Genomic DNA, 115,343 nt, shown 5'->3' with positions numbered 1-115,343 from the left:
AACAATTTGCTCATCATTGCTCCTCATTGCAGAGAGTGCTGACCACACGCGGTGCTCAAGCCGCGCCTGCCGTGGTTGCCATGGGGTTATTCGGGTGGGTAGTCCAATTGGCGTAGTCGGCGCTCACCGTCTTGCCGGTACGCAGATCCACCTCGCCGGGTTGTAGGCTGCGCATCGAGATGCAGTTTTCCACCGGGCAGATGGAGACGCACAGGTTGCAGCCGACGCAATCCTCTTCTTTCACTTCAAAATGACGCTCGCCGTTTTTCTGGCGGGTGATCGCCTGATGGGAGGTGTCTTCACAGGCCAAATGGCAACGCCCACACTTGATACACAGCGACTGGTCGATCACCGCCTTGTCGATATGGTTCAGATTGAGGTAACGCCAGTCGGTGACGCTACTGACCGCGCGACCGCGAAACGCCTCGATGGAACGGTAGCCGTGTTCGTCCATAAAGTTGGACAGCCCGCTAATCATGTCGCGCACAATCGGGAAACCCTGCACCATCACCGCGGTGCACACCTGCACCGTGCCGCAACCCAGCGCGATGAACTCCGCCGCGTCGCGCCAGGTGGAAATGCCGCCGATACCGGAAATCGGCAGGCCGAACGTTTCCGGGTCACGGGCGATTTCCGACACCATATTGAGCGCTATCGGCTTCACCGCCGGGCCGCAGTAACCGCCGTGGGAGCCTTTGCCGCCGGTGTGCGGCGTCATCAGCATCTGGTCAAGGTCAACCCCCATCACCGAGTTGATGGTGTTAATCAGCGATACCGCGTCCGCGCCGCCGCGTTTCGCCGCCCGCGCCGGATAACGGATGTCGGTGATGTTCGGCGTCAGCTTAACGATCACCGGCAGGCGGCAATACTGCTTGCACCAGCGGGTCACTCTCTCGATGTATTCCGGCACCTGCCCCACCGCCGCCCCCATGCCGCGCTCGCTCATACCGTGCGGGCAGCCGAAATTCAGCTCAATGCCGTCGGCGCCGGTCTCTTCCACCAGCGGCAGGATGGCTTTCCACGCCTCCTCCTCGCAGGGCACCATGATCGACACAATCATGGCGCGATCCGGCCAGTTGCGTTTAACGCGGGCGATTTCTTCCAGATTGACGTGCAACGGCCGGTCGGTAATCAACTCGATGTTATTGAGCCCCAATACCCGGCGGTCGGCCCCCAAAAGCGTGCTGTAGCGCGGGCCGCTGACGTTGACCACATGCGGATCCAGCCCCAGCGTTTTCCACACCACACCGCCCCAGCCCGCCTCAAACGCCCGCACCACGTTATATTCCTTGTCCGTCGGCGGCGCGGACGCCAGCCAGAACGGGTTAGGGCTCTTAATACCCAGAAATTCGGTGCTCAAATCAGCCATGGGAACGCTCCTGGCGAGTCAGTGAAGAGGTATCGTTAGCCGCCACCAGACCGGTGACTTTCAACGCCAGTTCGATGGATTTGGCGGCCAGCTTGCCCTGACGCACCGCATCCACGGTCAAATCCAGCCCGTCGGCGCAGCAATCACCGCCCGCCCAGACGCCGGGCAGCGAGGTGCGGCCCTGTTCATCCACCGCAATACGCCCACCCTTCAACACCAGCGCCGCGCCAGCCGGTTGCGGCTCGTAGCATTGGCCGATCGCTTTCAGCACCATGTCGGCAGGCAGCGTGAAGGTTTCCCCGCTGGCCGTCAGCGCGCCATCCTGCGGTTGCATCACCTGGAAAGTCACGCCTGTCACCTTGCCGTCTGCGCCCTGCAGCGCTTGCGGCGCCGCCCAATGCCGGATGACCACACCGTTCTGTTTCGCCCACAGCTGTTCATGCGCTGAGGCTTTCATCGCCGCCTCGCCACGGCGATAGACCATCGTGACCTCACGCGCGCCCAGTTTTTTCGCCTGCACCGCCGCATCCACCGCCGTCATACCACCGCCGATCACCACCACCTGGCGACCGACCGCCACCTGGCTCAGATCCTCGGCCTGCCGCAACTCGGCGATAAAATCCACCGCTTCGCGCACACCGGCCAGCGGCGGTTCGTCAATCCCCAGCGCATTAACGCCAGCAAGACCCATACCAAGAAACACCGCGTCATACTCTTCCCGCAGCGCATCCAGCGTAAAATCCCGCCCTAACTGCTGGCCAAGGCGCAGCGCAATGCCGCCGACCGACAACAACCAGGCGATCTCTTTCTGGGCGAAATCCTCGGTGGTTTTGTATGCCGCCAGTCCATATTCATTGAGGCCGCCGGGTTTGGGCCGGGCGTCGAACACCACTACGTGGTGGCCGCACACCGCCAACCGGTGCGCGACCGTCAACCCGGCCGGGCCTGCGCCGACGACCGCAATGGTTTTTCCGCTGTCCGGCGCCCGCACAAACAACGGTTTACCGGGGTTAGCCAGATAGCGATCGGTCGCGTGGCGTTGCAGCAATCCTATTTTTACCGGGTTGCCGTCCTGCACGTTACGCACACAGACCTGTTCACACAGGGTTTCCGTCGGGCACACGCGGGAACACATCCCGCCCAGCACATTAGCCTGCAAAATCACCTCCGCCGCGCCACGCGCATTGTCCTGTGCGATACGGTGAATAAAGCTCGGTACATCGATATCCGCCGGGCAGGCACGGGTGCAGGGGGCGTCGAAACAGTAGTAGCAGCGTTCCGCCTCGATCACCGCCTGCATTGCTGTCAGCGGCGGGCAGCTGTCGCTGAAATTACCGGCGTAATCCGCCGGGTCGAGACGAGCGGAGAGAATACCCGGCGCATTCATGCCGGTAGAGAGGGGGGTTGTCATCGCGCCACCTCCACAAGAAAAGAAACATCGGGATAACGGCGGCCCGCGCACGCCATCTGCCGGGGAATATCGCCAATACTGCGTTGCTGTAGAATGCTCATGGTGCTTCTCCTGAACAGGAATGGCCGACGTCGGATGTCATCTGATCGTCCCATCAAAATCCTGACCGTTTGGTTAAGTTTTCAGGAGAAACAATGCGATTGTTGTGCCATTTTTTCAGACATCGTGAAATGCATGAAAAACAGGCGATTAACAGAAATATGTGGGAAACATAAGAACAAATTTTGACCGAATGGAGTGCAAAACCAGCTATTTTCACCGCCGGTTGCGCCATTTTTGTGCTTTGCGCCCGGTCGCAGGCATGCCCCAACACAGCAAATGATCGTGGCTCCTGAACTGAAGTCGCGACTGCCTGACAACACATATGCCGGGGTTCAACCGCCCGCATTGGTGAGGGGAGGCACGGAGGGCATATCCCCTTTTCCCGTTGCGCTGGCGTTATGATGCGGGCGAGCGACAAATAGGCATATGCCTATTTGAACGCTGCTTGCCGCGGCCCGAAGGGCGAGGCTCATTGCTGGGCCGAGTCACGCAGCCAACATACCTGCAACGTGAAATATGACGGGTATAAATCCATTAGGGTTATTTCACTGGTCATTTTGGCCCTGGCAGGGCCCGATATCTTCACCTATTTCGTGTACGTTCAGGTTTATCTATGTTATTCGAATCCACACTGGCTACGCGAATAACGCCTACTGAGATAGACTCTACGAGTCATTATTATTTACCCCCATCATTATGCGTAAAATATGAAGCATTCTGCACATTTCTTTTTTATTCTTCATAATGTTACAAATTAAAATAATCACATCATCGATATGATAATCAAATACATAACTTTACCGGGCTTACTATAGCCCTCCCCCTCCTTCGCCACTATATTTATTACAAAGTGTTATTTTCTCGTTGCGAATTGATTTATTTATTCCTTTTCGTTTCGCCAAAAAAATAAAAACCATCTTATTAAATTCAGAGGTTCTTTATCATGAAGTTAATTACCGTGTCATTTTTGGTCTGTCTTGTCATCTGGGCGTTGAGTCTGCCGGAGGTAACTACCCTGGCCGCTTTTTTTATTGGCGCGATATGTTGTTGCAGCTTACTGGTTTTATTGCGGTATTTTGCATCGCCGGGTTGCTGCTCATGGCGCTCCATCCATCATGGCTGGAAAAACGGCTAGGCGGCATGGACAAAATGTATCTCCAGCACAAATATCTGGGGATCGGCGCCGGCGTCGCCACTTTGCTGCACTGGTTATTCGCCAAACTGCCGAAAATCGCCGCCGCGTTGGAATGGGTGACATCAGGCCGCCATCAGCCACATCCCTTTGATCCCTGGCGCAAGGTCATGGATGAATTCGGGGAAATTGCCTTTTATGGCATGATAATATTTATTGCCGTCAGCCTGATTAAATGGATTTCCTATAAACACTTCCGCGTCATTCACAAAATCGGCGCAATTATCGCACTGCTGGGCATTATGCATTCTTTTTATAGGATTAATAACGATATGCGCTGGACGGCTTTTGGCGTTGCCTGCATGGTATTATGCGTTATTTCCGCAACCATCGCGCTTTATTCACTGGCAAGGCAAATCGGCAAAAGAAATAATTTACCAGGGAAAATCACTGCGACGAATAAATTAAATGATTCAACGTTGGAATTAACCATCAATATTCCAGCGTCATTTAGCCGTCATTATCAACCCGGCAAATTTATCTTTCTGACGACCGACCCTAAAGAAGGTAAGCATCCGTTCACGATCAGCCGTTACGATGCGAATCACCAGACATTGACCATCACCATCAAAGCACTGGGGGATTACACGGCATCGCTGGTCGACGCGCACGATCTGGTAGGAAAGGACGTGGTGGTGGAAGGCCCTTACGGCGATTTCATCCTGCCGGCACATCCGGATAAACCAATCTACTGGATTGCCGGCGGCATCGGCATTACGCCGTTCCTGTCATGGCTGTACCATCTGCACGACAGCCGGGCTAAACAAGCGAATACGACGCTGTTCTACTGCGTCAACAGCGAAACCGACCTGATCCACCGGGAGACACTGGAACACCTGGCGAGCGAAACCGGGGTCAACCTGAACATTATCGTCCGCGACCGGGACGGGCTGCTGGATCCGCAGCGCATCCCGACCGACGACTGCGCCGGCGTCTGGTTCTGTGGGCCAGCCGGCATGCGGCGCTATTTGCAACGCCACCTCGGCCGCTCCGCGCTGCATTTCGAGCAGTTCGATTTCCGCTGACCCCAAACGCGCCCACCGTTCACCGGGTCATGATCGCCAGCCTGACGGCAAGCCCGGTAAACGCTACAGCCCGCACATCCGAAACACACTGTTCAGCACATGGCGGGTGGCGCGCACCTCGGCGGCGTCGCTATGGGAATCATCACCCAGCACCGCGGCGATTTGAATGTCGAAATCCGCGTAGGTCTGGGTCATCGACCAGACGCTGAAAAAGAAATGGGTGGTATCCAGTGGTTGCAAACGACCGGCGGCGATCCAGCCGTCCAGCACCGCCGCCTTTTCCACCACCAGCCGCCGCAACTCAGTCTGCAACAGGTGATGCACCATCGGCGCCCCCTGCAGAATCTCGTTGGCGAACAAGCGGGAAGCGTCCGGGCGGGCGAAGCTGAAATGGATCTTCTGACGCACATAGGCTTCGATCGCGGTTTTCGGATCGGCCTGCGGATGCAAGTCGTCCAGCGGCGACAGCCAATCGTGCAAAATGCTGTCGAGCACCGTGAGATACAGCGTCTGCTTATTGCCGAAATAGTAATGCAGGTTGGCCTTGGGGAGCCCGGCTTCTTCGGCAATCAGCGCCATGGTCGCGCCCCGAAAACCGAAGCGGGCGAATACCCGCTCCGCCGCCAACAGAATGATGGCTTCGTTATCCTGCCGGATTCGTCCTTTTTCCCCTTCATCCGCGCTCTCCGGCAACAAACGCCCGCTTTGCGCGGCAACCATTCCCTCATCCTGCATATCCCGTACCCGCATCAGATTGCTCACCTCATTACGCGCCGTCCCTGGCTTGAGGTGCTTATTTCATGGCCGCGTCCCACACCACATGGCTCATGGCGGCGTCACCCGGGTCTTTTTTGATGACCGGATTGCTGCCGCCGCTCTTCAACAGCACGTCGATGGTGCGACGGTAGGCCGTCGGATCCAGATACCCCACCTTCGGCGTATTGGCATGGGTGATCAGTTTAGCCACATTTTCCATCTGACGCTGCTGAACGTCTTGGGTGGCGGCGCCGGAGGCGTCTTCCGCCACCACGATCTTCGCTGCCTCATCAGGATGGTTAACCGCATAGTTCCAGCCCTTGAAGGAGGCCTTCAGGAATTTCGCCATCTTGGCGACGAACGCCGGGTCTTTCAGGTTCGGCCCCAGCACATACAAGCCGTCTTCCAGCGTGGAAACCCCCTGATCCTCATAGGCGAACGTGATCAGGTCATCTTTTTTCACCCCGGCATCGATCAGCTGCCAGTATTCGTTGTAGTTCATGGTGGAGATACAGGCAGCCTGATTCTGCAACAGCGGATCGACGTTGAAGCCCTGTTTCAACACCTTGATGTCCACGTCAGGTTTGTAACCCAGCTTATTCATCCAGTTGAAGAACGGATACTCGTTGCCGCCGAACCAGACTCCCAGCGTTTTACCTTTCAGGTCGGCGGGCGACGCCACGCCGCTGGATTTCTTACAGGTCAACATCATGCCGGAGCGGTCGAATACCTGAGCAATGTTCACCAGCGGGACGCCGGCTTCCCGTGCGGCCAGCGCGTCCGGCATCCAGTTGACGATCACGTCCGCCGACTTGCCGGCGATCACCTGTACCGGAGAAATATCGGTGCCGCCGGGTTTGATGGTGACGTCCAGCCCTTCCTGTTTGTAGAACCCTTTCTCCTGCGCCACGTAATAGCCGGCGAACTGGGCCTGCGGCACCCATTTCAGTTGCAGCGTGACCTTTTCAGCGGCCTGCGCCTGCAAGGCAAAGGTCAGGGACAGGGCTGCCAGCAGCGCTCCCTGGCGAAACACGGAACGTTTTGTCATCTGATACTCCTCGGGTTAAGTGAACACAACCAACATGCTGCCTGTTATCAGGGCGCTCCCTCGACGCCGGCCCGGCCGGCTTTCGGTTATCCCTTGTTTTTCCTTGCTTAACAACGTCATACCACATGAATGACGCCGTTTAAGACACGCCCCGAACCGAGGGGTGCCAGAAATTGACCTTACGCTCCAGACGCACCAGCAGGGCGTAAACCAGCGAGCCGATTGCCGAAGCGACGACGATCGCCGCCCAGACGATCGACATATGCATCCGCGCCGCTTCGGTGGAGATACGAAAACCGAGCCCGGCGGTAGGCGAGCCGAAAAACTCCGCCACAATCGCGCTGATCAACGCCAGCGTGGCGTTGACCTTGAGTGCGCTGAAGATGAACGGCAGCGCGGCGGGCAGCCGCAACGCCCACAACGTGCGGCGCGGGCTGGCGGCGTAGCAGTACATCAACTCCCGCTCCAGCTTGCCGCTGGCCCGCAGCCCGGCCAACGTACTGACCAACGCCGGAAAGAATGTAACCAGGACGATCACCGCCGCTTTGGATGGCCAGTCAAAGCCGAACCACATCACCGCAATCGGCGCCACGCCCACCAACGGAATGGTGCTGGTCAGGTTCGCCAGCGGCAATAATCCTCGCTGCAAAAACGGCAAACGATCGATCAACATCGCCACCGCGATCCCCAACCCGCAGCCGAGCAGGTAGCCCGCCAGCACCGATTTCAATACCGTCTGCACCACATCGCCCGCCAGTAACGATGCGCTGCCGAACAGTGCCTGCAGAATGTCGAGCGGCGTCGGCAACAGTACCTGCGGAATGGCGAACCACGTCACCAGCAGTTGCCAGAAATAGAGCACCCATACGCCGAACAGCAGCGCTACCGCGCCTTCCGGCAAACGCCGCCCCGCCAGACGCGCCAGCCCCTGTACGCTGACGCCGGCCAGCAGCGCCAGCGCTGTCAGCGTCGCGCCATCCAGCCCTTCATCGGTCAGGGAAGCAAGCACCACCGCGCCGATCGCCAACCACGCCATCAACGTCAGCCAGCGCCACACCGCCATCGTCGGCGACATCGCGGTAAAGCAGGCGGCCAGCAGAACCGCGTCCGCCGCCAACGCGGCCCACGACGGCGCATCGTGGCTGAACGCCTGAATCCCTGCCAGCACCAGGGACAGTAGCGCCGCGATCAGCAGCACCACGCCGGGAATCGGTTTGGTTTTTATCATTCAAGCCCCCTTGCGCTGGCGCATCACCAGCCGCTCCGTCAGGCTGACCAGCGCGGTCAGCCCCAGCCCGAGTAACGACGCCATCACCAGCGCCGACCAAATCTGTACCGTGTTGCCGTAATAAGAACCGGTCAGTAGGCGGGAACCCAACCCAGCCTGTGCTCCGGTCGGCAACTCCGCCACCATGGTGCCCACCAGCCCGCTGGCGATCGCCACCCGGAATGCCGGAAACAGGTACGGCAGCGAAGACGGCAACCGCACCAGCCAAAACGTATCGATACGACTGGCGGCATAGGTATGCACCAGTTCCATTTCCAGCTTCTGCGGCGCACGCAGCCCTTGCACAGTGGCGATGGTGACGGGAAAGAAACACAGGTACATGGCGATGGTGGCCTTCGGCAACATGCCGGTAATCCCCAGACTGCCGAGGATCACCAGCACGATGGGCGCTATCGCCAGCACCGGTACGGTCTGCGAGGCGACAATCCACGGCAGCAACGCCTTATCCAGCGTGCGGGAATGGACGATACACACCGCCAGCCCCAGCCCCAACGCCAGCCCCATGAAAAAACCGGTCAGCGCAGCGCTGGCCGTCACCCAGGTGTGCAACAGCAGATTACGCGGCGAAGTGACCGGCCATTGCGTCAGGCTGTTCCAGATATCCAGCAGGATCTGGTGCGGCGCCGGCAGCACCGGGCGCGGCATCGACAAGGTCGTCGCCACCAGCTCGCGCCAGCCCCAGCTCCCCTTCGGCGCCAGCGTGCGCTCTATCGCACCGGCGGCATTGAGGCCGATGGCCAGCAGGTACCAACCCAGCAACGCCGCCAGCAGCACCACGCCTACCGGCAACGCATGACGCCTGATCAACTCAGTGTTCATGATGCCCCTCCACCAGCGCCTCCCTGACTTCCTGCGCCAACCGGATGAACTCCGGCGTATCCCGCAGCGACAAATCGCGCTCGTCAGGCAGCGGCGATTCAATGACTTTCACAATCCGCCCCGGACGCGGCGTCATGATGACGATACGGGTAGAGAGATAGACTGCTTCCGAAATCGAGTGAGTGACGAACGCCATGGTGCGTTTTTCGCTGAACCACAGCTGCTGCAATTGCTGGTTGAGGTTGTCGCGGGTCAATTCATCAAGCGCGCCGAAAGGCTCATCCATCATCAGGATTTTCGGCTCGAAACCCAGCGCACGGGCGATCGACACCCGCTGCTGCATCCCGCCGGACAACTGCCACGGGTACTTTTTCTCAAACCCCTTCAAGCCGACGCGCGCCAGCTGCTCGCGGGCGATGTCATCACAACGGCCGGGCGGCACGCCCTGAATCTGCAACGGCAGCATCACGTTGGCCAGCACCGTGCGCCACGGCAGCAGCACCGGCGACTGAAACACATAGCCGTAAGCCCCGGCCTGCCGCGCCTCGGACGGCGTCATGTCATTGACCAACACCTCGCCGGTGGTAATAGGCTCCAGGTCGGCGATAGCGCGTAGCAGGGTGGTTTTTCCACAGCCGGACGGCCCGATAAAGGAGACGAACTCGCCCTGACGAATGGTCAAGTTGATGTCTTTCAGTGCATGCACCGGCTGATCCGCCGCCGGGTAAATCACATTGGCGTCGCGCACCACGATCGCCGGGCGCAGCGCCGACGCCGGCTTTAACGCCACCACGGAAGGCTCGTCGACATAGACCATCTGGCTCATTACGGTTCTCCCTCAGGTAATTTTCTGACCGTATGGTTAGGTTTCGTCCTTTAACCATGCCATTTCTGTGCCAATGTTTATTTTTTGAGCCAGACAAGATAAATGGCGTATTTTACCCGCCATATAATCCTTTTTTATGACCAGATTGGTGCAGTTAGCGACAAAGTTGCTTTCCGATGGGGCAAGAGGACGGGACAGGAAGCGACGAACACGAAGGCGGGGTTCTTTTCAACAAACGCCGAACGCGAGCCCATCCGGGTATCGCGTTCGGCATCATCGTCATCACTGACAGCGTGATGACTGACACAAATTCATACAGGGGCTATCACGCCAGCTTGTTGCTCAACTCCGCCAGCGCCTCATCGATAATGGCAAGCCCTTGCCGGGCTTCGTCGGCGGTGATGATGCAGGGCGGCACCACATGCAGGCGATTTTCGGCGATAAAACCGATCATACCGCGATCCAACAACGCTTTTTTCAGATCCGCCATGCGGGCGGCGGGCAACGGCGTGCGGGCTGCCGGATCGCTCACCAGCTCCAGCGCGTGGAACACCCCTTTGCCACGCACATCACCGACGATAGCGTATTTTTCGCCGATACTTTTCAGGCCCTCGGCCAGAATGCCGTCGCCGATTTTCGCGGCATTCTCCACCACCTTTTCCTCTTCCATCGCATCGATAGTGGCGACGATGGCCGCCATCGCCAACGGATGACCGGAGTAGGTCAGGCCGCCGGGGAACAGCCGGTCATCAAAAAAGTGCGCGATGCGCTCGGCGATAATCACCCCGCCCGCCGGCACGTAACCGGAGTTCACCCCTTTGGCGAAGGTGATCAAATCCGGCGTTACGCCATAGTGCTGGCAGGTAAACCAACTGCCGGTACGGCCGAACCCGGCCATCACCTCATCCATAATCAGTATGATATTGAACTCGCGGGCCAGCGCTTCCACCCCTTGCAGATAACCGGCGGGCGGCACCAGAATACCGGCCGTGCCGGGAATGGTTTCCAGCAGAATGGCGGCGATGGTATTCGGCCCTTCGCATTCGATAATGCGGCGCAGATGATGCAACGCCGCCGCGCACTCCTGCTGTTCCGTCGTTGCATGAAACTCGCTGCGGTACAGATAAGGCGTGAAGAAATGCACATGACCGCGAGAGTATTCATTCGGCAGGCGGCGCCAGTCGCCGGTGGCGCCGATCGCCGCACCGGTGTTGCCGTGGTAGGAACGGTAGCCGGACAGCACTTTTTCCTTGCCGGTGAACAGACGCGCCATGCGGATGGCGTTTTCATTGGCATCGGCACCGGCATTGGTGAAGAACACCTTGTTAAGCCCTTGCGGCGCATGGGACACAATGCGCTTTGCCGCTTCACCGCGCGCCAGATTGGCGGTGGCGGGCGCAATCGTGGTCAGCAGCCCGGCCTGTTCACGGATCGCCGCCACCACTTTCGGATGCTGATGGCCGATGTTGGTATTCACCAACTGGCTGCTGAAATCCAGATAGGAGCGGCCTTCGTAATCCCACAACCGGCACCCCTCGCCGCCGGCGATCACCATCGGGTTTAGCGCCCCCTGCGACGACCAGGAATGAAAGACATACTGTCTGTCCAGTTGGCGGACTTCTTCGTTCGATTGCACCTGTTTCAACGTCATTTTGTTTACCCTCGTCATACCCACGGCACGCCCCCGGCGGCGCAACACTGCCGACGAACGTGAAACACATCATGATTTGAGACTAGGAAGAAAACCGTCGCAGGCGATAGAGCCAGTTTCCGATGATTAATGAGCCAGATGTGTCCCATCCTTTCCGGCGAACTGGCCCTGTGAGCCACCAGGCCTTATTCGTAGAGTTGAAACCATGCTGAACGGCCTGCTGCCGCCATGGCGATCATTCGCGGGAAGTGCGCCCCACGCCATCCATCGCACATCATCCATCGAGAGGAACCCATCGTTATGAGCAATATTGTGTTTATTACCGGCGCCACGTCCGGGTTCGGTCGCGCCACCGCGTATCATTTCGCGCGTGCGGGCTGGTCATTAGTTCTGACCGGACGCCGCGCAGAACGACTGCAAGCGCTGGCGGATGAGCTGTCTTCCACGGTGCCGGTGCACATCGCTACGCTGGACGTGCGTGACGCCGCCGCGGTGCAAGCGGTGGTCAACAACCTGCCGGACGGTTTCCGGGCGGTGAAAACGCTGGTGAACAACGCCGGGCTGGCGCTGTCGCCGCAGCCTGCGCAATCGGTGCAACTGGACGACTGGCACACCATGATCGACACCAATACCAAAGGGCTGGTCAACGTCACCCATGCGCTGTTGCCAACGCTCATCAGCACCGGTAAAGGCGCCAGTATCATCAACATCGGCTCCATCGCCGGCCAGTGGCCATACCCCGGCAGCCACGTTTACGGCGCCACCAAAGCCTTTGTGAAACAGTTCAGCTACAACCTGCGCTGCGACTTACAGGGCACCGGTGTGCGCGTGACCGATCTGGCACCCGGCATCGCTGAGACCGAATTCACGCTGGTGCGCACCAAGGGCGATCAGGATGCGTCTGATCGCCTCTACCGCGGCACTACGCCGCTAACGGCGGAAGACATCGCCGGGCAGATTTATTACATCGCCACACTGCCGGATCACATGAACATCAACCGGGTTGAAGTGATGCCGGTACGTCAGGCCTGGTCGCCATTCGCCATCGACCGCGATCCGGCATAAACGGATTACTGTACGGGAAGCCAGCCCCGACGATCGCTCATATGCCAGGATCGTCGAGGCTATTCAGGATATATCTATTGATAAGAAAAGAGATTTTTTCACCGCCCTGACAGCACCACCGGTTCAGATGCTGTCTTTTCTGACGCTTCACACACCTCATCAACACCAACATCTTCCTGTACCGTTTCATAAAGCACAAAATCAGTAATAGGGTTATGTAAAGGTAATTCACTTTGCTGCTTTGTATTAACAAAGTCCCCCATCCGTTCGGTGCCAAGTTCAAAGCGATGTAAAGTCGTTCTTATCGCTTCGTGACTACGATCCACACCAATCCAACGTCTTCCAAGTCTGGAAGACACAGCAAGGGTTGTTCCAGAGCCCGAATAGCAATCCATAACGAGATCACCGGGGTTTGAAGAAGCCTCAATGAGACGGGCAAGCAGGGCTGGATTTTTTTCCGTCGGGTAGCCTGTGATATGAATGTTTTGATTATGAGCATCCTTCATATCCATCCAGATATCCTGAACCGGAATGCCCGGACTATTTTCAAGGTATATTTTCCGTCTCGGGTTCCCCGTAGCTGACCAATAAATCTCGCCCCTTGCATCCATCTCATCCAACGTTGTTGGCGGATACTGCCAATGCTTGCCTGGAGGGGGGAACTTACCCCGCCATGCTTTACCTGTTTCACCGTTGCGAACACCTGGGGCATGGACAGGTACTTTCTTATAACGCCTCCCATCCGAATCGACATACTGATATTCTTTTATTGCTTTAATCTCCTCCCACTGCTCAACCGGGCGATTCCAAACATAACTTTCGCTCTTCGTGTAAAAGAGGATGTAGTCAGCAACGTTACCGTATGTCTTTCTGGTGTAATTCTTTGGATTGCATTTCTTGCGTGTAATACAGTTCCTGAAACCCTTTTCCCCGAAAATTTCGTCAAGAATAATGCGAAAGTGAAAAATCATCCGTTCATCAAGATGAAGATACAGAGAACCATCATCAGCCAAAAGGTGATGAATGAGTATTAGTCGTTCACGCAACGCTTCGACAAAATCCGGCCCAATAAGGTGATCATCATAAGCATGTTTTTGTTTTCTCGACTCAAATGCAGCAGCCGTAGCAAACGGTGGGTCAATATAGACTAGCTTAACCTTACCTACGACGGACTCATCCTGCGCAAGTGTGGCTAAAACTTGAAGGTTATCTGCATGATATAGCCTGTTCTCGCCACTATTGTAGGTAGCACTTGGAACATACTTACCTATAGGCGTTGTCAAAATCTCTTCCGTTGACTTCTTACCGTGGTATGCAAGATGAAAGCCTGTAGTTCCCGTACGTTGCTGTCGTACTGCACTATTACGCTTTCCTTTCACTGGAATAGGTACTGCCATATCAAGACCTCAGCCATTCAGCAGTAATACGCTCTGGCACCATTCGTAGAGTGACAACCTTAACCCTATCCTGCCATTGCTCCTCGATATACGAATAATCATTCCACATCGAACCAAGCAACAAACCCGGTCCATCATTTACATAGACAACCTTGATATGTGGCATTCCATGACTATCCGCGTAGCTAATGATTTCTTGAGCGACTTCCCGATACTGCCCAGTTCGATCGTCTTCTTGGGAACCTCCACGATCAGAGTCATAACGCGCAAGACCAATAGCCAGAACGTTTTCACCTTCATAGATTACAAAATCTACCGGACGATCAGGCTTTGGATAGTCTTTGAAAACATTACCCAGTAGTACATCCCTCCCCGCGCGCTCAGGCCCAGTAACCACTAAATGAGTATGCTGACTACGCAGCACATCAAAGAGTCTCTCTGTAAGGTCATAGCCTTTTTTACCTCGATCCTTATACTCCCAGAGCACTGCACATAATGCTTCATCCGGTATCGGACGCGAATTGAACTTCCGCTGTACCTCAACGATATTTCTGAAAGCGTCGCCAAACTGGGCACAAATTTTTGCTGCATCAGTCTTGCGCTTTAACATTTCAACAGGTGTCTGTGGGCTAACATATTTTTTGAATATCCGACAGAGCTGCGTTCTCATCCACTGATTTTTTGTGTCCATGATGGAGGTAAATAAGTTGGTAGATGAATGCGATGCTTTTAGCAACAAGCCAAACTCAACCAACACGGGCTCATAAAGTCTGCACGCATCCCACAGGATGTCTGGGTAATATTCCCCTGTTGCAAGCGTAATCCAGGCATCTCCTTCGTCTTTGTAATCTCTAAACGTCTTTTCAAAGCTCACATCAGGCTCCAATCTTCATCATTTTCAGAGTTATTGTTTTCAAAATAACTGTGCCCAACACGTTTACCATTCCCATGACTGTTAGGGCATATGTAAAATTTTCCACATAAAGTGGCGAACTATTACGCGTTGAGCCACATCAAAATTCGCTCACGGTATTCATTCTTCTGTGGAACATTCAACATTGTAATGATCCGTTGCCCACCAGGATAGTTATCCCCCCGATCAAAGCATGAAGTCTTCAAAGCACAGACACCATGACGCAAGCGCCACCAAAGGCAACGTCATCATCCCAGCACACCCTCAGCACGCTCTGTCTCCCTCTTTTTCTCATGTGTCCCGCTGACGGACGTTCATCTGCGTTACAGTGTTTTTACATGAAAATCGCATAACAATTACCATTCTTATACTTTGTCGTTTCAATACCACTGTGAAAGTATCGTGTCTCAACGGCAGTGCGCCTGTCGCCCCAGCTCTCGGCTTATTTTCAAATAATCATTTAATAAATAAAGGAAAAACCATGTTTGGTTTATTTAATGCTCCGCATAATCGGCAGATGGGTCTGCTTATTTCATTAGCATTATTGGGAAATGGCGCCACGGCACAGGCCGACGATAAAGCGCCGAAAACCGGCGGAACACTGGTGTATCTCGAACAACAGCCCCATACCAATCTTTACCCGCCCGCCGGTGGTTTTTACCCGAACGGCGGCATTCTGAACCAGATCACCGATAAGCTGACCTACCAGAATCCGGAAACGCTGGAGATTGAACCCTGGATCGCCGAGTCCTGGACTATCAACGCCGACAGTACCGAATACACTTTCAAACTGCGCCCCGGTGTGACTTTCTCCGACGGTACGCCGCTGGACGCCAACGCCGTCGCCAAAAACTTTGATACCTACGGCCTCGGCAACAAGGCGCTGAACCAGCCGGTATCGGAGGTGATCAACAACTACCTGCGCAGCGAAGTCATCGACCCGCTGACGGTGAAGTTCTTTTTCAAAAAACCGTCGCCCGGTTTTCTGCAAGGCACATCGGCCATCGGTTCCGGGCTGGTATCCCTCAGTACCCTGGCCCGCAACTTCAACCAGTTGGGAGACGCTCCCCGCATCATCGGCTCCGGCCCGTTCGTGGTCAGCAGCGAGAAACCGGGACGCGAACTGAAGCTGACGGCCCGCAAGGACTACCACTGGGCGCCGGTGAAATCCACACATCAGGGCCGTCCTTATCTGGACGGCATCACCTATCTGGTCACGCCGGAAGACAGCGTGCGCATTGGCGCGCTGGTTTCCGGTCAGGCGGACGTCATCCGCCAGATTCAGGCCTATGACGAAAAACGGGTGCAAAGCGAAGGCATCCACGTCTATGCCGCCGCCACCCGCGGCGTCAACAACAGCATCAACTTCCGCCCGGATAACCCGCTGGTAGCCGACATTCGTGTTCGTCAGGCTCTGCTGCACGGCACCAACGCCGGGGAGATCGTCCAGACGCTCTACTCCGGCAACTACCCGCAGGCAACATCGGTACTGGCGAAAACCGCCGCCGGCTATGTCGATCTGTCGTCAAAACTGCGCTTTGACCCGGCGCAGGCGTCGCGTCTGCTGGACGAGGCGGGCTGGAAAACCGGCGCGCAAGGCCTGCGAGAAAAAGACGGACAGACATTGACCCTGACTGCCTATGAATCACTGCCGCAGCCGCAGAACAAAGAGATGCTGCAACTGGTGGCGCAACAGTGGGCCAGATTAGGCGTGAAGCTCAACGTGCTGGCGGGCGATGCCGGCAGCAAAACCATGGACAGCCTCGATCCACAAAAAACCGGCGTCGCACCGGGCATGGTGGGCCGCGCCGACCCGGACGTACTGAAGAGCCAATATTATCCAACGCTGCGTAACGTGCTGCTGCAAAAAGGCGGCGTGAGCGACAAGGTGAAAACCTTTGAAGATGCGCGCCTGAACGCCCTGCTGGACGGCATTGCCTCCACCACCGATCGCTCCCGGCGGTTGGCGTTGGTGGGCGACGTACAGAACTACCTGATCGATCAGGCTTACGTCATTCCGATTTTTGAAGAACCGCAGGTGTTTGCCGGGCGCGCCGCCACCAAAGGCATCGGTTTTGAAGCCGTCGGCCGCCCCAGCTTCTACAACACTTGGCTGGACAAGTAACCCGACGTCCCGTCTGAGCCCGGTATAACAGCGATCGCCAAAGTCTGTCCGCCGGGCGAATGCCGGGAGCCCTTGCGGCGTTCGCTCGTCGATCCCGGCATCAGGCTGAACGCCATCAAACCGTCGTCGCGCATAGCGCCGATGGCGGCACAGGCCAAATCAGGAGGTGAGGCATGAAATATCTGGCGATACGCATCGGACAGGCGCTCGGCGTGCTGTGGGCGGCGTTCACCCTGTCGTTCATTCTGTTGCAGGCGCTACCGGGTGATGCGGTGCTGATCAAATTCATGAACCCGGAGCTAGGACTGAGCGCCGACCAGATCGCGCTATTGCGTCAATCCTACGGTACGGACGTTCCAATGCTGACGCAGTATTTTGCGTCGCTGGCGCGCATTCTGCATGGCGATTTCGGCCTCTCGCTGCACGCGGGGCTGCCGGTCGGCGAGCTGTTGGCGACCAATCTGCCGCCGACGCTGCTGCTGGCGGTGCTCGGTTTCAGCGTTTCGGTACTGCTGGCGTCCGCACTGGCCTTTCTTTCCGCACTGTCGCCCTTCTGCTGGCTGCGGCAGGTCTTTCAATCCGTACCGTCGCTGTTTATTTCCATCCCCACCTTCTGGTTGGGCATCGTGCTGATTCAGGTGTTCTCCTTCCGTTTGGGCTGGGTTTCCGTGATCAACCCCGGCGAATGGGAAGGATTAGTGTTGCCAATCCTGACGCTGGCGGTGCCGATCTCGGCGCCGATCGCGCAGGTACTGATGCGCAGCATCGATCAGGTGCTGACACAGCCGTTTGTGGCGGTGGCGCGCGCCAAAGGCATCAGCCGCAGCGGCGTGTTGTGGCGTCACGTGGCCCGCAACGCCGCCCTGCCCGCACTCACGCTGGCGGGCATGCTGCTGGGCGAACTGATCGCGGGCGCGCTGATCACCGAAACCGTCTTTGGCCGTAGCGGGCTGGGCCAGTTGACGCAAGAAGCGGTCAACACCCAGGACGCCAGCGTATTGCAGGCGATTGTGCTGGTGTCCGCCACCGCGTTCGTCACGGTCAGCCTGCTGGTAGACCTGCTCTATCCCCTGCTTGATCCACGCCTGAAGAAACGGGCTGAGGTATAACCATGGCGACGATTCAACTGGAAAAAATGTCTTTTCCGCTGCGCCGGAAAACCCTGCGGCTGCGCCGCTACGTCGCCCAGCCGGGGCTGCTTCTCGCCTGGCTGGTGCTGCTCACCGTGATGCTCTGGGCGTTGTTCCCCGCGCTGTTCACCCACGACAATCCGGTTGAAGGCATCGCAGGCGCGCAGCGGCTGGCGCCGGGTCAACAGGCTCTGCTGGGCACGGATCAGCTCGGCCGCGACGTTTACACCCGCATCGTTTACGGCGCGTCGCACTCACTGTCCGGCGCGGCGATCGCCGTCGGGCTGGGCCTCGGCCTCGGCAGCGTGCTGGGCCTGCTGGCGGGCGCGCTCGGCGGACGTTCGGATACGTTGGTCATGCGCGCGGTCGATGTGCTGCTGGCAATCCCCAGCCTGCTGCTGGCGCTGACGGTGATTATCCTGCTCGGCTTCGGCAACGTGAACGCCTCCATCGCCGTGGGCACCATTCTGGTGGCCAAATTCGCCCGGCTGGTGCGGGCGGAAGTGCTGCGCGTGCGCAACAGCGACTACGTGGAAGCGGCGTTCGGCAGCGGCGGAACCTTTTGGAGTGTGCTCTGGCGACACATTCTGCCCAATGCGCTCCCCAATGTACTGGCCTATGCCGCGCTGCAATTCGGTTACGCCATTCTGGAGCTGGCCACGCTGAGCTTCCTGGGCTACGGCGCGCCGCCGCCAACCCCGGAATGGGGCTTGCTGATCGCCGAAGGACGCAACTACCTGGCGACCGCCTGGTGGCTAACGACGTTCCCCGGCCTGTTGGTGGTAGCGGTGGTGCTCGCCGCCAACCGCGTCAGTCAATCGCTGCGGAGGGCATGAACATGCATCTGTCGGCTGGTTTGCAAACCCAAGCGCCGCAACCGGTACTGGCGCTGGACGATGTCACCATCGCCTATCGCGGCGACGACGGCGAACGCATCGTGGTAGAGGGCGTCTCGTTCGCCATCTGGCCCGGCGAAGTCGTCGCGTTGGTAGGGGAATCCGGCTCCGGTAAAACTACCACCGCCCAGTCCGTCATCGGATTACTGGCGGATAACGGCCGCCTGGCGCGCGGCGCTATCCTCCTCAACGGCACCGACATCAGCCGCTGGCCGCAAAAACGATTGGACAGCATTCGCGGCAGCGTCATTAGCCTGGTGCCCCAGGATCCCGGTAGTTCCCTCAACCCGGTAAAAACCATCGGCGAACAGGTGGACGAAATTTTGCGGCTGCATCAGAACCGCGACGACCGCAAAACCATCCGTCAGCAGACGTTGGCGCTGCTGGCGCGCGTCGGGTTGACGCAGCCGGAACTGCGCGCCGCCCAGTATCCGCATGAGCTCTCCGGCGGCATGAAACAGCGGGTGCTGATTGCCATCGCCATCGCGCTAAAACCGGCGTTGATCATCGCCGACGAACCCACCAGTGCGCTCGATGTGACGGTACAAAAACGCATTCTCGACCTGTTGGACGACCTGCGCCGGGAACAGGGTACCGCCGTGCTGTTCGTCACTCACGATCTGGGGGTGGCGGCCGAGCGCGCCGACCGGCTGTTGGTATTTCGTCAAGGCTATATTCAGGAACAGGGGCCGGTGCGGGAGGTGTTGTCTGCGCCGCAAAGCCCGTACACCCGCACGCTGCTGGAAAACATTCCCTCGCTGGCAGCGACCAAACGCCCCAGCCGCCGGCAGGACGGCGCCCCCATCGTCACCGTGGAGCATCTGGTGCAGGAATTCCCGCTGGCGGGCAAAACCACGCCGTTTCGCGCAGTGGACGATATCTCGTTCAGCGTCGCGTCGGGCACCACCCACGCCATCGTCGGCGAATCCGGCTCCGGCAAAACCACCACCGCCCGCCTGCTGCTCGGCTTCCAGCGTCCGACCGCCGGTCGCATTGTGATCGACGGCACCGATGTCGCCCAGTTGCGTGGCGAAGCACTGCGCCAGTTCCGCCAGCACATCCAGTTGGTGTACCAAAACCCATTCAGTTCGCTCGACCCGGCGCAACGGCTGGCGGATATCGTTGAAGAACCGCTGCGTAATTTTGGCCGTTACCGCCGTCTGGAGCGTCAGCAAAAAGTGGCGGAGATGTTCGAACGGGTGGCATTGCCCGCCCCACTGCTGCAACGCTACCCGGCGGAGCTCTCCGGCGGCCAGCGCCAGCGCGTCGCTATCGCCCGGGCCTTGGTGCTGGAGCCGAAGGTGCTGGTGCTGGACGAAGCGGTATCCGCGCTTGACGTCACGGTGCAAGCGCAAATCCTGCGGCTGCTGGAAGAACTGCAAACCGCGCTGGGGCTGACCTATCTGTTCATTTCGCACGATCTCGCCGTCGTCCGGCAAATCGCCGACACCGTGTCCGTGCTCTGCCACGGCAAATTGGTGGAGTCCGGCCCGGTGGAACAGATTTTCGCCCGACCGGAACAACCCTACACCCAGGCGCTGATCGACGCTATTCCGGGGCGCCGAGCCCTGATCGACGCCTGAACCATTGCGATGAGAGGATAAACATCATGCGTAAACGTCTGGGATTTTTTACCCGTCTGCTGGATGACGTACCGGCGGGACAACGCTACCGGCTGGCAACGGAACAGATTATCCGTGCCGAACAGCTCGGTTTTGACAGCGCCTGGGTGGCGCAACACCATTTTCACGCCGACGAAGGCGGCCTGCCATCGCCGCTGGTGTTTTTAGCGCAGGTGGCGGCGCGTACCCGCCGCATCCGGCTTGGTACCGGCGTTATCACGCTGCCGATGGAGCAACCGTTGCGCGTAGCGGAAGACACCGCCGTGCTCGATTTGCTAAGCGACGGCCGTCTGGAAGTCGGTATCGGTTCGGGCGGCACACCTTCGTCCTTCGCGGCATTTGGCCATAACAGCGAGCAACGCGGCGAAATTCTGGCTCGTTATCTGGCGCAGGTTCGCGCCGCCTGGGCCGGCGTGCCGCTGAGCGGCGACGGCAACCAGCTTTACCCGATCGCACCGCATCTCAACCAGCGCGTGTGGCAGGCCACCTTTTCGGTCGAGGGCGCCATTCGCGCCGGCAAAGCCGGTGACGGACTCATGCTGTCTCGTACCCAGCCGCGTGCGGAAAACCACGCCTACGCCACGCTGGCCGACCTGCAAAACCCGATGATCGACGCCTATCTGGACGCGCTGCCCGATGGCGTCGAGCCGCGCATTATGGGGTCGCGCAGCGTGTTTGTGGCGGATGACCGCACGCTGGCGCTGCAATTGGCGCAAACCGGCCTACAACGCTCTGCCGCCCGCCTCGCCCGGCTGGGCCGCCCCTCGCGCGACGGTTCGGTGGAGGAGCTGATCGCCTCCTTCGACAGCCATGTGGGCGCACCGGATGACGTCATCGCCTCGCTGCTGGCGGATAGCGCGCTGGCGCGTACCACCGATCTGTCGTTCCAGGTGCACTCCATCGATCCACCACACACCTATATTCTGCGTTCGCTGGAACTGATCGCCACCCAGGTGGCGCCGGCGCTGGGCTGGCAGACGAAAAAAACGCAACAAAACAGCCCGGTTGGGCAGGAGATAGTATGAGTTTTTCGACACAGGATATTTTGCAGCAGTTGGCGGAGATCCCCCCGAATACCGATTTGGCACAGGCTCGGACCGTCCGCGACGCCGCCACCCGGCATACGCAGGGCAGCCATGAGGCGCTGTTTTCCGCCTCGGCCGACGGCAATCTGACGCCGACATTGCGTTTTCTGCTGGCGGAAAAGATCAGCGGCTGGCATCAGGATAGCGTGTTGCAACGCTTCTATGCCGGGCGGTTGACGGATTTCCCCGTACCGGCCGACAGCGACGCACTGCAATTGGCGCTAGCGCATGCCGAGCGGCTGACCCTCCGCCCGGCGACGGCCAACCACGAACATCTGCACGCTTTGTTGCAGGCTGGCTGGACCACGGACGACATCGTCACGCTGTCGCAACTGACGGCATTCGTCAGTTTCCAGAGCCGCCTGCTGCGCGGCTTTCGCCTGCTGGCCGGGCAACCGGTCGCCGAAACCGATACGGTTGTCGCCGCCGCCGGCACCTGGCATACCCAACCGCTGACCCACAACGGCAAGCCGGCGCCGCTGGCCTTCACCCAGGAAGAACTGGCGTGGGAACCCTGGATCCCCGCCAAACCGTTGGCGGAGTTCAGCGCCGCAGAACAGGCGGTGCTGGAGAAATTCGGCCATACCCACTCGGACTATTTCCGCCTGCTGGGTCGCAATCAGCCCGTGCTGGAACAGCGCACCCTGACCGACAAGGGCATTTTTTATACCAGCGGCGGGCTGCCGCGCGCCGAACGCGAGCTAGCCGCCGCCGTCGCCAGCAAGGTTAACGGCTGTATTTACTGCGCGTCGGTGCACGCCCGCAAAGCCAGCCAATTGGCCAAACGGCATGATGCGGTACAGCACTTGTTGGCGGTCGCGCCCGGCGGCGATCTGGGTGCAGAACAGGAGCCGCGCTGGCAGGCCATCATTGATGTCGCGGCACGGCTGTCCGTAACACCAGCGCAGCTTAACCCGCAGGATATCGAGCGGTTGCGTCAACAAGGGCTGAGTACGCTGGAGATACTTGACCTGATCCAGTCCGCCGCCTTCTTTGCCTGGGCCAACCGGCTGATGTTGACGCTGGGCGAACCTTTCCAGCCGCAGGGCTGAAGGCCACATGCCTACCTGGGCCCGCACGGAGAGTCGCCAGGATGATGTTCCGCCGCCCTTGGCATAACGGCTACCCGGATCATGATGCCGTGCCGCCAAGCGGAACGGCGGAACCTGGGCCGAAGCCAGCGACAAACCAAGCAGAGGCCACGCAACACGCAGTGAATTCCTGCGCTTCTTAGGCACGGCGACTGGGGACATCCCAATACCTCATGTTCCGCGTGGCCGGGTCCGCCCGCTGCCCGCCGACCACAGCATTGGCGCCCGCATCTGTGGGCAATAACAACAACCGCATCCCATTCAGGCCACCGCACGTCGACGTCACCGCTGCACATCGCGCTTTCCGGTATATATCTTGCTTATGTTGTTTGTTGTTCATTCAGCAGGAGGAGGGAAAAGATGATCGAACACTGTCTGCATATCGATTTTGTGGCTCACCGGAGTTTGCAGGAGCAACTGCGAGAGACGCTGATCACGTCGATTCTTTCCGGGGTATTTCCGGTGGATGAAGCGCTGCCCTCCTGCCGTAAGCTCTCGTGCCAACTGAATATTTCCCGTAATACCGTGGCACTGGTTTACGAGGGGCTGCAAAGCGACGGCTATCTGGTCAGTCGCCCGCGCAGCGGCTATTACCTGCACCCGGATTACCATCAACCCGAAGCCGCGGCGGCGAGCTGGCCGCAACAGGCGGCCAATGATAGCGCTCAACAGGCACCAGATTGGGGCAAACGCCTGAATGTCAGTCCGAGTAACTTCCTCGCCATTATGAAACCCGCCCAGTGGATGGCGTATCCGTATCCCTTTATTTACGGCCAACCCAATACGCAACTTTTTCCCATCGAGCAGTGGCGCGAAACCACGCGAAGAGTGACCGGCACCCACCGCGACCACCACTGGCTTTACGACAATATTGATCAGGACGTTCCGCTACTGATTGAGCAAGTACGACAACGTATCCTACCCAAACGCGGCATCATCGCCCGCGCCGACGAAATCCTGATTACGCTCGGCTCACAGAACGCGCTCTCGCTGTTGTCGCAGTTGCTGTTCAGTCACTCGACCCAGGTGGCGGTGGAAAACCCGGTGTTCCGCGAAGCCATCAATGCCTTTGCATTGCAGGGGGCGCAAATCATCCCGCATACGCTGGATAATGAGGGGCTGCGCCTGGTCGATGCATCGCGCCAGTGTGACTATTTCTACATTACGCCCAGCCATCAGGCGCCTACCGGCGTAAGGATGAGCGACGCCCGGCGCCGTGCGTTGCTGGAACATGCCAACCTTCACGATCAAATCATTATCGAGGACGATTACGACTCGGAAACCAATTTTGACCCCTACCCGCGTGCGGCGCTGAAAGCCAGCGATACCAACGGACGGGTGATTTACGTCAGCAGTCTCTCGAAATCGTTGTCGCCCGGCCTGCGGTTGGGATATCTGGTGGCGCCGTCGGAGTTGATCGATGAACTACGGGCATTGCGTCGGTTGTCGTACCGCCATCCGCCCACCAATATCCAGCATCAGATGGCGCATTTTCTGGCTCAGGGATATTACGAAGCCTATCTGCACCGCTACCGTGAAGATTCTGCGCGCCGCTGGGATATGTTAAACAACGCGCTGGATCGCTGGCTGCCGGAATGCCGACGCATGACGGGTAGTGAACACGCCAATGCGTTTTGGCTGCAAGCACCGGAGGGGTGCAACACCCGGCAGTTGGCCTGGCGAGCGGCGCACAATGGCGTATTGATTGAACCGGGACAGGCGCATTTTCTTGATGCCGACGCGCCGGAAAACTATTTCCGGCTGGGGTTCCACGCTATCCTCCCAGACCAGATTGAAACCGGCATTACTCGGCTGGCGGAAGCCTTTCATCACCACATCCGCTAAGCGGAGCACCCTGCCATCGCCATAGCAGCCACGCATTACGCCGCGATAGCCGCTTCTTTAAGCGGCGTCTGCGGTAGACCCCTTTGATGGACACGGCTTACAACGTCTGTCCCAACGCCTGACGCAAATACGCGCCGGCGCCCAGCAGACCGGGCTGCGGGTGGGTTATCAGATACGCCGGAATATCCGCCAGATAGTCCCGAAAACGGCCTTTGTCTTCAAACGCCGCCCGGAAACCGGAATTGCGGAAAAACTCAAGAAAACGCGGCACGATGCCGCCGGCGATATAGACGCCGCCGAAGGTGCCCAGCGTCAGCGCCAGATTGCCGCCGAACCGCCCCATCAACACACAAAACAGCGACAGTGCGCGCAGGCAATCCACATCGCTGTGGGCCAGCGCCCGCTCGGAAATCGTCTGCGGCGTTAGCGCCTCCGGCACGCGGTCATCCGATTTGACGATGGCGCGATAAATATTGACCAACCCCGGCCCAGACAACACCCGCTCAGCGGAAACATGCCCCAACTCCTGACGCAGCACCTGCAACAACAGATCTTCTTCTTCGCTGTTAGAGGCGAAATCCACATGCCCCCCCTCGCCCGGCAGGCTGACCCACTGGTCGCCGACCGGTAGCAAATGACCGACACCCAGACCGGTACCTGCGCCATACACCGCGATGGGCTTGCCCGCCAGCGGCGCTTCGCCACCCAGTTGGATCACATCGTCCGGTGCCAGCGCCGGAATCGCCATGCTGACGGCGGTAAAATCGTTAATCACGTCCAGATGGGAAAAACCGAGGCTCTGCTTCACGGCGGCGATCGAAAAGGCCCAGTCGTGATTGGTCATTTCCACCCAATCGCCGGTAATCGGGCAGGCGATTGCGATGCAACCGCTGCTGACGGCGAGTGCGGCGTGTTCGCCAAGAAACAACCGGATGACGCTTTCCAGGCTGTCGTGTTCCTGCACCGCATACTGCTTGCTATGCGACAGGCTGCCATTCGCCAGATGACAGAGAGCAAGGCGAGCATTGGTTCCGCCGACATCACCAACCAGCGCATATTGAGACATAAAGCAGCTTCCCCCTTAAAATTCCATCATCACTCAGGCTATATATCCCGTCAGTCGGGCTTTTCTAATCATTTTCAGCATATCGTTGCAAAACAAGGCGTCAAATGCCCGCGCACAATTTTGCGGGCTGATGCATTAAAAACGCCGGATGACATAACTCTTTCTTATAGATGGATAATTCGAAAAATAATAGGTACGCGGCGCCGTAAAGAGCCGACATCTGAAAAAGATAAAATCGATACCCTAAATAGTTCGAGTTGCAGGAAGGCGGCAACCGAGTGACAAATTCGTTTGGAACGAATTTGACCAGCCAACGGCTGGCCTGTGGTGAGCGACAACGCTGCCGGGAACAGAGTTGAACGCAGCTTACTGCGGCCCTGAAAGGGTCAGGGAGGGGGGCGAGTAATAAAGCCAACGCACCTGTAACTTGAGTGTAATGTGTATATCGATAATCAGATTAAGGGCCGGCTATTGAATAGATACAGCGGATAAAAAACGCCGGAAACGTTTTTCCGCAATACCCACGCAGCACATAGATAATCGAACAGGGCGGATGCCATAGAAAATAATCAGGCCATATTAATGGCAATATTCAGTGTGCAAATTATGCTTCATTTTCCATTTTAAACGCCCGGTCGTCATGAATGAGACTGACCCGCTGCAAGAACTGCTCCTGGACATTTCGATATATCTAGCGCGTTTCCGCGCCCCCTTTCTTCAATTTCAGCATGAAATCACGAAAATGTGGCGCCAGCTCTTGAAACAGCGGGTCTTTACGATGCGCCATCATAATTTCGCCGAACAGCTTCAACCCCAGGCAGAATGCCGGTACCTCCTCCTGCGGCAAAATACCTTTTGAACGCACCCGCTCAATGATGGCCGGAATATTGTCATGATTGACCACATCGAATGTCAGAGCGCGGTCATACTGCGCGTCGGTATGATTTTCGGTGATATTTTCCAGCGTGATACGATACTGATAAGCCATGGTTTATCCTTTCGGTTCAGACAAAATTGCCATATGGTTGATTTTATCAACCATATAAACAAAAATGTTGATAAGGTCAACAATTAATGCAAGACACCCTTGATACCCAGACATTCGAGTTGCTGGGAGAACTGATTCACCGCTTCAAGCGGCATCTGCAGGATACCGAGGTGCTGGCCCAAGCCGGGATGGCGCCGTTTCAGGCCCGGGCGTTAAGCTTGATCGCCCGCCATCCCGGCCAAAGTCAGCATTTTTTGGTACAGCATACGGGGCGGGACAAGGCACAAATCGCTCGTCTGCTCAAGGATCTGGAAACGCTGGGGTTAATCACCCGCCGGCCAAGCCCTACCGATCGGCGAGTGCAGTGCGTAGCGCTTACCGAGCGGGGAGAAGCCATCCATCATCGTTTCAGCGCCGCGCGAACGGCAATGCTGCAACAGGCGTTTTCCGACGTAACGCCGGAAGAACGGCGCAGCCTGTTGCAGATCATGCAGAAAATGAAAGCCAATCTGGACAACGCCGCGCCGCACGATCGGGGCTGACCGGCGTGCCGACCATGGTCTCAATGCACGGCATCATGCCGGTCGTAGATGCCGTGCCGCACGTAAGTCCAGGTGTAATCGTCCCGGTTAATCGGCTCGTAGCCGACTTTCTGATACAGCCACGGCGCCGTGGAGGTCAGCAGCAGCTGACGCCGCAGGCGCTGCAAGCGCGGGTGAGCCAGCGTACATTCCACCAGAAAACGCCCCAGCCCCGCGCCTTGCCGTTCAGGCAAGACAAACACATCGCACAGATAACCAAAGGTAGCGAAATCCGTCACCATACGCGCAAAGCCAATCTGTTGTTCCCGGTGAAAAAGGCCAAAACACAAACTGTTATCGATAGACAGGGTTACGGTTTCACGATCGATCCCGTTCGCCCAAGTTGATGTGGTGAGATAAGCGTAGATGGCATCACAATCCAGACGTTGCCTGTCAGTTGATACCAGATATTCACCTTTCGTCCATTGCATTAACATAGGTACTCCTCGCTGCATCCGACTTATCTGCTGTTTATACTCCCTTCATGTACGCGAGAAAATCCATGCCCGAAATCAGGCGCAATAACGGTGTAAAACCGTTTAGGCTGACATCATGTTCTGCCAGCCCGATGAGAAACCGCTATGTTTGACCTCCCCGACGACGACGAACTGTATCGCGCTTTGATCGCTCGCGACCCAACCTGGGAAGGGTTCGCGTATGTCGGCGTGAAAAGTACCGGTATTTTCTGCCGGTTAAGCTGCGCCGCCCGCAAGCCTAAACGGGAAAACGTACAATTTTTTTCCTCGGTGGCGACAGCGCTGGAAGCCGGGTTTCGCCCTTGCAAGCGTTGCCGACCGTTGATGGCCAAAGGCGATGATGCAGGGGGTATCGTAGCGATCCTGACCGCTGCGCTGGAAAAACAGCCGGAAAAACTCTGGAGCGAATCCGATCTGATCGCGATGCAGATGGATCCGTCTACAGTACGACGTACCTTCAAACGCCAGTTCGGCATCACGTTTCTGGAAATGGCCCGTCTGCACCGACTGGCGAAAGGGATCACGACCCTATCGTCCGGCGAAGACGTCATTAGCGCGCAGTTGGATGCCTGCTATGAATCCGGCAGCGGTTTTCGCTCCGCCGTCATCCGGCACCTGGGCATTTCCCCCAGCCAGGCCAGGCGGCACAGGTTGTTGAAAGCGGCGTGGCTCGATACGCCGATCGGCACCATGCTGGCTATCGCGGATGAACATGCGCTCCACCTGCTGGAATTCGTCGACCGCAAAGGGCTGCCCGGCGAGCTGGAAAAGCTGAAACAACACACGGCCTCCAACATCATCATGGGGACGCTGCCCGTCATTGAGCACCTCAGAGAAGAGTTGCGGGATTACTTTGCCGGGCGACGTTTCCGCTTCGACACACCGCTGGCGCAGCACGGCACCCTGTTTACCCGCCGGGTATGGGACGCATTAAGCACCATCCCTTACGGGACGGTGGAAAGCTACCGTGCGCTGGCAAACCGCGTGGGCAACACATCCGCCTGTCGCGCCGTCGCGCGCGCCAATGGTGCCAACCCACTCGCTATTGTGGTGCCCTGCCATCGGGTGATCGGCGCCGACGGCTCCCTGACCGGCTACGCAGGTGGCCTGTGGCGTAAAAAATGGCTGTTGGAACATGAGCGCCGCACAAGGCCGGACGACGCTCCCAGTGGCGACGTCACAGCATAGAACGCACCGGCAGTGCCGTTTTATGGATCAAGCGCCTGAGCGAGAACGAGGTCTGCACATCACGCAGCCCTTCTATCTTGATCAGCTTTTTCTGCAAAAAACGCTCAAAATCGGACAAACTGGCCGCCACCACCCGCAACATGAAGTCATGACTGCCCGACATCAAATGGCATTCCATCACTTCATCAAACGTTGCAATCTGCTGTTCAAATTTGCGGAAAGTGGCTTCAGACTTGGGTTCCAGCGTCAGCGAGATATAGGCATTGACCGGAAATCCCGCCTTTTCCTGATCCAGCAACGTGACATATTGTTCAATGATGCCGCTCTCCTCCAGATGCTTTAGCCGCCGGGTGCAGGGGGTGGCCGACAGACAGACCCGCTCTGCCAGCTCGGTAATTTTCAGCCGGGCGTCCTGCTGCAGCTCATTCAATATCTGGGCATCGATGCGATCCATCTTCATGAGTGATACTCCCTAACCAATCTCAATTAAGCAGAGAAATTCGCTACAAAAAAGCATGATAAAGCTTATTTTTAGGAAAAAAACACTCTTCAATCAATGTTAATTTAAGCGCCGCCGGTGAATTATCAGGCAAATAAAATGCAAGCATATGCATTTCTTATGGTTCAGATGGCGAACGATCTATCAGAAAGGGGGCTACGTGCTGCGAAAAGAGAGTATTCCGGGCAATATCCCCGGTATCGGCGCTCGCGCTGGTATCGCCCATACGCTGAAAGACGATATTTATGGGTTGGCGCTGGGTGTAATGTTCATTGCCTTCGGGCTAAACATGCTGAAACTTTCCGGCATGGTGACTGGCGGCATTGCCGGCATCGCGCTATTACTCTCCTACTACGTTCCGCTCTCGATTGGCGTGCTGTTTATCCTGACCAACATCCCGTTCATGTTGTTCTGCTATTTCAGTATGGGGCGCGGTTTTACGCTGAAAACGCTGATCGTCAATATCGCGCTGGGTTGCACCACACAGGCCGTGCCTAGCCTGATCACCATCAGCTACATTCATCCGTTGTTTTCCGCGCTGGTCGGCGGCACCTTTCTGGGGATGGGGATCCTCTCGCTGGCCCGCCACAATGCCTCCGTCGGCGGTACCGGCGTCGTGACCCTGTGGTTATACCAACGCTTCAATATCAACGCCGGAAAGACGCAGATGCTACTGGACGTGCTGGTGTTTGTGCTCTCGCTCATCAAGCTGCCTGCGGCGCTGCTGCTTTGGTCGGCCCTCAGCGCGTTGGCGATGAATGCGATGCTGATGAACTGGCACAAACCGGGGCGTTATCAAGGGGGATGAGCGACGATTGCGGCCTTATCGTGTTGCCGGCACCCACGTATTCTCGACAGGCGTCGGCAACATCATCACGGGGGATAACTTAAGGGATCAGTTTATAAATCCGAACCAGCACGGCAGTGCGCTGGGGTTTCAAACTGGTTAACGTGCCGATATACACATTTTTATTAATCCAGTCATATTTCCCTTCCGGGGCGATCAGTTCAATCTGCGAAAAAGCTTTTTCACCTGGTTTTTGGTCATCGGCGTCAATACATGATTGGCGACACTAATCACCACGCCGTCATCCGTTTTCAATTCATAGGTAGCTTGCAGGAATTTATAGCCATCCTGCCGGATCTGTTGACGGTCAGCACCGCCCGGCACCAAGGTTCCCCGAATATTATTACCGGTAAACGTCCCGGAAAGAATGGGCACCATCGCCCGCTCGCCCAATGGGCCTTTTCCCATAGGGATGGAGGGGGCAATATCCGCCGTAATTTCCATCACCAATTCCGTTTTCGGTGGCGTCTCTTTTTCTACATTGATCTTTTCATCAGCCAATACCGATGGACTCACAAGACCAAGAATTGAAAACACAGCAAACATCTTGCTGATGGCTCTCATTTTTACCTCACGAAATCAATATATTATTTATATGTAGGGTAGACCCTAAATAATTCGAGTTGCAGAACAAAACACTCGTGTTTTGAACAACGTACCGCGTTGGCCCATCAGGACAAGGCGCTTTCGAGCCTTGTCATACGGCCAGAGAGTGAATTCCGATGCGCTTACTCCAGTCAGCGATTCGGGTAAGCAAGCACGGCCAACGTACATGCAGCTTGAAATATGACGGGTATATATGGCGTCAGAAATAAAATACTGTCCGTCATCACAACAAAATATCCGTACTCATAATATTAGTTAATAGAAAAAACAGTTATGACTGTTATTGGCATCCGTTATTAATTATAAATAAGATTAACTCGTCACACACATTTATAAATTTGCCCATATTCATAGGATATATTTTGTGAAAAAATAAAAATCAATGTTATGTAAAAATAAAAAAGGACAATCATGTTACTCAAGAAAATCATATTAGCAGGCGGAATCATGATGGGTATGACCACGACGACAATCCATGCCGCAACCCACGACCTCCCCGGTTACGCCGATGGCGCCCAAGTGATTCAGGTGAAAAAGGCCAACGAACAGATCGACGCCATAAGCGGCATTATTTATTCCCAGGTAAAAAGCATGCGCGCGATACGGCAATTGCAGATGGCGCTGCTCATTCCCCGCACGCAAGATCTTAAACCGGCGATAATTTATTTCCCCGGTGGGGGTTTTACTTCAGCCGACCATGAAAAATTCATCGAAATGCGTATGGCGCTGGCGGAAGCAGGCTTTGTTGTTGCCGCAGCAGAATATCGCGTCGTGCCTAACACCTTCCCAGCCCCGGTGCTGGACGGCAAAGCCGCGGTGCGCTTTCTGAGAGAACACGCCGCAGAATACGGCATCGACCCGAACCGCATAGGCGTACTCGGCGATTCAGCCGGTGGATATCTGGCCCAAATGTTGGGCACGACCAATGGCGACAAACAGTTTGAACAAGGGCAATTCCTGAACCGTTCTTCCGACGTTCAGGCAGTCGCTACCCTATATGGTCTTTCCAATTTATTAAATATTGGGGAAGGCTTCCCGGAAAACATCCAGAAAGTCCATCAATCTCCTGCCGTTACCGAAGCGTTATTGGTTAACGGCGCTGCTTTCCGCGACTTTCCGGGCGCCACAATCAGCAGCGATCCGAAAAAAGCGCTGAATGCCAGCCCGATGGGGCACGTCAACGGGAAAAAACCGCCGTTCCTGATCATGCATGGCAGCGCGGATACGCTGGTATCCCCCGGTCAGAGCGCCCAGTTGTATAAGGCGTTGAAAACGGGAAACAATAATGTTGAGTACGTACTGGTCGAAGGCGCGGCCCACGGCGATATCACCTGGTTCCAGAAGCCGGTGATCGAGCGCGTCGTCAATTGGTTCAAACAAACACTGGGCGCGCCAATCAAACCGGTCGTCAGTAACGGTAAAACCAGCGCCAACGCGAATCTATAACGCCATCGATTCCTATTGTGCATAAAAAAACAGAGCCGACATCGGCTCTGTTTTTTCTTCCAGACAGCTGACAAACCACAACACGCGGAATTAGAACATTATTTTAACTCACTGTAAGTATCCCATTATACCTTTTCTATAAGTCATTACGACTAGAGCCTTTGATTGGCTCTATATCATCTTCTTCTACATAAAACCAAGAAAAGTAATACGTGCTACCGTCTACCTCTAGACAATGACTTGGTTGCAACATTCGTTGTGTAGCAACAGGTTGTCCATTATTGAGCTCAAATGGATTTTCTACTTCATGCATGCCAGGCAATCGTTCTGGGTCATAATGAAAAACTTCATAATCAAGGTAGTTATCATCCATTCCCTGAGGAATAGTTCCCATTTGCTTTTCAAATAGCTCTCTATGTTTTATTTTACCTTCTGACGAACAATGCTTAACGACCCGATCTATAAAGCCATGATTAAAGCGAAACAGGTTTTCACTTCCTTGCCGTATAACTCGATCATGGTTTCTAACTACATATTCGCCAATTTGCTCGGCAGGATTAAAATATCTCTTTAGATTTACTGAACCAAGAGAGATATTGCTACACAAATCAATTAGCGTCGAATAAAAATGAAACAGAGTATCCTTTCTATAAGCAAGGTAGGAAGCAGAAATGGCTTTTAATAAATCCTCATTACTAAATAAGGAAGTATTTCTAATACCCTCACCGTAGTGATGAATAATCCCTTCACCAAGAACAACAATAAGGTTCGGCCAGAGTGATTTATCGTTTTGTTGCTCCCATTCCTTTAGGTTTTTGACCAATGATTCTAATGAATTTCCTGCTAAGGAGTACGCAAACACAATGCCAAATGGTTTAGGCCTTGGATAAGTCATGCTCATTAGTGAGTTTTTTTTTGTTACTGATTCATTTGGAGCTAAATATTTTACTGATTTTATATTTTCGAGTGACTTAATTAGTTCCTCTTTTGAAAGCGTTGACTTTACTTCGATTACTCCAAAAACTGATTCAATAGGAAAAATTTGGATATCATCTTCGTAAATTAGAGACATCCCATCTAGCTGGTCGTATATGACCAAATCGCTTTGCTTTGAAACATTTCTTGTTGGTCCAATTATTTCTCCCGAACCAACACCAAATCTTTTAGGTAGCCTGCCAGAAAGTAAGAAATTACGAAGAGTGCCTTCTCTATAATCACCCTTATTTCCATTATGATTAATCTCTGATGAGATTTCGAAATCTGTTAGAAGTTTTTTACTTATGCCTCGAAAGACTTTTTTCACATCCATAATTATTCTCTTTATACAGGCTCAAAGGTGTAGTCCATCTGTAAGTAGACCCGTTTTAGTTCCACGCACTTTTTGAAATTTTCGGGTTTTTGACCTTCCCCCAAAAACAATGCAGTGCTAAATCAGAGATCTTCGTCTTTCTGGAGACTTCGGATAAATTCAGCCGGAGTCATGTCATTTAATGATGAATGCGTTATCTCATGATTATATTCCCTGCGCCAGTTGTCGAGTTTGTTCTGCGCATCTTCCAGTGACAGAAACCCGTGAATGTTCAGACATTCGTCCCGCAGACTGCCGTTAAATTATTCAATATACGGGTTATCTGTCGGTTTTCCGGGACGGGAGAAGTCCATCTTGACACCGTGTTCATACGCCCATTTATCCAGACTTTTCGAGATAAATTCGCTGCCGTGATACCTATTGAATGCATACCGGCAGACGCTTATCCAGCACCCGTATGCTTCCATTATGCTGACCACATTCTCGCCTTTCAGCGATTTTCCGGCGTGGATCGCCAGACACTCCCGACTAAAATTATCCACAACAGTCAGCTCCCGAAAACGCCGCCCGTTAAACAGACTATCCGACACGAAATCCATACTCCAGCACTGATCGACACCGGTCACGATGGGGCGCTGTTGACGATGTGCTGCACTGACATGCCTGCGCGGACGCTTTCTCCGCAAATTCAGTCCTTCCAGGCAACAGATTCTGTGTGTTTTCTTGTGGTTAATCCGCCAGCCTTCCCGCCGTAACTGAATATGAATACGCGGGCAACCGTAGCGGATCCGGGTTTCTGCTATTTCCCTGATGCGCAGGGTAATCGCCCGAACATCCCGCCGACTCTGCCAGTGGTATACGGTTCTGCTCTGCATCAACAGACCACATCCCCGCCTGACGCTTCTGAGCCGGCCTCAGAACTTTTGCTTCAGTACCTCCTGCAGCATCTCTTTGTCCAGACTCAGGTCAGCCACCAATTTCTTCAGGCGCTGATTTTCATCCTCCAGTTGCCTCAGCCGTCGCCGTTCCGTCACGCCCAGACCGGCAAATTTCTTTTTTCAGTTGTAAAAGGTGGCCTCAGAAATGCCCATCTTTCTGCAGACTTCCCCGACGCGGGTGCCGGTTTCGGCCTGTTTCAGCGCAAACGCAATCTGTTCTTCGGTATAACGGGTCTTTTTCATGGCGATGTGCCTCCCGGCGAGATGGAAGAAAGACCGGATACTTCAGTTTAGCCTGGCACTGTTTTCAGGGAGGAGATCACAGCTTTTAGTTATCGTACAGAATGACAACATCTGAGTGAAATGGATGAAAATTTGTAGGCGAGAAAGTCTTCATTTGACTGTGTTACAGACAACGAGTTAACTCGTTTTGGGGCATAAACGTGTTAGAAGAGACAGTGTATCTATGAGTCGATAAATGATAGGCCAGAAAACGAAGCTCTGGCCTATCATTTTTTCTACAGTACGAACGTGTGTAGGTGGGTTTTCTACATTAACCCCTCATAGTAACAAATTCTTCCGCCGCGGTCGGGTGAATCGCCACCGTGTTGTCGAAATCTTGCTTGGTCGCGCCCATTTTCACCGCCACCGCAAAGCCCTGCAGGATTTCATCCATGCCAAAACCAATGCCGTGCACACCAACAATCTTCTCTTCCGGCCCCACGCATACCAGCTTCATGCGGCACGGCTGACGGTACTGCGTCACGGCGGTATACATGGCGGTAAAGGCAGACTTGTAGATCTTGACCTGATCATCGCCGTACTGCTCGCGCGCCTGCGGTTCAGTCAGGCCCACCGTGCCGATCGGCGGATGGCTGAATACCACGGTCGGGATGTTGCTGTAATCCAGATATTCGCCCGGCTTGTTATTGAACAACCGTTCCGACAACCGACGCCCGGCCGCCACCGCCACCGGCGTCAGCTCGACCGCGCCGGTATTATCGCCCACGGCATAAATACCCGGTACGTTGGTATTTTGGAATTTATCCACCGGAATATACCCCTGCGCATTGCGCGCCACGCCCGCCGCGTCGAGGTTTAGGTTATCCGTCGCCGGCTCACGACCGATGGCCCAAATCAGGCAGTCGACGGTTTGCTCATGGCCGTTTTGCAGTTGCAGCGTCAGGCTGCCATCGGCATTTTTCACCACCGCTTTAGGGATGGATTCGGTATGCAACGTCGGGCCTTCGGTATTCATCACTTCCACCAGCGTTTCCACAATCAGCGGATCGAACTGGCGCAACGGCGCGTGTTTACGCACAAACAAATGAACCTCAGACCCCAGCGCCTTCAGCACCCCGGCGATTTCAACGGCGATATAACCTGCCCCCACTACCGCTACGCGAGCAGGCTGGGCCTGCAATGCAAAGAATCCATCGGAATCAATACCGTACTCTGCGCCGGGAATCTCCGGGCGCGTCGGGCGTCCCCCGGTGGCGATCAGAATATGGTCGGCGGTGATACGTTCACCGTTGACTTCCACCGTATGCGCATCAATGAAACGAGCGAACCCGCGAATAACTTCCACCTGATTTTTGCCCAGCACGTTGTGGTAGGACTGATGAATACGGTCGATGTAAGCGCTACGGTTTTTCAGCAACGTACTCCAGTCAAACCGATTAACGGTAACGTCAAAACCGTAGTCTGGGCCGTACTGGTGAATTGCCTCGGCGATTTGTGCGGCATGCCACATCACTTTCTTCGGTACACACCCTACGTTGACGCAGGTGCCGCCCAAATGTTTTGCCTCGATCAGCGCACATTTCTTTCCATACAGCGCCGCTCGATTGATAGAAGCGATACCGCCGCTGCCGCCGCCAATGGCGAGATAATCATAGTGTTTGGTCATCGGGATCCACGCTCATGTGAAATAGGTGACGTAAAGTGTAACGCCGGTGTTTCACTTCCAGCAAAGAGAGGCACCGGGATTGTGTGTACAAATGCGTAGCCTATCGCAACAGTGTTGAAAAAGCGCGCGATAGGCAAAACGGGTTGTAACCGGCTTCGCGCATGATGCAGCGAGACTTACCCGGTCGCAGCAACCGATCACTCCGGCACTACCCACTCCACCCGCGTATGGCCGGTACCTTCCGGCACCAGCACCTGATGCAGCCACGGCAGCAGGCTTTTCATCTGCGCTTCCAGCTTCCACGGCGGGTTGATGACAATCATGCCGGAAGCGGTCATGCCGTGGCGATCGCTGTCCGGCAGCACCGCCAGTTCAATCTGCAAAATACGGCGGATACCGGTCTCTTCCAGCGCCTTTAACAGACGTTTGATCTGTTGACGCAGTACCACCGGGTACCACAGCGCATATACGCCGGTGGCAAAACGTCGGTATCCTTCCTGGATGCCATCCACCACCGCCTGATAATCGGTTTTCAACTCATACGGCGGATCAATCAAAATCACACCACGGCGGGCGGCGGGCGGCAGGCGGGATTTCAACTGCAGATAACCGTCCTCGCGTACTACGCGGGCGCGGTCATCTCGCGCAAATTCCTGACGCAGCAGCGAGAAATCCGTCGGATGCAGTTCCGTCAAGTTCAACGTGTCCTGCTCGCGCAGCAGCTGACGGGCAATCAACGGCGAGCCGGGGTAATAGCGCAATTGCCCGCCGGAATTATAGGAACGAACCACCTGCAGATAGGTTTCCATCTCCGCCGGGATATCATCACGCTGCCAGATCCGACCGATGCCCTCGCGATATTCGCCCGTGCGCTCGGCATGTTCCCCGTGTAGCTGATAACGCCCTGCGCCGGAATGGGTGTCGAGGTAGAGAAACGGTTTTTCCTTTTCTTTCAGCGCGGTGATGATCAGGCTCTGAACAGTGTGTTTCAGCACGTCGGCGTGGTTGCCGGCGTGGAAACTGTGGCGATAACTCAGCATAAAGTCGGTTTTCCGATAAAAGCACAGGACGGCACAGTATAAACGCTCCGTGCTGAAATCACCCGTTCATCATGACAAATGGCCCGTCGCACCACGCACGACTGCCATTTCCGCCGCACTTGGTTATATAATTAACTACATAACGATTTGCAGCGGATACACGCACATGAAAAACCACTTTGGCGATGGCATTCTGGCCGGGCTGAACGCCAGCGGCCCTTTATCCGACCACGATATCCGGCGCTACTGCGACGATTTCCGGCGTGGTTACGTCTGCGGTTACGCCCATCAGCGCGCTGGCCTATGCGGCAGGCTGCGAGCGGCGTTCGAAGCCGGCCAGCTCAGCCGCCGTTACGGGTTGCGGCGGGATATCGTCGCGGAGTTCTTCACCGACGTTCAGCAGCCGACGCTGGTGCAATCCTTCTATGACGGCTACGACCAGTACGCATAACGCACTGTATTCGCGTTGATGACGGCTTTTCCGGCGCCGGTGATCCTGTTGTGCCCTCAACCATTGATTTTCCCCTGGATACCCCTCATGTTAAGTCATCATCATTACCATTCAGGACTGTGCCATGACCAATCCATTGCTTTCCTCCTTTACCCTGCCGCCGTTTTCCCACATTAAAACCGAAGATATCGTTCCCGCCGTGCAAGCCGCGCTGGATGACTGCCGCAGCGCCGTCGAGCGCGTAGTGGCGCAATCGGGGCCCTTCACCTGGGACAATCTGTGTCAGCCGCTGGCGGAAAGCGACGATCGACTCGGGCGCATCTTCTCGCCAGTCAGCCACCTGAATGCGGTTAAAAACAGCCCGGAATTGCGTGAAGCCTACGAACAGTGCCTGCCGCTGCTGTCCGAATACAGTACCTGGGTCGGCCAACACGCTGGTTTGTATCGCGCCTATCGCGAACTGCGCGACGGCGCTCACTACGCCAGCCTAAGCGTGGCGCAGAAAAAAGCGGTGGATAACGCCCTGCGTGATTTCGAGTTATCGGGCATCGGGTTGCCGCCGGAAAAACAGAAGCGCTACGGCGAAATCGCCGCCCGTCTGTCCGAACTGGCATCGCAATTCAGCAATAACGTGCTGGACGCCACCATGGGCTGGAGCAAGCTGATCACCGATGTCGCCGAGCTGGAAGGGCTGCCGGAAAGCGCGTTGGCCGCGGCCAAAGCGCAGGCGGAAGCCAGAGAGCAACAGGGCTGGCTGCTGACGCTGGATATCCCCAGTTATCTACCGGTGATGACCTATTGCGCCAATCAGGCGCTGCGCGAAGAGCTGTATCGCGCTTATGTGACCCGTGCCTCCGAGCAGGGCCCGAACGCCGGCAAATGGGACAACAGCGCCATCATGACGGAGACGCTAGCATTGCGTCACGAACTGGCGCAGTTACTGGGCTTCGACAGCTTCGCCCATAAATCACTGGCCACCAAAATGGCGGAGAACCCGCAGCAGGTGCTGGATTTCCTGGCCGACCTGGCCAAACGCGCCCGTCCGCAGGGGGAAAAAGAACTGGCGCAGCTGCGTGCTTTCGCCAAAGAACACTACGGCGTCGATGAGCTGAACCCGTGGGACATCACCTACTACAGCGAACAGCAGAAGCAGCATCTGTACGCCATTAGCGACGAACAATTGCGCCCTTATTTTCCAGAAGCGCGTGCGCTGGCGGGCCTGTTCGAGGTGGTGAACCGCATCTACGGCATCACCGCTAAAGAGCGCACCGGCGTGGATGTCTGGCATCCGGAGGCTCGTTTTTTCGATCTGTTCGCTGAAGACGGCGAGCTGCTGGGCAGTTTCTATCTGGATCTTTACGCCCGCGAGAACAAGCGCGGCGGTGCCTGGATGGATGACTGCGTTGGCCGGCTGCGCAAAGCCGACGGCGACGTGCAAAAACCGGTCGCTTACCTGACCTGCAACTTCAACCGTCCCGTCAACGGCAAGCCAGCGCTGTTCACCCATGACGAGGTCATCACGCTGTTCCATGAATTCGGCCACGGTTTGCACCATATGCTGACCCGTATCGATACCGCCGGCGTCGCGGGTATCAGCGGCGTACCCTGGGACGCGGTCGAACTGCCGAGCCAATTCATGGAAAACTGGTGCTGGGAGCCGGACGCGCTAGCATTCATCTCCGGCCACTACGAAACCGGCGAGCCGCTGCCGAAAGAGATGCTGGACAAAATGCTGGCGGCGAAAAACTATCAGGCGGCGTTGTTTATTCTGCGCCAGCTGGAGTTCGGCCTGTTCGATTTCCGCCTGCACGCCGAGTACAACCCGGCGCAAGGCGCACAGGTGCTGGCGACATTAGCCGATGTTAAAGCTCAAGTTTCCGTGGTGAGAAGCCCGGAATGGAATCGCTTTCCGCACTCCTTCAGCCATATTTTCGCCGGAGGTTACGCGGCGGGTTACTACAGCTACCTGTGGGCCGACGTGCTGGCGGCGGATGCGTTCTCCCGCTTTGAGGAAGAGGGCATATTCAACCGTGATACCGGGCAGTCGTTCCTGGAAAATATCCTGTCCCGCGGCGGTTCCGAAGAACCGATGGCGTTGTTCAAACGCTTCCGCGGCCGTGAACCCAAACTAGACGCGATGCTGGAACATTACGGCATTCAGGCATGAAAATTGGTTTGTTGACCGAAGCCGGCGCCGACCCCGAGGTGCTGGCAATGCTGGCCCGGCGCTGGGGTCTGGACGATGATCCCGCATCGGCGCTGGCGCTGGTGCTGACGCCGGAACGCCTGGAACTGCGCAAGCGAGATGAACCCAGGCTCGGCGCCATCAGCGTAGATTTCGCCTCCGGCGCCATGGCGCACCGCCGTCGTTTTGGCGGCGGACGCGGCGAAGCAGTCGCTAAAGCCGTGGGCATCAAAAAGGATTACCTGCCGGATGTGGTGGACGCCACTGCCGGGCTGGGCCGCGACGCTTTCGTACTGGCGTCGCTTGGCTGCCGGGTACGCATGGTGGAACGCCACCCGGTCGTCGCGGCCTTATTGGACGATGGGCTGCAACGCGGCTATCAGGACGCCGAGATCGGCGGTTGGCTGCGCGAACGGCTGACGCTGCTGCATGCGTCCAGCATTGATGCATTGGCGGATATTACACCGCCGCCGGATGTGGTGTACCTGGATCCGATGTTTCCCCACCGGCAAAAAAGCGCACTGGTGAAAAAGGAGATGCGGGTATTCCAGACGCTGGTCGGCGCCGACGATGACGCCGATGCTCTGCTGGCGCCCGCCCGACGCCTTGCGCGTAAACGGGTGGTGGTCAAACGGCCCGATTACGCCCCGCCGCTGGCGGGCCTCCCTGCTCAGTCCGCGCTGGAAACCAAAAGCCACCGCTTCGATTTTTATCTGCCTGTCGCCTGACCGCGTTCTTCCTCCTGAGCGGCCGTTGGCGGTCGCTCCCAGATGCGATGCCTCTCTGCATTCACTTGACCGACACGCCGCCCGATGCCTTGCTCGTATCCGAGTTGTGGGCAAGCGGCCCGCACTCGCGAGGCGGGATAAAAAGGTAGACGGCTAATATTTCAACCGATATGTTAGGCTTATCGCTGCCTTTATCAGCCAGCCGATGCATCCCACAATCACATCCTGAAAAATATAACAAAATGAAAAAGCTACCATTACTGGCACAGGTTTCCTCCGCCCACTGGGTGAGTCATTTCCACATGATGGTGTTGCCGGCGCTGATGCCGCTAATCTCAGCGCAGCGCGGCATCAGCTATGTGGAAATCGGCGTCGCGCTGGGCGTGTTCAATGTGGTTTCAGCACTGGTGCAAACGCCGATCGGCTTCGCCGTCGATCGCATCGGCCCACGCCGCACGCTGATCGCCGGTCTGACGCTGGGCAGCTTGTGTTTTCTGTCGCTCAGCCTGTTTACCAGTTATGCCTGGATGATTATCGCCATGGCGCTAGCCGGGCTTGCCAACGCGGTTTATCACCCGTCGGATTACGCCCTGTTGTCACGCGGAATTGCGGAAAATCGCATGGGCCGTGCCTTTTCGATTCACACCTTTTCCGGTTTTCTCGGTACCGCGGTGGCCCCGGCTATTCTGCTGTCGGTGGCATCCATCACCCACATTGAACTCGCGTTTGCGCTGGCCGGCGTCGTGGGGCTGCTGACAGTTCCCCTGTTGCTGAGCGAGCGCGAAGCGCCGATCACGGCCGCCAACCGTAAAAACGCCACCGCATCCCGCGCCAGTGTCTTCACGCTGCCTGTGTTGGTACTGCTAATCCTGTTTATGCTGCTCAACCTCAGCACTAACTCAATCCAGAACTTCTCCGTTACCGCGCTGGTGAACGGCTACGGCATGCCGCTAACGCAAGCCAATATGGCGTTGACCGCATTCCTGTTTACCAGCGCCTTCGGCGTGCTGGCAGGCGGTTCGCTGGCGGACAAAACCCGGCATCATGGGCTGGTCGCTACTGGTTCATTGGTGATAACGGCGGTGCTGGTCGCCGTCGTGGCGGTCTACCCACTGCCGTCGCCGGCGACCATCCTGATTTTGGGTGTGGCAGGTTTCCTCTCCGGCATCATCGCACCATCACGAGATATGCTGGTACGCGCGGTATCGCCGGCCGGTGCGGAAGGCCGGGTGTTCGGCATCGTCACTACCGGTTTCAACATCGGCGGCGCCGGTGGCCCGGTGGTATTCGGCTGGTTGTTGGATCAGGGACATCCATCCGCTATTTTCTGGGCGGCGGTGATCTTTATGGTGATTACCGCAGTTATGGCGCTGGATCAGGAGCTGCGTAGCGCCAAACGCCGGGCGTTGGCAACAGAGTAACCGTCCGTCCTCATAGAAATCGGCATTGATCGCGCTCTGGGGGGGGAATACTAAAAAGTCTCCGCCAGCTCAGTGAGATTTAAAACCAAAGGCAAGAAGGCAGAGCCAAACCCGTTGATGAGCACCACACCCAAAGGACGTGGTTTTCCGTCGGTAATAAAAAACCCGCGATTAACGCGGGTTTTTCAACATGATAGCGAGCAATCAAATATCAATATTCGCCGCTTTCAGGGCGTTTTCCTCGATAAAGGCGCGGCGCGGTTCGACGGCGTCGCCCATCAGCGTAGTAAACAGTTCATCGGCGGCCATGGCGTCTTTCACCGTCACCCGCAACATGCGGCGGCTTTCCGGATCCATGGTGGTTTCCCACAGCTGTTCCGGGTTCATTTCACCTAACCCTTTGTAACGCTGGATCGCCAAACCGCGGCGTGACTCTTTGGTCAACCATTCCAGCGCCTGTTCGAAACTGACCACCGGCTGTTTGCGCTCGCCGCGTTCAATGAATGCGCCGTCTTCGATCAAGCCACGTAGTTTTTCACCCAACTGATTGATTCTGCGATATTCATTACCCTGCACAAACGCCAGATCCAACGCATAATCGGAATCCACACCATGGGTACGCACACGCAACACCGGCTCATGACGCTCCGGCAGATCGCGGATGACGAAACTGTAAGCGCTGCCGTGCTGTTCCTGCTCATGCAGATGATTGACCAGCGTCTCGATCCACTGCTGCACCTGCGCCCTGTCCTTCAGCAACGTTTCCGTCAACGCCGGTTGGTAGACCAATGCGTTCAACAACGCTTTCGGATAACGACGCTCCAGGCGATCGATCAGTTTCTGTACGCCATAGTGCTCGGCCACCAGTTTCTCCAGCGGCTCGCCGGCCAACGCGGGGGCATGGGCGTTGGTATGCAGCGTCGCGCCGTCCAGCGCCAGCATGATCTGGTACTGATCCATCGCCTCGTCATCTTTGATGTACTGCTCCTGCTTGCCCTTCTTCACCTTGTACAACGGCGGCTGCGCGATAAACACATGCCCGCGCTCGACGATTTCCGGCATCTGGCGATAGAAGAACGTCAGCAACAGCGTGCGGATGTGGGAACCGTCGACGTCGGCATCGGTCATGATGATGATGCTGTGATACCGCAATTTATCCGGGTTGTACTCGTCGCGACCGATACCACAACCCAGCGCAGTGATCAGCGTCGCCACCTCCTGCGAGGAGAGCATCTTGTCGAAGCGCGCTTTCTCCACGTTCAGGATTTTCCCTTTCAGCGGCAAAATGGCCTGATTCTTACGGTTACGCCCCTGCTTGGCGGAGCCGCCTGCGGAGTCCCCTTCCACCAGGTAGAGTTCGGACAGCGCCGGGTCGCGCTCCTGGCAATCCGCCAGTTTGCCCGGCAACCCCGCCAAATCCAGCGCGCCTTTACGGCGCGTCATTTCACGCGCTTTGCGCGCCGCTTCGCGGGCGCGAGCGGCATCAATGATTTTGCCGACCACAATTTTGGCGTCGCTGGGGTTTTCCATCAGGTAATCCACCAGCCGATCGTTCATCAGCGATTCCACCGCCGATTTCACTTCGGACGACACCAGTTTGTCTTTGGTCTGGGAGGAGAATTTCGGATCCGGCACTTTCACCGACACCACGGCAATCAGCCCTTCACGCGCATCATCGCCGGTGGCGCTGACTTTGGCTTTCTTGCTGTAGCCTTCCTTCTCCATGTAGTTATTTAGCGTGCGAGTCATGGCGGCACGGAAGCCGGCCAGGTGAGTCCCCCCGTCACGCTGCGGAATATTGTTGGTGAAGCAGTAGATATTTTCCTGAAAACCGTCGTTCCACTGCATGGCAACTTCCACGCCGATACCGTCTTTTTCAGCACTGAAGTAGAACACTTGCGGGTGGATCGGTGTTTTGTTGCGGTTCAGATAGTCAACGAACGCCTTGATACCGCCTTCATAATGGAAATGGTCGGCCTTGTTTTCTTCACGCTCGTCACGCAAACGAATGGATACGCCGGAGTTGAGGAACGACAATTCACGCAGGCGCTTGGCCAGAATGTCATATTCAAACTCGACCACGTTGGTGAAGGTTTCCAGGCTCGGCCAGAAGCGCACTGTGGTGCCGGTGGTACTGGCATCGCCGATGACAGCCAGCGGTGCCTGCGGCTCGCCATGCTTGTATTCCTGACGATGAAGTTTGCCTTCGCGGCGGATCACCAGTTCCAATTTCTCGGACAGGGCGTTCACCACCGACACCCCCACGCCGTGTAGACCGCCGGAAACTTTATAGGAGTTATCGTCGAACTTACCGCCCGCATGCAGCACCGTCATGATGACTTCGGCAGCGGAGACGCCCTCTTCTTCGTGAATGCCGGTAGGAATACCACGACCGTCATCCTGCACCGATACAGAGTTATCAGCATGAATAGTAACGACAATATCTTTACAGTAGCCTGCGAGCGCTTCGTCGATAGCGTTGTCCACCACCTCGAATACCATATGATGCAGACCCGTTCCGTCATCCGTATCACCGATATACATCCCCGGGCGTTTACGGACCGCATCCAGTCCTTTTAATACCTTGATACTTGAGGAGTCATAAGAATTCGACATCAACGTTTCTCGCTCATTTAGTCCTGTGATTGAACGGCTATTTTACCCTGTTCCACGCGGAACATCTTGCCATTTTCGCCCACCATGTCGCTAATCTGCTCAGCGACAATCGCACTGACAAACACCTGAGCCTGCGTGGCTTTGAGCCGCTCAGCAAGCAGGCGACGGCGGGCACTATCCAGCTCGGAAGCAAAGTCATCGATCAAATACAGGCACTTCAGCCCGTTTTGTCGGGTGAGGAATTCGCCCTGCGCCAATCGGAGGGCACACATCAACAACTTGAGCTGACCGCGAGACAGCATATCCTCGACCGCCACGCCGCCGGCGCGAATGCGAAAATCCGCTTTGTGCGGCCCCAGCGCGGTGTACCCCAACTGCCTGTCGCGCTCAAAATGGCGCGCCAGTAATTCGGCGTAATCGCTCTCTTTATCCCAGCCGCGTTGAAAGGAAAAACTCAGAGAAAATTCCGGCAAAAACTGGGCGCAGGTGGAGGCAATATCCGCCGCGATGGCGGCACTGTACTCGGCGCGCCACTGGCTGATGCGTTCCGCCAGCGGTACCAACTCCTGATCCCACGCCCTCAGCTGGCCGTAATGGCTTACCTGACGTAAGGCGGCGTTGCGCTGGCGCAACAGCCTTTTGAGGTTGCTCCAAGCGATGAAAAAACCGGTTTCGTTATGAAAGCAGCCCCAGTCCAGAAAAGCCCGTCGATACTTGGGGCCGCCGTTGAGCAAGGTGAACCCTTCCGGCGTGATCAGTTGGATCGGCAGCAGCTGCGCCAGCTCCGCCACTTTATGGCCGTCACTGCCGTCAATACGTACCGTGCTATCGCCGTCGCGGTTTTTGCTAAGCCCTACGCTTCGTTCCCGCTCAGCACCGGCAATTCGACCGTGCAGGATGAATTCCGCCTGATCGTGGCGAATCACTCTGGCCGCCTGAATGCTGCGAAACGCACGGCCGTGACCCAGCGTATAGATGGCTTCCAGCACGCTGGTCTTGCCGCTGCCGTTGGCGCCTACCAGAAAATTGAAGCCGGGAATCAACGCCAGATCGGCCGATTCGATATTACGAAAATCGCGGATAAGAAGACGGGTCAACGCCATATCACAACCATTTTGCCTGATTTGTAGCCCATGCCGGACGGAGTTGCCCTCAATGCCCGATAACAACACGCCGCACCCAATGGCGCGGCGTGTAACATCAGGCGGGTGCAAACCTTGATTACAGACGCATCGGCATCACAACGTAGGCCGCGGCCTGGCTGGCGCAATCCTCAAGCTGCACGCTGGAAGCCGGATTAGCCAACAACATGCGAACGTCCTCACATTTCAAGGCATTCAGCACATCCAGTACATAACTGACGTTGAATCCGATTTCCATTTCGGTGCCGTCGTATTCCACATCAAGAATCTCTTCCGCCTCTTCCTGTTCCGGGTTGTTGGCGGTAATGCGCAACTGGTTCTGGTTCAGGTACAAGCGTACACCGCGGAATTTTTCATTCGACAAAATCGCCGCGCGGGCAAAAGCCTGCCGCAGCAGATCACAGCTGGCTTCCAGCGTTTTGTCCGGATTTTTCGGCAGTACGCGGCGGTAATCCGGGAAACGGCCATCCACCAGTTTGGATGTGAAAATGAAATCGCCGACGTGGGCGCGAATATTGTTACTGCCAATCTGCAACTGTAATGGCGTTTCGCCGCCATCCAGCAGACGCACCAACTCCATCACCCCTTTGCGCGGAACAATCACCGAATGGGACGGCAACGGCTGCCCTACCGGCATCGAGCACACCGCCAGACGATGACCGTCGGTCGCCACAGTACGCAACCCGTCCCCGCTGGTTTCGAACAGCATGCCATTGAGGTAGTAACGCACGTCCTGATGCGCCATCGAGAATTGCGTGGCTTCGATCAACCGTTTCAATGTCGCCTGCGGTAATTCAAAAGCCACTTCGCTCTGCCAGTCATCCAGATTGGGAAAATCCGATGCCGGTAACGTGGAAAGGGAAAAACGGCTGCGCCCGGAACGCACCAGCATCCGATCGCCTTCCAGCGTAACGGTGATTTCGGCGCCATCCGGCAAGCCACGGCAGATGTCGAACAGCTTGCGGGCCGGGACAGTGGTGGCACCCGACTCATGCGGCTGCGTCAGCGTTACATGCGCCACCATTTCCATTTCAAGATCGGTACCCGTCAGCGACAATCGTCCTTCGCTGACCTGCAACAACAGATTGCCCAGGATCGGCAGCGTCGGCCGGCCACCCAGCGGGCTGCTGACCTGTTGCAACGGTTTTAACAGATGCTCGCGCTCAACAATAAATTTCATGATGTTATGACGATAAGGTCCGGATTAAATTGGAAAAATCTTCTTTAATGTCGTGACTTTCTTCACGCAGCTGCTCAATTTTACGACAAGCATGCAGCACAGTGGTATGGTCACGGCCGCCAAACGCATCACCGATTTCCGGCAGGCTGTGGTTAGTGAGCTCTTTAGCCAGCGCCATCGCCATCTGGCGCGGGCGCGCCACCGAACGGGAACGGCGCTTGGATAAAAGATCCGCTACTTTGATCTTATAGTATTCCGCCACCGTCTTTTGGATGTTGTCGATAGTGACCAGTTTTTCCTGCAACGCCAGCAAATCGCGCAGCGCTTCACGCACGAAATCGATAGTAATCGCCCGGCCGGTAAAATTGGCGTTGGCAATCACACGGTTCAGCGCGCCTTCCAGTTCGCGCACATTGGAACGCAGGCGTTTGGCAATGAAAAACGCCACTTCGCCCGGCAGACGGATATCATTCTCGTCAGCCTTTTTCATCAGGATCGCTACACGGGTTTCCAGCTCGGGCGGTTCGATCGCCACGGTTAATCCCCAACCAAAGCGGGATTTCAAGCGATCCTCCACCCCATTGATCTCTTTCGGATAACGATCTGAAGTCAGAATGATCTGCTGATTACCTTCAAGCAGGGCGTTAAAGGTGTGGAAAAATTCTTCCTGCGAACGCTCTTTATTGGCAAAAAACTGGATGTCATCGATCAGCAGCGCGTCCACCGAGCGGTAATAGCGTTTGAACTCTTCAATCGCGTTGTTCTGCAACGCTTTCACCATGTCCTGCACAAAACGCTCGGAATGCATGTAAACCACTTTAGCATTCGGTTTGCGCGCCATGATGCCGTTGCCTACCGCATGCAACAGATGGGTTTTACCCAGGCCGGTTCCACCATAAAGAAACAGCGGGTTATAGGCGCCGCCTGGGTTATCCGCCACTTGGCGCGCAGCTGCGCGAGCCAACTGGTTGGATTTACCCTCGACGAAATTGTCGAACGTATGTTTTGGATTCACATTGGAACGATAGGTGTGCTCCGTCGGCACCGATTGAGTATCCCAGCTGGGCCGCACTAACGAAGCAGCCCGAACCTGCGGCACCGGCGCAGTAATACTGTTTCCCACCGATGAAACAGGTACTGCAGAAACCGGTTTGCTACCGACTTCAAAACGCAACAGCGGCGCATCCATTCCACAAAAATCGTTCAGCAATCCATTGATATTATTTAAATATTTATCTCGAACCCAATCCAGCACAAAACGATTGGGGGCATAAAGCGCCAGCGTGTTGTCACTCAATTCCGCCTGCAACGGGCGTATCCACATACTGAATTCTGTGGCAGGTAGTTCATCCTGCAAACGGGCAAGACATTGCTGCCAAAGCGAAAGTGACACGGCGGACTCCACTCGAACAAGATACAAATCCAGGAAAAGAAACAGGACGTCGGTTATTACTCATGATTTTAGGCACCGTCTTTCCTTACGCGGGCGCAGGAATGCCTGAAAGTATCACGCATGGAAAGAGCGTGACTACGGTCGATCCCGACACCTGGATCGACCGCAGGACGGCGGATCATAACCTAAACCACGCGAGAGATCTTCCCCTCAGTCGCAGTTTTGATCCTTTTTATCCACAGGCTCTTCTTATTGCAACGCCGACGCCCGCGCGAGTTACCCACACCCTACTCGCATCATGCGACAAGTGTATAAGAATAGGCGTAATCTCGTGGATCAGCGGTGAGCCGGATCATGATCCATGCGTTAGGATCCCCGCAGGATCCTTGCGCTTTGCCTCAGAGTCCGTATAATCCCCGGCCTGCGCGTAGCGCCTGTTTTCTGTGCTGAGTAAGACAGAAAATCCGCAAGTATCGGAAAGCAGCAGGCGGGTAATCTCGTGGATGATAATTGACTCAGGACTGTACAATTATTACAATCCCGCCTCTTTAATATTATGCGATAGAGGCGTCGGTCATCTTCACGCCGAGTAGCCAAACGCGTTTACTGTGAAGTCTTAAAATCAAGCTTAGGTAGAAATCGCCATGAAACGCACTTTCCAACCGTCCGTATTGAAGCGTAACCGTAGCCACGGTTTCCGTGCTCGTATGGCCACCAAAAATGGTCGTCAAGTTCTGGCCCGCCGTCGTGCGAAAGGCCGTACTCGTCTGACCGTTTCCAAATAATAAAAGCTAACCCAACGAGTGGTTACGCTCGCTTTTCCCAGGGAGTTACGTTTGTTAACTCCCAGCCATTTCTCTTTCGTTTTCCAGCAGCCTCAACGGGCCGGCGCGCCGCAAATCACCATTCTCGGCCGACTGAATACGCTGGGACACCCCCGTATTGGCCTAACCATCGCCAAAAAACACGTCAGACGCGCTCACGAACGTAATCGTATCAAACGCCTGACGCGGGAAAGTTTTCGTTTGCACCAGCACGAACTGCCCGCTATGGACTTCGTGGTGATCGCCAAAAAAGGGTTGTCCGAGCTGGATAACCGTACATTGACGGAAATGTTGGAAAAATTATGGCGCCGTCACCGTCGCTTGGCTCACGATTGCTGATTGGGCTGATACGCATGTATCAGCTCCTGATCAGTCCGCTACTTGGACAGCACTGCCGCTTTCAGCCGTCGTGCTCCCAATACGGTATTGAGGCAATACGTCGGTTCGGCATGATAAAAGGCTGTTGGTTGACGCTTAAACGCGTATTAAAATGCCACCCTTTGAACCCTGGTGGTGATGATCCCGTACCGCCAAAACCCGACAATAACAGAGAACACTAACGATGGATTCGCAACGCAATCTTCTTATCATCGCTCTGCTATTCGTAACGTTCATGATCTGGCAGCAGTGGGAGACGGACAAAAATCCCCCCGCAGCAACCCCGATCACGCAACAGGCGAATAACACGGTGGGCGATGCTGCCAGCCAGGGCGTACCAGCCAGTGGTCAGGGTAAACTGATCACCGTCAAAACAGACGTACTGTCACTGACCATCAATACGCGCGGCGGTGATATCGAAGAGGCCGATTTGCTGGCCTATCCGGCAGATCTGGGCTCCAAACAGCCATTTAAACTGCTGGAAACGACTCAGGCCTTCACCTATCAGGCTCAAAGCGGCCTGACCGGTAAAAACGGCCCGGACAATCCGGCCAATGGTTCACGCCCGCTGTTCAGCGCCACACAGGATCATTTTGAACTGGCAGACGGCCAGAACGAAATCCGGATTCCATTGACTTATACCGACGCCAACGGCATCAGCTACACCAAGACCTTTGTGCTCAAGCGCGGTGAATATGCGTTAAACGTGGAATACGGCGTTAACAACACCAGCGCTCAACCGCTGGAACTGACACTGTTCGGCCAGTTGAAACAATCCATCGATCTGCCGTCGCATCGCGATACCGGCAGCAACAACTTCGCGCTGCATACTTACCGCGGTGCGGCGCTCTCTTCCAGCGACGATAAATATCGCAAGTACAGCTTTAGCGATATGAAAGAGAATTTGAATGTTGCCACTCAAGGTGGATGGGTAGCCATGCTGCAGCAATACTTCGCCAGCGCATGGATCCCGGCTGCCGGCGGCACCAATACCTTTTATACCAGCAATTTGGGTAATGGCTTGGCAGCTATCGGCTTTAAAGCGACGCCGGTTATCGTGCAGCCAGGCAGCCAGCAAACGCTCGGCGCCACACTGTGGGTAGGCCCGGAAATTCAGGATAAAATGGCCGCCGTCGCTCCGCATCTGGATCTGACCGTAGATTACGGCTGGTTGTGGTTCATCTCTCAACCGCTGTTTAAGCTGCTTAAATTCCTGCACAATTTTATCGGCAACTGGGGTTTCTCCATCATTGCCATCACCTTCATCGTGCGCGGCATCATGTACCCGCTGACCAAGGCGCAGTACACCTCCATGGCGAAAATGCGCATGCTGCAACCTAAATTGCAGGCAATGCGTGAACGTATTGGTGACGATAAGCAGCGTATGAGCCAGGAAATGATGGCGCTGTACAAAGCTGAGAAAGTGAACCCGCTGGGCGGTTGTTTCCCGCTGGTCATTCAGATGCCGATCTTCCTGGCGTTGTACTACATGCTGATGGGTTCCGTCGAACTGCGCCATGCACCGTTCGCGTTGTGGATTCATGACCTGTCCGCACAGGATCCGTACTACGTACTGCCGATTCTGATGGGCTTGACCATGTTCTTCATCCAGAAGATGTCGCCGACTACCGTCACCGACCCGATGCAGCAGAAAATCATGACTTATATGCCGGTCATGTTCACGGTGTTCTTCCTGTGGTTCCCGTCAGGCCTGGTGCTGTACTATATCGTCAGCAACTTAGTCACCATCGTTCAGCAGCAGCTGATCTACCGCGGGCTGGAAAAACGCGGTCTGCATAGCCGCGAAAAAAAATAACCGGTTGACTGCCCCATCCATCCCGAAATAAGGCGGTCATTGACCGCCTTATTTTTTAGCATCGAAAGAGAAACGCCATGAGTCATTCCGACACCATCGTCGCCCAAGCCACTCCGCCGGGACGCGGCGGTGTAGGTATTCTGCGGATTTCCGGCGCCGGCGCCGCTTCGGTCGCCCAAGCGGTGCTGGGCAAACTCCCCAGGCCGCGCCATGCGGATTATCTGCCGTTCCGTGACACCGACGGCAGCGTACTCGACCAGGGCATCGCGCTGTGGTTCCCTGCACCGAACTCGTTCACCGGCGAGGATGTCCTGGAACTGCAAGGGCATGGCGGGCCGGTCATCCTTGATTTGCTGCTGAAACGCATACTGGCCCAGCCGGATGTGCGCATCGCCCGCCCGGGAGAGTTTTCGGAACGCGCGTTCCTGAACGACAAGCTCGACCTGGCGCAAGCGGAGGCGATTGCTGACCTGATCGACGCCAGTTCCGAACAGGCGGCTCGTTCCGCCGTCAACTCACTACAGGGCGCTTTTTCCACCCACGTCCACCAATTAGTGGAAGCGCTGACTCATCTGCGAATCTATGTCGAGGCCGCGATCGATTTCCCAGACGAAGAGATCGATTTCCTGTCGGACGGCAAAATCGAAGCGCAGCTCAATGACGTCATCGCCAATCTGGATGCGGTACGTGCACAGGCACGCCAGGGCAGCCTGCTGAGAGAAGGGATGAAAGTGGTCATTGCCGGCCGCCCCAATGCGGGAAAATCCAGCCTGCTGAATGCGCTGGCAGGGCGCGAAGCCGCCATCGTGACCGCCATTGCCGGCACTACCCGCGACGTACTGCGTGAACACATTCATATCGATGGCATGCCGCTGCATATTATCGATACCGCCGGGCTGCGCGACGCCAGCGACGAAGTGGAGCGCATCGGCATCGAACGCGCCTGGCAGGAAATCGAACTGGCTGACCGGGTGCTGTTTATGGTGGATGGCACCACCACCGATGCGGTAGAGCCGTCGGCGATATGGCCGGAATTCATGGCCCGCCTACCCGCGACACTGCCAATCACCGTGATACGCAACAAGGCCGACATGACCGGCGAACCGCTGGGTATGGAGCAGAACACCCACACGCTGATCCGATTATCCGCCCGCACCGGCGCAGGCGTTGATCTGCTGCGCGACCATCTCAAACAGAGCATGGGGTTCACCAGCAATACGGAAGGCGGCTTTCTGGCGCGTCGCCGTCATCTGCAGGCGCTGGAACAGGCCGCAGAACACCTGCAACAAGGATTCGAACAGCTGGTCAGCGCGCACGCCGGCGAATTGTTGGCGGAAGAACTGCGGCTGGCGCAACAGGCCCTAAGCGAAATCACCGGTGAATTCACCTCCGATGACCTGCTAGGGCGGATTTTCTCCAGTTTCTGCATAGGGAAGTGACCGTTTTACTCACATCGGCAAAACCCGCATAGCATCTGCCCTGCGGGTTTTTTATTGTTTCACTGCCAAGACTGGTCAACTATTTTTAAGTGTTCGATTAACACTATCACGTAAAACCTTTATCGAATCACAGCAACCCGGCCTATTCAGGCTCAATACCGCTTTCTGACACACGACAAACATTTTTTCCTAAAGTTATCTCATAAGCCGCCGTTAAGTAACGAAACAATTATTCACATTCATTACCGATAGCTTTACATACCAACGCCACACACCAGGAATAACCATCAGGTTTTCGTGGTGATTAATGATGTCGACAGCATCATTTTACCCATCATCTTCAGCAAGCAAGGAAGCGCGCCGGCAACGGAAAGACCGGTGGCGTAAGTTGCAGAAGTGTGGGCTCGATACGCCAGGAACGGCAGAGAAGGAGATGGGCATCCCATCTCCTTTTTGCAGCACGACATGTTGGCCGTAAACGTCGTGCTGCCACTAAAGCCATGCAGGATGAGCCTGTAACGCAACAAGGCAATGATGCTTGATTATTAAAAAAGGAAATAAAATGAAGATGAAAAAATCGCTCCTCATTCTCTGGGCAACAGGGGCGTTATTCGCTGCAGGAGCAGCCCATGCCGGCCCACCGGTCACGATTACCTTTAAAAACCTTGGAACCAGCGAGGCCAAGTATTCCCCAGTAACATCAAATGAAGTCAGCACCAATGCTAACGCCAGCCCAAAACCATTAACAATTGTATCCCCTCAAGGATACAGTCTGTATGTAGTACAAAACACTATCTCTGCTGATGCTACTGCAGCGACCGTTCGCTATACCATTGGTAAAAAAACCTGCGTATTTGCAACGACCTTCGTAAATACCGTTATCCCCGGCGGGCTCATTACCGGCACCGTCACTAAAGTGCCTAAATGGAATAAAAGTGCAACCGCCAGCGGCGGCGCCACCTGTAACGCAACCATTACCTCGACAAACCTGAGCACATACGCCTGGGCGGTCGAATTTACGATGAAATAACCATCCGGCCGTATCCCCTCCATATCGAAAGGGGATACGGCAAAAAACCGAAAATGATGCACCTTACTTATTACAACCAAGGTGACAACAATAATTAATTCAATGAATTAATGGAGTTTTTATGGTCAGCATCAATACCACTGTATCCGGTACCTCGGTCAACGGCACCACCGGAACACAGGTGCAGAGTAAAACCCAAAGTACCGGCACATCCACCTCGGCGGCCGGCACCTCGTCCGCCAAGCTGTCCGCCTTCGCGCGCCTGCTGAGCGATGCCGCAACCCGCGCCGAAACCCGCGATGCGTCGCTCTCCCGCAGCCAGCTCCGCGCCACCGCCGAGTCCGCACTCGATGAAATCACCGGCACGAACTACGCCAACAACAAGGCGCGCTACGACGCCCAACTGCCTGATACCGACGATGCCGACCTGCTCGCGCTCGCTCAGCAATCCACCGACTATCTTAACGGCAAGGCCAGCAACCCGTTTAAAGGCATGTCCCGCGAGCAGTTGGCGCTGATCACCTACGACGACAGCGGCACTTTTACCGTTAATGAACGCCGGGCCGCATTATCTGAATCAAACGATCAATACAACGAATGGGCCAGGAAAGTCGTCGACAAAGCGGTTGCCGAATACAATCGCACCGGCAAAATCACCAGCATCTATTCGGATATGCTCGAGTTTTACCAATCCCAGCCCGCTATCGAACAAGCGCAGTACCCCGATGGCTACGCCGTGCAGTTGCAAGCCAAAATCACCGCCACCACTTCGGATACCCAGACCACCTCCCTGTTCGACACGCTGAATCAGTGGAATAGCCAAAACCAGAACAGTACCTTCACTGCCCCCATGATGAGCCTGTTCACCCTGCTGGCCGATAGCGAACAAAACGAAGACAACAACCCGCTCTCGCAACCTCCCGGCGCTCTCGGGCTTTAATTTGTTTGATTTGGAGTTTTTTATGGTCAGCATCAATACCACTGTATCCGGTACCTCGGTCAACGGCACCACCGGAACCCAAGTGCAGAGTAAAACCCAAAGTACCGGCACATCCACCTCGGCGGCCGGCACCTCGTCCGCCAAGCTGTCCGCCTTCGCGCGCCTGCTGAGCGATGCCGCAACCCGCGCCGAAACCCGCGATGCGTCGCTCTCCCGCAGCCAGCTCCGCGCCACCGCCGAGTCCGCACTCGATGAAATCACCGGCACGAACTACGCCAACAACAAGGCGCGCTACGACGCCCAACTGCCTGATACCGACGATGCCGACCTGCTCGCGCTCGCTCAGCAATCCACCGACTATCTTAACGGCAAGGCCAGCAACCCGTTTAAAGGCATGTCCCGCGAGCAGTTGGCGCTGATCACCTACGACGACAGCGGCACTTTTACCGTTAATGAACGCCGGGCCGCATTATCTGAATCAAACGATCAATATGATGCATGGTCGCGGAAAATATCAGCCCAAATAGAACAAGAATGGAATCGCTCAAGAAAAATCACTCACGCCTACGCTGACATCCTTAAGTTTTACCAATCCCAGCCCGCTATCGAACAAGCGCAGTACCCCGATGGCTACGCCGTGCAGTTGCAAGCCAAAATCACCGCCACCACTTCGGATACCCAGACCACCTCCCTGTTCGACACGCTGAATCAGTGGAATAGCCAAAACCAGAACAGTACCTTCACTGCCCCCATGATGAGCCTGTTCACCTTGCTGGCCGATAGCGAACAAAACGAAGACAACAACCCGCTCTCGCAACCTCCCGGCGCTCTCGGGCTTTAATTTGCCGAATATTGTGGGGCGGGCGTTCGGGGAAAATAAATAGCATTGCGGCGCAAGGGAACGAACGCCTGGCCGAATAAGGATAAGTTCGATGACGGTATCGATGACCAGCCTGATAACTCTGGAGCGTATTGGTCAGGTTTATGATACACACCCGGTACTCCACGAAGTGTCGTTGTCCATTGCCGCCGGGCAAAGCTGCGCTATCGTCGGCGCTTCCGGTTCGGGTAAAAGTACGCTGTTGAATCTCATCGGCCTGCTCGACCGGCCGACATCAGGCCGCCTGCTGCTGAACGGGCGGGACATGACGCACGCTCAGGCGGATGAACGTGCGCGGGTACGCAATCAGACCATCGGTTTTATCTTTCAAAGCTTCCATCTTCTACCCCGACTGAACGCCCTGGACAATGTGGCGCTGCCGCTGTTGTATCGGGGTGAGTCCCGACACGCCGCCCGTCGTCAGGCTGAACGACAACTGGAACAGGTTGGGCTCGGCAGCCATCTGCGGCAACGTCCGGCGGATATGTCCGGTGGGCAACGGCAACGAGTGGCCATTGCCAGAGCACTGGTTGGCAATCCCGCCCTACTGCTGGCCGATGAACCGACCGGCAATCTTGATAGCCGAACCGCCAACGACATCCTCGCGTTATTGTTATCCCTAAATCAGGAACAAGGTGTAACGCTGGTGGTGGTCACGCACGACCCACAGATCGCCACACCAATGCAGCGTTGCCTCCACGTCAGTGATGGCCGGGTTCAGGAAGGCGACTGATGGCTGATTTCTCCCCCGATCGCTACGGCCCGTCGCTGCATCAGGTAATCCATGAACCGTTGGACAGTCTGCGGCTATTGGGAAAACGCGCATGGCTGGCGTTAATCGGCATCGCCGTGGGATGCGCTGCCGTGGTGGCGTTGCTGAATATCGGGCATAACGCGGCGAATGAAGCACTTCGTGTCTTCAACGGGTTGGGAACGGATCTGCTGGTTGCCAATATGAATGAAAAAATGGAGGGCGGGCCACAACCTGCAACGGCAACGATGAATGTTAGCGGGATGCTGCATAATTTGCCGGAACTCAGCGCAGGGGCGCCATTAATCCTGACATCACTCGAAGCACGACGACATGGCGCCCCGTTCAGCGCCGTCGTGATCGGCAGTACCGCCGATTTAGCATCCATACTGAACCTGTCCGTCCGGCAAGGCCGCCCTTTAAACCGTTACGATCCCCCCAACACCTATGCCGTGCTGGGGGCAAAAACCGCTATGGCGCTGGGGAAACCAGGCTCGCCGGTGATGCCCGGCGACACCATCCAGCTGGGCGGATATCTGTTCGATGTCGTCGGCATTCTCTCCGAGCAGGAACCCCCGCCGCTGATCCCGGTATTGTTCAATGAATCCATTCTATTACCCATTGAAAGCATGCGCCGTCTCATTGAGGCGCCGGAAATCAACATGGTGATTGTCCGCACCAGACAACGCGACCACCTCGACAGTACGGCTGCCGCCTTACACGACTATCTGGCCCCCCGGTTTCCCGGCCGGGATATCAATGTCCAGATCCCACGCCTGCTGGTGGAAGGGATGACCCGCCAATCACAGATGTTCTCGCTGCTGTTGGCCGGGCTCGGCGGGATATCCCTGCTGGTTGGCGGCGTCGGCGTGATGAATGTCATGGTGATGAATATTGCTGAACGGCGGCGGGAAATCGGCGTTCGTATGGCATTAGGCGCCCGCCCGGTCGATATCGGGTGTTTATTTCTGCTGGAGGCCATAGTGTTAACCGTCGCAGGGGCGATAAGCGGCGCATTGACGGGCGTCGCCGCTGCCTGGGTCGTCGGGAAACTGTCGGGCTGGGATTTTACGCTATCCGTTGCATCAATCCCGTTAGGTATTGGCAGTTCATTGATCATCGGCGTTTTTTTCGGTTTGCATCCGGCGATGACGGCGGCACGGTTGGAACCGGTACGGGCATTGCGCGATGACTAGATATGCACAGCTACTGTCACTTGTGCTGACCCTGTCGGTGCTGTTCGGTTGCCAGGCGGAAACCTTATCACCGTCCGCTCCGTCTCGTCCGGGGAAAGCGCCGGTCAACATGCAACGTATCGACCTGTCTCTCGGCGATGCCGTCTATCTTGCGCTGCGCGACAACCGCGCTATTCGCAGCGCCTACCTCGACCGTATCGCGCAAAAATTCGATTTACGGGTTGCGGAAGATCGCTTCACCCCCAAGCTGATGTTGAGCGGCAGCTACCTGGCTGAACGCAACCAGGATGATCGTTACCGCCAGAGCGACATCACCCCCACCACCACGCTACTCACGCCTTATGGTACGCGCGTCAGCCTGGGATGGGCCTATAGTCATACGCGGGCCGATCAAAATGGGCGTTCCCGCAATGACGGCGCAACCATTTCGGTTATCCAGCCTCTGCTGCGCGGCGCCGGAAAAAATATCGGTACGGCGCCCGTCCGGCTGGCGCAATTGACCGAACAGCTCAACCGGCTCGGGCTCAAATTGGCGGTCATGCAGACCATCACCCAAACCATTGAAAGTTACCGTGAACTCCTGCGCTCTCAGGAACAGTTGCAGATTACCCGCGATGCGCTGGCGCGTTCCCGGCAACTGCTGGATGTCAACCAAGCGCTGATTACGGCCGGACGGATGGCGGAATTCGATATCGTCCAAACACAGGCGGATGTCGCATCACAAGAGTTATCTTACGAAGAAGCCAGCGACCAACTGGAGCGCAGCCGGCTGGCGTTACTGCAACTACTGGCGCTGGATCTGAATACCTCCATCCGCGCCACGGAAACGATGAGCGCCGCCGCTGTCACCGTCAATGCCGATCAGGCATTACTGGAAGCCGAAGCCAGACAGCCCGCTTATCTCACCCAGTTGATCGCCGGTGAACAGGCGCAAATCAATCTGGAACTGGCACGCAATAATCGCCTCTGGGACGTGTCGCTGGTGGGCGGAGCCAGCCAACTGCGCAACCGAACGGATTCGATGGGCAGTTCGCAAACCTGGGAAAAATATGTCGGCGTGCAGGTAGATATTCCGATTGGGGATATGACCCAACGGCAAGCCGAATTACAGGCGCAAGTGGCGGTAAAAAACCAGTCCCTCCGGCAAGAAGAAGCCCGGCAGCAGTTAAAACGCGATGTGAATAATGCCGTGCGGGAAATCGGCACCCGCTGGCGTCAGTATGAAATTGCCCGGCGCGCGCTAGAACTATCGCGGCGCAAGCTCGATATTGAGCGACAAAAACTGGCGGTGGGGCGCTCCAGTAACTTTCAGGTACTGAGTTTCGAGGCCGACCTGCGCACCGCAGAAAATACCCGGCTCAACGCCTTGATCAGTTATCTCAATACCCAGGCGACGCTGGATCAAACACTGGGCACCACACTGGATAGCTGGGATATCTCGCTCAATGATTAACCCCCTCATGCACGCACTACGCCACCGCAACAGGCTGAAGATACTTTTATTTTTATTCGCCCTCGCCGGAGCCGGCACGACGGCATATCGGATTTGGCGACCCGAGACGCCGCCTGCCGCCACAACCCGATGGTTTCCCGTCGCCCCCCAGTTACTGGAAACGCGGCTGGGGCTAGTGGGGCGCATCCGCCCCGCCGACGAAATCACGATCGCCGCGCCTTTCGATGGCATGATTAACACGCTCCCGGTCAGCGAAGAGCAGCGTGTAGAAGCGGGACAGGAGCTGGCGGTCATGGATGCGACGCAACTCGACATCCAGCTACGCCAGGCCAAGGCAGAGTTATTGAAGGCCGATCAGGTGATGGAGAATTTACGCAACTGGGATAACGGCCCAGATGTTGCCCGCGCTCGCCGCGCACTCAATGCCGCCAAAACCACACTGGCGCATAACGAGTCCGCACTCAACGACACGCGCGAGCTGTTCAGGCGCGGCATCGTGGCGCGCATGGAAGTCGATACGCTCATGCAGCAGGTACAGAGCCAACGGCAGGATCTGGTCGCGGCGCAGGAGGAAATGCGGGCGGTCATCGGCAAAGGCCGCGGCGAAGACCGGCAGATCGCCGGGATGGAGCAGGCGAATGCGCAGTCGCGCTACCGGTTATTGCAGGCGATGTACGAACGGCGGACGATCACAGCCCCGTTCGCCGGTTTTATCCTCAAATCGACGCAGCCGGAAACCGGTAAACCGGCGGCGCTACAGCCGGGCGTACAAGTCAGCCAGGGGACGCCTTTGTTTCGGTTGATTCAGGCCGATCGCTTGCAGGTGGCGGCACGGGTGGAAGAAACCGATTTACATCGGCTGCGTGAAAACATGCCCGTGCTGATCACGGGGGATGGCTTCGCAGGAACCGTGCTGAACGGGCACATTGCCTCACTCGGTATTCAGGCCGATACGCGCGACGCCGGCGCTTACTACGATGTTATCGTCGCCGTCGACACGCCGGTCAATCCGCATCAACCACCGCGACTAGGGATGACGGCGCAATTGGCGGTCATGGTGTATCGCAATGAACAAGGCTTCGCTGTACCGGAAAACGCGCTGCACGCTGATGAAACCGGCGTTTGGGTCAATTACCGCCGCGATCTTCATTCACCGCCGCAACGCATCAACGTAACGACGGGTAACGCCGTTGTTCAGGGCATTGAAGTGTTCGGGCTGGCGCAGGGATACGTCGAAGCATTGCCATAACGACAAGCCAATTCAAAGCAACCCATCCGGCAACGCGGGCTCACAGATTTTAAAAGAGTTGTCCGAACGCGGCCATCAGGTGACGGCGATTGCCCGCCACCCGGAAAAAATCGCCGCCTTGCCCGGCGTCACAGCCAAGCAAGGCGATGTCTTTGATATGGCGGGGTTGGCCGCATTGCTGAAAGGCCACGATGCGGTAATCAGCGCGGTTCATTTCACCAGCAGCGATCCGCAAACGCTGATCGATGCTGTGCGCGCCGCGGGCGTGAAACGCTATCTGGTGGTCGGCGGCGCCGGCAGCCTGTTGGTGGCGCCCGGCCAGCGTTTGGTGGATCAACCCGGCTTCCCGGAGGCCTATAAAGCGGAAGCCACGAAAGGCGCTGATTTTCTTGACCTGCTGAAAACCATTACCGATCTGGACTGGACTTTCCTGTCACCCTCGATGATGTTCGTACCGGGCGAGCGCACCGGCGCATTCCGCCTCGGCCTCGATGACCTGCTGAGCAACGAGCAGGGCAGCAGCATCTCTTTTGCCGATTATGCGATTGCCCTGGTGGATGAAGTCGAAAAACCGCAGCACATCCGCCAGCGCTTCACCGTTGGCTACTGAGTCACATCCGGTGTGACGAGAAGAGCTCGCCGGTGTCGTGCACATCATCCCTTCCCCTCGGCAGGCTGCCGGTTGCGGCGGCCTGTTTTTTACGTAGCGGGCAAGGGTGATGTCACCAGCCGCACGGCTACACTTGCGCCGCTTTGCGCAGGCTGTCGCCTTCCAGACGATAGCGAATCCATTCGTTTTGCGGCGCGGCGCCCAAGCTGTCGTAAAAATCGATGGCGGGCTGGTTCCAGTCCAGCACGCTCCATTCCAGCCGGCCGCATCCTCTGGCCACCGCCAGGCGAGCGATGTGTTGCAACAGCGCTTTACCGGCGCCTTTGCCGCGACAATGCGGCGACACGTACAGGTCTTCCAGATAGATACCGTTGCGCCCCAGCCAAGTGGAGTAGCTGGTGAAAAATACCGCGAAACCGACCGGTTCGCCTTCCCATTCGCAAATCAGCGCCTCGGTACAGGAACCTGTACCAAACAGCGTTTGTTCTATTTCCTGCTGATGGGTTTTCACTTCGTGCAACGCCTTTTCGTACTCGGCCAGTTCACGAATAAAATTTAGGATAGTCGCGGCATCGGCGATCTGCGCCGGGCGGATATGTAACGTCATAAGCTTGTTTTTTCCAACCGTAAAATGAGGGACGCCGTCATCATAATCACCCGGCTATAATGCATGAAGTGCAATATCATCAATCAGTAGTGAATTTCATGCATCACCATTTACGACGTCTCGATCTCAACCTGCTGCTGGTGTTTGATGCCATGTTCCGGCACGGCTCGGTAGCGCGCGCCGCCGCAGAGCTGGCGATGAGCAATTCGGCGCTGAGCCATGCGCTGGGGCGGTTGCGCAAAATACTGAACGACGAACTGTTTTATCGCTCAGGGCAGGACATGAAACCGACGGTCTTCGCCGAAGGGCTGGCGCCGGCGATCGGCGACGGCCTGCGACGGCTAGAGCAGGGGTTGAGCCAGCCACCGCGTTTTGATCCGGCGGACAGCCGCGAACAGTTCACGTTCTCCGTCACCGACTACACCGCCTTCTGCGTCTTTCCGGCGCTGATCGCCGCGTTGCAAACCCAGGCGCCCCACCTGCAATTTCAGCTGATCCACAGTAACCAGAAAGTAGCGTTGGAAGACCTGCTGGCCGGGCGCATCGACTACGCGCTGGGGTTTACCGAGTCCGGCGACCCGATCCACGGCAGCATTGAGGAAATTGACTGGATGCAGGACGACTATGTCGCACTCACCGCCTCACACTTTCGCGATAACCGAACGCCGTTGTCGCTGGAGGAGTATCTGGCGGCGCGACACCTGGTGATCACGCCGTGGAATGAAGAAAAAGGCGTCATCGACCACGAACTGGAAAAACTGGGTAAACGGCGCGACATCGCCATCAGGATGCCGTCGCTGCTGGCGGCGCCGTTCATCATCGGCGAAAGCCGATTGTTCATGACCATTCCGCGGTTTGCCGCCCGCTATCTGGCGCAGCAAGCCAACGGCGCGATACATCCGCTGCCGTTCGCTGTACCGCCTTATCGGGTAAAAATCTATTATCACCAACGCAATGACCGGCACGATGCTTACCGCTGGCTCACCGAGCAACTGCTGACGCTGGCGAACCAGCGCCTACGACTGCCTCAGGAATGACGTTCGGCGGCGGGTCGGCCGCACACCAGCCATACGCCCAGCAGGATCAGCGCCATCGCCAGCAATTTCCCGATGCTGAACGTATCGGTGAAAAACGGCAGCGCCACCGCCAGCAGCCACACCAACACATAGCTGAGGCTCAGCAGCGGATACGCCACGCTCAGCGGCAACGCGCGCAGCGCGAAAAACCAGCTCAGCATGGAACAGGCATACGCCGCCAGCCCGGCCAGTACCGCGCATGTGGCCGGCAAGGCATGCCACAACGCCAGTGCGAATGCCAGCGGCGCGGACATGGTAGGTAATTGGGTCATGCCCCATTTCATCAACAACTGCGCCGCACTGACCAGCATCACGCTCAGCAATGCCCATCCGTATCCTTTCATGCGCCGTGCCCCATCAGTATCACTCCCGCCACAATCAGCACGATGCCTGCGGTCTGGCGCAGGCTGATGGCTTCGCGCCATATCCAGCGCGCCGCCAGCGTCACCAGAATGAAATTCAGGCTGAGCATCGGATAGGCCACGCTGACCGCCACCCGCTGCAACACGGCCAGCCACAGCAGCATCGCTACGCCAAGCAACAACAGGCTAAACCCCATCCATAACAGTACATGCGCCCGGTGCGAACGACCGCCACTATTACCGCTGGCGGCCTGTTTCTGGCTGAGCTGGCCGGCGCAAGTCAGCACGCTGACGATCAGAATCAGCAGAATGTCGATCATTGCTGCCGGTACCACAACAACGCCATACGTCCGCGGCGATACACCTGATCCGCCTCCGGGAGGTGCTCAATCGGCTGCTGCGCGGAAGAGAACGTCACCACCACCGACACATTGCCTTCCCGGCGATGCGTCGCCAGCCAACCGGTAAAATCCCCGATGCCGACAAACCGTTCGGCGCTGTCCGGATAGTTCAGGCCATACTCCAACTCACCCCGGTTGGAATACATGACGATATCGCTACGTTTTTGTTCCCAGGCAATGGCCGACGCCACACCGACGCTGTCCGCCAGAATGTAACGGCTTTGGGACAATTGCGGTTCCACCTGGCGCAGGAACCACTGCGGATTTTTGGTTTCCATCGTCCGTTGGGGGAGCGCCGCGCCGAGCGCCAGCGCCACGCCGAGCGGACACAACGCCGCCCAGTGCCAGCGTTGTTCCGTGCGCCGCAAAGAAAGCCAACCCACCAGCGCCCAGCACAGGAATGCGCCCGCCGCCAGCAGTACCTTGACGCCCTCATCCGGCTGATATAACGGCTTTTTAGCGAACCCCCACGGCGACAGCGCCAGCACAACCACCAGTGCGCAAAACAGACCAAACAACAGGTTAAGCCAGCCGTTTACCCTGAGCAGACGCAACGTCGGCAGCGAAACGGCGCAACGCGCCATCAGGATCGCCAACGGCGCAAAGCACGGCAGGATATACGTCGGCAACTTGCCCTTGGCGATACTGAAAAATATCAGCGGCATCACCACCCAGCCCAACAGATAAAAGGCACCGCTGTCCTGCCGGCGATGTTTCCAGCCCTGCCACAATGAGGCAGGCAGCAGCGCCAGCCACGGTAAGGTTCCGGCAATCAGTACCGGCAGGTAATACCAGAACGGCGCTTTGTGTTGCGCATTGGCGGAGTCGGCGAAACGCTGAACATGCTCCACCCAGAAAAAATAGTGCCAATAATCAGGTTGTTGCTGTGCCACCGCCAGCGCCCACGGCAGTGAGACCACCACTGCGCTGACGATCGCCAGCGGGCCGTAAAGCAGCACCTCCTTCCAGCGGCGCTCGAATGCGACCCACGGCAGCACGGCAATCACCGGCACCGCCAGTGCCAGGAATCCTTTGGTCATGAACCCCATGCCGCATACGACGCCCAGCAGCAGATAACCGCCGAGCCGACCGCTGCGCGTGACCGCCTGCGTCGCGCCCCAGAAACTGCACATTGCCGCCGCCAGCCACAGCGTCACCATCGGGTCAAGCACGGCATAGGTGCCGATACCATAAACCAGCAGACAGCTGAGATAGATAGCCGCCGCTAACCACGCGGTTCTGCGCTGCTGCCACAGCCGCAGCGTCAGCCAGTACACCAGCCCGGCGGCCAGCAGAATGGAGATCACTGAACCGGCGCGCACGCCGGCATTATTCGCGCCGAACAACCACTGCCCGATATTGTTGATCCAGTAGCCGGCAATCGGTTTTTCAAAGTAGCGGATACCGAGAAAATGCGGCGCAATCCAGTTGCCGCCCGCCACCATCTCCCGGCTGATTTCCGCATAGCGGGTTTCATCGGGCTGCCACAATAACCGGCTGGAGAGCGGCACGATGTAATACAGCAGCAGCACGGCCAGCCACAATAGCGCCTGTCGGGTCTGTTTCATCACCGCGTCTCCTGATTCTGCTGGCACCCCAGCCAACCATCGCGTCCCGCCAGCGATCCGCGCACCACCCGGCCGACCGGCAATGACGACAGGTCGTCCGGCAACAATTCGCTGAGCGGACAAAACCGGATCCCTTCCTGCTCCGCCAGCGCCAGCAATTCGTTGAATTGTTCGCTCATCACAATGCCTTCCACTTCCGCATGGATGGTGTACACCGGCGTTCCCTTATCCTGATGAATTTTATCCAGAATATAACGGTTGAAATCGGCAGCGCTGGTCTCCCGGCCAACCGCTTCGTCCCAAGTCGGCAACGTGACGGGGATCTGTACCGTCCCGGTGGAGCCGTCATTGAGCAACGGCAGAAACGGCGCGCTGCCACGGCAATCGCTGTTATAGCGAAAGCCAAATTTCTGTTTCGCTTCCACGGCGGTTTGATCCGCACGCCAGCCCGCCACTGCGGAACAGGTTGCCGGCTGACCGGTGATCGCCAATAGCGCGTCATACCCCAACTGAATTTGTCGCTCCATGTTGGCTTGATCCCACACCCCCGCCCAGGTTTGCCAGGCGAAATGATCCCAGGCGTGCAGCCCGACTTCATGGTGCTGCGCCGTCGCACGAATCGGCTCCGGCAAGCCCTTGCCGATCAGACGCCCCGGCCAGGCGGTGCCCGCCAGCAGAATGTCCCAACCATACAAAGAAGCCGCTTTCGAGCGCAGCATCTTCCAGAGAAACACCGGTCGGATCAGACGCCAGAGGTGGCGCCCCATGTTGTCGGGCCCGACACTGAAAAAAAAGCTGGCGTGTACAGCGTACACATCCAGCAGTTCCAGCAGGCGGGGAACGCCGACTCGCGTTCCCCTCCAGGTGTCGACATCAACCCTTAAGCCGACTTTTCTCATTCAGCGGATCCTGGTTGGTCCACGGTTTTGAGGAAGAAATCGAGCGTTTCAGCCACGGTTTTTTCCATCTCGATAGTGGGCTGCCAGTGCAACAGGCGTTTGGCATTGCGGATGCTAGGTTTACGGTGCTCCACGTCCTGATAGCCTTTGCCGTAGTAGCTGCTGCTTTCCACGTCGCGGAACCCGGCGAACGGCGGGAACTGGTGACGTAGCGGATGCTTCTCAAAGCTCTCCAGCAGCATCTCCGCCAGCTGGCGGATGCTGGCTTCGTTGTCCGGGTTGCCGATATTGATGATCTGGCCATCGCAAACCCCATCGCGGTTTTCGATGATGCGGAACAGCGCTTCCACCCCGTCTTTGATATCGGTAAAGCAGCGTTTCTGACGCCCGCCGTCCACTAGCTTGATCGGTGAGCCTTCCACCAGATTCAGAATCAGCTGGGTAATGGCGCGGGAACTGCCGATACGGGCGGCGTTCAGGTTGTCGAGACGCGGCCCCATCCAGTTGAACGGACGGAACAGGGTGAAACGCAACCCTTCTTTTTCGCCGTAGGCCCAAATCACGCGATCCAGCAGCTGTTTGGATACCGAATAAATCCAGCGCGGCTTGTTGATCGGCCCGACAATCAGGTTGGAGCGATCTTCGTCGAACATCGGGTCGGTGCACATGCCGTACACTTCTGAGGTCGACGGGAAAATGATGCGCTTTTTGTACTTCACGCAGTCGCGGATGATTTTCAGGTTTTCTTCAAAATCCAGCTCGAACACGCGCAGCGGATTGCGGGTGTATTCGATAGGTGTGGCGATCGCCACCAACGGCAGCACCACGTCGCATTTCTTGATGTGATATTCGATCCACTCGGAGTGAATGCTGATATCCCCTTCCACAAAGTGGAAACGCGGGTTGCCCAGAAAACGGGAGATGGCGTCGGAGCTGATATCCAGCCCGAAAATCTCGTAGTTGTCTTCGCTCAGCAGCCGTTCGGTCAGGTGGTTGCCGATAAAGCCGTTCACCCCCAGAATCAGCACGCGGGTCGGACGTTTCACGCTCACCACCGGCGCGTTGTTCAGGATAGCTCCCGTCACCAGTCCCAGGCTTTGCGCCAGTTGGGAACCCTGCAAATAGATACCGCTATCGCCCTGACCGGTAACGATTTCCAGCGCATCGCTGCCGCAGGCGACCACCAGCGGAGACGTGCTCAACACGGTGCCCGGTTTGGCGGCGGCAAAATCGGTACGCACTTTCGCCTGCCAGACGATGAATTTGGTGGTGCCCACGAAGCTGAAGGCGCCCGGCCAAGGTTCAGTCACCGCACGCACCAGGTTGTACAGGGCACGCGCCGGCTTCTGCCACTCCAGGCGGCCGTCCTCCGGGGTACGGCGGCCAACATAAGTCGCCAGGCTTTCATCCTGCGCCTGCTCTTCAACACGGCCGGCAGCAATGGCGGGTAACGCCTGAGCCAACAGTTGAGCAGCGCTCTCACGCAGTTTGTGGTGCAGACTCAGCGCGGTATCGGCGTCGTCAATCGCTACCTGCTGCTGCGCCACGATATTGCCGGCATCGGCGCGGGACACCATGCGGTGTAACGTCACCCCGGTTTCGGTTTCACCGTTGACCAACGCCCAGTTCAACGGCGCGCGTCCGCGGTAACGCGGCAACAGGGAACCATGGAGATTAAACGCGCCGTGCGGCGCGCAGCGAAGGATATCGTCGCTCAGCAGGTTGCGGTAATAGAAAGAGAAAATCATGTCCGGCGCCATGGCCGCAATACGCTCCACCCATAAAGGATGATTGACGTCTTCCGGTGCAAAAACGGGAATGCCCAGTTCGGCCGCAGTACGCGCCACCGACCCGAAAAATTGATTTTCCGACGGATTATCCGCATGGGTAAATACCGCTTCAATCGTATAACCGGCCGCAGCCAGCGCGCGAAGACCGACACAGCCCAAATCGTGATAGGCAAAAACGACAGCTTTCATTCTTCATTATCCTGTTTAGAGAATCGTGGATCATTGCCAACAATACGTTGAATAAAGTAACGGGGACGCGCGCGAACATCGTTGTAAATACGGCCGATGTACTCCCCCAGCAACCCCATGCCGACAAACTGGGCGCCGATAAAAGAAAACAGTATGGCAAACAGCGTAAACACGCCGTCCGCCGCCCAGGCGGATCCGAAAAACAGCCGCAGAGCAACCAGCACTACCGCCAGCGCGAAACCGACGATGGCGATCACACTGCCGACCACGCTCAACAACCGCAACGGCGTGGTGGTCAGGCAAGTCACCAGGTCATACATCAGATTGATCAGCTTCATAAAGCTGTATTTGGAATCGCCGAACTCACGTTCGGAGTGACGCACCAGAATTTCCGTGGTACGGCGGGCAAAGGTGTTGGCCAAAATCGGGATAAAAGTGCTGCGTTCATGGCAGTGCAGCATCGCTTCTACGATATGCCGACGGTAAGCACGCAGCATGCAACCGTAATCGTTCATGGCCTTGCCGGTGGTGCGCTGGATCAGATGATTGATCATGCGGGATGCGGTTTTGCGAAACCAGCTGTCCTGACGGTTTTCCCGAATAGTGCCGACCACGTCGTAACCCTGCTCGGCGGTATCCACCAGCCGGGGGATCTCTTCCGGCGGATTTTGCAGATCGGCGTCCAGCGTAATGATCACATCGCCGGATACATGGCTGAACCCCGCCATGATCGCCGAATGCTGGCCGTAATTGCGGTTAAGAATCACCGCCACGACGTGGCTGCCTGGCGCCTGTGCCGCTTCCGTCAACATCTGGGCGGAATTGTCGCTGCTGCCGTCGTCCACCAGCAGAATTTCATAATCCCGGTGCAACTGCTCGCACGCTGCCGTTGTCCGACGAATCAGCTCCGGCAGACTATCCTGTTCGTTGAAAACCGGGATCACCACCGACACTTTGTTGATAGCTTCATTCTGCATATTTTATTTTCCCGCCAACTCCGTCAGTGCCGCGACTACGCGGTCAACATCGTCATCGTGCATGTCCGGGAACAGCGGCAGCGAACAGATACGCGCCGAGTTCCAGTCCGTGTTGGGCAGATGCGGATTCGGGAAGCGCTCACGGTAATATTTTTGAGTGTGGGCCGCGCGGAAATGCAAACCCGTGCCGATATCGCGTTCTTTCAGCGCCTGCATCAACCCGTCGCGGCTAATGCCACAACGCGCTTCATCCACGCGAATGATGAACAGGTGCCATGCATGCTGGTGCGGCCAGTCAGGCAACGCCAGCGGTTGATAGGGCAGCGCCGCCAGCTTTTGCAGATAACGCTGCGCCAGCGCTTCGCGGCGAGCATTGTTGGCCGCCAGTTTTTGCAGTTGCACCAACGCAATCGCGGCGCTGATGTCCGGTAAGTTGTACTTGAACCCAGGCGAAATCACTTCCGCCTGCGGCGCACGACCCTGCACCATACGATCGAACGCATCTACGCCCAACCCATGAAATTTAAGGCTACGAATCCGGCTGGCCAGCGCGTCATCATCAGTAACGACCATTCCCCCTTCGGCGCAGGTCATGTTCTTGATGGCGTGGAAAGAGAAAATCGCCGTACCGCTGCCGCCAACGTGGCGACCACGATAGTAGGTACCGGCGGCATGAGCGGCATCGTCAATCACCGCGATACCATGACGGCGGCCGATGTCGTGAATCGCATCGATATCGACAGGCGCGCCGGCATAATGCACTGGAATAATCGCTTTGGTGCGCGGCGTAATCGCAGCTTCAATCGCTTCCGGCGTCACCATCAGCGTATCTCTGTCCACATCCACCATGACCGGCTCTGCGCCCAGAAGTACAATCATGTTCAACGTCGAGACCCACGTCAGCGAAGGCGTGATCACTTCATCGCCAGCGCCAATCCCCAACGCCATTAAGGTAACGTGCATACCCCCGGTTGCCGAACTGACCGCAATGGCCTGTTTAGCCCCAGTCAATTCGGCAAACTGCTGTTCCAATTCATGATTTTTCGGACCTGTAGTGATCCAGCCGGAACGAAGAACCTGTTCAACCGCGGCAAGCTCTTCTTCACCGAGTGCGGGACGGGAAAAAGGAAGAAAATCAGCCATGTAAAAATTCACTCTCGTGTTAATTCAATAACATTGATACATGATGGGATGATTTTTAATCACGGGTCGCATGATTCCCATCAGACAGATTCGGCCAAAGAGCAGGATTGGTGAAAGGGCTCCTTTAAGTACAAAAGCATAATATGACAGTACAATGACCGTCACTCACGCCGCACACCAATGAATGCAGTGAGCATAGCGTGTGTTTCTTAGCTGAATATTAAGAATCCCGATTTATCCAGTCAAAAGGGTAGCAGGGTATCGTTAAACCTACTTTAAATAAATGCAGACACGACAATCGCAGCGACATAACACGATAAAAATAAAGACCTTTTGTGACAATAATCACAATGTAATAAAAATAGAGAAATAATTACGATTTGCCGCAACATGTTTATCTTTGTCACATCGCCGTCATCATAAGTAATTATTATTTATTTTCACTTTCAGTCATTCTTTTATTAATTTTCGTGATACTCACTTTCGGCATTTTCATGTAAGTCTCTGCATAAAGAAAAAATAGTAAATATTTTCAATATCTCAAATTAAAACAGCAAAACGGCATAGCGATATCTGAGAATAATTATCATATAAAATCCGTGCTGAATAACGGCAATACGGGTCGGTAAAGAATCAAACTCTATACCTCCAGGCGCGTTTCCCCACCGCCCGGCCCAAACGTTCGGTATTACGCTGGATAATCGGCGTATTCTTCCATTATGGAAATACACTTCTATGGAAATACACTTCTCACCCTCTATATTCATCACGACCGACGGCGTGTCATGGGATGCGCCGCTGGCCCATTTTCCGCAATATCGGCAGAAAGTTATTCCCCCCCGATTTTCTTTTCATTAACAAAAACGGCACCCTTTATTGTCACTCTTTGCCCTGTTTTGCGTCATTTTTGATAAACGCCTGATAAATTTTGGTTATATTTCCCCCCTTTTATCTGTTCTACATCAAAATCCGACGCGGATTGAGCCGCTAGGATGAAAATATATGCGGTGTTACCTGGTCAGACGCAACAGTCATCAGGAAGCGCTGCCTGATGGGAGGTTCGTTGTTTTTCTCCTGACGAGATACCGACCGCGCCCCCTTCCCAATCTGTTTTCCGGGCGCTCAAGACGGAACCCTGCGAATCCGCAGCAAGCCAAAAATGTAAGTACATACTTACACGCTGGGTTATGCCTTCGCCTTAATGACCGCGCCCTTATGTTGAATTGATGCTGTTACCCGGTCAGGAGAGGATATGAATCGGTTTATCATCGCGAATACAAAGGATTGTATGGGCTGCAGAGCCTGCGAGATCGCCTGCGTTATTTCCCATAACCAGGGGGTTTACCCGGAAAGTAAAGAACACTTCAAACCCCGCATCAGGGTGTTCCACCAGGCCGAACGTCACACCGCCGTGACCTGCCGCCATTGTGAAGATGCGCCGTGCGCCAGTGTTTGCCCAACTCAGGCGCTGGTTAGAAAAAACGAGAGTATTCAACTTATTCAGGAAAAGTGCATTGGTTGCAAAACCTGTGTACTGGCTTGTCCGTTTGGCGCGATCAGCGTTGAAAACCAGCAAGGTACAGCAACCGCGCACAAATGCGATCTGTGTGCCGATCGCACTGAAGGCCAGGCGTGCGTAGCAGCCTGCCCAACTCAGGCGCTCCAACTTGTCAGTGAGCGCTCACTAGAAGAACAACGCAGGGAAAAGCAGCGCCGCAGCGCATTGAGCGCCGGGCCGGGGATACAACGGCCACTGCCGACCCTAACAGACATAGCCCGGCATCCACACCCGTTGGAAAAACGGAAAAACTGGCCAAGGCTGGATGCGGAGAAAAAGCCGCTTACCGAGCGCATTTCCACTTTTAATGAGATTTATCGGGGCTTTACCCCCGCCCAAACTGAAGATCAGGCCAGCCGCTGCATGCGCTGCGGCCATCACGCCGTTTGCGAATGGACCTGCCCTCTGCACAACAATATTCCAGAGCTATTGAAGCTAGCGCGGGAAGGAAAAATCATGGAGGCAGTGGAGCTTTCCCATCAAACCAGCAGCCTGCCGGAAATCTGCGGTCGGGTTTGCCCGCAGGACAGGTTATGCGAAGGCGCCTGTACGCTAGGTAAAAACTATGGCGCGGTTACGGTGGGCAACATCGAACGCTACATTACCGATACCGCACTGAAAATGGGCTGGAAACCCGACCTCAGCCAGGTCAAACCGACGGGGAAACGCGCCGCTATCGTCGGCGCCGGGCCTGCCGGCCTAGCCTGTGCCGATGTGTTGGCGCGCCATGGCGTTCAGGCGGTGGTGTTCGATCGTCATCCGGAAATCGGCGGATTGCTGACCTTCGGTATTCCGGCGTTCAAGCTGGATAAATCCCTGTTGATTCAACGCCGGGCGCTTTTTTCGGCCATGGGTATCGAATTCCGCCTGAATACTGAAGTCGGACAAGACATCAGCATGGCGCAACTGCTTGATGAGTTTGATGCCGTCTTTCTGGGCGTAGGCACCTATCGTTCGATGAAAGCCGGTATCGATAATGAGGACTCTCCCGACGTTTACGACGCACTGCCTTTTCTGATCGCCAACACCAAACAAGTGATGGGATTGCCGGAACTGACACACGAACCTTACATATCCATGGCGGGTAAACGTGTGGTGGTTCTGGGCGGCGGCGATACCGCTATGGACTGCCTGCGGACGTCGGTTCGGCAGGGGGCAGCTTCCGTGACCTGCGCCTACCGCCGTGATGAAGCCAACATGCCGGGTTCGAAAAAAGAGGTAAAGAATTCTCGTGAAGAAGGCGCTGAATTTCTGTTCAACGTGCAACCGCAAAAAGTCTGCCTGAATGAAAACGGCGAAGTGTGCGGCATCAGCCTGATCCGAACCGAACTGGGTGAGCCGGATGCCGGCGGCCGGCGGCGGCCGCGCCCGATCCCCGGCTCCGAGTTTATCCAGCCGGCGGATGCCATCATTACCGCCTTTGGCTTCCAGACCCACAGCATGCCTTGGCTGCAGGAAGCGCAAATCAGTTTAGATAAATGGGGCCATATCACCATTCCGGCACCGGGCAGCAAGGGCAAGCTGGCTTGCCAGACTAGCCACCCGCGCGTCTTCGCCGGCGGCGATGCCGTGCGCGGCGCCGACCTGGTGGTGACAGCCATCGTCGACGGCCGTAAAGCGGCGCTGGGTATGATTCAGGTGATGGGGATAGAAGAACACGCCGGGGCACCGGCCGGCATAAACGCCGTTGCGGGAGCGACACAGTTATGAATCAGTTTGTTATCGCCGACTCGTCAAAATGTATCGGTTGCCGCACTTGTGAGATCGCCTGCGCCGTCGCACATGCCGGCCGGGATCAGCGCGTATTGAGTAAAACCGCGTTTTTCCCTCGTCTGAAGGTCATCAAAAGCGCCAACGTCAGCATGCCCGTACTGTGCCACCAGTGTGAAAATGCGCCCTGCGCCAGCGTGTGCCCGCATGATGCGCTCATTCGGCATCGGGATAGCATTCAGGTGATCCAATCCCGGTGTATTGGTTGCAAAAGCTGCGTCATTGCCTGTCCGTTTGGCGCCATTGATGTTGTGAGTACACACTCACAATCAGAAAATGGCACAACCCAAACCGGTAGCGAAGTGCATAAATGCGACCTGTGCGTCGATGTCGCAGACTCGCCATCCTGCGTCAGAGTATGCCCGACATCGGCATTAAAGCTGGTTACGCAGCAGGAATTGCACCAGAAGATCGCCGCGAAGCAACAACAATCCGCCTGGAGTCAGGCGGATATTCGGCTGAACTGAAAACATCCCGCCCAGGGGCAGGCCGCGATCATTCCTCACGCCTTGTTCGCAATCCAACGCCGCGAACAAGGTGACACAGTGAACACAGGATAATCCCTGAGCGCTTAAACGAAGTTTTTGGGTGGCACGTAAAAGGCGAAAGGTTTCACTACGTTCCCGCACAGTTTGTCGGAAACCCGCCAGGCTGTGCGGCGCCCCCTATCATTACCCATCGCAGTGAGACACACCTTTGCGCCGCTGACCCAACACGGGGCCCAACCCAATTTACCGACGATAAAGTCAGAGGCCTTCGCGGGCATATCTGGACGACACCACGAAAAACTCCTCATAATGAGGCGATACACACCTGAGACGGTTTCAGCAGAAATAAAATCAAGTTCAATAGAAAGTGCTTTTTGACGTATTCTTTCCAGGGAAGGATAATCGTCGCCGATTTATCCACCAGTTTTTCTTTAGATCATATATTAGTCTGATAATATGCAGCTGTAATATTCTTCATACAGCAGTTATTCCATAAATAATTATTAGGTTTCGTTGTCATCATGGAGTGAATATGACCTGCCATTTCGTCAGGTGGACAAGCACGGAAGCGCTACCCGATCTGCAGCGGTTATCGGATGACCTTATACTATCCACGCACAGCTTTTCAGTGAAACGCCGGGAACGTTATCTGAAAAGCCGCGCGCTGCTAGCAGAAATGATGTTCTATTTTTTTGGCTATCCGGTTCTCCCACCTTTAATGATTTCCCCTAATGGAAGACCTTGTTTTGTTGATCCCCACCTGCCCGATTTCAGCCTGGGCTATGCCGGCAATACCATTGCGATCCTGCTCAGCGAGGAAGGGAAAGTCGGGATGGATGTGGAGATAGTCCGCTTTCGTTCCCAGCAAACACCGCCCGAACCGCTGCAACCTTTGTCGCATGCGGAAAAAGCCTGGATCAATGCTCAATTAGATCCGCTAGAGGCCGCTACACAATTGTGCACGATCCGCCAGTCGGTGTTGAAAATCCCCGGTTTTCGCAACGGCCCAGAATCACTGAAACTTCATCCGGCTTCTGGTCGGCTGCGCGCCAGGCACATTCCGGACGTGGAGGTCATCAGCGATGTCGATGATTACCTGGCCTGGGCCTGCGCCCACACGCCCAGACTCAGCCGTCTGGTGTTGTGGAGCTACACCTCGGCCTACGGTATGCGGAAATCAGGAGAGATTGTCCATCAGCAGCATCAGTCCAGACGCTACATGCGGCTTATCAGCCATTCGGCGGAGAAAGTCTCGCCGCAGTATGTGATCTGAACGCCGCTACGCCGGCTCAGGGCAACACATTTCGGCGCCGTATCCCGCGATCGAGATACGGCCCGTTGTCAGTGCGCGTCGATAAAAACGATTTTCAGCAGGAATAGTGCGGCGACCACCATGACGCACGGGCTGATTTCACGCCAGCGTCCGGTTGCCGCCTTCATTACCGCATAAGAGATAAAGCCCAGCGCAATCCCTTCGGTAATGGAAAAGCTGAACGGCATCATAATGGCGGTGACAAACGCCGGTACGGCTTCGGTCAGATCGTCCCAACGCACACGCGCCAGGCTGGACGTCATCAGCACCCCCACATAGATTAACGCGCCGGCGGCGGCATAGGCCGGAACCATCCCCGCCAGTGGCGACAGGAACATCACCAGCAAAAACAGCAGCCCTACGACAACTGCCGTCAGGCCGGTGCGCCCGCCGATAGAAACGCCGGACGAACTTTCGACATAGGCTGTAACGGAAGAGGTGCCGATGAAAGCGCCAACGACAGAGCTGATGCTGTCGACATACAGCGCCTGTTTCATGTTCGGAAATTTGCCACGGGCGTCAGTAAGACCCGCTTTATCGGTGACGCCGATCAACGTACCGGAGGAATCGAACAAATTAACCAGCATGAAGGAGAAAATCACACCGGACAGCCCCAGATTCAGTGAGCCCGCCAAGTCCACCTGACCCACCACGTTGTTGACGCTCGGTGGTACCGAGAAGATCCCGGTGTAGTTCACATCGCCCAGCACCAGACCCAGCATGGTGGTGACGGCAATGGAGATGAGTACCGCCGCATGAATATTACGGGACGCCAACACCACAATGATGAAAAAACCCAACACGCCCAGCAATACGCGATGGGACGTCAGTTTCCCCACCGCCACAATGGTTTCCGGATGAGGAACGATAATGCCGGCATTTTTCAGGCCGATCATCGCAATAAACAGACCGATACCGCTGGCGATCCCTAGACGCAGGCTCTGCGGGATATTGGCTACCATCCAGTAACGCACCTGGAAAATCGTCAGTAACAGGAAACCGATCGCCCCCCAGAACACAGCGCCCATCGCCACCTGCCACGGCAGCCCCATCGTACCGACCACCACAAATGCAAAGAAAGCGTTCAGCCCCATCGCCGGCGCCAACGCGACCGGAAGATTAGCCAGCATCCCCATGAAAATACTGCCAAATGCAGCAATCAGGCAGGTAGTGACAAACACGGCTTGCATGTCCATACCGGCCACGCCCAGAATTTGCGGGTTAACAAATACGATATAGACCATTGTCAAAAAGGTAGTAAACCCCGCAATGATTTCCGTGCGTGCCGTAGTGCCGTGTTGTTGCAATTTGAACATGCGCGCCAACAGCCCTACCCCAGCGGCAGAGCCCGTCTGCGATTTATCCATGATTAAGACCTAAAGAAAGGAAAGAAAAACGCCGGGTATCCTATACCAAAAGGTAAGGACGTTAACATGCATCCCGGCTTTTTTTGCAACCGACGGAAGTTATCGCGATTTGTCGCCCATTCCCGACAGGAAACCGTTTTTCGCGCCCGGCGATGCCGTTGTTGAACGCACCGCCTCTGGGGTAAAGTGGCAATTTGTTTCTGTCTATCCCTCCACAAAGGCAACGGCCATGTCCCACATTGAGTGCGTTTTTTTCGACTGCGACGGTACGCTGGTCGATAGCGAAGTGATTTGCTGTCAGGCATACGTGAATATCTTTATTCCCCATGGCGTCGAGCTGCCGCTGACGGAAGTCATCAAAGAATTCAAGGGAATGAAACTGTATGACATCATCGATCGCGTCAGCGCTCGTTTTGGGCTTAACGCCTCGGTAGAACAACTAGAGCATCATTTCCGGCAGGAAGTGGCCCGTTTATTCGAAGAATCGCTCGAACCGATCCCCGGCGTGCGCCAGGTATTGGAAAAATTGCAGGTGCCGACGGCGGTGGTATCCAACGGGCCGGTAAGCAAAATGCAGCACTCTCTCGGGCTGACCGGCCTGCTGACCTTTTTCGAAGACCGGCTATACAGCGGTTACGATATTCGTAAATGGAAGCCCGATCCGACATTGCTGTACCACGCAGCGCAAGCGATGGGCGTAACAACCGAAAACTGTATTTTGGTGGAAGACTCGGTATCCGGCACCCAGGCGGGTATCGCCGCCGGTATCCCGGTGTTTTATTACTGTGCTGATGAACACAATGCCCCCATTCATCACCCGCTAGTAACCATGTTTGACGATATGCACCAACTTCCGACGCTCTGGCAAGAAAGGGGCTGGCGCATCACCGCGAACTGATCGCGCAGCTCAACCGCCCTGTGGGGCTGGTTGAACAGGCACCGTCGACAGCCGACTCTGCCGAAGGCGATGGTGAAAACGGCGGCTGACGGCGTTGGCCGCCAGATCGAGCGCCAGACAAAGCAGGAAGTAAACCAGTGCAACAAACAGAAATACCTCCATCGGATACACCATGCTGCGATTGTTGACCTGTGTCGCCAGAAACGTCAGTTCACCAACGCCTACGATGTACGCCAGCGACGTATCCTTGATCAACGAAATCCACTGATTGATAAACGAAGGCACCATCATGCGCAGCGCTTGTGGCAAGACGATATAACGCAAAACCCGCCAGCGACCAAAACCCAGCGACAACCCCGCCTGCCACTGGCCGCGACCTATCGCCGCAATACCGGCTTTGACGCCGTGCGCCAGATAAGCAGACGCGATCAGCGCCAACGCGCAAACCACGGTGGTAATTTCCGGGATATCCACGCCAAATAGCATCGGCAACAGGAAATACGTCCAGAAAATCAGCATGATGACTGGAATAGCGCGAAAAAATCCCAGTACCGCCGCCAGCGCCGCGCCGGGCCAGCCTCGGCTCATCGCCAGCGCAATGCCCAGCAAGGTTCCCAACAGCGCTGACGCCGTACCGGCCATCAGGCTAAGCGCCAACGTCAACGCCGCGCCGCCTAACGGCCCATCGGGGAAAGTGCCCCACATCAGATAGCCAACGTTATCGCGGATAATGGTGAAATCCATCTCAGTGCCCCTTTATCGGCTGCCGGTGCTGACGCCACATCCCCCACCCTTCCAGACAGGCGATGACGGCAATGTATAACACGGTGGCGACGCCAAACGCCTGGAACGTGCGCAGCGTTTCGGTTTCCACCTGGCGGGATGCGTAAGACAGCTCCGCTACACCAATCGCCATGGTCAGCGACGAGTTCTTGATGATGTTCATGTACTGTCCCAGCAGCGGCGGCAGCGCAATCTTCAATGCTTGCGGCAGCACCACATAACGCATCGCCTGCCCGTTGGTTAAACCCAGCGCGCAGGCAGCGTACTTTTGCCCACCAGCAACACCGGCGATCCCGGCCCGAACCTCTTCAGAAATAAACGCAGCGGAATAGAGCGTCAGGCCAAACAACCCAGCCAAAAACTCAAACGATGGCCAGCTCAGAAAGGAAAACCATAAGGTATGAGGCGTGTTCAGCCACTGCATCAGGCATTCCGGCAACAGTTGCCCAGCGCCGAAATACCAGAAAAACAGCTGCACCAGCAACGGCGTATTGCGAAACAACGCGCAGTACGCCACAACCAGCCAACGCAGCGGCAGCCACTGGCTGTCACGAACGGCGGCCAGTGTCAGCCCCAGCAGGGTAGCTAGCACGACAGTGCTGGCAGCCATCCCCAATGTCATCAAAAAACCCTGCCATAACCACAGCAGATACTGCGGAGCCAGCAGCCATTCAACAATGTGTTGTGCGGATTGAGTAAGCATGATCAGAAAAAATAAGGCCCCCACGACGGGGGCGAAGCCACGACCATCAATGATGGCTTGTTTACATCCATACCCAAACACGTCGGGTTGCGGGAAAACGGGGGCCTTAAACCTCTCCAGATGTCGATGACAAGACGCTCGGGAACGGATTTGCTCGCATTGGCCCCCAAAAAACGAGTCATAAAGCCAATCACCTGCAACATTCGGTATGACGGGTACATATAACCAACTGAAGGAAAACGTTAACCGCGCCACGCTGACGATCCCACGAGGCGCGCGCCCATCAGGCTTTTGGCTGCTGATCCAACGGTGCGAATGTGAAATCGCCACGCGGCTGGGCAGATTGGGTGTCCGGCCCGAACCAGCGATTGTAAATTTTCACGGCATCACCCTGTTTTTCCAGATTCAGCAGTACCTCATTGATTTTCTGGGTCAGGCGGTCTTCGCCTTTCTGTACGCCAATACCTTGATACTCTTTGGTAATACTGAACGGAGAAATGTCGAAACCGGCTTTCTGATCGGCGGGCAGGTTCCCCAGCAACCCAACCAGTTTGGCGTCGTCTTGGGTAATCGCCTGAACGTTGCCGTTACGCAGCGCGGCGAAAGCCAGTGGGGTATCATCGTAGGAAATCACTTTCGCGCTGGGGAAATGCTCGCGCAGCGTAATTTCCTGTACAGTGCCTTTATCTGCGCCGATACGCAGGGTTTTGATGTCGTCCGGCGTTTTCAGCACACCTTTGCGGGCAATGAATTTCTGTCCGGTTGCAAAGTAAGGAATGCTGAAGTTCACCTGTTTGGCGCGTTCATCGGTAATGGTGAAATTGGCGGAGATCAGATCCACTTTTTTCGACGTCAGCAATGGGATGCGGTTTGCCGGATTGGTGGCGCGCAACTCGACTTTGACGCCCAGCGCCTTGCCGATAGCCTCTGCGATATCCACGTCATAACCCACCAGTTTCTTGCTTTGCGGGTCCACATAACCGAACGGCGGATTGCTATCAAACACCGCCACCTTCACCACACCGGCTTTTTGAATATCATCCAGTTTATCTGCCTGCGCGGTGCCAGAGAGAAACACCAACCCCGCCAAAAGCGTTAATGCAAAAACCTGCTTCTTCATTTTTATTCGCCTCTAACCTGCTGTTAATTTGTCTAATTGCAGGCTATCAGCGGGGAATATACTCAGGAAATAACATAAATAGCCATAATATAACCTTATGCTATATCCAACGGGCGGCAACAAAGCATGGCGACACGGTCGTGCATGACGCACCGACGACAAGCCCACGGCATCGGCTGGCAGCCGTTAACCAGCCGGCACGATCGCAAATAAAAAAACACTCTGCGGTGCAGAGTGTTTTTAGTCACTTCGGCAAAAGATTATTCCGGCGTTTGCCCGCTATCTTGCCGCGCCAACAGTTTCTCCAACGCATCGCCGCCCAGATGCCGGAAATCCTGCCCTTTCACGAAATAGAAAATGAATTCGCAAATATTCTGGCACCGATCGCCGATGCGCTCGATGGAACGGGCGCAGAACAGAGCGGTCAGCACGCTGGGAATAGTGCGTGTATCTTCCATCATGTAGGTCATCAATTGACGGACGATACCCTCGTACTCTTTATCTACCTTTTTATCTTCCAGGTAGATCCGCTTGGCTTCATCCAGATCCATGCGGGCGAATGCATCCAACACATCGTGCAGCATCTGGATAGTATGGTTGCCCAACGACTCCAGGCTTACCAACAACGGCTGATGCTGATGGGAGAATTTCTCCAGTGCGGTACGGCAGATTTTATCCGCCACGTCGCCGATACGCTCCAGTTCGGAAATGGTCTTGATGATTGCCATCACCAGCCGTAGATCGCTGGCGGTTGGCTGACGCTTGGCGATGATACGCACGCACGCCTCGTCAATGCTCACTTCCATCATGTTGACTTTGGCGTCGCCTTCAACCACACGCTGCGCCAGTTCTGCATCCTGGTTGTGCATCGCGGTGATGGCGTCGATCAACTGTTGCTCCACCAGCCCGCCCATGGTCAACACCTGGGTACGAATGCTTTCCAGCTCGGCATTGAACTGACCGGAGATATGTTTGTTCAGATTAAGATTGTCCATGCTACTCCCGTAATCAACCGTAACGACCGGTGATGTAATCTTCGGTCTGTTTCTGCCGTGGCGTGGTAAACAGGGTGTCGGTATGGCTGAATTCAATCAGCTCACCCAGATACATAAACGCCGTATGGTCGGAACAACGCGCCGCCTGCTGCATGTTATGCGTCACGATCACCACGGTGTAATCTTTCTTCAATTCGGAGATCAGCTCTTCGATGCGGCCCGTTGAGATGGGATCCAGCGCCGAACAAGGCTCATCCAGCAACAACACTTCCGGGCGGATGGCGATACCACGGGCGATACACAACCGCTGCTGCTGGCCGCCGGACAAACTGTAGCCGCTCTGGTGCAGTTTATCTTTGGTTTCCTGCCACAACGCGGCCTTGGTCAGCGCCCACTGTACGCGCTCGTCCATTTCCGCGCGGGACAGCTTTTCAAACAGGCGAACCCCGAAAGCGATGTTATCGTAAATCGACATCGGAAATGGCGTCGGCTTTTGGAACACCATGCCTACCTTGGCGCGCAACAGGGCGATATCCTGCTTATCGGTGAGGATATTGCTGCCATCCAGCAGTATTTCCCCTTCAGCGCGCTGCTCCGGGTAGAGCTGGTACATTTTATTCAGGGTGCGCAATAGCGTGGACTTGCCGCAACCGGAAGGACCGATAAAGGCCGTCACCTGATTTTTAGCAATCTCCAGCGAAATATTCTTCAGCGCGTGAAACTTTCCGTAATAGAAATTCAGATCGCGCACCTGGATTTTACTGGTGGATGTCTCGGTAGCCATACTCATTAAGACGTCTCTCTTTTTTAGCGAGTGCTGCTTGGCAACACGTTAAAAATCATCAATATTTTTTATTGGCAAACAGCACGCGCGCCAGAATATTCAGCAGCAGCACACACAGGGTAATCAACAATACGCCTGCCCAGGCCAGCCCCTGCCACTCCTTGAACGGGCTCATAGCAAACTTGAAGATAGTGACCGGCAGGTTGGCGATCGGATGCATCAGATCCGTGCTCCAGAACTGGTTCGACAACGAAGTAAACAACAGCGGCGCCGTTTCACCGGCGATACGCGCCACCGCCAGCAACACCCCGGTGAGAATCCCAGACACCGACGCTTTCAGCGTGATGGCGGAAATCATCTTCCACTTCGGCGTCCCCAGCGCATAAGCCGCTTCACGCAGGCTATCCGGCACCAGCTTGAGCATGTTTTCCGTGGTACGAATCACGATCGGCACCTGCAACAATGCCAGCGCAATCACCCCGGCCCAACCGGAGAAATGCTCCATTTTGGCCACGACCAGGGTATAGACGAACAACCCGACCACGATGGACGGCGCCGACAGCAGAATATCGTTGATAAAGCGGATGATTTCGGCAATCAGCGATTTGCGGCCATACTCCGCCAGATAGACGCCGGCCAGAATCCCCAACGGCGTACCGAACAGCGTCGCCCACAGGATCAGCAGCCCACTACCGACGATGGCATTCGCCAGACCGCCACCTGCCGTATTGGGCGGTGGTGTCATTTCGGTAAACAGCGACAGCGTCATACCGTCCACCCCTTTGGTCAGGGTGGAAAACAGAATCCAGATGAGCCAGAACAACCCAAAGGCCATGGTCAGCATGGACATACACAGCGCGATACGGTTCTTCTGCCGCCGCCAGGCCTGCATTTTGCGGCGCGTTTGCGCCACTTCGGCGCTATTTTCAATGCTAATCGATGCCATCATCGCGTTCCTTCATTCTTCGCCAGACGCATGATCATTAACTTCGAACACGCCAGCACGATAAAGGTGATCACGAACAGAATCAGCCCCAGCTCCATCAACGCGGCGGTATGCAGCCCGGTATCCGCCTCAGCGAATTCATTAGCCAACGCCGAGGTGATGCTATTACCCGGCATGTATAGCGAGATACTGTCCAGTTGGTAGGTGTTGCCGATGATAAAAGTCACCGCCATGGTTTCACCAAGCGCGCGCCCCAATCCCAACATGACGCCGCCAATCACCCCGTTTTTGGTGAACGGCAGTACGATGTGCCAAATCACCTCCCAGGTGGTACAACCGATGCCGTAGGCCGACTCTTTCATCATTACCGGCGTCTGCTCGAACACATCACGCATCACCGCTGCGATGTAAGGAATAATCATGATGGCCAAAATAACCCCGGCGGCCAGAATGCCGATGCCGAAGGCCGGGCCGGAAAACAGCGATCCCACCAGCGGGATGCTGGAAAGTACGTTGCCAACCGGTTGTTGAAAATATTTAGCGAACAGCGGCGCGAAGACGAACAACCCCCACATGCCGTAAACGATGCTGGGAATTGCCGCCAGCAACTCAATGGCCACGCCCAACGGGCGCTTCAGCCAGCCCGGCGCCAGTTCAGTCAGAAACAGCGCGATGCCGAAACTGATGGGAATGGCGATGATCAACGCAATCAACGAAGTCACCAGCGTACCGTAGATCGGCACCAGTGCTCCAAACTGCCCGGCGGGGGCGTCCCACTCTTTGGTCCACAGGAACGATAGCCCGAAGGTTTTGATACTCGGCCAGGAAGCAAAAATCAGGGAAACGATAATTCCGCCCAGCAGCAGCAGCGTCAATAACGCCGCCAATCTGACCAGCGCGCTAAAAATCACATCGCCCTGTTTTCCCGGAGGAGTAATGGTTGGCTTGTATTCAGCCATACGTCTCTCTTCTTTTCCAATATGGGGTTTCCCCCCAAGCGTTTCAGAGGCGGATACCCCTTTTCGGTTTATCCGCCCCTGTGACTTACCTAACAACCCTGTCGCGTCCGTCAGAATCAGTACAGAGGCTTACCGCTGCTATCCTTAATTTGGGTTTTCCATGCAGCGCGCACCTGAGATACCACCTCTTTCGGCAGTGTCGCGTAATCCAGCGCAACCGCCTGATCGCCGCCCTTGTTGTAGGCCCAGTCGAAGAATTTCAGCACTTCCGTGCCCTGCTCTGGTTTACTCTGCTCTTTTTGCAGCAGGATGAAGGTGGTTGAGGTGATCGGCCATACATCCGCGCCTTTCTGATTGGTCAGGTCTTGAGCGAAGGACTTGCTCCAGTCAACGCCCTTGGCAGCGTTGCTGAACGTGGCGCCGGTCGGGCTCACTGCTTTGCCATCGGCAGAGATCAGTTTGGTATAGGTCAAATTGTTCTGTTTGGCATAGGCATATTCCACATAACCGATGGCGCCCGGCAGACGTTGAACGAAAGCCGCGATGCCGTCGTTGCCTTTGCCGCCTAAGCCAGTCGGCCAGTTTACGGTGTTGCCAGCGCCAATCTTCTCTTTCCACTCGGCATTGACCTTAGCCAGATAGCTGGTGAATACGTAGGAAGTGCCGGAACCGTCGGCACGGCGCACCACAGCGATATCCTGATCCGGCAGTTTTACGCCCGGATTCAGTTTGGCAATCGCCGCATCGTTCCATTTCTTGATGTTGCCCAGGTAGATATCACCCAGCGTTTTACCATCCAGCGTCAGTTCACCCGCTTTCACGCCCGGCAGGTTGACCGCCAGAACGATACCGCCAATTACAGTCGGAAATTGAAACAGGCCGTCCTGAGCCAGTTTGTCATCAGCCAGCGGCGCATCGGAAGCACCAAAGTCAACGGTTTTGGCGGTGATTTGTTTTACGCCGCCGGAAGAACCGATGCCCTGATAGTTAACCTTATTACCCGTTTCTTTTTCGTAGGAATCAGCCCACTTGGCATAAACCGGAGCGGGGAATGTCGCACCTGCGCCAGTGAGGTTTGCTGCAGCAAAAGCAGAAACCGCAGTCAGAGAAAGGCTTGCAACAACAATACTGGCAACAGTGGTACGCATGAGTTTCATAATCCCTCCTGTGGGATACGTAGGCGTGTAGACCCGGAGCTATTGTTTAATCAGAGTGTAGTTTGCTGGTGGAGAAAATAGGTCAATTTAGTGACACTAAAATGTATTAAGTGTGACAGTTTTATGACACACAGAGAGAGGACGATGTGATGAGCCGTAAACCTCCCGGTGATGGAAGGTGAAACCCGTAACGAGACAAACCATTAAAACAAATAAAAACATAACGTTATATAAAAATTACTTCCAAGAATGATCGCCTTTCCATTGATAACGCCGCTTTTATTTTTGTCGCTTATTCAGTGAGAACAACCATAAAAAAACCTCCTGCACATGAATAATATGACAGGAGGTTTGAGTTAACGATCAGGAATAAATACCGCCATTTACCCTGACAGGGTGCAGTCAGTAGCCCCCTTCAAAAATCGGTTACTCCACTGTCACCGACTTCGCCAGATTACGGGGTTGGTCAACATCCGTCCCTTTGATCAACGCGACATGATAAGAGAGCAACTGCAACGGTACGGTATAAAAGATCGGCGCAATCATGTCTTCCACATGCGGCAACTGAATGATCTTCATCAGCTCACTGTCCGAGGTGAAACCGGCATCCTCATCGGCAAACACGTACAGTTCTCCCCCCCGTGCGCGGACTTCTTCGATGTTGGATTTCAATTTTTCCAGCAGATCGTTATTCGGCGCCACCACCACCACCGGCATATCGGCGTCGATCAGCGCCAGCGGGCCGTGTTTCAACTCGCCTGCCGCATAGGCTTCCGCATGGATATAGGAAATCTCCTTCAGCTTCAGCGCCCCTTCCATCGCGATCGGGTATTGGTCGCCGCGCCCCAGGAACAGCGCATGATGCTTGTCGGAGAAACCTTCCGCCAGCGCTTCAATCAGCTTGTCCTGAGATAACATCTGTTCAATGCGCGCCGGTAAGGCCTGCAAAGCATGTACGATATCTTGCTCAATGCTGGCATCCATTCCACGCAGACGGCCAACACGCGCCACCAGCAGCAGTAACACCGTCAATTGAGTCGTAAATGCCTTGGTAGATGCCACACCGATTTCAGCGCCTGCGCGGGTCATCAACGACAGATCGGACTCACGCACCAGCGATGAACCCGCCACGTTGCAAATCGCCAGCGATCCCAGATACCCCAGTTCTTTCGACAAACGCAGCGCCGCCAGCGTATCAGCAGTTTCACCGGACTGAGACAGGGTGATCATCAAACTGTTGGCGCGCACTGCCGGTTTGCGGTAACGGAATTCCGATGCGATTTCCACATCACAGGGAATACCGGCCAGCGATTCAAACCAATACCGCGACACCATACCGGCATTGTAAGACGTACCACAGGCAATAATTTGAATATGCTGCACTTTCGTCAGCAGGGCATCCGCCTGCGGCCCCAGCTCAGACAGATTGATTTCACCATGGCTGAAACGCCCTTCCAGCGTATTCTTGATAGCCATCGGCTGCTCAAAGATCTCTTTCTGCATGTAATGACGGTAAGCGCCTTTGTCGCCAGCGTCATACTGCACGTTCGATTCGATCTCTTCGCGTTTGACGTCCTGCCCTTGACGGTTAACGATACTCACCGTGCGACGGGTAACTTCGGCGATATCGCCCTCTTCCAGAAAGATAAAACGACGAGTAACCGGCAGCAGCGCCAGTTGATCGGAGGCAATAAAGTTTTCACCAACGCCACGACCAATTACCAACGGACTGCCCGAACGCGCCGCCACCAGTACGTTGGGATCACGGCTGTCCATCAGCACCATGCCATATGCACCACGCAACTGCGCGATCACGCGCAGGACGACATCCCGTAGAGATCCCCCGTTCTGTTGCTGTTCCCAATGCACCAGATGCGCCACTACTTCGGTATCTGTTTCAGAAACAAACTGATAACCGCGGGAAACCAACAGCTCTCGCAGCGATTCGTGGTTCTCAATAATACCGTTATGCACCACGGTGATATGTTCAGATACATGCGGGTGAGCGTTCTGCTCGGACGGCTCGCCATGCGTTGCCCAGCGGGTATGAGCAATCCCAGTTCCCCCTGACAACGGATGATCTTGTACCGCCTCGGCCAGCACCTGAACTTTCCCCAGACGACGTAAACGGGACACCAGCCCCTCACTATTGACTACTGCCAGGCCAGCAGAGTCATAGCCACGGTACTCGAGGCGACGTAACCCCTCCAGCAGGATCTCGGCAATATCTCGTTGCGCAACTGCGCCTACAATTCCACACATCGGTTGTATTCCTGTAGATGTGACATATTGTGTCACTATGATGTCTTTAGACCTGATAGTTCCGGTTAATTCCGGGTTCCCCGAGCCGGGTAGAGTGGGGATATTGTATTTTTGTTCTGTACTCATCTGCCAAATACAGAACAAAAACGCCCTAACCGGGCTATTGTTGCTCAAGCCACCACAAATCAAATTTGAGAACCGCCACGTTCCGTTTATCCGCCACCACAGCCATGGCGGATAAACGGGCAAACACGCTATTTTTTCTTCACCGGGCGCTGCCAGCCCGCGAAATGTGTTTGTTTGACGCGGCTTATTACCAGTTCATTTTCACCGACATTGCGGGTCACTGTCGTTCCTGCACCAATGGTGGCGCCGTTGGCCACCGTCACCGGCGCCACTAATTGGGTATCGGAGCCAACAAACACATCATCGCCAATCACGGTTTTATGCTTATTGGCGCCATCATAGTTACAGGTGATAGTGCCTGCGCCAATGTTCACTCCGGCGCCAATTTCCGCATCGCCAAGATAGGTCAAATGTCCAGCTTTGGAACCTTTGCCCAGACGCGCTTTTTTCATTTCCACAAAATTGCCGACATGTGCGCCCTCGCCCAATTCAGCCCCCGGACGCAAACGGGCAAACGGGCCGATAGTGCATTGCGCCGCCAGCTCAGCCTGTTCCACCACAGTATAAGGGCTAATCTCGCAATCACTGCCAATCACGCTGTCGCGAATCACGCAACCTGCACCGATTTTCACCCGATCACCAAGTGTTACCCGACCTTCCAGTATGACATTGGCGTCGATAGTCACATCCCGACCGTGCTGCAACTCGCCGCGTAAATCGAAACGAGACGGATCAAGCAACATTACGCCAGCAAGCAGCAGACGCTCTGCCTGTTCATGCTGAAAGACACGCTCCAGCGCAGCCAGTTGCAACCGATTATTGACGCCTTCTACTTCGCTCAAACGCGCCGGATGAACCGCTGCCACGCGACGACCTTCCTGATAAGCCATCGCAATGATATCGGTGAGATAGTATTCGCCCTGCACATTGTTATTGGTTAACTGGCCTAACCAGCGTTTCAAATCACAGCCGCCGGCGACCAGAATACCGGTATTGATTTCCTTGATCCGGCGCTGCTCCTCGCTGGCGTCCTTATGTTCAACAATCCCGACAATTTCACCCTTTTCCCGAACGATACGGCCATATCCTGCCGGATCATCCAATTCCACCGTCAGCAGGCCGATACCGCCTTCTGGTTTGGCGTCAACCAGACGCAATAATGTCGCCGGAGAGATCAACGGCACATCGCCGTACAGAATCAGGATATCCTCATCGTCAGCAAAACCGGCCGCCGCCTGCTGAACTGCATGCCCCGTACCCAGTTGCTCAGACTGTATAACCCAGTTAACCCCGGTAGAGCCCAATGCCTCCCGCAACTGATCGCCGCCGTGGCCGTAAACCAAATGAACGCGCTGTGCCCCCACCTGCATGGCGGCATCAATCACATGTCGAACCATTGGCTTACCGGCAAGTGGATGGATAACTTTGGGAAGGTCGGAATACATGCGTGTTCCCTTGCCAGCGGCAAGAATCACCACGCTCATCGCGCTGTTTGACATAGGCATCCTGACTAAAAACAGAGTAATGTCCCATATAAATGGACGAACAAAAGTAAACCCGTTATCGCACCGGATTACTACATATTTTTCAACGAAACATACCGAACTAAAAGCTATTTCGGCTGAAAAATGTCGACAATTCCTCCCCTGAAACAATCGGCGTCCGGCGATCGCTCTCTCCCTGAATTCGTTAGCCTGGAAAAAGAACTGACTCAGATCTGATCGTTAACGTAAATCTCATTGTTTTGCATGACGTTTCACAAAATCCGTTCGGTATATAGAAACCATTAAGGAATCTCGGATAGCGTTCGGTTTGTGAGCCACACAAAAGAAACAATGTTTCATTTTTTGTAATAATACGTTCTCAAATAACAAATAATGATCGAGGAAACTATGAGATATCGAGTTCCCGGGTTGATTACCATCGCCCTTCATTCTTTTCTGCTTCTGGGTACAAGTCCTTCATTTGCTGCAGACAACAACGCAGCACCGGTCTGGCATAGCATTACTTTCGGCCAGTCCACCGACGTCAATTTTTCTTCCAATGTTCTACCGGAAAAAATAGGCGTTAACGATGTCACCATCAACGGCAAGAAACTGACGCCTGAAGATAAAGCCGATTTGTCGGCGCCTATCACCATCGAAAGCCGCGGCGGCAAAATCGCCAACACGCATGATGGCTTGACCTTCTTTTATACCCGTCTGCCTGCCAACGTGAATTTCGTTCTGCAATCAGACGTCACCGTTGATCAGTTCGGGCCGGAAAATAATGCTAAACCGGCGGCGCAGGAAGGCGCTGGTCTGATGGTTCGCGATGTATTGGGCGTTCCACGCCAGAATCCGCTGCAAGAGGGTTATGAAGAATTTCCTGCCGCATCAAACATGGTGATGAACGCCATCATGACGCAGGACAAAAAGTCCAAAACAGAGGTAAAACTGCAGGCGATCGTGCGTAATGGCGTAACTCAACCCTGGGGGAATCAGGGCGCGCAGATTTTCCGTAATGGTTATCAGGAAAAAATCAATCTTGAGCAAACGCCCACATTCCGCCTGAAACTGGAGCGCACTAATGAAGGGTTCGTGACTGCCTATGCGCCTACTGGCAGCGATCAATGGGTAACGAAAGCGGTTAAAGGCGCAGATCTGGTGACTCGTCAGGACAAGGATTATTACTACGTTGGTTTTTTCTCATCCCGTAATGCCAAAATCACTGTCAGCAACGCCAGCCTGACCACCAGCCCGGCCCAAACCGTATCTTCGCCGGTATTCACAGCCAAAACTTACGCGCCGCTGCTACAGGTAGCTTCATCGACGCAGTCCGCCAGCGATACCTACCAGCTTCAAGCCAGAGTGAACTATCGCGGTACGATGGAAGCCTTCCAGGACGGCAAACCGCTGGGTAAAGCCCAGAATATCAATGCCGGCGACCTGTTTTCGCTGTCGACAAAACTGACCAAACAGAAATCGGACTTCAAGCTGGTCTATACCCCCACTGAAGGAGAAGATAAAACCGTTCGGGAAGCGGCTTTCAGCGTAGAAAAGATCGCGCTGGCCGATGCAAAGGCCATTTATGTCGCTCCGGACGGTAAGCCGACCAACAAAGGCAGCAAGGCGTCTCCGCTGGATATATCTACGGCAATCAATGCGTTGGCCGCTGGCGGAACGCTCTGGCTGACCGATGGCGACTACAGCGCAACTGAAATCCCTGTCAGTGCCAGCGGTCACGCTAAAGGTTACAAAAATCTTTATGTATCAGGTAAAAAAGCCGTTATTCATGGCTTAAAACTCAATGCCAGTTATTGGAATGTAAAAGGCATCGAGATTACCGAGAAAAACTTCCGCATCGAAGGGAGTCACAACCGTATTGAACGTGTTCTCGCCCACCACTGTGACGATACCGGAATTCAGGTTGCATCATCTGATGCCGTAGGCAAGCCGCTGTGGGCAAGCTATAACTTGATCCTGAACTCTGAATCACACAGCAATCAGGATCCGGGCAAAATCAACGCGGATGGTTTCGCCGTTAAAATGCGTGTCGGCGAAGGCAACGTTATCCGCGGCGCCTTCTCTCATGACAACGTTGACGATGGTTTCGATCTGTTCAACAAAATTGAAGACGGCCCGAACGGCGTTGTAGTGATCGAGAACTCCATTGCGCTCAACAACACCAGCAATGGTTTCAAAATGGGTGGCGAAGGCCAGCCGGTCGCACATCAGGTGAAAAACAGCATCGCTATCGGCAACCAGTTGGATGGTTTTACCGATAATTTCAACCCTGGCGCGCTGGCGGTTTCAAACAACATTGCACTGGATAACCAACGCTTTAACTTCATTTTCCGCCCCAGCCCGTATTATGGCCCGGAAAAACAAGGGATTTTCAAAAACAACGTTTCTCTGCGCACCAAACCCGGTAAATATGATGATGCAGTGGTGGGACGAATCGATGCCAGCAACTACTTCATCAAAAACGGTCATTCGGTAAATAGTCAAGGCAAAGAAATCACAGTAGCGGCCTATAAATCAGTTCAGGTTCCGCAGACGTTTAGCCGTGATGCCAAAGGCAACCTGCAGTTGGGTGATTTTCTGAAGAAGAAGTAATTCGCTAAATCAGCGCCCAGAAAAAGGTGTCTCACCTAATTGAATACCCCCATGTTTTAGCATGGGGGTATTTTTTGGGGGATCATAATTATTTTTTGTTCGATTATTTATCTCTACAAAGACATATATGCGGCCTGCGTGGTGAGGATTGCTTTACCTTCCCCCCAGAAATGGGCTCATTTATGCCCGCAAAAAGACATTTTCACGGTGTTCCCCAAACGCCTTGGTCAACCGACTGCCGCGTGAGCCTGACATTATCGGCCATCTTGCCTTCTCCGACCTGTTCAACGACGGCTATTTTAAAAGATAGAGGGTAATCATGTTGGGTGTGTTCGAACTCAGTCATCATCATGTTCTCAGGATTTAAGCCAGGAACGAGTCCAACACTATTCAGGACGGGTCACAGACATAAAAAAAGCCAGCCGGGCAACCCCGCTGGCTTTTTTGACAACCCATACTGTTACATCGCTTTCTTGGTCAGCTCAATGACACGCAGCTTGGCAATCGCTTTAGCCAGTTCAGCCGAAGCCTGAGCATAATCCACATCACCATGGGTGTTGTGAATATGCGCTTCCGCTTTGCGTTTTGACTCCAACGCACGCGCTTCATCAAGATCCTGCCCACGAATGGCGGTATCAGACAATACGGTCACCATATTCGGCTGTACCTCAAGGACACCGCCGGACAAGTAGATATATTCTTCTTCACCGTACTGCTTAACGATACGCACCATACCAGGCTTAATGGCAGTGAGCAGGGGGGCGTGGCCAGGGTAAATCCCCAGTTCGCCTTCGATACCAGTTACCTGGATCTTCTGTACCAGACCGGAAAATAGCGCCTGTTCCGCACTAACGACATCCAGATGGTAAGTCATAGCAGCCATATCACCCTCCTATCAAGGCGTTACAGTTTCTTGGCTTTTTCCACGACTTCGTCAATGGAACCAACCATGTAGAACGCCTGTTCCGGCAGGTGATCATATTCACCGTCCATAATGCCTTTGAAACCACGGATGGTGTCTTTCAGCGTCACGTATTTACCCGGAGAACCGGTGAACACTTCAGCCACGAAGAACGGCTGAGACAGGAAGCGCTGGATCTTACGCGCACGGGATACAACCAGCTTATCTTCTTCAGACAGCTCATCCATACCCAGAATCGCGATGATGTCCTTCAATTCCTGATAACGCTGCAGAATAGACTGCACGCCACGCGCTACATCATAGTGTTCCTGACCCACAACCAGCGGATCCAACTGACGGCTGGTAGAATCCAGCGGGTCAACGGCCGGGTAGATACCCAGAGACGCGATCTGACGGCTCAGCGTTACCGTTGAGTCCAAGTGCGCAAATGTGGTTGCCGGAGACGGGTCAGTCAAGTCATCCGCGGGCACGTAAACGGCCTGAATAGAGGTGATTGAACCAGTCTTGGTGGAGGTAATACGTTCCTGCAGCACACCCATTTCTTCCGCCAGCGTCGGCTGGTAGCCTACTGCGGACGGCATACGACCCAACAGTGCGGATACTTCAGTCCCCGCCAGGGTGTAACGGTAGATGTTGTCGACAAACAACAGAACATCACGACCTTCATCACGGAATTTTTCCGCCATGGTCAGGCCCGTCAGCGCCACACGCAGACGGTTGCCCGGCGGCTCGTTCATCTGACCATACACCAGCGATACTTTATCGATAACGTTGGAATCGGTCATTTCGTGGTAGAAGTCGTTACCCTCACGAGTACGCTCGCCCACACCGGCGAATACGGAGTAACCGGAATGCTCGATTGCGATGTTACGAATCAGCTCCATCATGTTGACGGTTTTACCTACACCGGCACCACCGAACAGACCCACTTTACCGCCTTTGGCGAACGGACAAATCAAGTCGATAACCTTGATCCCGGTTTCCAGCAGTTCCTGAGAGTTAGACAGATCTTCGTAACTCGGCGCAGCGCGGTGAATCGACCAACGCTCTTCTTCGCCGATCGGGCCTTTCATGTCGACCGGATCACCCAGGACGTTCATGATACGTCCCAGCGTCGCTTTGCCGACCGGCACTTCAATCGGGTGCTCAAGGTTAACCACGTTCAGACCACGACGCAGACCGTCTGAAGACCCCATTGCAATACAACGAACAACGCCGCCGCCCAGCTGCTGCTGGACTTCCAGCACCAGTTTCTCAGCACCGTTTTCTACCTCAAGAGCATCGTACACATTCGGTACGGCATCCTGAGGGAACTCGACGTCCACCACGGCGCCGATAACCTGGATAATCTTTCCAGTTGCCATCTTGAATCCTCTACGTAATTCGACAATACGTAATTCGTAAAACCTAATTTAAACCGCGGAGGCTCCCGATACGATTTCGGTGAGTTCCTGAGTGATGCTTGCCTGACGCGCCTTGTTGTAAACCAACTGCAGCTCTTTGATCAGGTTGCCGCCGTTATCCGTCGCGGCTTTCATCGCTACCATTCGCGCGGCCTGTTCACTGGCCAGGTTTTCTACGGCGCCCTGATAAACCTGAGACTCCACATAGCGGCGCAACAGGGTATCCAGTAGCGACTTAGGATCGGGTTCATACAGGTAATCCCAGGATTTCTTCGTCAGTTCGCCTTCTTCCGCCGCTGGCAGCGGCAGCAACTGAACAATCTGCGGAACCTGAGACATGGTATTGATGAACTTGTTGCTCACAACATACAGCTTGTCCAAACGACCCTCGTCGTAGGCCTGCAGCATAACTTTTACCGGACCGATCAATTCGGACAGCGACGGGTTATCACCCATACCAGTAACCTGAGCAACAATGTTTGCACCTACAGAACCAAAGAAGGATACGCCTTTGGAGCCTATCATCGCCAAATCAACATCGACGCCTTTTTCGCTCCATCCCTTCATGTCGCCCAGCAGTTTCTTGAACAGGTTAATGTTCAAACCACCACATAGACCACGGTCGGTAGACACCACCAGATACCCGACGCGCTTGATTTCCCGCTCTTCCAGGTATGGATGTTTGTATTCCAGATTCCCTAACGCAAGGTGACCAATCACTTTGCGTATGGTTTCTGCATAAGGACGGCTGGCCGCCATACGATCCTGCGATTTACGCATTTTGGAAGCGGCGACCATTTCCATCGCTTTGGTGATCTTCTGCGTGTTCTGGACGCTTCCGATCTTACTACGTATCTCTTTTGCGCCGGCCATCTTAGCTTCTCCTCAATGCCTAGCGGCCTACCGTTAAGGCAGGCCACAGGGCGTTACCAGGACTGGGTTGCCTTAAAGGTATCGAGGATGGCTTTGAATTTACCCTCGATCTCGTCGTTATAAGCGCCAGTCTGGTCGATGCTCTGCAGAAGCTCACCGTGTTCACGGCTGGCATATGCCTGCAATGCGGCCTCGAAGCTGCCGACTTTCGCCAGTTCAACGTCTTCCAGATAACCACGTTCCGCGGCGAACAACACCAGTGATTGCTGTGCAACCGACAACGGAGCGTACTGCTTCTGTTTCAGCAATTCGGTCACTTTCTGACCGTGGCTCAACTGTTTGCGGGTCGCATCATCCAGATCGGAGGCAAACTGGGAGAATGCCGCCAGTTCACGGTACTGCGCCAGCGCGGTACGAATACCACCGGACAGTTTCTTCACGATCTTGGTCTGGGCGGCGCCGCCCACACGAGATACGGAGATACCCGGGTTAACCGCCGGACGAATACCGGAGTTGAACAGGTTGGATTCCAGGAAGATCTGACCATCGGTAATCGAAATTACGTTGGTCGGAACAAACGCGGAAACGTCGCCAGCCTGAGTTTCAATGATCGGCAGTGCAGTCAGAGAACCGGTTTTCCCTTTCACTTCACCCTTGGTGAAAGCTTCGACGTAGTCGGCGTTGACACGCGCAGCACGTTCCAGCAGACGGGAATGCAGGTAGAAAACGTCGCCAGGATACGCTTCACGACCAGGCGGACGACGCAACAGCAGAGAAATCTGGCGATAGGCAACCGCCTGCTTGGACAGATCGTCATAAATGATCAGTGCGTCTTCACCGCGATCGCGGAAGTATTCACCCATCGCGCAACCGGCATACGGCGCCAGATATTGCAGCGCAGCAGATTCGGACGCGGTAGCCACCACGACAATGGTATTGGCCAGCGCACCGTGTTCTTCCAGCTTGCGTACCACGTTAGAGATAGTGGAAGCTTTCTGGCCGATAGCCACATACACGCATTTGATGCCAGAATCGCGCTGGTTGATGATAGCGTCGATTGCCAGCGCGGTTTTACCGGTCTGACGGTCGCCGATGATCAGCTCACGCTGGCCTCGACCGATTGGGATCATGGCGTCGACGGATTTGTACCCCGTCTGTACCGGCTGATCAACGGACTGACGCTCGATAACGCCCGGCGCAATCGCTTCAACCGGAGAGAAACCGTCGTTGTCGATCGGGCCTTTTCCGTCAATCGGCTCACCCAGGGTGTTGACTACACGGCCCAACAAACCACGACCGACAGGAACTTCCAGAATACGGCCGGTACATTTTACTTTCATACCTTCGGCCAGATCCGCATACGGACCCATGACCACAGCACCTACGGAGTCGCGCTCCAAGTTCAGTGCAATCGCATAACGGTTGCCCGGCAGAGAAATCATTTCCCCCTGCATAACATCGGCAAGACCATGTACGCGGATGATTCCGTCGCTGACGGAAACGATAGTACCTTCGTTATGAGCTTCACTCACAACATTGAACTGAGCAATCCGCTGCTTGATCAGTTCACTGATTTCGGTGGAATTCAGTTGCATGCTCCAGTCCCCTTAAGACTGCAAGACGTCTGCCAGGCGTTCCAAACGGCCGCGAATACTGCCGTCGATCACCAGATCGCCAGCGCGGATAACCACACCAGCGACAACAGACTTATCAATTTTGCAATTCAGCTTCACTTTACGTGACAGACGTTGTTCCATCGCCGCGGTAATCCGCGATAACTGCTGCTCGCTCAACGTGGCTGCAGAAACCACCTCGACATCCACCGTCGACTCCAGCTCCGCACGCAGTTGAACAAACTGTTCCAGTACTTCAGGCAGTACCGGCAGACGTCCGTTTTCAGCCATGACCCGGATCAGGTTCTGGCCCGCTTCATCCAGTTGATCGCCACACACCGTAATAAACGTCTTCGCCAGCGTTTGGGGCGCAATAGCCCCGGCAAGCAAACCAGCGATATGTTCGTTACGGGAGACTTCGGCAACAAATGCCAGCATTTGTTGCCAGCGCTCAACTGCCTGGTTTTCAACGGCAAAGTCAAAAGCTGCTTTGGCGTAGGGGCGAGCTACCGTGACAAATTCAGACATCAGCCCCTCCCTCCTTAAAGTTCAGCGACCAGTTTATCAACGATGTCGCTGTTAGCAGCTTCATCCACAGAGCGCTCAATGATTTTCTCGGCACCGGCAATCGCCAACATGGCAACCTGCTTACGCAACTCTTCGCGGGCACGTTTGCGTTCGGCTTCAATTTCAGCCTGCGCCTGCGCCACGATTTTGTTGCGTTCAACTTCAGCTTCAGTTTTGGCTTCTTCCAGAATCTGAGCACGCTGCTTGTTCGCCTGCTCAACAATATGCTGAGCGTCGGCTTTGGCTTTTTTCAGTTGGTCGGTCGCATTGGCCTGCGCTAAGTTCAGATCTTTTTTGGCACGTTCTGCGGAAGCAAGGCCGTCAGCAATTTCTTTCTGACGCTTTTCAATGGCAGCCATAATCGGCGGCCATACATACTTCATGCAGAACCAGACAAACAGGACGAACGCAATGGCCTGGCCGAGGATTGTTGCGTTAAGATTCACAGCACAATGCCTCTTTCATGAGTTAAATGAGTCGATGTTTTTTATGCCTTAACAAGCTTCCGCTTGTTAGGCCACCGCAAACATCACATACAGCCCCAGACCTACCGCGATCATCGGGATAGCATCCACCAGACCCATAACGATAAAGAACTGTGTACGCAGCAAAGGGATCAGGTCAGGCTGGCGGGCAGCGCCTTCCAGGAACTTACCACCCAAAATGCCGATACCGATCGCAGCACCGATTGCCGCCAGGCCCATCATTACAGCGGCAGCCATGTACAGCAGATCCATACTCAGGTTTTCCATGACAGTCTCCAGTTTTGTTTCAGTTAAAACGTTGTAGTGTTGATAAAATCAATGTTCTTCAGATGCCATCGAAAGATAAACAACTGTCAGAACCATGAAAATAAACGCCTGAAGCGTAATAATCAGGATGTGGAAAATGGCCCATGGAACGTTCAAAATCCACTGAGACCACCACGGCAGCAAGCCGGCAATCAGAATAAAGATCAGTTCGCCCGCATACATATTGCCAAACAGTCGCAAACCAAGAGAAACCGGCTTGGACAGCAGGCTGACACCTTCAAGAATGAGGTTGATAGGAATAAAGACCGGGTGGTTGAACGGCTGCAGAGTCAGTTCTTTCAAAAACCCGCCAACACCTTTCATCTTGATGCTGTAAAACAGGATCAGGATGAAGACGCCCAATGCCATAGACAAGGTAATATTAACGTCGGCAGATGGCACAACGCGAAGCGCCGGCAGCCCCATAACATGCTCGCCGATATACGGCAACAGGTCGATAGGCAACAAATCCATCAGGTTCATCAGAAAAACCCAGACGAATGTGGTCAAGGCCAGCGGGGCTATCAGCTTGCTTTTACCATGGTACATGTCACGGACACTGCCATCTACAAAACCGACAACCAGCTCGACGGCGGTTTGCAGCTTGCCGGGCACACCACTGGTAGCATTTTTGGCAACTTTACGGAAGATAACCAGAAAGAGCCCGCCAAGAACCAGAGAGAAAAAGATAGAGTCGATATTAATCGACCAGAACCCCGATCCCACCTGTAAATGGGTCAGGTGATGGCCGATATACTCCTGTGGAGTAATGGTTTCTCCTGATGCAGACATGATGTCTCTTACCCTTTTGTTGTTAACTACGGTAACGGTTAATTACGGCCGGCGCTGCAATTTGCATAACCAACACAAAAAAATATGTCAGGCCAAGCGGGAAAAACGTGGCATGAAAACCACCCAAGGCCACCACCAGCAACACAATGGTGAACAGCACTTTCAGCGCTTCCCCAATAACAAATGACCAGGCAATACGTCCTTCCGATGGGTTATGTGCCTGATGACGCAAGGCAAACATCATAAACACCATATTTGGCAACCAGGCTGCCAATCCTCCTCCCAGCGCAGACATCGCCGCTCTGGAGCCAACAGTCCCAAACGCTGCGCTGATGACGAGCAGCGTGACCATCTGCACCAGCAACGACCACCGAGCAATTCTTCCACTGTAAATATATACAGACATGATATTTGCTCTCTAAAGCACCGTTCAGAAGTATGCTGAATGACCGTATAAAACTGCCTTTAAAGTGACGAGTCAAGCAGCGAAAAACGAGCAAATTATACGGGTCAGCCAAGCGAATTCAATCAATAAGTAGCAAAAAGGTGAATGATTATTTAAATCTGTTTCCGAAGCCTTATTTTTACTAACTATCTTCAATACGCACCGCGGAACACGCCGCTATTCAATCACTGGTAATATGTGATACCTCTCACATAAAACAAAGATGATGCATTTATATATGAATTGATTTTTTATTGTCTTTAGCAAAAAAAGGGATTTATCTTTTTTAATTTCAATACTTTAAAAACAAACATTAAGAAAACAGCCAACATGCACTATTAAAACCATCTATTGACAAGCAAGATAATTTTTTTCCATTTTTTTAACAATCTTCACTAAAAAAACAGCGGAAGAAATCCTATTCGCCACACGAAAACGAAACACTAAAAAAGCCGGCTACGCACAGATATACAGCAGGCTTGTAAATATTTCGTGAATATACTCATTGCGGCCAACATTATTTCATCAAAAGCTATAAGCATGATAATCTTAAAAATATTTATAATTTTTTTGATAAATGACAAAATTAGTTTGGTTTAAGCACCACTAAATGGCGCTCACCTTCCAACTCAGGAACGGATAAAGGAACGATTTTATCCAGCATAACGCCTTCAGAAAGCCGTTCCAGCTCGTCATGAGGCACACCCCCTTTCAGGGCGTAAAATCGCCCGGTTGAATGCGCTGGCAGGTGTTTACACCAATCAACCATATCTTGTAACGAAGCAAATGCGCGGCTGATAACACCGTCGAATGGCGGTTCGGAAGGATAATCCTCAACCCGACGTTGAACCGGTTCGATATTGGTCAGTTGCAACTCATGCTGAACCTGACGTAAAAATCGCACGCGTTTACCCAAGCTATCCAGCAATACGAAATGAGCATCGGGGAGAACAATAGATAACGGCACACCAGGTAATCCCGGCCCGGTTCCCACATCGATAAAGCGCTTTCCGGCAAGATACGGCGCCACGACCAGGCTATCCATGATATGACGAATCAACATCTGCTCAGGCTCACGCACGGACGTCAGGTTATAGGCTTTATTCCACTTGTGAAGCAAACCGACATACCGGATAAGCAAATCTTTTTGCTTATCGGTCAACGCCATACCGGCAAGCTGTAACAAGCGGTCGAGTTTCTGGAGCACGGAAAAATCCTGATTGTTGGTTGATAATAAGCGACAGGCCGCGTCACCGCGGCCGTAAAAGCAAAGGGAATATTCAGGCGCTGCGACGCAGCAACCCCTGTTTTTTGAGCCACACCAGCAAAATGGAGATTGCTGCAGGCGTGATGCCCGATATCCGGGATGCTTGACCAATAGAACCCGGTTTATGGTCGTTCAACTTAGCGATCACTTCGTTGGATAATCCACTTACCTGTCGATAATCAAGATCGGCCGGCAACAGAGTATTTTCATTCCGTGACTGTTTATCGATCTCATCCTGCTGCCGGGCGATATACCCCTCGTACTTGACCTGGATTTCCACCTGCTCAGCCGCCTGAGTGTCAACAAGTGCGGGTGAAAACATCGGTAAGCGAGTCAACATTGCATAATCGATTTCAGGGCGACGCAGTAAATCCTCACCGCTGGCTTCACGGGACAACGGCGTTTTCAGCAACACATTGACCTGTTCGATCTGCTCGGACTGCGGATGGACGAATATTCCACGCAACCGCTGACGCTCTTTCTCGATGTTTTCCAGTTTCTCATTGAAACGAGCCCAACGCTCATCGTCCACCATCCCCAGCTGTCGTCCAATTTCAGTCAGGCGAAGATCGGCGTTATCTTCCCTGAGCATCAACCGGTATTCCGCACGAGAAGTAAACATGCGATACGGCTCGCGTGTCCCCAAAGTACAGAGATCATCGACGAGAACACCCAGATATGCCTGATCGCGACGCGGCGTCCATCCCTCTTGATCGAATGCCGAACGTGCGGCGTTCAAGCCGGCAAGCATCCCCTGGGCAGCAGCTTCTTCGTAGCCGGTAGTGCCGTTAATCTGCCCGGCGAAAAACAGGCCGGCGATATATTTACTCTCCAGTGTTTGTTTCAAATCACGCGGATCGAAATAGTCATACTCGATCGCATAGCCAGGGCGAACGATCTTGGCATTTTCCATTCCCTGCATAGAACGGACAATTTGCCACTGAACATCAAACGGGAGGCTGGTGGAGATACCGTTCGGATAAATCTCGTTGCTGGTCAGCCCTTCAGGTTCAAGAAAGATCTGATGCGCATTGCGGTCGGCAAACCGCATTACCTTATCTTCGATCGAAGGGCAATAACGTGGCCCGATGCCTTCAATAACACCGGCGTACATCGGGCTGCGATCCAGATTATTACGAATCACTTCGTGAGTTTGTTCATTGGTATGCGTGATGTAACAAGGCATCTGCGCTGGATGCTGGCTGGCATCTCCCAGAAAGGAGAACACCGGCATTGGATTATCGCCGTGCTGTTGGGCCAGTACGCTGAAATCGATAGTACGCGCGTCAATACGCGGAGGAGTACCGGTTTTGAGGCGGCCTACGCGCAGCGGCAGTTCTCTCAAACGACGTGATAGGGCAACCGATGGAGGATCGCCGGCACGACCGCCGCTATAGTTGTCCAAACCAATATGGATCTTGCCATCAAGAAAAGTGCCGACTGTCAGCACGACGGTTTTGGCGCGAAATTTCAACCCCATCTGGGTCACTACGCCAACCACACGATCGTTTTCCACGATCAGATCATCGACAGCTTGTTGGAAGATCATCAGATTAGGCTGGTTCTCCAGTGCCGTACGTACGGCCTGGCGATAAAGCACTCTATCCGCTTGGGCGCGGGTGGCGCGAACGGCTGGCCCTTTGCTGGAGTTTAGTATCCTAAACTGAATCCCGCCCTTGTCGATGGCGCGCGCCATCAGGCCGCCCATCGCATCGATTTCTTTTACCAGATGTCCCTTTCCGATACCGCCGATCGCCGGGTTGCAGGACATTTGCCCCAGCGTATCAATATTGTGGGTTAACAGGAGGGTTTGACGTCCCATACGGGCGGAAGCCATAGCGGCTTCGGTACCTGCATGGCCACCGCCGATCACGATGACGTCAAAAGGATCCGGATAAAACATGGTACTGCACCTCGCGTGGTTGCGAATGATCGTTACTCGCCCTGGGGTGGGGGATTCTACTTGAGTTTGAACCGGCGACCAACCCTGTAGGATCGTCGGGTAGTTAAAGAAAGATCTTTTTTATTTAAAGATCTCTTTATTAGATCTCTTATTAGGATCGTCCCTTGCTGTGGATAACACGGGATCCGGAATGAAGATCAATGAGTTAAAACCGATCACTCTCTGTGAATGATCGGTGATCCCAGCCCGTATAAGCTGGGATCAGAATGGGTGGTTATACACAACTCAAAAAAAGAACAGCCGTTATCATTTGGATAACTACTGGTTTTACCCATGATTTTAAAAGATTTATCCACAGGAACAGTGAAAAAATATTTTTTATTTGAGTTGTTCGATCCACGATCCCAACCAGACTTCGGCGGGATCTTCCGGTATCTCATGCTTGGTGATGTCGACTTGTAGTATATCGCCGATCCGATGGGCCTTAAGATCCTGAAGTAGTCGATCCATCTTAATGATCGCGCCACAGAACGTGTCGTATTCACTGCTGCCGATCCCAATCGCACCGAAGGAAACTTGAGAAAGATCGGGCTTACCGGCAACCAGTTCGTCATAAAGAGATTGCAGGTTATCGGGAAGATCACCAGCGCCATGCGTGGAAGTCACCACCAGCCATAATCCCTGCAACGGGATATCATTCAATGCCGGGCCATGCTGCAAGCGAGTGGAAAACCCGGCTTGTTGCAGCAGTGTTTCCAAATGTTCCGCAACGTACTCGGCGCTGCCCAGCGTACTGCCGCTGATAAGGGTTATGTCCGTCATTGGCGATCCCGACTGATAAAAGACGGCACATTGTACGCTGTGATTTTTGTGGGATCTACCTGTGGATAATAAGGGGATAGTAAAAAGCGTTTAAGGCGTGATGGTCCGCATGATCGGGTTCTGCAGGGAGATCAGGGTCTCGGTGGATTGAATTTCATCAATGGTCTGGATCTTGTTGATAAGTACATGTTGCAGCGCATCGATGGAACGGCACATTACCTTGATGAAGATGCTGTAGTGGCCGGTGGTGTAGTAGGCTTCCACGACTTCTTCCAGATTATTCAGCTTTTCCAGCGCGGAAGGATAGTCCTTGGCGCTTTTCAGTATGATGCCGATAAAACAGCAGACATCGTAGCCCAACTGCTTGGGGTTGATGTCGAGTCGGGTACCCAGAATGATGCCCGCTTGCTTCATTTTTTCTACCCGCACATGAATAGTGCCGGGACTGACTGCAAACTGTTTGGCCAGCTCGGCGTAAGGGATGCGGGCATTTTCCATCAGCAGGTTTAGAATGCCGCGATCGAGCTCGTCCATTGAATAGATGTCTGCCATGGCATATTTCTCTTTATTGATCGTCAGGGCGTTTTACTGCTTATCACCGCGGTTAGCAATCCCCTGGCCTGATGGAAAGAGCATGCTCAGGCATTTTCATGCTGAAATCGACGCAGTAACCGGCTTTTCAACCCAGTATCGAAACGCCAGATGTGGTCAAAAATACGCAGGATGCCCGGTTTGCCGTGATCGGACATCGCGACCGCGTGAAAACGGTGCTGAGACTGTTGTTGCCGGCGTTTCATTTCGCCGATCAGCGGTTCCGGCAGCCGCTGCGCGATAAAGTCGGAAATCACAACGGCATCGGCGTCATGCCAGGTTTGAGAGTCCAATGCTTTCATCAGCGCGGAAAGACAACCAGCCAGGTCGGTACCACCGCGGAATGTTTGGCTCAGAAAGCGGGTTGCTTCATCCAGACCATTCGGAGACGTCAATTCGTAACTGACGATGCCGGTGGAAAATAAAATGATGTAGCAACGGCGATTTTCCGCCAGCGCGATGCGCATCAGCGCCAGGCAAAACGCCTTGGCGCAGCGTTCATTGAAGCCGCCCATGGAGCCCGACGTATCCACGCAGACGATGAACGGGCCGCGCGGCTGTTGTTCATTGCGCTGGTGCACGACCGGCCGTTCCAGCGTTTTTTCCCGCCAGTTATCGCCCTGAAGGCGGTATGTCATCAGGCGGTGCTCCGACAGGCGTCGGTAAAATTCGTATTCCAGTTCGTCGATACCCAGTGTGGACAGCTCTGTGGGTATCAACCTCAGGATATCGTCGCTTTGATGCACGCCGCTCACTTGTTCCGGCATGGCGGCGGGCTCGCGCACCATGACCCGCAATGATTCAACGGGAGCTTCGTGCGCCGGCACGGATTTGGTTTCCCGGCTGCGGCCTAAGCGTTCAGCCAACCGCTGTAATTGCGGCTGTTGTTTAAGAAATTCAGCGACATCGCACAGCATCTCAAACGGTTGGCTGACTCGCTTACCGGCGGTCAAATCCCACAACCGGCCCGCTGCCGTATCATTTTCGGCCAATACCGGTTCCAGTGTTCCGCTGATCGTCAGGCGTTGCTGGATCTCGTCCAGCAACAGTTCACGCTCCTGCTCGACGATCTGTTGATGCAGATTCATGGTTTGTAAGGTCAGGCTCATGCGCCAGCGCTGCATAAACAGGGAATGTAGCCCACCAGTGATAGAGAGCACGGCACTGGCGGACGCATTGAGCGGTTTGAGTATCGTTTCCGCCTGGGGCAGAAATGGGGAATCAACGCTCCGGAGCGTTGAAATGACTCCCGGCAGGTTGGACTGAAATGTGCCTTCACCGGAAAACTGCGTCTGCTGGTAGCAGGTGAACTCTTTCTCCAGCTCCGGCGGCGTCTGGGTATCTCTGAGCCGGAGTTTCAGGTTTTCTTTCCAGGCGGATAAGTCTTTCATCACGGAGGTTTTAAGACGCGGGTACTTGTCGAAGAACATGACCAACTGCGGGGTAGCCATCATGGTCACGATCAGATCATCGAGCAGATCGTTTTCATCAATGGATAGCAGCATCTCCAAGGATTCCAGCGTCAGCATATCCGTTACTCCCGTTGCGACTGTTCTATCTGTTCGTCGACCTGTTGCAGGCTTTCCTCGATGCTGGCTAACCAGTCCCGGGGAACGAACAAACAAGGTTGATGCCGTTCAAATGAACGACGCTGTTCACGCAATTGAATTTTCAGCGTTTCGTATTCCTGAAGTATGTCTTCAGGCAGGTCACGATTAATCTTGCCCGGTAGGGACAAGATGGAACTTTGCAGACTGATGTCCCGGATAATCAGATGCTGGCGATCGTCCACTTCCATGTCGATAGGTTGGGCAAATCCAACGCCGTTAAGCTTGCCCCGTATTTCACCGCCTTTCTGTAACCAGGTTTCCAGCGCCGAGCCAGCGATCACCACATGCGTCACGGTGTGATCGTGTAGGAGTAGAGGTTTTTGTAATACCAGCGTCAGCGCTTCTGATGCAGCGATGCCGTCCGGTAATGAATAATGAGACTTACGGCCGAAAAGGTTTACCTGCTTCTCTACTGTAAACGCTTGTAGTTCACTTTGTTGTTGCTGATATTGCTGTCGTTTGACATTGAGTTGTTGCAGACGGAACAACAGCGCCCTTTGCTGGTAGGCTTGTTCGGTCATCAATTGGGTTAGTTGCTGTTCCACCAGCGTATGGGAATCCAGGTCGTGCCACAGACAATCTTTAAGTAGGATCAGGTCAATCGGTGTAATGGTTTCTCGCCCGCTAAAGAAGGCGCAAGCCTGCAACAGACGGATGGCTTTTTTCCACCTGCGGTCGGATACATAAGGCGCGTTTGCCTGAGCGTCTAATTGCTGGCGCAGTTGATAAATCAACTCAAAGCAGTATTCCGGTAACGGTATATGATCGATATGTGATTGCCATTCATAATATTCTTCGTCGCTGACGCTCAATGACTGGTTGACCGGGTTGTCGCGTTCGCCGGCGGTGGTGGTGAGCATGGCGCGAAAATTACCTTTATCCTGAACCCGGTCAAGCCACAGGCGTATCAACATGCGGTCATACAATGCTTCCAGACTGCTGTCTGTTTCCGGCAGTTCGTTGGATGCCGTAACCAGCAATCTCATGGGGATGGGTTCTTCACTGTTGCCATTGCGGAAACGGCGTTCGTTGATGGCGGTCAGCAGGGTGTTCAGTATGGCTGGCCCGGCTTTCCAGATTTCGTCCAGAAAGACAATTTCGGCTTCCGGCAGATAACCGCTGGTGAGCCGCTGATAGCGGCCTTCATCTTTCAGCGCCTGAATGGATAGCGGGCCGAATACTTCTTCCGGCGTAGAAAAACGAGTCATCAAATATTCAAAAGCATTGGCGTGTTTAAACGCATATTTCAGACGTCGTGCGATCAAACTTTTTGCTATTCCCGGCGGGCCCAGCAAAAAAACGCTTTCACCGCTCAGTGCGGCCAGTAGACAAAGTCGAATAACGTGCTGTCTTTCATAGAGACCGTGTTCTAGCGCATGACTCAGGCGAGATATACGGTCAGCCAGTGCTGTGGGTTGCATCATGATTTATCCGTTACTGTTAATTACCGTATCGGGTTTGTAAGAGTAGCCTGTTGGACACTACGGTTTATTTATGAACCATACATTAATTTTTGGCAGGGCCAATATCGATAATCGATTAATAGCGCTTATCTGACGGTACGAAGATGATTTTTAAAATGGGCTTTTAACGTGATTTGTGCATACTGTGCGTTTTCAGGTCACAACAACCAAAATAAGGCCTGACAGGTCAATGAATAGATAACAGAAGATAAGATTTATGAGTTCAGAACATAAACGCTCACTTCCCGCAGTGACGCTGGCAGCAATCGGGGTGGTCTATGGTGATATAGGTACCAGCCCGCTGTATACGCTCAGGGAGTGTCTTTCAGGTCAGTTTGGTTTTGGCGTCGAGCCTGATTCCGTTTTTGGTTTTCTCTCGCTGATTTTCTGGCTGCTGGTGCTGGTGGTCTCCCTGAAGTATCTGTCCTATGTGATGCGGGCGGATAATGCCGGGGAAGGGGGGATCCTGACGCTAATGTCGCTGGCGGGTCGCAATACGTCAGACCGGGTTACTGCCGCGGTGGTGATTATGGGGCTGATCGGCGGCAGCTTTTTCTATGGTGAAGTGGTGATTACGCCGGCCATTTCCGTGATGTCGGCGATTGAAGGCCTGGATATCGTGGCGCCCTCGCTGGATACCTATATCGTACCGGTGTCGATCGTCGTACTCACGTTGCTGTTTATGATCCAAAAACACGGCACCGGCCGGGTCGGCAGCCTGTTTGCGCCGATCATGATGCTCTGGTTCCTGTCGTTGGGTGTGCTGGGGGCTCGCAGCATTATCGCCAATCCCGAAGTGTTGCGGGCGATGAACCCTATGTGGGCAGTCAACTTTTTTACCCAGTACAAAGCGGTTTCTTTCTTTGCTTTAGGCGCGGTGGTGTTGGCGATAACCGGGGTGGAAGCATTGTATGCCGACATGGGGCATTTCGGCAAAAAGCCTATCCGTATCGCCTGGTTTTCGGTGGTGTTGCCGTCGCTGATACTCAATTATTTCGGGCAAGGGGCGCTGCTGTTGAAAACGCCGGATGCCATTAAGAACCCATTCTTCCTGCTGGCGCCCGATTGGGCGCTGATTCCTCTGTTAGTGCTGGCGACGTTGGCGACCATTATCGCCTCTCAGGCGGTGATTTCCGGTGTATTTTCGTTGACGCGCCAGGCGGTGCGCCTGGGCTATTTGCCGCCGATGCGAATTGTGCACACCTCGGATATGGAGTCCGGGCAAATCTATATTCCGGTGATTAACTGGTTGCTGTATATCGCCGTGGTGCTCGTGATCGTCAGTTTTGAACACTCCAGCAATCTGGCGGCGGCCTACGGCATCGCCGTTACCGGCACCATGGTGTTGACCAGCATTCTTTCCTGTACCGTCGCGGTGAAAAACTGGAACTGGTACCGCTATTTGGTATGGCTGCTGTTGGCCGCATTGCTGTTCATTGATGTGCCGATGTTCTTGGCCAACGTGGTGAAAATCGTTTCCGGCGGTTGGTTGCCGTTGGCGCTGGGATTGGTGATGTTCATCATCATGACCACCTGGAAAAGCGAACGTTTCCGTCTGCTGCGTCGGGTGCATGAGCACGGCAACTCGCTGGATGCGATGATCGTTTCGTTGGAAAAGAATCCGCCGGTGCGGGTGCCTGGTACGGCGGTTTATCTGTCTCGCGCTACCCATGTTATTCCGTTTGCGTTGTTGCATAACCTTAAACACAACAAGGTGTTGCACGAGCGAGTGGTGTTATTGACCATGCGCACGGAAGATGCGCCTTACGTGCACAATGCCCGGCGTGTATCGGTTGAACAGCTTTCCCCGACTTTCTGGCGGGTGATCGCCAACTACGGCTGGCGGGAGACACCCAACGTGGAAGAAGTCTTCCATCGTTGCTGGCAGGATGGTTTGACCTGCCAGATGATGGAAACCACTTTCTTCCTGTCGAACGAGTCGCTGACGATGGGCAAGCGCCCCTGGTATCTGCGTATTCGCGGCAAGCTGTTTATGATGCTCAGCCGAAACGCGCTACGGGCGGCGGATCAGTTTGAGATTCCACCCAACCGGTTGATCGAACTGGGTATTCAGGTTGAGATCTAAGCAAGAGGCCGGTTTCCGGCCTTTTTTATTGTCAGCGTTAAACCACCTCCTCCGAGGTGGTGATGGTTGTCGGGGGTTGCTTGATGCGTATTGTTCCGTCTGGTGATTAAAACCTGCTGGTTTAACGCGCAATTTCATAGCCATTCAGGCGTTGGCCGAGTTCGAAATCATGACTTCATGGCATGCAGGCTGGTCGCGTCAATGATGCCTAACGGGATAGGTAATCAGCGGCTTCTTTGTGTCATCGTCGCCTTCTTTTTCTGCTGCTGATGTACGTTTTTTATTCTTTTGTCATATAAGCGAAACGTTTCGATAGCGATCACATTTTTATCAGCCCGACATTGCCTTTTGTTATGGCTTTTCTACACTCATGTACAAGCGAAACGTTTCGCTATCGGAGTGATGAAAATGAAAAAAGGCGTGTTACTGAATGCAGAGGTGTCTGCCGTGATTTCCCAGCTGGGGCATACCGACCAGCTGACGATCGCTGATGCGGGGTTGCCCATTCCTGATAGTACGGTTCGAATCGATCTGGCGTTGACGCACAACGTTCCCGGTTTCATGCAGGTACTGGATGTGGTGACGGCTGAAATGCAAGTGGAAGCCGCCATTTTGGCTGAAGAGATTATCAATAAAAATCCACAGCTTCATGACGCAATACTTAATCATTTGAAACAACTCGAACAACACCAGGGAAATTCCATTTCTATCAACTATGTCAGCCACGAAGCGTTCAAACAGCAAAGTGGCGAAAGCCGGGCCATTGTCCGCAGCGGCGAATGTTCGCCGTATGCGAATGTGATCCTTTGTGCGGGTGTAACTTTCTGAGGCATTAATGCAACCTTTACTGCAACTGCAAGGTATCACCAAATCGTTTCCTGGCGTGAAGGCGTTGGCTGGCGCTGCGCTCAATGTCTATCCGGGAAAGGTGATGGCGTTGGTGGGCGAAAACGGTGCCGGTAAATCCACCATGATGAAAGTGCTGACCGGGATTTATCGTAAGGATGCCGGCAGTATCCATTTTATGGGCAAAGAGGTGGATTTCAGCGGGCCCAAAGCCTCTCAGGAAGCGGGTATCGGTATTATCCATCAGGAACTGAACCTGATTCCCCAGATCAGCATCGCGGAGAATATCTTTCTCGGACGCGAATTTACCCATCGCATTGGCCGTATCGACTGGCCGCGGATGTATGCCGAAGCGGATAAGCTGTTGGCGCGACTGAATCTGAACTACGACAGCCGGCGTCTGGTCGGGGAGCTGTCCATTGGCGAGCAGCAGATGGTCGAGATCGCCAAAGTGCTGAGCTTTGAATCTAAAGTGATCATTATGGATGAGCCGACGGATGCGTTGACGGATACCGAAACTGCATCGTTATTCAATGTGATCAAAGAGTTGCAATCGCATGGCTGCGGCATTGTTTATATTTCCCACCGTCTGAAAGAGATTTTTGACATCTGTAACGACGTTACGGTGTTCCGCGACGGTCAGTTCATTGGCGAGCGTCCGGTGCGTGAGTTGCAGGAAGATACGCTGATTGAAATGATGGTGGGCCGTAAGCTGGAAGAGCAGTACCCCCGGCTCGATCAGGCGCCAGGCGATGTGCGGTTGAAGGTGAGCGGGTTGTGCGGCCCGGGTGTGAACAATGTCAGCTTCACGTTGCGCAAAGGCGAGATTCTTGGGGTTGCCGGGTTGATGGGAGCCGGGCGGACTGAGCTGATGAAAGTGTTGTACGGTGCGTTTCCCCGGACACAAGGCTCCGTATGGCTGGACGGCAAGGACATCACATCGAACAGTGCACAGGAAGGTCTGGCCAACGGTATCGTTTACATTTCGGAAGACCGCAAACGCGACGGGCTGGTGCTCGGCATGTCGGTGAAAGAAAACATGTCGTTGACCGCATTACGCTATTTCAGTAATCAGGCCGGTTCGCTGCGCCATGAGGACGAACGCATCGCGGTGGAAGATTTTATTCGTTTGTTCAATATCCGCACGCCATCAATGGATCAAACCATCGGGCTGCTTTCCGGCGGCAACCAGCAGAAAGTGGCGATTGCCCGCGGGTTGATGACGCGCCCCAAAGTCCTGATTTTGGATGAGCCGACTCGCGGCGTGGATGTTGGGGCGAAGAAAGAGATCTATCAATTAATCAACCAGTTCAAGCAGGAAGGGTTGAGCATCATTCTGGTGTCTTCGGAAATGCCGGAAGTGCTCGGCATGAGCGATCGCATCATTGTGATGCATGAGGGTCGCCTGAGCGGTGAATTCCCTATTGAGCAAGCAACCCAGGAAACGCTGATGGCCGCGGCCGTTGGTAAGCAATACGGCGCAACGCAGGAGTAAGCCCCATATGAGTTCTCAAACTATCCCGGCTAAGCGCCGGTTCAGCAAGCAGTGGTTGATGGAGCAGAAGTCCCTGATCGCCTTACTGGTGCTCATTGCCGTGGTCTCTTCCATGAGCCCCAATTTCTTCACGCTGAATAATTTGTTCAATATTCTGCAGCAGACATCAGTCAACGCGATTATGGCTGTCGGGATGACGCTGGTGATCCTGACTTCCGGCATCGATTTGTCCGTTGGGTCGGTGTTGGCGCTGACGGGCGCGGTAGCCGCGTCTATCGTCGGGCTGGAGATCAATGCTTTGGTGGCGGTGTTCGCCGCTCTGGCGCTGGGTGCCGTTATTGGCGCCGGTACCGGGATTATCGTCGCCAAAGGCCGGGTTCAGGCGTTTATCGCCACGTTGGTCATGATGCTGCTGTTACGTGGCGTCACCATGGTTTATACCAACGGCAGCCCGGTTAATACCGGATTTTCCTCAGCAGCGGACACTCTGGGGTGGTTCGGCATCGGTCGTCCTTTTGGCGTACCTGCGCCAATCTGGATTATGGCAGTGGTGTTTTTGGCGACCTGGTACATGCTGCACCATACCCGTCTCGGGCGTTATATCTATGCGCTTGGCGGTAATGAAGCGGCAACACGCCTTTCCGGCATCAGTGTTGATAAGGTGAAGGTGGTGGTGTACTCGCTGTGCGGCTTGTTATCGGCGTTGGCGGGCATTATTGAAGTGGCTCGCTTGTCGTCGGCGCAGCCAACGGCAGGGACAGGTTATGAACTGGATGCCATCGCTGCGGTGGTGCTGGGGGGGACGAGCCTGTCCGGTGGTAAAGGGCGCGTGGTGGGAACGTTGATTGGGGCTCTGATTCTGGGGTTCCTGAACAATGGGCTTAACCTGTTAGGTGTTTCTTCTTACTACCAGATGATCGTCAAGGCTGTCGTTATTTTGCTGGCGGTTTTGGTAGATAACAAAAGCAGTAAATAACCTTCATTCACACAGGAATAGAGATATGAATTTAAAGAAGATTGCTACTCTGGTTTCCGTTGTCGCGCTGAGTGCTTCCGTCAGTGCTAATGCGTTGGCAAAGGAGACTATTGCTCTTGTTGTTTCTACACTGAATAACCCGTTCTTTGTGACGCTGAAAGACGGCGCTCAGAAGGAAGCGGACAAACTGGGTTACGATTTGATTGTGTTGGATTCCCAGAACAACCCCGCTAAAGAGCTTTCCAACGTACAGGACTTGACGGTTCGCGGTACCAAACTATTGCTGATCAACCCTACCGACTCCAACTCCGTGGGTAATGCGGTGAAACTGGCTAACCAGGCTAAGATCCCGGTTATTACGCTGGACCGTGTCGCTGCCAGTGGTGAAGTCGTTAGCCACGTTGCTTCCGATAACGCCTTCGGCGGTAAAGTTGCCGGGGATTTCATCGCCAAAAAATTGGGTGAAGGCGCCAAAATTATCCAACTGGAAGGTCTGGCTGGAACTTCCGCTGCGCGTGAGCGTGGGGCTGGTTTCATGAAATCCGCTGAAAAGAACAAGTTTGTTATTCTGGCTAGTCAGCCAGCGGATTTTGATCGCACCAAAGGGTTGAACGTGATGCAGAACCTGCTGACCGCACACCCGGATGTGAAAGCCGTGTTCGCGCAGAATGATGAAATGGCGCTGGGCGCACTGCGTGCGTTGCAGACGGCAGGCCGTGATGACGTGATGCTGGTGGGTTTCGATGGTACGGCTGACGGCATGAAGGCGGTTGAAGGCGGTAAAATGGCGGCTACCGTGGCGCAACGCCCCGAACAGATTGGCGTCATTGGTGTTGATACTGCTGATAAGGTTCTGAAAGGCGAGAAAGTTCAGGCCATTATTCCGGTCGACTTGAAATTGGTGACGAAACAATAAGCGTAATACGCAGGGTCAGCGCCACCTGATATGCGGGTGGCGCACAATTGATATCGGGGTTCATGCGAATGAAATCAGGCAAGCTGGTAGTGTTGGGCAGTATTAATGCGGACCATATTCTGAATCTGGAACAGTTTCCACGCCCTGGTGAAACGGTGATCGGTAAACAATATGGCGTAGCGTTTGGCGGCAAGGGTGCAAATCAGGCGGTAGCTGCTGGGCGTAGTGGCGCGGATATTTCCTTCATTGCCTGCGTTGGCGAAGATGACATCGGTACCCGTATTTGCCAGCAATTGACCCGCGATCGGATCGATGTTTCCGCTGTTGAGGCTGTTTCCGGTCACACCACCGGTGTGGCGCTGATTTTCGTTAATGGCGAAGCAGAGAATATGATCGGTATTCATGCAGGTGCCAATGCGGCGGTTACTCCCGCTTATATGATGCGCCATCAGCAGCATATCGTTGATGCTTCCGCGCTTCTGATGCAGCTTGAGTCCCCGCTGGATACGGTTGTCGAGGCGGCGCGTTTGGCTCATCAGCATGGAACTAAAGTGATTTTAAACCCGGCTCCTGCTTGCCCCTTGCCTGATGAACTGCTGGCGTTGGTGGATATGATCACCCCGAATGAAACCGAAGCGCAGATCCTGACCGGTGTGACCATTAACACGGAGGACGATGCTCAGCGGGCGGCGCAGGTGCTGCATGATAAAGGCATAGCTACGGTTTTGATCACGCTTGGCAGCCGCGGTGTCTGGTTGAGTGAAGATGGGCAAGGGGTGCGTATTCCGGGATTTCGTGTGAAAGCTGTCGATACTATCGCAGCCGGCGATACCTTTAACGGCGCGCTGGTCACTGCGTTGCTGGAATCAAAACCGATGACGGACGCGGTTAAATTTGCGCATGCCGCCGCCGCGATTGCGGTTACTCGCCGTGGTGCTCAACCGTCGGTACCCTGGCGGGAAGAGATAGATGCTTTCCTGAATGGACAGGAGTGATTTTTGGCTACGATGAAGGATGTAGCGCGTCTGGCTAGGGTGTCTACGTCAACGGTTTCTCACGTTATCAATGACAACCGCTATGTCAGCGATGCGATTCGCGACCGAGTGATGAAGGCGGTTGATCAGCTCAATTACGCGCCATCGGCGCTGGCGCGTAGTCTTAAAATCAATCAAACCAGAACCATCGGTATGCTACTGACAGCCAGTAGCAACCCATTTTACGCGGAGGTGGTTCGCGGCGTTGAGCGCTGTTGCTATGAGCGTGGATATAGCCTGATTCTGTGTAATACGGAAGGCGATCACCATCGTATGAGCCGCAGCCTAGAAACGCTGTTGCAAAAAAGAGTGGATGGTTTATTGCTGATGTGTACCGAGAGTCGGATGCCTTCTCCCGATATTATTCGCCGATATCCTTCAATTCCGGTGGTGATGATGGATTGGGCACCTTTCGACGGTAACAGTGATGTGATCAAAGATAACTCTCTGCAAGGGGGTGAAGCGGCAACGCATTATCTGATTTCCCAGGGATACCGCAAAATTGCCTGTATCGCCGGGCCGCAAGATAAAACAACCGCGCATAACCGGCTGGAAGGTTATCGCAAAGCTATGCATCAAGCGGGGTTAGTTATTCCCGAAGGGTATGAAGTTACCGGTGACTTTGAATTTGAAACCGGCTTTCGTGCGATGGAGAGTCTGCTGGCATTGCCCGAACGGCCCCATGCTGTTTTTGCCTGTAATGATGCTATGGCGGTCGGCGCTTATCGTGCGCTATATCAGGCTGGGTTATCCGTTCCGCATGATATGGCGGTTATCGGTTATGACGATATCGAATTGGCTCGTTATCTATCGCCGCCGCTTACGACTGTCCACCAACCGAAGGATGAACTGGGTGAGCTGGCGATTGATACGCTACTTCACCGTCTGGAGCATCCAGGAGCAGAGCCTGCATTATTAGTCCTGACACCTGAGTTGGTCATCCGGGATTCTGTTGGTCAGGGCCCTTCGATCGGTGTCTGATATCCCCGTATTCATCGTGCAGTGGTTAGTGGCTATCATTGCACTAAAAATGTGACGCGGTTAAAAAAAAGACGAACAGTAAGTTTTTTTCAATTAACGCTTGTCAGGTGCGGATAAGTCCCTATAATGCGCCACCACTGAGACGGCAACGGCGTAACGCCAGCGCGGTACAGGACGGAGAAAGCGAAAAAAAGTCGTTGACTCCAAATGAGGAAAGCGTAGTATACGCCACCTCGCGACAGCAGGCTGTAAGCCGGTCGCACTGCTCTTTAACAATTAATCAGACAATCTGTGTGGGCACTCGCAGGACACTTCAGAACGAAAGAACTGAAAGTCTTGAAGAGTGAACAACAGTTAATTCATTACGAACTAACAACAG

100 protein-coding genes and 1 pseudogene (1 of these 101 running past the window's edge) are annotated in these 115,343 nt (G+C 54.9%); 43 read left to right on the top strand and 58 right to left on the bottom strand.

The annotated features are described in order from the left end of the window. The 3 genes in view from hydA to HEP82_RS00500 are tightly spaced (at most 38 nt apart) and all read right to left on the bottom strand, a layout consistent with a single transcriptional unit that may run on beyond the window. Positions 1-17 carry the start of a dihydropyrimidinase gene (hydA, locus tag HEP82_RS00510; RefSeq protein WP_192456298.1) on the bottom strand. The gene continues 1,432 nt to the left of window position 1, outside the view, so 17 of the gene's 1,449 nt are visible here — the first part of the coding sequence; it begins with the start codon at positions 15-17; the stop codon falls past the left edge of the window. Positions 18-55: 38 nt separating this feature from the next. Continuing rightward, on the bottom strand, positions 56-1,369 hold the full coding sequence (gene preA / locus HEP82_RS00505) for an NAD-dependent dihydropyrimidine dehydrogenase subunit PreA (protein ID WP_192456297.1): 1,314 nt from the start codon (positions 1,367-1,369) through the stop codon (positions 56-58). Continuing rightward, on the bottom strand, positions 1,362-2,780 hold the full coding sequence (locus HEP82_RS00500) for an NAD(P)-dependent oxidoreductase (protein WP_192456296.1): 1,419 nt from the start codon (positions 2,778-2,780) through the stop codon (positions 1,362-1,364). Before HEP82_RS00500 ends, preA begins: the two co-directional genes overlap by 8 nt. A 1,143-nt stretch (positions 2,781-3,923) precedes the next feature. On the opposite strand from HEP82_RS00500, the gene HEP82_RS00495 reads away from it, so the two are divergent. Next, complete coding sequence (locus HEP82_RS00495; RefSeq protein ID WP_225622247.1) at positions 3,924-5,099, top strand: ferredoxin reductase family protein; 1,176 nt, start codon at positions 3,924-3,926, stop codon at positions 5,097-5,099. Between the two features lie 63 nt (positions 5,100-5,162). Here HEP82_RS00495 and HEP82_RS00490 read toward each other — a convergent pair whose 3' ends face one another. The 6 genes from HEP82_RS00490 to HEP82_RS00465 form a co-directional block, all read right to left on the bottom strand. Next, positions 5,163-5,861, bottom strand: coding sequence for a TetR family transcriptional regulator C-terminal domain-containing protein (locus HEP82_RS00490; RefSeq protein WP_243061599.1), 699 nt, complete (start codon positions 5,859-5,861; stop codon positions 5,163-5,165). A gap of 31 nt (positions 5,862-5,892) precedes the next feature. Beyond that, entirely contained in the window at positions 5,893-6,903 is a 1,011-nt protein-coding gene (locus HEP82_RS00485) for an ABC transporter substrate-binding protein (protein ID WP_192456295.1), read from the bottom strand. A 139-nt stretch (positions 6,904-7,042) separates the two neighbouring features. Continuing rightward, positions 7,043-8,131 (bottom strand): ABC transporter permease, encoded by a 1,089-nt coding sequence (locus tag HEP82_RS00480; protein ID WP_192456294.1) that lies wholly within the window; start codon positions 8,129-8,131, stop codon positions 7,043-7,045. Continuing rightward, the gene (locus HEP82_RS00475; RefSeq protein WP_192456293.1) at positions 8,132-9,010 is read right to left on the bottom strand and encodes an ABC transporter permease; all 879 of its coding nucleotides are present in this window, start codon (positions 9,008-9,010) and stop codon (positions 8,132-8,134) included. Further along, positions 9,000-9,836, bottom strand: a complete 837-nt coding sequence (locus HEP82_RS00470; RefSeq protein WP_192456292.1) for an ABC transporter ATP-binding protein — start codon at positions 9,834-9,836, stop codon at positions 9,000-9,002. Before HEP82_RS00470 ends, HEP82_RS00475 begins: the two co-directional genes overlap by 11 nt. 325 nt (positions 9,837-10,161) lie before the next feature. Continuing rightward, positions 10,162-11,487: an aspartate aminotransferase family protein gene (locus tag HEP82_RS00465; protein WP_192456291.1), complete on the bottom strand. Its 1,326-nt coding sequence runs from the start codon at positions 11,485-11,487 to the stop codon at positions 10,162-10,164. A 294-nt stretch (positions 11,488-11,781) separates the two neighbouring features. On the opposite strand from HEP82_RS00465, the gene HEP82_RS00460 reads away from it, so the two are divergent. Beyond that, positions 11,782-12,552, top strand: coding sequence for an SDR family NAD(P)-dependent oxidoreductase (locus tag HEP82_RS00460; RefSeq protein ID WP_243061601.1), 771 nt, complete (start codon positions 11,782-11,784; stop codon positions 12,550-12,552). Positions 12,553-12,650: 98 nt separating this feature from the next. Here HEP82_RS00460 and HEP82_RS00455 read toward each other — a convergent pair whose 3' ends face one another. Both HEP82_RS00455 and HEP82_RS00450 read right to left on the bottom strand, forming a co-directional pair. Beyond that, positions 12,651-13,949, bottom strand: a complete 1,299-nt coding sequence (locus HEP82_RS00455) for a site-specific DNA-methyltransferase (RefSeq protein WP_192456289.1) — start codon at positions 13,947-13,949, stop codon at positions 12,651-12,653. Between the two features lies 1 nt (position 13,950). Next, positions 13,951-14,823: a bstEII gene (locus HEP82_RS00450; protein ID WP_192456288.1), complete on the bottom strand. Its 873-nt coding sequence runs from the start codon at positions 14,821-14,823 to the stop codon at positions 13,951-13,953. Between the two features lie 520 nt (positions 14,824-15,343). On the opposite strand from HEP82_RS00450, the gene HEP82_RS00445 reads away from it, so the two are divergent. The 7 genes from HEP82_RS00445 to pdxR all read left to right on the top strand — a co-directional run bounded on the left by HEP82_RS00445 (position 15,344) and on the right by pdxR (position 24,656). After that, on the top strand, positions 15,344-16,987 hold the full coding sequence (locus HEP82_RS00445) for a TIGR04028 family ABC transporter substrate-binding protein (RefSeq protein ID WP_192456287.1): 1,644 nt from the start codon (positions 15,344-15,346) through the stop codon (positions 16,985-16,987). 173 nt (positions 16,988-17,160) lie between these two features. Beyond that, positions 17,161-18,096: an ABC transporter permease gene (locus HEP82_RS00440; protein WP_192456286.1), complete on the top strand. Its 936-nt coding sequence runs from the start codon at positions 17,161-17,163 to the stop codon at positions 18,094-18,096. A 2-nt stretch (positions 18,097-18,098) separates the two neighbouring features. Continuing rightward, positions 18,099-18,953: an ABC transporter permease gene (locus HEP82_RS00435; protein WP_192456285.1), complete on the top strand. Its 855-nt coding sequence runs from the start codon at positions 18,099-18,101 to the stop codon at positions 18,951-18,953. A gap of 2 nt (positions 18,954-18,955) precedes the next feature. Beyond that, positions 18,956-20,596, top strand: a complete 1,641-nt coding sequence (locus tag HEP82_RS00430; RefSeq protein WP_192456596.1) for a dipeptide ABC transporter ATP-binding protein — start codon at positions 18,956-18,958, stop codon at positions 20,594-20,596. A gap of 23 nt (positions 20,597-20,619) precedes the next feature. Continuing rightward, positions 20,620-21,660: a putative FMN-dependent luciferase-like monooxygenase gene (locus tag HEP82_RS00425; protein ID WP_192456595.1), complete on the top strand. Its 1,041-nt coding sequence runs from the start codon at positions 20,620-20,622 to the stop codon at positions 21,658-21,660. Continuing rightward, positions 21,657-22,772, top strand: coding sequence for an alkylhydroperoxidase domain protein (locus HEP82_RS00420; protein WP_192456284.1), 1,116 nt, complete (start codon positions 21,657-21,659; stop codon positions 22,770-22,772). Before HEP82_RS00425 ends, HEP82_RS00420 begins: the two co-directional genes overlap by 4 nt. A gap of 399 nt (positions 22,773-23,171) precedes the next feature. Then, complete coding sequence (gene pdxR / locus HEP82_RS00415; protein WP_192456283.1) at positions 23,172-24,656, top strand: MocR-like pyridoxine biosynthesis transcription factor PdxR; 1,485 nt, start codon at positions 23,172-23,174, stop codon at positions 24,654-24,656. A gap of 97 nt (positions 24,657-24,753) precedes the next feature. On the opposite strand, the gene glk is transcribed toward pdxR, so the two are convergent. After that, positions 24,754-25,722 carry a glucokinase gene (glk, locus tag HEP82_RS00410; protein ID WP_192456282.1) on the bottom strand — a complete coding sequence of 323 codons (969 nt, stop codon included), beginning with the start codon at positions 25,720-25,722 and terminating at the stop codon, positions 24,754-24,756. 691 nt (positions 25,723-26,413) lie between these two features. Beyond that, positions 26,414-26,710: a DUF3861 domain-containing protein gene (locus HEP82_RS00405; RefSeq protein ID WP_192456281.1), complete on the bottom strand. Its 297-nt coding sequence runs from the start codon at positions 26,708-26,710 to the stop codon at positions 26,414-26,416. Between the two features lie 86 nt (positions 26,711-26,796). On the opposite strand from HEP82_RS00405, the gene HEP82_RS00400 reads away from it, so the two are divergent. Then, positions 26,797-27,252 carry a MarR family winged helix-turn-helix transcriptional regulator gene (locus HEP82_RS00400; RefSeq protein ID WP_192456280.1) on the top strand — a complete coding sequence of 152 codons (456 nt, stop codon included), beginning with the start codon at positions 26,797-26,799 and terminating at the stop codon, positions 27,250-27,252. Between the two features lie 20 nt (positions 27,253-27,272). On the opposite strand, the gene HEP82_RS00395 is transcribed toward HEP82_RS00400, so the two are convergent. Next, on the bottom strand, positions 27,273-27,728 hold the full coding sequence (locus tag HEP82_RS00395) for a GNAT family N-acetyltransferase (RefSeq protein WP_012763662.1): 456 nt from the start codon (positions 27,726-27,728) through the stop codon (positions 27,273-27,275). A 144-nt stretch (positions 27,729-27,872) separates the two neighbouring features. Between HEP82_RS00395 and HEP82_RS00390 the strand changes: the two genes are divergently transcribed. Then, positions 27,873-28,955, top strand: a complete 1,083-nt coding sequence (locus tag HEP82_RS00390; RefSeq protein ID WP_192456279.1) for a bifunctional transcriptional activator/DNA repair enzyme AdaA — start codon at positions 27,873-27,875, stop codon at positions 28,953-28,955. Here the strand turns inward: HEP82_RS00390 and HEP82_RS00385 are convergent. Continuing rightward, a complete protein-coding gene (locus tag HEP82_RS00385; RefSeq protein WP_012763660.1) occupies positions 28,945-29,415 on the bottom strand; it encodes an Lrp/AsnC family transcriptional regulator in 471 nt (156 codons plus the stop codon). The two genes, HEP82_RS00390 and HEP82_RS00385, sit on opposite strands and share 11 nt — an antisense overlap. A gap of 199 nt (positions 29,416-29,614) precedes the next feature. On the opposite strand from HEP82_RS00385, the gene HEP82_RS00380 reads away from it, so the two are divergent. Beyond that, the gene (locus tag HEP82_RS00380) at positions 29,615-30,262 is read left to right on the top strand and encodes a YitT family protein (protein ID WP_192456278.1); all 648 of its coding nucleotides are present in this window, start codon (positions 29,615-29,617) and stop codon (positions 30,260-30,262) included. Positions 30,263-30,457: 195 nt separating this feature from the next. On the opposite strand, the gene HEP82_RS00375 is transcribed toward HEP82_RS00380, so the two are convergent. After that, positions 30,458-30,865, bottom strand: coding sequence for a DUF3237 domain-containing protein (locus HEP82_RS00375; RefSeq protein WP_192456277.1), 408 nt, complete (start codon positions 30,863-30,865; stop codon positions 30,458-30,460). Between the two features lie 453 nt (positions 30,866-31,318). Here HEP82_RS00375 and HEP82_RS00370 point away from each other — a divergent pair, with 453 nt between their 5' ends. After that, positions 31,319-32,353, top strand: a complete 1,035-nt coding sequence (locus HEP82_RS00370; RefSeq protein ID WP_192456276.1) for an alpha/beta hydrolase fold domain-containing protein — start codon at positions 31,319-31,321, stop codon at positions 32,351-32,353. Between the two features lie 136 nt (positions 32,354-32,489). Here the strand turns inward: HEP82_RS00370 and HEP82_RS00365 are convergent, their stop codons facing one another. From HEP82_RS00365 to HEP82_RS00350, 4 genes and pseudogenes are all read right to left on the bottom strand, one after another. Continuing rightward, the gene (locus HEP82_RS00365) at positions 32,490-33,662 is read right to left on the bottom strand and encodes a DUF6602 domain-containing protein (protein WP_192456275.1); all 1,173 of its coding nucleotides are present in this window, start codon (positions 33,660-33,662) and stop codon (positions 32,490-32,492) included. A gap of 122 nt (positions 33,663-33,784) precedes the next feature. Further along, positions 33,785-34,843 (bottom strand): annotated as a pseudogene (locus HEP82_RS00360) (IS3 family transposase). A gap of 310 nt (positions 34,844-35,153) precedes the next feature. Beyond that, the gene (gorA, locus tag HEP82_RS00355) at positions 35,154-36,509 is read right to left on the bottom strand and encodes a glutathione-disulfide reductase (protein WP_192456274.1); all 1,356 of its coding nucleotides are present in this window, start codon (positions 36,507-36,509) and stop codon (positions 35,154-35,156) included. A gap of 197 nt (positions 36,510-36,706) precedes the next feature. Next, on the bottom strand, positions 36,707-37,549 hold the full coding sequence (locus HEP82_RS00350) for a 23S rRNA (adenine(2030)-N(6))-methyltransferase RlmJ (RefSeq protein ID WP_192456273.1): 843 nt from the start codon (positions 37,547-37,549) through the stop codon (positions 36,707-36,709). 166 nt (positions 37,550-37,715) lie between these two features. Between HEP82_RS00350 and HEP82_RS00345 the strand changes: the two genes are divergently transcribed. From HEP82_RS00345 to HEP82_RS00330, 4 genes are all read left to right on the top strand, one after another. Then, entirely contained in the window at positions 37,716-38,000 is a 285-nt protein-coding gene (locus HEP82_RS00345) for a DUF2623 family protein (protein WP_012763653.1), read from the top strand. 124 nt (positions 38,001-38,124) lie between these two features. Then, the gene (gene prlC, locus HEP82_RS00340) at positions 38,125-40,167 is read left to right on the top strand and encodes an oligopeptidase A (protein WP_192456272.1); all 2,043 of its coding nucleotides are present in this window, start codon (positions 38,125-38,127) and stop codon (positions 40,165-40,167) included. Further along, on the top strand, positions 40,164-40,913 hold the full coding sequence (gene rsmJ, locus HEP82_RS00335) for a 16S rRNA (guanine(1516)-N(2))-methyltransferase RsmJ (RefSeq protein ID WP_192456271.1): 750 nt from the start codon (positions 40,164-40,166) through the stop codon (positions 40,911-40,913). Before prlC ends, rsmJ begins: the two co-directional genes overlap by 4 nt. A 242-nt stretch (positions 40,914-41,155) precedes the next feature. Next, the gene (locus tag HEP82_RS00330; RefSeq protein WP_192456270.1) at positions 41,156-42,334 is read left to right on the top strand and encodes an MFS transporter; all 1,179 of its coding nucleotides are present in this window, start codon (positions 41,156-41,158) and stop codon (positions 42,332-42,334) included. A gap of 204 nt (positions 42,335-42,538) precedes the next feature. On the opposite strand, the gene gyrB is transcribed toward HEP82_RS00330, so the two are convergent. From gyrB to dnaA, 4 genes are all read right to left on the bottom strand, one after another. Beyond that, positions 42,539-44,950 (bottom strand): DNA topoisomerase (ATP-hydrolyzing) subunit B, encoded by a 2,412-nt coding sequence (gene gyrB, locus HEP82_RS00325; protein WP_192456269.1) that lies wholly within the window; start codon positions 44,948-44,950, stop codon positions 42,539-42,541. A gap of 17 nt (positions 44,951-44,967) precedes the next feature. Continuing rightward, positions 44,968-46,053 carry a DNA replication/repair protein RecF gene (recF, locus tag HEP82_RS00320; protein ID WP_192456268.1) on the bottom strand — a complete coding sequence of 362 codons (1,086 nt, stop codon included), beginning with the start codon at positions 46,051-46,053 and terminating at the stop codon, positions 44,968-44,970. A gap of 118 nt (positions 46,054-46,171) precedes the next feature. After that, entirely contained in the window at positions 46,172-47,272 is a 1,101-nt protein-coding gene (dnaN, locus tag HEP82_RS00315; RefSeq protein WP_192456267.1) for a DNA polymerase III subunit beta, read from the bottom strand. Positions 47,273-47,276: 4 nt separating this feature from the next. Then, positions 47,277-48,665: a chromosomal replication initiator protein DnaA gene (gene dnaA / locus HEP82_RS00310; protein WP_192456266.1), complete on the bottom strand. Its 1,389-nt coding sequence runs from the start codon at positions 48,663-48,665 to the stop codon at positions 47,277-47,279. A 644-nt stretch (positions 48,666-49,309) separates the two neighbouring features. Here dnaA and rpmH point away from each other — a divergent pair. The 13 genes from rpmH (at position 49,310) to HEP82_RS00240 (ending at position 61,231) form a co-directional block, all read left to right on the top strand. Beyond that, positions 49,310-49,450 (top strand): 50S ribosomal protein L34, encoded by a 141-nt coding sequence (gene rpmH / locus HEP82_RS00305; protein ID WP_004093983.1) that lies wholly within the window; start codon positions 49,310-49,312, stop codon positions 49,448-49,450. 18 nt (positions 49,451-49,468) lie between these two features. Next, on the top strand, positions 49,469-49,828 hold the full coding sequence (rnpA, locus tag HEP82_RS00300) for a ribonuclease P protein component (protein WP_192456265.1): 360 nt from the start codon (positions 49,469-49,471) through the stop codon (positions 49,826-49,828). After that, positions 49,792-50,049: a membrane protein insertion efficiency factor YidD gene (yidD, locus tag HEP82_RS00295; RefSeq protein WP_015855678.1), complete on the top strand. Its 258-nt coding sequence runs from the start codon at positions 49,792-49,794 to the stop codon at positions 50,047-50,049. The genes rnpA and yidD overlap by 37 nt, the downstream gene beginning before the upstream one ends. 2 nt (positions 50,050-50,051) lie before the next feature. Next, positions 50,052-51,683: a membrane protein insertase YidC gene (yidC, locus tag HEP82_RS00290; RefSeq protein ID WP_192456264.1), complete on the top strand. Its 1,632-nt coding sequence runs from the start codon at positions 50,052-50,054 to the stop codon at positions 51,681-51,683. 77 nt (positions 51,684-51,760) lie between these two features. Continuing rightward, a complete protein-coding gene (gene mnmE / locus HEP82_RS00285) occupies positions 51,761-53,122 on the top strand; it encodes a tRNA uridine-5-carboxymethylaminomethyl(34) synthesis GTPase MnmE (RefSeq protein ID WP_192456263.1) in 1,362 nt (453 codons plus the stop codon). 562 nt (positions 53,123-53,684) lie between these two features. Continuing rightward, a complete protein-coding gene (locus tag HEP82_RS00275) occupies positions 53,685-54,152 on the top strand; it encodes a hypothetical protein (RefSeq protein WP_192456261.1) in 468 nt (155 codons plus the stop codon). A gap of 121 nt (positions 54,153-54,273) precedes the next feature. Next, the gene (locus HEP82_RS00270) at positions 54,274-55,092 is read left to right on the top strand and encodes a hypothetical protein (protein WP_192456260.1); all 819 of its coding nucleotides are present in this window, start codon (positions 54,274-54,276) and stop codon (positions 55,090-55,092) included. 22 nt (positions 55,093-55,114) lie between these two features. Continuing rightward, entirely contained in the window at positions 55,115-55,933 is an 819-nt protein-coding gene (locus tag HEP82_RS00265) for a hypothetical protein (protein WP_192456259.1), read from the top strand. Positions 55,934-56,024: 91 nt separating this feature from the next. Further along, positions 56,025-56,705 (top strand): ABC transporter ATP-binding protein, encoded by a 681-nt coding sequence (locus tag HEP82_RS00260; protein WP_192456258.1) that lies wholly within the window; start codon positions 56,025-56,027, stop codon positions 56,703-56,705. Then, positions 56,705-57,919: an ABC transporter permease gene (locus HEP82_RS00255; RefSeq protein WP_192456257.1), complete on the top strand. Its 1,215-nt coding sequence runs from the start codon at positions 56,705-56,707 to the stop codon at positions 57,917-57,919. Before HEP82_RS00260 ends, HEP82_RS00255 begins: the two co-directional genes overlap by 1 nt. Further along, the gene (locus HEP82_RS00250) at positions 57,912-59,372 is read left to right on the top strand and encodes a TolC family protein (RefSeq protein ID WP_192456256.1); all 1,461 of its coding nucleotides are present in this window, start codon (positions 57,912-57,914) and stop codon (positions 59,370-59,372) included. Before HEP82_RS00255 ends, HEP82_RS00250 begins: the two co-directional genes overlap by 8 nt. Beyond that, on the top strand, positions 59,365-60,621 hold the full coding sequence (locus HEP82_RS00245) for an HlyD family secretion protein (protein ID WP_192456255.1): 1,257 nt from the start codon (positions 59,365-59,367) through the stop codon (positions 60,619-60,621). The genes HEP82_RS00250 and HEP82_RS00245 overlap by 8 nt, the downstream gene beginning before the upstream one ends. A gap of 10 nt (positions 60,622-60,631) precedes the next feature. Continuing rightward, the gene (locus tag HEP82_RS00240; RefSeq protein WP_192456594.1) at positions 60,632-61,231 is read left to right on the top strand and encodes an NAD(P)-dependent oxidoreductase; all 600 of its coding nucleotides are present in this window, start codon (positions 60,632-60,634) and stop codon (positions 61,229-61,231) included. A 127-nt stretch (positions 61,232-61,358) separates the two neighbouring features. Here the strand turns inward: HEP82_RS00240 and HEP82_RS00235 are convergent, their stop codons facing one another. Then, positions 61,359-61,838, bottom strand: coding sequence for a GNAT family N-acetyltransferase (locus tag HEP82_RS00235; RefSeq protein ID WP_192456254.1), 480 nt, complete (start codon positions 61,836-61,838; stop codon positions 61,359-61,361). A 98-nt stretch (positions 61,839-61,936) separates the two neighbouring features. On the opposite strand from HEP82_RS00235, the gene HEP82_RS00230 reads away from it, so the two are divergent. Then, on the top strand, positions 61,937-62,875 hold the full coding sequence (locus HEP82_RS00230; RefSeq protein ID WP_225622242.1) for a LysR family transcriptional regulator: 939 nt from the start codon (positions 61,937-61,939) through the stop codon (positions 62,873-62,875). On the opposite strand, the gene arnF is transcribed toward HEP82_RS00230, so the two are convergent. The 7 genes from arnF to arnB are packed head-to-tail and all read right to left on the bottom strand — an operon-like array spanning position 62,866 to position 70,243. Beyond that, entirely contained in the window at positions 62,866-63,258 is a 393-nt protein-coding gene (gene arnF, locus HEP82_RS00225; protein WP_192456252.1) for a 4-amino-4-deoxy-L-arabinose-phosphoundecaprenol flippase subunit ArnF, read from the bottom strand. The two genes, HEP82_RS00230 and arnF, sit on opposite strands and share 10 nt — an antisense overlap. Beyond that, entirely contained in the window at positions 63,255-63,596 is a 342-nt protein-coding gene (arnE, locus tag HEP82_RS00220; RefSeq protein ID WP_192456251.1) for a 4-amino-4-deoxy-L-arabinose-phosphoundecaprenol flippase subunit ArnE, read from the bottom strand. Before arnE ends, arnF begins: the two co-directional genes overlap by 4 nt. Then, positions 63,593-65,245 carry a lipid IV(A) 4-amino-4-deoxy-L-arabinosyltransferase gene (gene arnT / locus HEP82_RS00215; protein ID WP_192456250.1) on the bottom strand — a complete coding sequence of 551 codons (1,653 nt, stop codon included), beginning with the start codon at positions 65,243-65,245 and terminating at the stop codon, positions 63,593-63,595. The genes arnE and arnT overlap by 4 nt, the downstream gene beginning before the upstream one ends. Beyond that, positions 65,245-66,144 carry a 4-deoxy-4-formamido-L-arabinose-phosphoundecaprenol deformylase gene (gene arnD, locus HEP82_RS00210; protein WP_192456249.1) on the bottom strand — a complete coding sequence of 300 codons (900 nt, stop codon included), beginning with the start codon at positions 66,142-66,144 and terminating at the stop codon, positions 65,245-65,247. Before arnD ends, arnT begins: the two co-directional genes overlap by 1 nt. Continuing rightward, a complete protein-coding gene (gene arnA / locus HEP82_RS00205; protein ID WP_192456248.1) occupies positions 66,141-68,123 on the bottom strand; it encodes a bifunctional UDP-4-amino-4-deoxy-L-arabinose formyltransferase/UDP-glucuronic acid oxidase ArnA in 1,983 nt (660 codons plus the stop codon). The genes arnD and arnA overlap by 4 nt, the downstream gene beginning before the upstream one ends. Beyond that, on the bottom strand, positions 68,120-69,100 hold the full coding sequence (gene arnC / locus HEP82_RS00200) for an undecaprenyl-phosphate 4-deoxy-4-formamido-L-arabinose transferase (RefSeq protein ID WP_192456247.1): 981 nt from the start codon (positions 69,098-69,100) through the stop codon (positions 68,120-68,122). The genes arnA and arnC overlap by 4 nt, the downstream gene beginning before the upstream one ends. A 3-nt stretch (positions 69,101-69,103) precedes the next feature. Continuing rightward, on the bottom strand, positions 69,104-70,243 hold the full coding sequence (arnB, locus tag HEP82_RS00195; protein WP_192456246.1) for a UDP-4-amino-4-deoxy-L-arabinose aminotransferase: 1,140 nt from the start codon (positions 70,241-70,243) through the stop codon (positions 69,104-69,106). Positions 70,244-71,495: 1,252 nt separating this feature from the next. Between arnB and aegA the strand changes: the two genes are divergently transcribed. The 3 genes from aegA to HEP82_RS00180 all read left to right on the top strand — a co-directional run bounded on the left by aegA (position 71,496) and on the right by HEP82_RS00180 (position 75,332). Further along, positions 71,496-73,511, top strand: coding sequence for a formate-dependent uric acid utilization protein AegA (gene aegA / locus HEP82_RS00190; RefSeq protein ID WP_192456245.1), 2,016 nt, complete (start codon positions 71,496-71,498; stop codon positions 73,509-73,511). Next, positions 73,508-74,038, top strand: coding sequence for a 4Fe-4S dicluster domain-containing protein (locus HEP82_RS00185; protein ID WP_192456244.1), 531 nt, complete (start codon positions 73,508-73,510; stop codon positions 74,036-74,038). The genes aegA and HEP82_RS00185 overlap by 4 nt, the downstream gene beginning before the upstream one ends. 553 nt (positions 74,039-74,591) lie before the next feature. Continuing rightward, positions 74,592-75,332: a 4'-phosphopantetheinyl transferase family protein gene (locus HEP82_RS00180; protein WP_192456243.1), complete on the top strand. Its 741-nt coding sequence runs from the start codon at positions 74,592-74,594 to the stop codon at positions 75,330-75,332. A gap of 68 nt (positions 75,333-75,400) precedes the next feature. On the opposite strand, the gene HEP82_RS00175 is transcribed toward HEP82_RS00180, so the two are convergent. Continuing rightward, complete coding sequence (locus tag HEP82_RS00175) at positions 75,401-76,738, bottom strand: NCS2 family permease (protein WP_192456242.1); 1,338 nt, start codon at positions 76,736-76,738, stop codon at positions 75,401-75,403. A 229-nt stretch (positions 76,739-76,967) separates the two neighbouring features. Between HEP82_RS00175 and yieH the strand changes: the two genes are divergently transcribed. Further along, positions 76,968-77,636 (top strand): 6-phosphogluconate phosphatase, encoded by a 669-nt coding sequence (gene yieH, locus HEP82_RS00170; protein WP_192456241.1) that lies wholly within the window; start codon positions 76,968-76,970, stop codon positions 77,634-77,636. 9 nt (positions 77,637-77,645) lie between these two features. Here yieH and HEP82_RS00165 read toward each other — a convergent pair whose 3' ends face one another. The 10 genes from HEP82_RS00165 to glmU form a co-directional block, all read right to left on the bottom strand. Continuing rightward, positions 77,646-78,380: an amino acid ABC transporter permease gene (locus tag HEP82_RS00165; protein ID WP_192456240.1), complete on the bottom strand. Its 735-nt coding sequence runs from the start codon at positions 78,378-78,380 to the stop codon at positions 77,646-77,648. 1 nt (position 78,381) lies between these two features. Beyond that, positions 78,382-79,122 (bottom strand): amino acid ABC transporter permease, encoded by a 741-nt coding sequence (locus tag HEP82_RS00160; RefSeq protein WP_192456239.1) that lies wholly within the window; start codon positions 79,120-79,122, stop codon positions 78,382-78,384. A gap of 283 nt (positions 79,123-79,405) precedes the next feature. Next, the gene (locus HEP82_RS00155; protein ID WP_192456238.1) at positions 79,406-80,242 is read right to left on the bottom strand and encodes an ABC transporter substrate-binding protein; all 837 of its coding nucleotides are present in this window, start codon (positions 80,240-80,242) and stop codon (positions 79,406-79,408) included. A gap of 260 nt (positions 80,243-80,502) precedes the next feature. Beyond that, positions 80,503-81,237: a phosphate signaling complex protein PhoU gene (gene phoU / locus HEP82_RS00150; RefSeq protein WP_192456237.1), complete on the bottom strand. Its 735-nt coding sequence runs from the start codon at positions 81,235-81,237 to the stop codon at positions 80,503-80,505. Positions 81,238-81,250: 13 nt separating this feature from the next. Further along, positions 81,251-82,027: a phosphate ABC transporter ATP-binding protein PstB gene (gene pstB / locus HEP82_RS00145; RefSeq protein WP_192456236.1), complete on the bottom strand. Its 777-nt coding sequence runs from the start codon at positions 82,025-82,027 to the stop codon at positions 81,251-81,253. 52 nt (positions 82,028-82,079) lie between these two features. Continuing rightward, positions 82,080-82,967, bottom strand: a complete 888-nt coding sequence (gene pstA / locus HEP82_RS00140) for a phosphate ABC transporter permease PstA (protein WP_192456593.1) — start codon at positions 82,965-82,967, stop codon at positions 82,080-82,082. Continuing rightward, entirely contained in the window at positions 82,967-83,926 is a 960-nt protein-coding gene (gene pstC / locus HEP82_RS00135) for a phosphate ABC transporter permease PstC (protein ID WP_192456235.1), read from the bottom strand. The genes pstA and pstC overlap by 1 nt, the downstream gene beginning before the upstream one ends. 116 nt (positions 83,927-84,042) lie before the next feature. Next, positions 84,043-85,083: a phosphate ABC transporter substrate-binding protein PstS gene (gene pstS, locus HEP82_RS00130; protein ID WP_192456234.1), complete on the bottom strand. Its 1,041-nt coding sequence runs from the start codon at positions 85,081-85,083 to the stop codon at positions 84,043-84,045. A 426-nt stretch (positions 85,084-85,509) separates the two neighbouring features. Beyond that, positions 85,510-87,345: a glutamine--fructose-6-phosphate transaminase (isomerizing) gene (gene glmS / locus HEP82_RS00125; RefSeq protein ID WP_192456233.1), complete on the bottom strand. Its 1,836-nt coding sequence runs from the start codon at positions 87,343-87,345 to the stop codon at positions 85,510-85,512. Between the two features lie 254 nt (positions 87,346-87,599). Next, positions 87,600-88,970 carry a bifunctional UDP-N-acetylglucosamine diphosphorylase/glucosamine-1-phosphate N-acetyltransferase GlmU gene (gene glmU / locus HEP82_RS00120; RefSeq protein WP_192456232.1) on the bottom strand — a complete coding sequence of 457 codons (1,371 nt, stop codon included), beginning with the start codon at positions 88,968-88,970 and terminating at the stop codon, positions 87,600-87,602. Positions 88,971-89,363: 393 nt separating this feature from the next. Here glmU and pelX point away from each other — a divergent pair, with 393 nt between their 5' ends. Next, a complete protein-coding gene (pelX, locus tag HEP82_RS00115) occupies positions 89,364-91,568 on the top strand; it encodes a pectate disaccharide-lyase PelX (RefSeq protein ID WP_192456231.1) in 2,205 nt (734 codons plus the stop codon). Positions 91,569-92,028: 460 nt separating this feature from the next. Here the strand turns inward: pelX and HEP82_RS00110 are convergent, their stop codons facing one another. From HEP82_RS00110 to ravA, 15 genes are all read right to left on the bottom strand, one after another. Next, on the bottom strand, positions 92,029-92,451 hold the full coding sequence (locus HEP82_RS00110) for a F0F1 ATP synthase subunit epsilon (RefSeq protein ID WP_192456230.1): 423 nt from the start codon (positions 92,449-92,451) through the stop codon (positions 92,029-92,031). A gap of 20 nt (positions 92,452-92,471) precedes the next feature. Continuing rightward, positions 92,472-93,854 (bottom strand): F0F1 ATP synthase subunit beta, encoded by a 1,383-nt coding sequence (gene atpD / locus HEP82_RS00105; protein WP_192456229.1) that lies wholly within the window; start codon positions 93,852-93,854, stop codon positions 92,472-92,474. A gap of 48 nt (positions 93,855-93,902) precedes the next feature. Then, positions 93,903-94,766, bottom strand: coding sequence for a F0F1 ATP synthase subunit gamma (atpG, locus tag HEP82_RS00100; protein ID WP_192456228.1), 864 nt, complete (start codon positions 94,764-94,766; stop codon positions 93,903-93,905). A 53-nt stretch (positions 94,767-94,819) separates the two neighbouring features. Then, positions 94,820-96,361 (bottom strand): F0F1 ATP synthase subunit alpha, encoded by a 1,542-nt coding sequence (gene atpA, locus HEP82_RS00095; protein WP_015855635.1) that lies wholly within the window; start codon positions 96,359-96,361, stop codon positions 94,820-94,822. Between the two features lie 12 nt (positions 96,362-96,373). After that, positions 96,374-96,907: a F0F1 ATP synthase subunit delta gene (gene atpH, locus HEP82_RS00090; protein ID WP_192456227.1), complete on the bottom strand. Its 534-nt coding sequence runs from the start codon at positions 96,905-96,907 to the stop codon at positions 96,374-96,376. A 14-nt stretch (positions 96,908-96,921) separates the two neighbouring features. Continuing rightward, positions 96,922-97,392, bottom strand: a complete 471-nt coding sequence (gene atpF / locus HEP82_RS00085) for a F0F1 ATP synthase subunit B (protein WP_015855633.1) — start codon at positions 97,390-97,392, stop codon at positions 96,922-96,924. A gap of 66 nt (positions 97,393-97,458) precedes the next feature. Continuing rightward, positions 97,459-97,698 (bottom strand): F0F1 ATP synthase subunit C, encoded by a 240-nt coding sequence (gene atpE / locus HEP82_RS00080; RefSeq protein ID WP_004093904.1) that lies wholly within the window; start codon positions 97,696-97,698, stop codon positions 97,459-97,461. Between the two features lie 48 nt (positions 97,699-97,746). Continuing rightward, complete coding sequence (gene atpB, locus HEP82_RS00075; RefSeq protein ID WP_192456226.1) at positions 97,747-98,529, bottom strand: F0F1 ATP synthase subunit A; 783 nt, start codon at positions 98,527-98,529, stop codon at positions 97,747-97,749. Between the two features lie 22 nt (positions 98,530-98,551). Then, entirely contained in the window at positions 98,552-98,935 is a 384-nt protein-coding gene (atpI, locus tag HEP82_RS00070; protein WP_192456225.1) for a F0F1 ATP synthase subunit I, read from the bottom strand. Positions 98,936-99,560: 625 nt separating this feature from the next. Continuing rightward, a complete protein-coding gene (gene rsmG / locus HEP82_RS00065; RefSeq protein WP_192456224.1) occupies positions 99,561-100,181 on the bottom strand; it encodes a 16S rRNA (guanine(527)-N(7))-methyltransferase RsmG in 621 nt (206 codons plus the stop codon). A gap of 73 nt (positions 100,182-100,254) precedes the next feature. Beyond that, positions 100,255-102,144 (bottom strand): tRNA uridine-5-carboxymethylaminomethyl(34) synthesis enzyme MnmG, encoded by a 1,890-nt coding sequence (gene mnmG, locus HEP82_RS00060; RefSeq protein WP_192456223.1) that lies wholly within the window; start codon positions 102,142-102,144, stop codon positions 100,255-100,257. 378 nt (positions 102,145-102,522) lie between these two features. Then, positions 102,523-102,966, bottom strand: coding sequence for an FMN-binding protein MioC (gene mioC / locus HEP82_RS00055; protein WP_192456222.1), 444 nt, complete (start codon positions 102,964-102,966; stop codon positions 102,523-102,525). Positions 102,967-103,056: 90 nt separating this feature from the next. After that, complete coding sequence (gene asnC / locus HEP82_RS00050; protein WP_192456221.1) at positions 103,057-103,518, bottom strand: transcriptional regulator AsnC; 462 nt, start codon at positions 103,516-103,518, stop codon at positions 103,057-103,059. Positions 103,519-103,604: 86 nt separating this feature from the next. Beyond that, the gene (viaA, locus tag HEP82_RS00045) at positions 103,605-105,086 is read right to left on the bottom strand and encodes an ATPase RavA stimulator ViaA (protein WP_192456220.1); all 1,482 of its coding nucleotides are present in this window, start codon (positions 105,084-105,086) and stop codon (positions 103,605-103,607) included. A gap of 5 nt (positions 105,087-105,091) precedes the next feature. After that, positions 105,092-106,591 carry an ATPase RavA gene (gene ravA / locus HEP82_RS00040; protein ID WP_192456219.1) on the bottom strand — a complete coding sequence of 500 codons (1,500 nt, stop codon included), beginning with the start codon at positions 106,589-106,591 and terminating at the stop codon, positions 105,092-105,094. A 256-nt stretch (positions 106,592-106,847) separates the two neighbouring features. Between ravA and kup the strand changes: the two genes are divergently transcribed. The 7 genes from kup to rbsR all read left to right on the top strand — a co-directional run bounded on the left by kup (position 106,848) and on the right by rbsR (position 114,964). After that, positions 106,848-108,716 (top strand): low affinity potassium transporter Kup, encoded by a 1,869-nt coding sequence (gene kup / locus HEP82_RS00035; protein ID WP_192456218.1) that lies wholly within the window; start codon positions 106,848-106,850, stop codon positions 108,714-108,716. A 408-nt stretch (positions 108,717-109,124) separates the two neighbouring features. After that, a complete protein-coding gene (rbsD, locus tag HEP82_RS00030; protein WP_192456217.1) occupies positions 109,125-109,544 on the top strand; it encodes a D-ribose pyranase in 420 nt (139 codons plus the stop codon). A 7-nt stretch (positions 109,545-109,551) separates the two neighbouring features. After that, a complete protein-coding gene (gene rbsA / locus HEP82_RS00025) occupies positions 109,552-111,057 on the top strand; it encodes a ribose ABC transporter ATP-binding protein RbsA (protein ID WP_192456216.1) in 1,506 nt (501 codons plus the stop codon). A 7-nt stretch (positions 111,058-111,064) separates the two neighbouring features. Further along, the gene (gene rbsC, locus HEP82_RS00020) at positions 111,065-112,033 is read left to right on the top strand and encodes a ribose ABC transporter permease (protein ID WP_015855621.1); all 969 of its coding nucleotides are present in this window, start codon (positions 111,065-111,067) and stop codon (positions 112,031-112,033) included. Positions 112,034-112,058: 25 nt separating this feature from the next. Further along, positions 112,059-112,949 (top strand): ribose ABC transporter substrate-binding protein RbsB, encoded by an 891-nt coding sequence (gene rbsB / locus HEP82_RS00015; RefSeq protein WP_192456215.1) that lies wholly within the window; start codon positions 112,059-112,061, stop codon positions 112,947-112,949. A 68-nt stretch (positions 112,950-113,017) separates the two neighbouring features. Continuing rightward, a complete protein-coding gene (rbsK, locus tag HEP82_RS00010) occupies positions 113,018-113,944 on the top strand; it encodes a ribokinase (RefSeq protein ID WP_015855619.1) in 927 nt (308 codons plus the stop codon). 3 nt (positions 113,945-113,947) lie between these two features. Then, the gene (gene rbsR / locus HEP82_RS00005; RefSeq protein WP_225622241.1) at positions 113,948-114,964 is read left to right on the top strand and encodes a ribose operon transcriptional repressor RbsR; all 1,017 of its coding nucleotides are present in this window, start codon (positions 113,948-113,950) and stop codon (positions 114,962-114,964) included. Positions 114,965-115,343 lie beyond the last annotated feature (379 nt).

It is taken from the genome of Musicola keenii, from assembly GCF_014855505.1.
Classification (GTDB): Bacteria; Pseudomonadota; Gammaproteobacteria; order Enterobacterales; family Enterobacteriaceae; genus Musicola; species Musicola paradisiaca.
This window is presented reverse-complemented; position numbering and strand designations above follow the sequence as displayed.

Bases quoted from the DNA above. Each gene is read 5' to 3' on its own strand.
- mnmE (WP_192456263.1), top strand. From the start codon at position 51,761: ATGAGTCATTCCGACACCATCGTCGCCCAAGCCACTCCGCCGGGACGC.
- HEP82_RS00350 (WP_192456273.1), bottom strand. From the start codon at position 37,549: ATGCTGAGTTATCGCCACAGTTTCCACGCCGGCAACCACGCCGACGTG.
- HEP82_RS00155 (WP_192456238.1), bottom strand. From the start codon at position 80,242: ATGAAGAAGCAGGTTTTTGCATTAACGCTTTTGGCGGGGTTGGTGTTT.
- HEP82_RS00405 (WP_192456281.1), bottom strand. From the start codon at position 26,710: ATGGCTTATCAGTATCGTATCACGCTGGAAAATATCACCGAAAATCAT.
- HEP82_RS00465 (WP_192456291.1), bottom strand. From the start codon at position 11,487: ATGACGTTGAAACAGGTGCAATCGAACGAAGAAGTCCGCCAACTGGAC.
- HEP82_RS00255 (WP_192456257.1), top strand. From the start codon at position 56,705: ATGGCTGATTTCTCCCCCGATCGCTACGGCCCGTCGCTGCATCAGGTA.
- HEP82_RS00265 (WP_192456259.1), top strand. From the start codon at position 55,115: ATGGTCAGCATCAATACCACTGTATCCGGTACCTCGGTCAACGGCACC.
- atpB (WP_192456226.1), bottom strand. From the start codon at position 98,529: ATGTCTGCATCAGGAGAAACCATTACTCCACAGGAGTATATCGGCCAT.
- preA (WP_192456297.1), bottom strand. From the start codon at position 1,369: ATGGCTGATTTGAGCACCGAATTTCTGGGTATTAAGAGCCCTAACCCG.
- dnaN (WP_192456267.1), bottom strand. From the start codon at position 47,272: ATGAAATTTATTGTTGAGCGCGAGCATCTGTTAAAACCGTTGCAACAG.
- ravA (WP_192456219.1), bottom strand. From the start codon at position 106,591: ATGATGCAACCCACAGCACTGGCTGACCGTATATCTCGCCTGAGTCAT.
- rbsK (WP_015855619.1), top strand. From the start codon at position 113,018: ATGAAATCAGGCAAGCTGGTAGTGTTGGGCAGTATTAATGCGGACCAT.
- yidC (WP_192456264.1), top strand. From the start codon at position 50,052: ATGGATTCGCAACGCAATCTTCTTATCATCGCTCTGCTATTCGTAACG.
- prlC (WP_192456272.1), top strand. From the start codon at position 38,125: ATGACCAATCCATTGCTTTCCTCCTTTACCCTGCCGCCGTTTTCCCAC.
- HEP82_RS00365 (WP_192456275.1), bottom strand. From the start codon at position 33,662: ATGGATGTGAAAAAAGTCTTTCGAGGCATAAGTAAAAAACTTCTAACA.
- HEP82_RS00480 (WP_192456294.1), bottom strand. From the start codon at position 8,131: ATGATAAAAACCAAACCGATTCCCGGCGTGGTGCTGCTGATCGCGGCG.
- HEP82_RS00330 (WP_192456270.1), top strand. From the start codon at position 41,156: ATGAAAAAGCTACCATTACTGGCACAGGTTTCCTCCGCCCACTGGGTG.
- HEP82_RS00485 (WP_192456295.1), bottom strand. From the start codon at position 6,903: ATGACAAAACGTTCCGTGTTTCGCCAGGGAGCGCTGCTGGCAGCCCTG.
- rsmJ (WP_192456271.1), top strand. From the start codon at position 40,164: ATGAAAATTGGTTTGTTGACCGAAGCCGGCGCCGACCCCGAGGTGCTG.
- yieH (WP_192456241.1), top strand. From the start codon at position 76,968: ATGTCCCACATTGAGTGCGTTTTTTTCGACTGCGACGGTACGCTGGTC.
- mnmG (WP_192456223.1), bottom strand. From the start codon at position 102,144: ATGTTTTATCCGGATCCTTTTGACGTCATCGTGATCGGCGGTGGCCAT.
- HEP82_RS00185 (WP_192456244.1), top strand. From the start codon at position 73,508: ATGAATCAGTTTGTTATCGCCGACTCGTCAAAATGTATCGGTTGCCGC.
- kup (WP_192456218.1), top strand. From the start codon at position 106,848: ATGAGTTCAGAACATAAACGCTCACTTCCCGCAGTGACGCTGGCAGCA.
- rbsC (WP_015855621.1), top strand. From the start codon at position 111,065: ATGAGTTCTCAAACTATCCCGGCTAAGCGCCGGTTCAGCAAGCAGTGG.
- HEP82_RS00175 (WP_192456242.1), bottom strand. From the start codon at position 76,738: ATGGATAAATCGCAGACGGGCTCTGCCGCTGGGGTAGGGCTGTTGGCG.
- glmU (WP_192456232.1), bottom strand. From the start codon at position 88,970: ATGTCAAACAGCGCGATGAGCGTGGTGATTCTTGCCGCTGGCAAGGGA.
- rpmH (WP_004093983.1), top strand. From the start codon at position 49,310: ATGAAACGCACTTTCCAACCGTCCGTATTGAAGCGTAACCGTAGCCAC.
- HEP82_RS00270 (WP_192456260.1), top strand. From the start codon at position 54,274: ATGGTCAGCATCAATACCACTGTATCCGGTACCTCGGTCAACGGCACC.
- HEP82_RS00390 (WP_192456279.1), top strand. From the start codon at position 27,873: ATGTTTGACCTCCCCGACGACGACGAACTGTATCGCGCTTTGATCGCT.
- glmS (WP_192456233.1), bottom strand. From the start codon at position 87,345: ATGTGTGGAATTGTAGGCGCAGTTGCGCAACGAGATATTGCCGAGATC.
- mioC (WP_192456222.1), bottom strand. From the start codon at position 102,966: ATGACGGACATAACCCTTATCAGCGGCAGTACGCTGGGCAGCGCCGAG.
- HEP82_RS00345 (WP_012763653.1), top strand. From the start codon at position 37,716: ATGAAAAACCACTTTGGCGATGGCATTCTGGCCGGGCTGAACGCCAGC.
- arnC (WP_192456247.1), bottom strand. From the start codon at position 69,100: ATGCAGAATGAAGCTATCAACAAAGTGTCGGTGGTGATCCCGGTTTTC.
- asnC (WP_192456221.1), bottom strand. From the start codon at position 103,518: ATGGCAGACATCTATTCAATGGACGAGCTCGATCGCGGCATTCTAAAC.
- arnA (WP_192456248.1), bottom strand. From the start codon at position 68,123: ATGAAAGCTGTCGTTTTTGCCTATCACGATTTGGGCTGTGTCGGTCTT.
- HEP82_RS00470 (WP_192456292.1), bottom strand. From the start codon at position 9,836: ATGAGCCAGATGGTCTATGTCGACGAGCCTTCCGTGGTGGCGTTAAAG.
- atpH (WP_192456227.1), bottom strand. From the start codon at position 96,907: ATGTCTGAATTTGTCACGGTAGCTCGCCCCTACGCCAAAGCAGCTTTT.
- HEP82_RS00230 (WP_225622242.1), top strand. From the start codon at position 61,937: ATGCATCACCATTTACGACGTCTCGATCTCAACCTGCTGCTGGTGTTT.
- HEP82_RS00260 (WP_192456258.1), top strand. From the start codon at position 56,025: ATGACGGTATCGATGACCAGCCTGATAACTCTGGAGCGTATTGGTCAG.
- atpI (WP_192456225.1), bottom strand. From the start codon at position 98,935: ATGTCTGTATATATTTACAGTGGAAGAATTGCTCGGTGGTCGTTGCTG.
- viaA (WP_192456220.1), bottom strand. From the start codon at position 105,086: ATGCTGACGCTGGAATCCTTGGAGATGCTGCTATCCATTGATGAAAAC.
- glk (WP_192456282.1), bottom strand. From the start codon at position 25,722: ATGTCTCAATATGCGCTGGTTGGTGATGTCGGCGGAACCAATGCTCGC.
- arnF (WP_192456252.1), bottom strand. From the start codon at position 63,258: ATGAAAGGATACGGATGGGCATTGCTGAGCGTGATGCTGGTCAGTGCG.
- HEP82_RS00420 (WP_192456284.1), top strand. From the start codon at position 21,657: ATGAGTTTTTCGACACAGGATATTTTGCAGCAGTTGGCGGAGATCCCC.
- pstC (WP_192456235.1), bottom strand. From the start codon at position 83,926: ATGGCTGAATACAAGCCAACCATTACTCCTCCGGGAAAACAGGGCGAT.
- HEP82_RS00475 (WP_192456293.1), bottom strand. From the start codon at position 9,010: ATGAACACTGAGTTGATCAGGCGTCATGCGTTGCCGGTAGGCGTGGTG.
- arnE (WP_192456251.1), bottom strand. From the start codon at position 63,596: ATGATCGACATTCTGCTGATTCTGATCGTCAGCGTGCTGACTTGCGCC.
- pstA (WP_192456593.1), bottom strand. From the start codon at position 82,967: ATGGCATCGATTAGCATTGAAAATAGCGCCGAAGTGGCGCAAACGCGC.
- atpD (WP_192456229.1), bottom strand. From the start codon at position 93,854: ATGGCAACTGGAAAGATTATCCAGGTTATCGGCGCCGTGGTGGACGTC.
- gyrB (WP_192456269.1), bottom strand. From the start codon at position 44,950: ATGTCGAATTCTTATGACTCCTCAAGTATCAAGGTATTAAAAGGACTG.
- pdxR (WP_192456283.1), top strand. From the start codon at position 23,172: ATGATCGAACACTGTCTGCATATCGATTTTGTGGCTCACCGGAGTTTG.
- HEP82_RS00385 (WP_012763660.1), bottom strand. From the start codon at position 29,415: ATGAAGATGGATCGCATCGATGCCCAGATATTGAATGAGCTGCAGCAG.
- HEP82_RS00250 (WP_192456256.1), top strand. From the start codon at position 57,912: ATGACTAGATATGCACAGCTACTGTCACTTGTGCTGACCCTGTCGGTG.
- pstB (WP_192456236.1), bottom strand. From the start codon at position 82,027: ATGAGTATGGCTACCGAGACATCCACCAGTAAAATCCAGGTGCGCGAT.
- HEP82_RS00180 (WP_192456243.1), top strand. From the start codon at position 74,592: ATGACCTGCCATTTCGTCAGGTGGACAAGCACGGAAGCGCTACCCGAT.
- HEP82_RS00400 (WP_192456280.1), top strand. From the start codon at position 26,797: ATGCAAGACACCCTTGATACCCAGACATTCGAGTTGCTGGGAGAACTG.
- HEP82_RS00245 (WP_192456255.1), top strand. From the start codon at position 59,365: ATGATTAACCCCCTCATGCACGCACTACGCCACCGCAACAGGCTGAAG.
- rbsB (WP_192456215.1), top strand. From the start codon at position 112,059: ATGAATTTAAAGAAGATTGCTACTCTGGTTTCCGTTGTCGCGCTGAGT.
- HEP82_RS00160 (WP_192456239.1), bottom strand. From the start codon at position 79,122: ATGCTTACTCAATCCGCACAACACATTGTTGAATGGCTGCTGGCTCCG.
- rbsD (WP_192456217.1), top strand. From the start codon at position 109,125: ATGAAAAAAGGCGTGTTACTGAATGCAGAGGTGTCTGCCGTGATTTCC.
- HEP82_RS00430 (WP_192456596.1), top strand. From the start codon at position 18,956: ATGCATCTGTCGGCTGGTTTGCAAACCCAAGCGCCGCAACCGGTACTG.
- pstS (WP_192456234.1), bottom strand. From the start codon at position 85,083: ATGAAACTCATGCGTACCACTGTTGCCAGTATTGTTGTTGCAAGCCTT.
- HEP82_RS00435 (WP_192456285.1), top strand. From the start codon at position 18,099: ATGGCGACGATTCAACTGGAAAAAATGTCTTTTCCGCTGCGCCGGAAA.
- HEP82_RS00235 (WP_192456254.1), bottom strand. From the start codon at position 61,838: ATGACGTTACATATCCGCCCGGCGCAGATCGCCGATGCCGCGACTATC.
- arnD (WP_192456249.1), bottom strand. From the start codon at position 66,144: ATGAGAAAAGTCGGCTTAAGGGTTGATGTCGACACCTGGAGGGGAACG.
- HEP82_RS00455 (WP_192456289.1), bottom strand. From the start codon at position 13,949: ATGGCAGTACCTATTCCAGTGAAAGGAAAGCGTAATAGTGCAGTACGA.
- recF (WP_192456268.1), bottom strand. From the start codon at position 46,053: ATGGCGTTGACCCGTCTTCTTATCCGCGATTTTCGTAATATCGAATCG.
- yidD (WP_015855678.1), top strand. From the start codon at position 49,792: ATGGCGCCGTCACCGTCGCTTGGCTCACGATTGCTGATTGGGCTGATA.
- HEP82_RS00110 (WP_192456230.1), bottom strand. From the start codon at position 92,451: ATGGCTGCTATGACTTACCATCTGGATGTCGTTAGTGCGGAACAGGCG.
- HEP82_RS00375 (WP_192456277.1), bottom strand. From the start codon at position 30,865: ATGAGAGCCATCAGCAAGATGTTTGCTGTGTTTTCAATTCTTGGTCTT.
- HEP82_RS00370 (WP_192456276.1), top strand. From the start codon at position 31,319: ATGTTACTCAAGAAAATCATATTAGCAGGCGGAATCATGATGGGTATG.
- HEP82_RS00395 (WP_012763662.1), bottom strand. From the start codon at position 27,728: ATGTTAATGCAATGGACGAAAGGTGAATATCTGGTATCAACTGACAGG.
- HEP82_RS00440 (WP_192456286.1), top strand. From the start codon at position 17,161: ATGAAATATCTGGCGATACGCATCGGACAGGCGCTCGGCGTGCTGTGG.
- arnB (WP_192456246.1), bottom strand. From the start codon at position 70,243: ATGGCTGATTTTCTTCCTTTTTCCCGTCCCGCACTCGGTGAAGAAGAG.
- HEP82_RS00445 (WP_192456287.1), top strand. From the start codon at position 15,344: ATGTTTGGTTTATTTAATGCTCCGCATAATCGGCAGATGGGTCTGCTT.
- aegA (WP_192456245.1), top strand. From the start codon at position 71,496: ATGAATCGGTTTATCATCGCGAATACAAAGGATTGTATGGGCTGCAGA.
- rbsA (WP_192456216.1), top strand. From the start codon at position 109,552: ATGCAACCTTTACTGCAACTGCAAGGTATCACCAAATCGTTTCCTGGC.
- HEP82_RS00165 (WP_192456240.1), bottom strand. From the start codon at position 78,380: ATGGATTTCACCATTATCCGCGATAACGTTGGCTATCTGATGTGGGGC.
- arnT (WP_192456250.1), bottom strand. From the start codon at position 65,245: ATGAAACAGACCCGACAGGCGCTATTGTGGCTGGCCGTGCTGCTGCTG.
- atpG (WP_192456228.1), bottom strand. From the start codon at position 94,766: ATGGCCGGCGCAAAAGAGATACGTAGTAAGATCGGAAGCGTCCAGAAC.
- phoU (WP_192456237.1), bottom strand. From the start codon at position 81,237: ATGGACAATCTTAATCTGAACAAACATATCTCCGGTCAGTTCAATGCC.
- atpA (WP_015855635.1), bottom strand. From the start codon at position 96,361: ATGCAACTGAATTCCACCGAAATCAGTGAACTGATCAAGCAGCGGATT.
- HEP82_RS00500 (WP_192456296.1), bottom strand. From the start codon at position 2,780: ATGACAACCCCCCTCTCTACCGGCATGAATGCGCCGGGTATTCTCTCC.
- HEP82_RS00495 (WP_225622247.1), top strand. From the start codon at position 3,924: ATGTTGTTGCAGCTTACTGGTTTTATTGCGGTATTTTGCATCGCCGGG.
- atpE (WP_004093904.1), bottom strand. From the start codon at position 97,698: ATGGAAAACCTGAGTATGGATCTGCTGTACATGGCTGCCGCTGTAATG.
- pelX (WP_192456231.1), top strand. From the start codon at position 89,364: ATGAGATATCGAGTTCCCGGGTTGATTACCATCGCCCTTCATTCTTTT.
- gorA (WP_192456274.1), bottom strand. From the start codon at position 36,509: ATGACCAAACACTATGATTATCTCGCCATTGGCGGCGGCAGCGGCGGT.
- HEP82_RS00275 (WP_192456261.1), top strand. From the start codon at position 53,685: ATGAAGATGAAAAAATCGCTCCTCATTCTCTGGGCAACAGGGGCGTTA.